90 protein-coding genes and 4 pseudogenes (2 of these 94 cut by a window edge) are annotated in these 115,343 nt (G+C 46.3%); 15 read left to right on the top strand and 79 right to left on the bottom strand.

Translation table 11 applies throughout. The features are described from left to right. Positions 1-300, bottom strand: the 5' portion of a protein-coding gene (locus WH37_RS12745) for an NADAR family protein (RefSeq protein ID WP_046230961.1). It extends 255 nt beyond the left edge of the window; the window shows 300 of its 555 coding nt (coding positions 1-300); its start codon is at positions 298-300; the stop codon falls past the left edge of the window. Between the two features lie 579 nt (positions 301-879). Here WH37_RS12745 and WH37_RS12740 point away from each other — a divergent pair. Genes WH37_RS12740 through WH37_RS12735 form a run of 3 tightly spaced genes read left to right on the top strand, consistent with a single transcriptional unit; the run spans position 880 to position 2,787 of the window. Then, the gene (locus WH37_RS12740) at positions 880-1,980 is read left to right on the top strand and encodes a PepSY-associated TM helix domain-containing protein (RefSeq protein ID WP_231594218.1); all 1,101 of its coding nucleotides are present in this window, start codon (positions 880-882) and stop codon (positions 1,978-1,980) included. A gap of 17 nt (positions 1,981-1,997) precedes the next feature. Next, the gene (locus tag WH37_RS36410) at positions 1,998-2,279 is read left to right on the top strand and encodes a hypothetical protein (protein ID WP_231594217.1); all 282 of its coding nucleotides are present in this window, start codon (positions 1,998-2,000) and stop codon (positions 2,277-2,279) included. Between the two features lie 16 nt (positions 2,280-2,295). Beyond that, positions 2,296-2,787, top strand: a complete 492-nt coding sequence (locus WH37_RS12735; protein ID WP_082110776.1) for a FixH family protein — start codon at positions 2,296-2,298, stop codon at positions 2,785-2,787. Between the two features lie 78 nt (positions 2,788-2,865). On the opposite strand, the gene WH37_RS12730 is transcribed toward WH37_RS12735, so the two are convergent. The 9 genes from WH37_RS12730 to WH37_RS12690 all read right to left on the bottom strand — a co-directional run bounded on the left by WH37_RS12730 (position 2,866) and on the right by WH37_RS12690 (position 12,805). After that, positions 2,866-3,603 (bottom strand): ABC transporter ATP-binding protein, encoded by a 738-nt coding sequence (locus tag WH37_RS12730; protein ID WP_046230959.1) that lies wholly within the window; start codon positions 3,601-3,603, stop codon positions 2,866-2,868. After that, positions 3,596-4,417, bottom strand: a complete 822-nt coding sequence (locus WH37_RS12725) for an ABC transporter permease (RefSeq protein ID WP_082110775.1) — start codon at positions 4,415-4,417, stop codon at positions 3,596-3,598. The genes WH37_RS12730 and WH37_RS12725 overlap by 8 nt, the downstream gene beginning before the upstream one ends. Next, the gene (locus WH37_RS12720) at positions 4,414-4,983 is read right to left on the bottom strand and encodes a nitrous oxide reductase accessory protein NosL (protein ID WP_063838015.1); all 570 of its coding nucleotides are present in this window, start codon (positions 4,981-4,983) and stop codon (positions 4,414-4,416) included. The genes WH37_RS12725 and WH37_RS12720 overlap by 4 nt, the downstream gene beginning before the upstream one ends. Beyond that, the gene (locus tag WH37_RS12715) at positions 4,980-6,317 is read right to left on the bottom strand and encodes a right-handed parallel beta-helix repeat-containing protein (protein ID WP_052736950.1); all 1,338 of its coding nucleotides are present in this window, start codon (positions 6,315-6,317) and stop codon (positions 4,980-4,982) included. Before WH37_RS12715 ends, WH37_RS12720 begins: the two co-directional genes overlap by 4 nt. Next, complete coding sequence (locus WH37_RS12710; protein ID WP_046230958.1) at positions 6,314-6,691, bottom strand: hypothetical protein; 378 nt, start codon at positions 6,689-6,691, stop codon at positions 6,314-6,316. The genes WH37_RS12715 and WH37_RS12710 overlap by 4 nt, the downstream gene beginning before the upstream one ends. Before the next feature lie 190 nt (positions 6,692-6,881). Continuing rightward, positions 6,882-8,654: a thiol reductant ABC exporter subunit CydC gene (cydC, locus tag WH37_RS12705; protein ID WP_046231123.1), complete on the bottom strand. Its 1,773-nt coding sequence runs from the start codon at positions 8,652-8,654 to the stop codon at positions 6,882-6,884. Then, positions 8,641-10,395: a thiol reductant ABC exporter subunit CydD gene (gene cydD / locus WH37_RS12700; protein WP_046230957.1), complete on the bottom strand. Its 1,755-nt coding sequence runs from the start codon at positions 10,393-10,395 to the stop codon at positions 8,641-8,643. Before cydD ends, cydC begins: the two co-directional genes overlap by 14 nt. Next, a complete protein-coding gene (gene cydB / locus WH37_RS12695) occupies positions 10,395-11,408 on the bottom strand; it encodes a cytochrome d ubiquinol oxidase subunit II (RefSeq protein ID WP_046230956.1) in 1,014 nt (337 codons plus the stop codon). Before cydB ends, cydD begins: the two co-directional genes overlap by 1 nt. Before the next feature lie 2 nt (positions 11,409-11,410). Further along, the gene (locus WH37_RS12690) at positions 11,411-12,805 is read right to left on the bottom strand and encodes a cytochrome ubiquinol oxidase subunit I (RefSeq protein ID WP_046230955.1); all 1,395 of its coding nucleotides are present in this window, start codon (positions 12,803-12,805) and stop codon (positions 11,411-11,413) included. 302 nt (positions 12,806-13,107) lie between these two features. Between WH37_RS12690 and WH37_RS35535 the strand changes: the two genes are divergently transcribed. From WH37_RS35535 to WH37_RS12680, 3 genes are all read left to right on the top strand, one after another. Beyond that, a complete protein-coding gene (locus WH37_RS35535; protein ID WP_156182307.1) occupies positions 13,108-13,257 on the top strand; it encodes a hypothetical protein in 150 nt (49 codons plus the stop codon). Next, positions 13,254-13,865, top strand: a complete 612-nt coding sequence (locus WH37_RS12685) for an SCO family protein (protein WP_046230954.1) — start codon at positions 13,254-13,256, stop codon at positions 13,863-13,865. The genes WH37_RS35535 and WH37_RS12685 overlap by 4 nt, the downstream gene beginning before the upstream one ends. Before the next feature lie 537 nt (positions 13,866-14,402). Then, the gene (locus WH37_RS12680; RefSeq protein WP_046230953.1) at positions 14,403-15,140 is read left to right on the top strand and encodes a response regulator transcription factor; all 738 of its coding nucleotides are present in this window, start codon (positions 14,403-14,405) and stop codon (positions 15,138-15,140) included. A 126-nt stretch (positions 15,141-15,266) separates the two neighbouring features. On the opposite strand, the gene WH37_RS12675 is transcribed toward WH37_RS12680, so the two are convergent. From WH37_RS12675 to WH37_RS12545, 26 genes and pseudogenes are all read right to left on the bottom strand, one after another. Next, entirely contained in the window at positions 15,267-15,620 is a 354-nt protein-coding gene (locus WH37_RS12675) for a c-type cytochrome (RefSeq protein ID WP_046230952.1), read from the bottom strand. A 665-nt stretch (positions 15,621-16,285) separates the two neighbouring features. Then, entirely contained in the window at positions 16,286-17,701 is a 1,416-nt protein-coding gene (gene lpdA / locus WH37_RS12670) for a dihydrolipoyl dehydrogenase (protein WP_046230951.1), read from the bottom strand. Between the two features lie 404 nt (positions 17,702-18,105). Further along, positions 18,106-18,678 (bottom strand): TetR/AcrR family transcriptional regulator, encoded by a 573-nt coding sequence (locus WH37_RS12665; protein WP_046230950.1) that lies wholly within the window; start codon positions 18,676-18,678, stop codon positions 18,106-18,108. Between the two features lie 92 nt (positions 18,679-18,770). Next, a complete protein-coding gene (locus WH37_RS12660) occupies positions 18,771-19,793 on the bottom strand; it encodes an NADP-dependent oxidoreductase (RefSeq protein WP_231594216.1) in 1,023 nt (340 codons plus the stop codon). Positions 19,794-19,800: 7 nt separating this feature from the next. After that, on the bottom strand, positions 19,801-20,814 hold the full coding sequence (locus tag WH37_RS12655) for an NADP-dependent oxidoreductase (RefSeq protein ID WP_046230948.1): 1,014 nt from the start codon (positions 20,812-20,814) through the stop codon (positions 19,801-19,803). Between the two features lie 616 nt (positions 20,815-21,430). Further along, complete coding sequence (locus WH37_RS12645) at positions 21,431-22,510, bottom strand: alkene reductase (RefSeq protein WP_082110772.1); 1,080 nt, start codon at positions 22,508-22,510, stop codon at positions 21,431-21,433. Positions 22,511-22,556: 46 nt separating this feature from the next. Beyond that, complete coding sequence (locus WH37_RS12640; RefSeq protein ID WP_046230946.1) at positions 22,557-23,309, bottom strand: SDR family NAD(P)-dependent oxidoreductase; 753 nt, start codon at positions 23,307-23,309, stop codon at positions 22,557-22,559. Positions 23,310-23,614: 305 nt separating this feature from the next. Continuing rightward, positions 23,615-24,400 (bottom strand): SDR family NAD(P)-dependent oxidoreductase, encoded by a 786-nt coding sequence (locus tag WH37_RS12635; RefSeq protein ID WP_046230945.1) that lies wholly within the window; start codon positions 24,398-24,400, stop codon positions 23,615-23,617. A 98-nt stretch (positions 24,401-24,498) separates the two neighbouring features. After that, a complete protein-coding gene (locus tag WH37_RS12630; protein WP_046230944.1) occupies positions 24,499-25,077 on the bottom strand; it encodes a TetR/AcrR family transcriptional regulator in 579 nt (192 codons plus the stop codon). Between the two features lie 330 nt (positions 25,078-25,407). Continuing rightward, the gene (locus WH37_RS12625) at positions 25,408-26,445 is read right to left on the bottom strand and encodes an aldo/keto reductase (protein WP_046230943.1); all 1,038 of its coding nucleotides are present in this window, start codon (positions 26,443-26,445) and stop codon (positions 25,408-25,410) included. A gap of 107 nt (positions 26,446-26,552) precedes the next feature. Then, positions 26,553-27,227, bottom strand: a complete 675-nt coding sequence (locus tag WH37_RS12620; protein ID WP_046230942.1) for an SDR family NAD(P)-dependent oxidoreductase — start codon at positions 27,225-27,227, stop codon at positions 26,553-26,555. A 936-nt stretch (positions 27,228-28,163) separates the two neighbouring features. Further along, positions 28,164-30,419: an ATP-binding cassette domain-containing protein gene (locus tag WH37_RS12615; RefSeq protein WP_046230941.1), complete on the bottom strand. Its 2,256-nt coding sequence runs from the start codon at positions 30,417-30,419 to the stop codon at positions 28,164-28,166. A gap of 443 nt (positions 30,420-30,862) precedes the next feature. Continuing rightward, a complete protein-coding gene (locus WH37_RS12610; RefSeq protein ID WP_046230940.1) occupies positions 30,863-31,261 on the bottom strand; it encodes an SRPBCC family protein in 399 nt (132 codons plus the stop codon). Beyond that, on the bottom strand, positions 31,258-31,587 hold the full coding sequence (locus WH37_RS12605) for an ArsR/SmtB family transcription factor (protein WP_046230939.1): 330 nt from the start codon (positions 31,585-31,587) through the stop codon (positions 31,258-31,260). The genes WH37_RS12610 and WH37_RS12605 overlap by 4 nt, the downstream gene beginning before the upstream one ends. Before the next feature lie 517 nt (positions 31,588-32,104). Continuing rightward, the gene (locus WH37_RS12600; RefSeq protein ID WP_231594215.1) at positions 32,105-32,539 is read right to left on the bottom strand and encodes an alkyl sulfatase dimerization domain-containing protein; all 435 of its coding nucleotides are present in this window, start codon (positions 32,537-32,539) and stop codon (positions 32,105-32,107) included. 411 nt (positions 32,540-32,950) lie between these two features. Then, positions 32,951-33,370, bottom strand: coding sequence for an ester cyclase (locus WH37_RS12595; protein ID WP_046230938.1), 420 nt, complete (start codon positions 33,368-33,370; stop codon positions 32,951-32,953). 25 nt (positions 33,371-33,395) lie between these two features. Then, positions 33,396-33,765 (bottom strand): annotated as a pseudogene (locus tag WH37_RS36405) (radical SAM family protein); the annotation flags it as partial. Between the two features lie 26 nt (positions 33,766-33,791). Then, entirely contained in the window at positions 33,792-34,691 is a 900-nt protein-coding gene (locus WH37_RS12585) for a protein-ADP-ribose hydrolase (RefSeq protein ID WP_231594214.1), read from the bottom strand. A 25-nt stretch (positions 34,692-34,716) separates the two neighbouring features. Beyond that, positions 34,717-35,562 carry a Sir2 family NAD-dependent protein deacetylase gene (locus WH37_RS12580; protein WP_046230937.1) on the bottom strand — a complete coding sequence of 282 codons (846 nt, stop codon included), beginning with the start codon at positions 35,560-35,562 and terminating at the stop codon, positions 34,717-34,719. Between the two features lie 48 nt (positions 35,563-35,610). Then, positions 35,611-36,576: a zinc-binding alcohol dehydrogenase family protein gene (locus WH37_RS12575; protein WP_046230936.1), complete on the bottom strand. Its 966-nt coding sequence runs from the start codon at positions 36,574-36,576 to the stop codon at positions 35,611-35,613. A 22-nt stretch (positions 36,577-36,598) separates the two neighbouring features. Then, positions 36,599-37,225: an ABC transporter permease gene (locus tag WH37_RS12570; protein ID WP_046230935.1), complete on the bottom strand. Its 627-nt coding sequence runs from the start codon at positions 37,223-37,225 to the stop codon at positions 36,599-36,601. Beyond that, entirely contained in the window at positions 37,222-37,992 is a 771-nt protein-coding gene (locus tag WH37_RS12565) for an ABC transporter ATP-binding protein (RefSeq protein ID WP_046230934.1), read from the bottom strand. The genes WH37_RS12570 and WH37_RS12565 overlap by 4 nt, the downstream gene beginning before the upstream one ends. A gap of 20 nt (positions 37,993-38,012) precedes the next feature. Beyond that, positions 38,013-38,918, bottom strand: a complete 906-nt coding sequence (locus tag WH37_RS12560) for a glycine betaine ABC transporter substrate-binding protein (RefSeq protein WP_046230933.1) — start codon at positions 38,916-38,918, stop codon at positions 38,013-38,015. 9 nt (positions 38,919-38,927) lie between these two features. Next, a complete protein-coding gene (locus WH37_RS12555) occupies positions 38,928-39,584 on the bottom strand; it encodes an ABC transporter permease (protein WP_046230932.1) in 657 nt (218 codons plus the stop codon). Positions 39,585-39,656: 72 nt separating this feature from the next. Then, the gene (locus tag WH37_RS12550) at positions 39,657-40,073 is read right to left on the bottom strand and encodes a MarR family winged helix-turn-helix transcriptional regulator (RefSeq protein ID WP_046231119.1); all 417 of its coding nucleotides are present in this window, start codon (positions 40,071-40,073) and stop codon (positions 39,657-39,659) included. Between the two features lie 187 nt (positions 40,074-40,260). After that, positions 40,261-41,646, bottom strand: coding sequence for an MFS transporter (locus WH37_RS12545; protein WP_046230931.1), 1,386 nt, complete (start codon positions 41,644-41,646; stop codon positions 40,261-40,263). A gap of 111 nt (positions 41,647-41,757) precedes the next feature. Here WH37_RS12545 and WH37_RS12540 point away from each other — a divergent pair, with 111 nt between their 5' ends. Then, positions 41,758-42,645 carry a LysR family transcriptional regulator gene (locus WH37_RS12540; RefSeq protein ID WP_046230930.1) on the top strand — a complete coding sequence of 296 codons (888 nt, stop codon included), beginning with the start codon at positions 41,758-41,760 and terminating at the stop codon, positions 42,643-42,645. A gap of 286 nt (positions 42,646-42,931) precedes the next feature. On the opposite strand, the gene WH37_RS12535 is transcribed toward WH37_RS12540, so the two are convergent. Continuing rightward, positions 42,932-44,098: a glycoside hydrolase family 5 protein gene (locus WH37_RS12535; protein ID WP_046230929.1), complete on the bottom strand. Its 1,167-nt coding sequence runs from the start codon at positions 44,096-44,098 to the stop codon at positions 42,932-42,934. A 453-nt stretch (positions 44,099-44,551) separates the two neighbouring features. Here WH37_RS12535 and WH37_RS12530 point away from each other — a divergent pair, with 453 nt between their 5' ends. Beyond that, the gene (locus tag WH37_RS12530; RefSeq protein WP_046230928.1) at positions 44,552-45,826 is read left to right on the top strand and encodes a stalk domain-containing protein; all 1,275 of its coding nucleotides are present in this window, start codon (positions 44,552-44,554) and stop codon (positions 45,824-45,826) included. A gap of 196 nt (positions 45,827-46,022) precedes the next feature. Here the strand turns inward: WH37_RS12530 and WH37_RS12525 are convergent, their stop codons facing one another. The 9 genes and pseudogenes from WH37_RS12525 to WH37_RS12490 form a co-directional block, all read right to left on the bottom strand. After that, the gene (locus tag WH37_RS12525; protein ID WP_046230927.1) at positions 46,023-46,493 is read right to left on the bottom strand and encodes a GNAT family N-acetyltransferase; all 471 of its coding nucleotides are present in this window, start codon (positions 46,491-46,493) and stop codon (positions 46,023-46,025) included. A gap of 371 nt (positions 46,494-46,864) precedes the next feature. After that, a complete protein-coding gene (locus WH37_RS12520; protein ID WP_046230926.1) occupies positions 46,865-48,004 on the bottom strand; it encodes an NADH-dependent flavin oxidoreductase in 1,140 nt (379 codons plus the stop codon). A gap of 212 nt (positions 48,005-48,216) precedes the next feature. Further along, on the bottom strand, positions 48,217-48,789 hold the full coding sequence (locus WH37_RS12515) for a TetR/AcrR family transcriptional regulator (protein ID WP_046230925.1): 573 nt from the start codon (positions 48,787-48,789) through the stop codon (positions 48,217-48,219). 273 nt (positions 48,790-49,062) lie between these two features. Next, the gene (locus WH37_RS12510; protein WP_046230924.1) at positions 49,063-49,476 is read right to left on the bottom strand and encodes a cupin domain-containing protein; all 414 of its coding nucleotides are present in this window, start codon (positions 49,474-49,476) and stop codon (positions 49,063-49,065) included. Between the two features lie 91 nt (positions 49,477-49,567). Continuing rightward, the gene (locus tag WH37_RS36400) at positions 49,568-49,930 is read right to left on the bottom strand and encodes an SDR family oxidoreductase (RefSeq protein ID WP_231594228.1); all 363 of its coding nucleotides are present in this window, start codon (positions 49,928-49,930) and stop codon (positions 49,568-49,570) included. Between the two features lie 66 nt (positions 49,931-49,996). Beyond that, positions 49,997-50,324, bottom strand: a pseudogene (locus WH37_RS36395) (beta-L-arabinofuranosidase domain-containing protein); the annotation flags it as partial. A 64-nt stretch (positions 50,325-50,388) separates the two neighbouring features. Continuing rightward, entirely contained in the window at positions 50,389-50,673 is a 285-nt protein-coding gene (locus WH37_RS12495; RefSeq protein ID WP_046230922.1) for a hypothetical protein, read from the bottom strand. A gap of 50 nt (positions 50,674-50,723) precedes the next feature. After that, positions 50,724-50,898 (bottom strand): annotated as a pseudogene (locus WH37_RS37370) (oxidoreductase); the annotation flags it as partial. Between the two features lie 117 nt (positions 50,899-51,015). Next, a complete protein-coding gene (locus WH37_RS12490) occupies positions 51,016-51,669 on the bottom strand; it encodes a thioredoxin domain-containing protein (RefSeq protein WP_052736945.1) in 654 nt (217 codons plus the stop codon). A 233-nt stretch (positions 51,670-51,902) separates the two neighbouring features. On the opposite strand from WH37_RS12490, the gene WH37_RS12485 reads away from it, so the two are divergent. Continuing rightward, the gene (locus WH37_RS12485) at positions 51,903-52,502 is read left to right on the top strand and encodes a TetR/AcrR family transcriptional regulator (protein ID WP_046230921.1); all 600 of its coding nucleotides are present in this window, start codon (positions 51,903-51,905) and stop codon (positions 52,500-52,502) included. A 220-nt stretch (positions 52,503-52,722) separates the two neighbouring features. Here the strand turns inward: WH37_RS12485 and WH37_RS12480 are convergent, their stop codons facing one another. The 6 genes from WH37_RS12480 to WH37_RS12455 form a co-directional block, all read right to left on the bottom strand. Next, the gene (locus WH37_RS12480) at positions 52,723-53,619 is read right to left on the bottom strand and encodes an alpha/beta hydrolase (RefSeq protein WP_046230920.1); all 897 of its coding nucleotides are present in this window, start codon (positions 53,617-53,619) and stop codon (positions 52,723-52,725) included. A gap of 63 nt (positions 53,620-53,682) precedes the next feature. Then, positions 53,683-54,945, bottom strand: coding sequence for a cytochrome P450 family protein (locus tag WH37_RS12475; RefSeq protein WP_046230919.1), 1,263 nt, complete (start codon positions 54,943-54,945; stop codon positions 53,683-53,685). A 307-nt stretch (positions 54,946-55,252) separates the two neighbouring features. Then, a complete protein-coding gene (locus WH37_RS12470) occupies positions 55,253-56,704 on the bottom strand; it encodes a methyl-accepting chemotaxis protein (RefSeq protein ID WP_046230918.1) in 1,452 nt (483 codons plus the stop codon). Positions 56,705-56,997: 293 nt separating this feature from the next. Then, on the bottom strand, positions 56,998-57,531 hold the full coding sequence (locus WH37_RS12465) for a hypothetical protein (protein ID WP_046230917.1): 534 nt from the start codon (positions 57,529-57,531) through the stop codon (positions 56,998-57,000). Positions 57,532-57,706: 175 nt separating this feature from the next. Then, on the bottom strand, positions 57,707-58,774 hold the full coding sequence (locus WH37_RS12460; RefSeq protein WP_046230916.1) for a HAMP domain-containing sensor histidine kinase: 1,068 nt from the start codon (positions 58,772-58,774) through the stop codon (positions 57,707-57,709). Beyond that, entirely contained in the window at positions 58,771-59,442 is a 672-nt protein-coding gene (locus WH37_RS12455) for a response regulator transcription factor (RefSeq protein ID WP_046230915.1), read from the bottom strand. The genes WH37_RS12460 and WH37_RS12455 overlap by 4 nt, the downstream gene beginning before the upstream one ends. Before the next feature lie 288 nt (positions 59,443-59,730). Between WH37_RS12455 and WH37_RS12450 the strand changes: the two genes are divergently transcribed. Next, positions 59,731-60,750: a zinc-dependent alcohol dehydrogenase gene (locus WH37_RS12450; RefSeq protein ID WP_231594213.1), complete on the top strand. Its 1,020-nt coding sequence runs from the start codon at positions 59,731-59,733 to the stop codon at positions 60,748-60,750. 324 nt (positions 60,751-61,074) lie between these two features. Here WH37_RS12450 and WH37_RS12445 read toward each other — a convergent pair whose 3' ends face one another. Continuing rightward, positions 61,075-62,271: an MFS transporter gene (locus WH37_RS12445; RefSeq protein WP_046230914.1), complete on the bottom strand. Its 1,197-nt coding sequence runs from the start codon at positions 62,269-62,271 to the stop codon at positions 61,075-61,077. Between the two features lie 409 nt (positions 62,272-62,680). On the opposite strand from WH37_RS12445, the pseudogene WH37_RS35985 reads away from it, so the two are divergent. Continuing rightward, positions 62,681-62,797, top strand: a pseudogene (locus WH37_RS35985) (TetR-like C-terminal domain-containing protein); the annotation flags it as partial. 187 nt (positions 62,798-62,984) lie between these two features. On the opposite strand, the gene WH37_RS12440 reads toward WH37_RS35985, so the two are convergent. From WH37_RS12440 to WH37_RS12425, 4 genes are all read right to left on the bottom strand, one after another. Then, entirely contained in the window at positions 62,985-63,770 is a 786-nt protein-coding gene (locus WH37_RS12440) for an SIR2 family NAD-dependent protein deacylase (protein ID WP_052736944.1), read from the bottom strand. Positions 63,771-63,786: 16 nt separating this feature from the next. Further along, on the bottom strand, positions 63,787-64,827 hold the full coding sequence (locus WH37_RS12435) for an NAD(P)-dependent alcohol dehydrogenase (protein ID WP_046230913.1): 1,041 nt from the start codon (positions 64,825-64,827) through the stop codon (positions 63,787-63,789). Positions 64,828-64,989: 162 nt separating this feature from the next. Further along, on the bottom strand, positions 64,990-65,856 hold the full coding sequence (locus WH37_RS12430; protein ID WP_046230912.1) for an amidohydrolase family protein: 867 nt from the start codon (positions 65,854-65,856) through the stop codon (positions 64,990-64,992). Between the two features lie 14 nt (positions 65,857-65,870). Further along, positions 65,871-68,981 (bottom strand): GNAT family N-acetyltransferase, encoded by a 3,111-nt coding sequence (locus WH37_RS12425; protein WP_046230911.1) that lies wholly within the window; start codon positions 68,979-68,981, stop codon positions 65,871-65,873. 395 nt (positions 68,982-69,376) lie between these two features. Between WH37_RS12425 and WH37_RS12420 the strand changes: the two genes are divergently transcribed. After that, positions 69,377-70,735: an amidohydrolase family protein gene (locus WH37_RS12420; RefSeq protein WP_414811834.1), complete on the top strand. Its 1,359-nt coding sequence runs from the start codon at positions 69,377-69,379 to the stop codon at positions 70,733-70,735. Positions 70,736-70,878: 143 nt separating this feature from the next. On the opposite strand, the gene WH37_RS12415 is transcribed toward WH37_RS12420, so the two are convergent. Beyond that, the gene (locus WH37_RS12415) at positions 70,879-71,916 is read right to left on the bottom strand and encodes a Gfo/Idh/MocA family protein (RefSeq protein WP_046230909.1); all 1,038 of its coding nucleotides are present in this window, start codon (positions 71,914-71,916) and stop codon (positions 70,879-70,881) included. Between the two features lie 34 nt (positions 71,917-71,950). Further along, a complete protein-coding gene (locus tag WH37_RS12410) occupies positions 71,951-72,829 on the bottom strand; it encodes a sugar phosphate isomerase/epimerase family protein (RefSeq protein ID WP_046230908.1) in 879 nt (292 codons plus the stop codon). Between the two features lie 138 nt (positions 72,830-72,967). On the opposite strand from WH37_RS12410, the gene WH37_RS12405 reads away from it, so the two are divergent. Both WH37_RS12405 and WH37_RS12400 read left to right on the top strand, forming a co-directional pair. Continuing rightward, entirely contained in the window at positions 72,968-73,867 is a 900-nt protein-coding gene (locus tag WH37_RS12405; protein WP_046230907.1) for a helix-turn-helix transcriptional regulator, read from the top strand. 381 nt (positions 73,868-74,248) lie between these two features. Further along, the gene (locus WH37_RS12400; RefSeq protein WP_046230906.1) at positions 74,249-74,905 is read left to right on the top strand and encodes a DJ-1/PfpI family protein; all 657 of its coding nucleotides are present in this window, start codon (positions 74,249-74,251) and stop codon (positions 74,903-74,905) included. A 311-nt stretch (positions 74,906-75,216) separates the two neighbouring features. Here WH37_RS12400 and WH37_RS12390 read toward each other — a convergent pair whose 3' ends face one another. From WH37_RS12390 to WH37_RS12365, 6 genes are all read right to left on the bottom strand, one after another. Further along, positions 75,217-75,435 (bottom strand): hypothetical protein, encoded by a 219-nt coding sequence (locus tag WH37_RS12390; protein ID WP_046230904.1) that lies wholly within the window; start codon positions 75,433-75,435, stop codon positions 75,217-75,219. Positions 75,436-75,534: 99 nt separating this feature from the next. After that, on the bottom strand, positions 75,535-75,885 hold the full coding sequence (locus WH37_RS12385; RefSeq protein WP_046230903.1) for an Asp23/Gls24 family envelope stress response protein: 351 nt from the start codon (positions 75,883-75,885) through the stop codon (positions 75,535-75,537). A 253-nt stretch (positions 75,886-76,138) separates the two neighbouring features. Beyond that, positions 76,139-77,374, bottom strand: a complete 1,236-nt coding sequence (locus WH37_RS12380) for a cytochrome P450 (protein ID WP_046230902.1) — start codon at positions 77,372-77,374, stop codon at positions 76,139-76,141. A gap of 188 nt (positions 77,375-77,562) precedes the next feature. Further along, entirely contained in the window at positions 77,563-78,450 is an 888-nt protein-coding gene (locus tag WH37_RS12375) for a TetR/AcrR family transcriptional regulator (protein WP_046230901.1), read from the bottom strand. A gap of 80 nt (positions 78,451-78,530) precedes the next feature. After that, positions 78,531-79,100, bottom strand: coding sequence for an iron chelate uptake ABC transporter family permease subunit (locus tag WH37_RS33540; RefSeq protein WP_052736943.1), 570 nt, complete (start codon positions 79,098-79,100; stop codon positions 78,531-78,533). Between the two features lie 93 nt (positions 79,101-79,193). After that, the gene (locus WH37_RS12365) at positions 79,194-80,117 is read right to left on the bottom strand and encodes a LysR family transcriptional regulator (RefSeq protein ID WP_046230900.1); all 924 of its coding nucleotides are present in this window, start codon (positions 80,115-80,117) and stop codon (positions 79,194-79,196) included. 119 nt (positions 80,118-80,236) lie between these two features. On the opposite strand from WH37_RS12365, the gene WH37_RS12360 reads away from it, so the two are divergent. Then, positions 80,237-81,664, top strand: coding sequence for an MFS transporter (locus WH37_RS12360; protein ID WP_052736942.1), 1,428 nt, complete (start codon positions 80,237-80,239; stop codon positions 81,662-81,664). A gap of 78 nt (positions 81,665-81,742) precedes the next feature. On the opposite strand, the gene WH37_RS12355 is transcribed toward WH37_RS12360, so the two are convergent. From WH37_RS12355 to WH37_RS12290, 14 genes are all read right to left on the bottom strand, one after another. Beyond that, positions 81,743-82,330 carry a DUF1349 domain-containing protein gene (locus WH37_RS12355; protein WP_046230899.1) on the bottom strand — a complete coding sequence of 196 codons (588 nt, stop codon included), beginning with the start codon at positions 82,328-82,330 and terminating at the stop codon, positions 81,743-81,745. Positions 82,331-82,595: 265 nt separating this feature from the next. Then, positions 82,596-83,576: a hypothetical protein gene (locus WH37_RS12350; RefSeq protein ID WP_046230898.1), complete on the bottom strand. Its 981-nt coding sequence runs from the start codon at positions 83,574-83,576 to the stop codon at positions 82,596-82,598. A 37-nt stretch (positions 83,577-83,613) separates the two neighbouring features. After that, the gene (locus tag WH37_RS12345; RefSeq protein WP_046230897.1) at positions 83,614-84,378 is read right to left on the bottom strand and encodes an enoyl-ACP reductase FabI; all 765 of its coding nucleotides are present in this window, start codon (positions 84,376-84,378) and stop codon (positions 83,614-83,616) included. A 50-nt stretch (positions 84,379-84,428) separates the two neighbouring features. Next, entirely contained in the window at positions 84,429-85,127 is a 699-nt protein-coding gene (locus WH37_RS12340) for a 4'-phosphopantetheinyl transferase family protein (protein ID WP_052736941.1), read from the bottom strand. A gap of 10 nt (positions 85,128-85,137) precedes the next feature. Next, positions 85,138-86,421, bottom strand: coding sequence for an ACP S-malonyltransferase (gene fabD / locus WH37_RS12335; protein ID WP_046230896.1), 1,284 nt, complete (start codon positions 86,419-86,421; stop codon positions 85,138-85,140). Positions 86,422-86,559: 138 nt separating this feature from the next. Then, complete coding sequence (locus WH37_RS12330; RefSeq protein ID WP_231594210.1) at positions 86,560-87,621, bottom strand: HAD-IIIC family phosphatase; 1,062 nt, start codon at positions 87,619-87,621, stop codon at positions 86,560-86,562. A 14-nt stretch (positions 87,622-87,635) separates the two neighbouring features. Continuing rightward, complete coding sequence (locus WH37_RS12325) at positions 87,636-88,808, bottom strand: acyl-CoA dehydrogenase family protein (RefSeq protein ID WP_046230894.1); 1,173 nt, start codon at positions 88,806-88,808, stop codon at positions 87,636-87,638. 2 nt (positions 88,809-88,810) lie between these two features. Continuing rightward, entirely contained in the window at positions 88,811-89,080 is a 270-nt protein-coding gene (locus tag WH37_RS12320; protein WP_046230893.1) for an acyl carrier protein, read from the bottom strand. 63 nt (positions 89,081-89,143) lie between these two features. Then, positions 89,144-89,992 (bottom strand): 3-hydroxyacyl-CoA dehydrogenase family protein, encoded by an 849-nt coding sequence (locus WH37_RS12315; protein WP_197091367.1) that lies wholly within the window; start codon positions 89,990-89,992, stop codon positions 89,144-89,146. A gap of 77 nt (positions 89,993-90,069) precedes the next feature. Further along, positions 90,070-93,687 (bottom strand): non-ribosomal peptide synthetase, encoded by a 3,618-nt coding sequence (locus tag WH37_RS33535; RefSeq protein ID WP_052736940.1) that lies wholly within the window; start codon positions 93,685-93,687, stop codon positions 90,070-90,072. Positions 93,688-93,732: 45 nt separating this feature from the next. After that, positions 93,733-98,961, bottom strand: a complete 5,229-nt coding sequence (locus WH37_RS33530; RefSeq protein WP_052736939.1) for an SDR family NAD(P)-dependent oxidoreductase — start codon at positions 98,959-98,961, stop codon at positions 93,733-93,735. Positions 98,962-99,000: 39 nt separating this feature from the next. After that, entirely contained in the window at positions 99,001-106,824 is a 7,824-nt protein-coding gene (locus tag WH37_RS12300; RefSeq protein WP_046230891.1) for an SDR family NAD(P)-dependent oxidoreductase, read from the bottom strand. A 15-nt stretch (positions 106,825-106,839) separates the two neighbouring features. Further along, on the bottom strand, positions 106,840-110,844 hold the full coding sequence (locus tag WH37_RS33525; protein WP_052736938.1) for a type I polyketide synthase: 4,005 nt from the start codon (positions 110,842-110,844) through the stop codon (positions 106,840-106,842). A 4-nt stretch (positions 110,845-110,848) separates the two neighbouring features. Next, positions 110,849-115,343, bottom strand: the 3' portion of a protein-coding gene (locus tag WH37_RS12290; protein ID WP_046230890.1) for an SDR family NAD(P)-dependent oxidoreductase. Its footprint extends 3,176 nt past the window's final position; the window shows 4,495 of its 7,671 coding nt (coding positions 3,177-7,671); the start codon falls outside the window, past its right edge; the stop codon is at positions 110,849-110,851.

Raw genomic sequence — 115,343 nt, 5'->3', positions numbered from 1 at the left:
CTCTGCATCAAAACCTTTAACCGCACGTCCGTAACTTTTCATTTCTTTCGGGTGCTTCGCCATCATTATTGCCTCAAGCATTTCTTCGTCATAAAAAAGCCTTGCCTTTTCAGCCATCATATACTGCTCGGCACAGCTGTATTGCTCCCCTTCCACTCTAAATGAGCTTTCCCACCATTGGCTTAAACAGCTAGCACTTATAGTGCCATCTTTCATAGGGGTATGGCCCCAGAAGAATAGAAACTTAATCTTTTCTCCGGACTTATACGCATGTTGTAGTTCTTTTAGTGAATAGTACATAAAAACTCCTCGCTTTCTACCTAAACAAGTAATTCGGGACGGTATTCTCTCCTATTTTCCATACCTTCAAAATGCGATAGACTTAAAGAAAAAGAATGAGGAATCAATATCGGCACATACTTCTTTGGAGGCTATGCCTGTAATTTTCATTATATCTGACATGGATGTGCTTTAGTATCCATTTTGATCCATGTATACAGCGACTTGCGAAATAATTCGCTTTTTGGTTTCTTCCCCTTTTTTCACATTCATCCCTCCGTTATTTATGGTAATTATCATATATCAAAAGTACAAATACATCCTATATGCACAAACCATTTATGAGGAATGACATTCCACAGTAAATGTTGCACGCCAAGTCGTCGCAACACTGGAATCAGAGCCAGCCACGTCCCATGTTATTAAAGCACCGTCCGACGCTTCATCACCTAAACATTATCCAAATTCATCCTATTTATTGAACAACTGATGAACGAGGATGGTTTCACATCCGATAGGATAGCTCTAATGAGTCATCGGCTAACTAGAAAGGCTCGCGTATAATGGAGGAGGATTTTATTCATTTAGGAATGGAGTTAAATGATGAGGACGATGCCAGCAGAACATTCAAGCCCTTCTAAACCCGAGGTAAAAAGCAAAACTTCAGCAGGAGTACGTCAGTCTATTTATCAGTCTGTATGGAGGTGGCATTTTTACGCTGGTATTATTTTCGCGCCCTTTTTAATTATTTTAGCTTTCAGCGGCGCCGTGTATTTATTTAAGCCTCAAATCGAAGGCTATTTGTACAAGGATATGCTGACGGTCCGTGAAGTCGGGACAACTCCGCTGGCACTAGAAAACATTGCCGACAAAATAGTAACAGCTTACCCGGGTACGGTTATTTCCTCGATCACGCTGGACAGCAATGCTAAGTCAATCTATAAGCTGTCCGTCACTCGCGATGGAGCTTCTACAATCATGTATGTAGATCCTTACACGGGTCATGCGCTTAGCATGATGGATAGCAGCAAGACGTTTTCTGCCTTTTTCAAAAAAATGCATAGTGAGCTTGTGATAGGTGGCACCTTCGCCAATCGGCTTGTAGAGCTCGCTGCATGCTGGGCCATCATATTAATCCTAACAGGGCTTTTCCTCTGGTGGCCTCGAAGCAAAGCAGCCATTTGGGGAACGATTTTGCCACGGCTTAGCAAACCAGGCAGCCGGCTCTTTTGGCGTGATTTGCATGCTGTTCCTGCCTTCTGGCTTTCTCTTGTACTGCTGGTTATTATCGCAAGTGGACTTCCTTGGTCCGGAATTATGGGCGGCCAGATTGACAAAGTAGCCAATTCGACCAATACGAATACCCCACCCTTTGCCTATAGCTTCGAGGCCAAACCGGATTCCGTCACCCTAGCGAAGGATATTGCCGAGGATCTGCCTTGGGCAGCCGAAAATGTTTTAGTCCCAGCTTCAATCGCTGGCGGTTATGTTCCTTTAAGCTTAAACGATATTGCCGGTATTGCCGATGAGCAGCAAGTGATTAAGCCTTATACCATTACAAAGCCTGCGGGAGAAACCGGTGTGTTTACGGTGTCTACTGCCCATTCCACGACGGGGCAAAGCGCTACGCTTCATATTGACCAATACAGTGGGGCTGTTCTGAGCGATGTCCGTTTTGCAGATTATGGGATTATGGCATAGCCTTTCATGAAGGGCGATTGTTTGGACTTGCCAATCAAATACTGGGTCTGATTGCCTGCATGGGCTTAATACTCATATCTATCAACTCTTATGTCATGTGGCGCAAACGAAAGCCAGCTGGCAAGCTTGGAGCACCAGCCAAGCCCAAAAGCACAAAAATAACCATTGCTGTACTGGTTATTATGCTGGCATGCGGTGCCGTCATGCCGCTTGTAGGCTTGTCTATTCTGATTGTTATCGCCCTTGATCTATTCATTCTCCGCAGAATAAAGTCGCTTCGGCACTGGTTCTCGGTCTAGTAGCTAGGGGAGTCTAATGATGAATATAAAAATCAAATGTATGTACAAATGGGCATGGCCCATGCTGCTTGTCTTGTTGCTGTGCGGGTGCACCACCAAAGCCACGCAAACGGATGAGAGCGGGCTGCCGCCTCATTTAAGCGTAAATCTTCAATTGCCTAAGCTATTCGAAACAGGCAGCTCCAACGTTTTTGCAGTAGAAGTGTCAAAAAGCAACAAGCCGCTTGAGCACGCAGATACAGCTGAATTTGTCATATGGAGGGAGGACGATAAGGATTCTGCCATAACGATTAAAGCCGATGAATCCTCCCCCGGTTTGTATTCCGCCTCTTATGTCATTGACGAGGAAGGGCTGTATTTTGTCCAATCACGTATCAAATTCGCCGATGCTCAGGTGATGCCAACTAAACGCTTCGCTATTGGAGCCCATGCCATAGAGCGCCTTGCCCAGCTTGAAAGTGCGCAGCATTCCGATGCGCCGGCTCCAGCTGCCGGCGGACACCATTAAACACACTTAAACGAACTTAAACGCAATAACCCCCCGGCAAAAGGTCCGGGGGTTATTAGCATGAAATAGCATATACAATTAGTAGCCGTTAAGCTTTCCGGTTAGCCCAAACCATTCAGCGAAGGCAGCCTGCAGACCGCTTGCGCCTAGCTGCTCTCGAATATCAGCTGCTGTACCTTCAAGCTCAATTTGCCCTCCTCTTAGCAAAGCAATACGATCTGCCAGAGCTTCGGCTACATGAAGCTGGTGCGTGGAGAAGATAACAGTCTGACCGCTCGCAGCCGTTTCTTTAACCATGCGCACAAATGATTCGATCCAGTAAGGATCAAGCCCATTCGTAGGCTCATCCATTAAAACAACGGGCGGCTTCGCCAGCAAAGCCTGCGCAAACAGTACGCGCTGTCGCATCCCTTTAGAAAAGCTGGAGACTGATTTTTTCCCCGTATCCTCAAGACCGACTTCTTGCAGCAGCTCCTTTACTCTGGTTTGTGGTATCCCTCGAAGCGCAGCCCAGAAGGAGAGCGTTTCGAAGGCTGTCAGCCCCTGACTAAAGCGAAAATCATCAGGCATATAGCCAATAAGGTCCGCATAACGCTTGCGGTTATTTTTCCACATCAACCCGTCAACCGTAATTCTGCCACTGTCAGGATGCGAAATGCCTGCAATCATTCTTAGAATCGTGCTCTTGCCCGCTCCGTTTCCGCCGCACAACGCTACTATTTGGCCTTCTTCTATTTGTAGATTAAGCCCTTCTATAATGACTTGCTTCTTGATCGTTTTTGTAATCCCTTCCAGCCTAACCATCGATTCAGCCACGCAAGCGCCTCCTCTCCCATACGAATTGTGCGGCTGCCATTACACTTCCTATCCATAACAGCGCAACTGCTGCAAAACTAAAGCTGCCGCCAGCCTGTCTGATCCATTTTATCCATTCGTAATATTCAGGACCGAGAATGGCTCCCCCTCCAAGCTTTACCACTGTAAATAGACGGGATAGCTCCGCTGGATTAAGAAAGGTAAGCAGCGTCACCATAGGCTTGATCATGGGATAAGGCATGAAGCCAAGCACTGCAATGAGCAGCGGAGGCCAGCCAATAATCGCAAAAAACCAAATCGCTACGGCGATGGTTAATGCCTGCCAGCGATTTTTTGCTAGCGTACCTATCAATAGAGCAATGGCCAGAAAAAATAAGGCCACACTGCTGGAAAAAGCCAGCAGCTGCAAGTAAGTAAGCAGTCCAAAACCGGAGCCAGCGGCAAACCCCAGAACGCCTGCCGTTCCGAAGCCTGTCGAAACGATAACAAGCAGCACAATCGCTAGCCCGACATATTTTCCAATGATAAAGGACCATGTGCTTACCGGGTAGACAGATAACAGCTCCCAGCTTCCGTCCTCCTTCTCGGCAGTCAAGGAGAAGGAGCCCAGCAGCAAAGACATTAATGGCAATAAGTATAAAATTAAATTAAGCGTAGTTCCTGTGATGCCTGAATAGCCTTGTACATAGCCCTGCGCATTGATTAGGAGCAGACACAGCATAAATAAAGCAAACAGTCCCATGAAGGAATAAGCCCACGGATTGCGAAACCCTAGCTTCACTTCCCTTATTGCAATGTGCGCAGTCTGGATCACGAGTCCTTCCCTTCTGTTCCATGTCCCATTTCCATCTCTTCTTTACTATCATCGGAGTGCATGCTTTCGTTGTGCATCTCCATATTTTCCATATCCATCATGTCGCGGTTAACTTCCCATTTATGATTCTTCAGATCAGCTGAGCTCAGCAATTCTCCCTTGCCTTGTTCCGTGATATACGCTTGTGCGGCAGCTTGACTCTCGAAGGCAATAACACCATAGGCCATAGGGGTCACATATTCAGCATCATAAGCATAATAGGCGGTCTCATATTTGAGCCAGTTTCCGCTATTATGGTCTCTGACAAACTCTGCCCCTACGGTCTCCGTTCCATTCTGAACCTTCCATTCATTCATACAGCCAATGTCATCAAATTTCAAGGATTGCCCATCTTTCGTAATGATTTGCGTCGCATAGGGGTCATCTTTTACCGCCATATTACAAATGACACATTTATCGGTTTCCTCATTAATCTCCTGCGGCTTATATTCCTTCGCCCCACAGGCACTCGTTAGCAGTACAATAACCATGACCAGCAGCATTGCGTTAAATGACTTCATTTTCATTTTCTTCTTACCCCCAGATAAATTAAATAAATAGATAGACAAAGCAGTAAGCCCCCTATAGTGGCTGAATGCTGCAAGGTGTGCTTGGAAATAACAAATCGAACATTTTCAGTCGGCTTCATTAAAGGAGAAGCATCTACTGCCCATTGCTCCCTTTGTGACTGGTAAAGCCCTTCAAGAAAGACCATTCCTGGAGATTGAAAGAAAAGCTGAAAGCCTGGCTTCGCTTTCACAAGGCTTTGGAAAAAAGGATTAATCGCGTAAGATATCTCGCTTTTCCCATCCCCGTCCAGATCAATGCCTTGAAAAGTATCCCAATAGTTTCCATCTAGTGTGTTATTGGCACTGTTTCTAGACGTGGCACTTGCCACATTGCCAATAAACTGATTTCCGCTCATGGTGTTGTTCTCGGCATCTAATAACTGAAGGCCAATAAAGTTTCCAACAATGCTATTGTTCGTAATACGGTTGTGTGTCGATTGCTCCACGTATAGTCCAACACGATTTCCTTCCACGTGATTGTCGAAAATCATTATCTCATGCGCGTCAAACAAAAGGATTCCCTGTGAGTTCACATTCTCGCTCTGCTTCGTGAATTGGTTGTTAGAAAGCTCAACCTTACGGGCTGCCATAACCATAGCTCCGGTAATATTCAACCTCCCTATGTTATTGCGTATAATCGTTCCCTTTGTATACATGCAGTGCACGCCATACCGCAGCCGTTCAAAATGATTTTCTTCAACCAAATTGTTGTCGCTGTTCTCCATATAGATGCCATCATGCATAGCTATGACGGTATTTCCATAAAACGTATTGCCGTTCGATTCATACAGATCCATTCCGTTGCCTTTGTCGGACAGCTTGAGCGGTCGATTGGAAACAACCCCTGCCCATACAATGCTCGAATTTCGCACCTCGCCATGATTAGCCTTCCTCATCTTAATGCCGAAGGAGCCCGTATGGATCTGCAGCTGATCCAATAACACTCCGTCTGCCTGAATTAGCACAGTAGGCTGCTTCTTAATCTGCTCATCGCGGATTGTGATTCTGGTTAACGCCACGTCATCAGCATTGATTTGGATGGCGGGTTTATCGGAATTATTGGTGATTGTAACCTCTTCCCCTGACCTCGCCTCCAATTGAAGGGGCTTATCAATGATTACGGGTCCCTCATATATGCCTTGCGCTAGAATAATCGTAGCGCCTGCCTGTGCTTCATTAATGAGGGACTGCAAATCTCTCGCTCGATCCTCCGCTTTTATGGAAGGTGTTAAGCAAATAAAGGACAAAACACCCAATAGAAACACCAATATCCATTTTTGAACGTTCTTCATTGAACCACAACCTGCTTCTTTTTCGTTAAATGAATATCCTCGGTATACAAATGCAAATAAACCTCGTAAGTTCCCGATTTTGAAAAGGTGTATACCCCGTCAAATGTGTTGCTCCCTCCTTTTTCAGCCTCTACTAACGCCTGGTTATCATCCACCCGAATTTCAAACGTCAATCCCGATGATTTGGAAAGCTCAGCTCCTGTAAACTCTGCTCTCAGCTTAATGGGAGTTCCTGCAGATGGGGCAGTTGGCTCCGTCGTCAAAGTTGCATCAAGGGCTGCCGGATCAATAGGAGTGGTAGCAGAGGCAGAACAACCTACCAGAAATGTACAAATTAAACCTACCACCGCTGTCACTTTCACTACTGTTCGCAATTTTTCACCTACCCGCCATAGTTTATTCATTTATTTTAACAAATGTAGGCATTTTTCCGTATGACTCAAAAGAGCCATATGGAAAATGTGAATTTCAAGTGGGAACGCAAGCAAAAAACAACTCAAACAGCCTTGAGTTGTTTTTTGCTATGACCGTAACCGTATTGAAAGTTGATTATCTATTCGATTTTTACCATACTCGCTTCTGTAACGGACAGTCTAATTCGTAAAGCTTGCGATATCGCAGATTTCCCCTCATAAGCTGCTCATGCGTGCCTCGCATGCTGATACTGCCTTGATCCATAAAAATCACTTCATCCATCTCTTCCATACCGCTCAGATGATGGGTGACCCAAACGACCGTTTTTCCATGCAGAACGCGGAATACGGTCCGCATAAGCTCGCGCTCATTCCTTGGATCAAGCCCAACAGTTGGTTCATCCAGAAGTACAATCGGATGGTTTTGCAGTAAGATACGTGCGAGCGCGATTCTTTGCTTTTCACCTCCTGAAAAACGAAGGCCTGTTTCTTCCATCCTTGTATTATACCCGTCTGGAAGAGACTCGATCAGCTTATTCAAACGCACCTGCTCGGTAACCATACGTACCTCCTCATCGCTAGCTTCCGGGCGTCCAAGTCTTATATTATTGGCAACCGAAGTATCAAACAGATACGGATTCTGATTTAATACGGAGAACGAATTCAAATTTCCGTCTTCGGCATTTACAGGAATACCGTTCACCTTAACGCTGCCCTCATCAGGCTGTAATTCTCCTTGAATCAGATTCAATAATGTCGATTTTCCGGAGCCACTGCGTCCTAGAATTGCGATTTTCCCTCCTTGAGGAAGCTGTAAAGAAATATCATGAACGGCCCATTCCCGTGAATGAGAATAACGAAAACTTACTCCCTGCAGGTCAAGTACTCCTTCTTCCGGCAATACACTTGAAAGCTGAGGAGCAGGGGAATATGTAAAAATGCGAGCATCCGTTGAATGTACATTTTCTATAGCCTGCAGACGCTTAAGTGAAGTCTGGTATTCCGGCAATTGAGCTACTGCCCCTGCTGCTCGTACCATGGCCTCTAGAAGCGGAAAGGCAATAAGTGCCAACGCGGCTATCCACGTCACATGAATCGTTCCTGCCTCTGCTAACCATCCTGCCCATAACGTCATAATAATGACCGCAACACCTATACCGCACTGGGAAATCCAATTTATCCGCCATTCGTTGCGCCGAAGCGAGTTCTCTATCTGCGAAGAGGATTCCTGCTTTTTGAAAAAGGCTTGCAGAAACGGCTGAATTCGGCCGCTAAGAATCCAGTCGGACATGCCAAACATTGCATCGGTCAGTTCCTGATAAGCTTCGCTACGGACTTGCTTTGCTCTGCGCCTTTGCCTCAGCGATGCCATCAAAGCCATGCAAGGTAATAGAAATAGCAAAAAGCCGCAATATAGTGCCATCATAAGTGCGAGCATACGATCCAGACGTCCCAATGCGGCTATTCCTGCAGCATAAATAAGGACGGAAGTTAAGGAAGGAAGCAGGAATTTTAGATAACCATTCTGAAGCTTTTCGATATCCTCCGCTAGCAGCCCTAGTAAATCTCCTGTGCGAAACCGGGTTTGGAGCTGCAGCGCCTGCGGCTCCAAGGCGCGATACAATCGAACACGCATGCGTGATAATACGCGAAGTGCCGCATCATGACCAGTCAGTCTCTCCACATATTGAATGATAGCTTTGCCAAAGCCAAAGGTGCGGACAAGAACAATCGGCACATACACCATCAAAATATTTTCAGGTCTTAATGCCGAGCGTGAGATCAGATAGCCCGAAGTGAACAGCAGTGCACCTGCACAGCAAAGTGCCAAAGCACCGAGTAAAAGTGCGGCTGTAAAGGTCCAAACATGCTGTCTCAGATAAGGCAGCAGCCATCCTTTTTGTTGATGGTCATCCCCCCTCATAGCCATTCGCCTCACCCTCTCCCAAGCCCTGTATCATCAAATTATAATAGACGCCTTGCTGCTCCATTAACTGCTCGTGTGTTCCGCTTTCTGCAAGGTTGCCTTGCTCCAGTACCAGAATAAATTCCATCTCTGGCATCCAGTGCAGACGGTGCGTTGCCATAAACACCTTTCTTTCTTTCAGAATAGTTAACATCATCTGCTTTAATTCGTATTCAGTCTCAATGTCAAGATGGGCTGTTGGCTCATCGAGCAAAATGACGGGACGGCTACTTAGAAGCGCACGAGCCAATGCAACACGTTGTGCCTGCCCCCCGCTTAGCACTCTTCCGCCCTCTCCAATTTTCGAATCGCTTCCCTGAAGCTGATCGACCAAGGAACGTAGTCCAACCGCGTCTATCACTCCCTCAACCTGTTCCCGTGTAGCATCAGGAGCATAGAAACGGACATTGTCAGTGAGCGATTGACTGAACAGGTGGGGATGCTGCGGAATGTAGGCCACTTGGCGTCGCCATTCTTCTCTGACACTTCCGCTCATCCGTACGTTGTTCACCCAAAAGTCACCGCCATCCGGTTCAATAAATCCGCTCAGCAAACCAAGAAGAGTCGTTTTTCCAGCCCCGCTGGCCCCAACAATGCCAATTCGGGTAACATTTTGCGGAAGCTGTATGGACACTTCCTTCAGCAGAAAAGTCCCCGCTTCGCCCGCAACCTGGATGCTGGAAAGCTCCATGGTCAGCTCTTCTTTTTGCTCTGCTAATATACAAGCAGGTTTGTCTTCCTGCTCTTGTTCGGGTTGTTTTTTGGAGCTAACAATAGAGCGGATCGTGCCCCAGGCTTCTTTTCCGTCGAGAGAAGCATGATAATCCGTACCTAGCAGCTTAATGGGTGTGAAATATTCGGGTGCGATCAAGAGCACGGCCAGCGCAACCTCGAGTCCGAGATTGCCATTTACCAAACGAATGCCCAAGCCTACTGCGACAAAAGCAACCGATAGCATACTGAAGAAATCAAGGGCAAAAGACGAAAGGAATGCCACACGAAGCGTCCGCATGGTCGACACCCTGTATTGATTGCTGACATTTCCAACCGTCTCGCTATGTGCTCTGCTCCGTTTCAGAAAGCGCAGCGTCAACAGGCCCCGCAAGGAATCTGTGAAATGATGCGACAGCATCCGGTGAGCACGCCATTGCTTGTCAGCCTGCTTCCTTGCCGCGAACCCGAGCAGAATGAAAAAACCGATAAGTATCGGAAGCGTACACATCAGAATAATTCCCGATATCATATCCAGCCTGTAAACCCACAGCAAAAGTAGAACCGTAACACAGAGCATATCAATCATACGGGAAATCGACAGTTCCAAATACGTACGAAAACGATCCACGCCATCCAACACCAGCGTTACCAGACGCCCACTCCCCTGCTTCGCTGCAAAGCTTGGACCATGCCCGAATATCGCCACAAGCAGTTGCTGCCGAATGACTTCAGCTGTTTTTTCCGCGAAGCCGCCGGAAAGCCTCCGCTGAAGCCAGACGAAAGTGTGGCGAGCCACGAAGCTTATTAAAAACAGGAGCAACGGCTGAGTTGCTTGATCTAGCGGCTTATTTTCAAATAACAAAGTAATAGCTTTCGCCAAAAAGGTGGCTTGACCTATAATGGCTGCTCCTTGAAGAAGGGAAAGCACAGTCAGCAGCAGCATATGCAGCTGGATTCCCTTTAACTGAAACCATGCCCTGTCCATTAGTATTCCAAATGCTCCTTCTCGCTGACACGTTTATGGAAGACAAAGTAGCTCCAGGCTTGGTAAGCCAGTACAAGGGGAAGGAGCGTAGCTGCCACAATCGTCATTGCTTTTAATGTATAAGCACTGGAAGCGGCGTTATAAAGCGTCAGATCAAACGCCGTATTAATCGAGCTGATCATGAACCGAGGGAAAAGTCCAACAAAAAACGATCCAAACGTCAGCAAAATCAACAGCCCCGTCATGCAGAAGGCCCAGCCTTCCCGTCTCCACTTCAGGAACAATCCGGCAAGCAGCACCGCAAGCACGCCTATCATGACAAATACCAGCAATAAGCCCCCACGGCGTTCAAATAAATCAGTGACGAAATAGGTCCATACCACAAGTACAGCTAACAAAACAGCTTGCACGGGTAAAAATTTAGCCGCCATATGGCGGGAACGCTCTCGCAGTTCTCCCATTGTCCGCAGGGAAATGAATGTAAGGCCATGCAGCAGACACAAACCGACAATCGTAATGCCTGCCCATAAGCTGTAGCCGTTCACAACGTCCGTGAATCCAGACCGCATCTCCATGTCCTCTCCAATTGGCATCCCCTTGATCAGCCCAGCAAACATAACACCGAACAACAGCGGAGGAACACTGCTTCCAAACAGAATGGCTACATCCCACGTCTTTCTCCACCACGAATGGTCCACCTTTCCACGAAACTCAAACGCGACTCCTCTAAAAATCAGTGCTATCAAAATAAGCGTAAACAGGACATAATAGCCACTGAACATCGTAGCATACCAATGCGGAAAAGCAGCAAACATAGCCCCGGCGGCCGTAATCAGCCATACCTCATTTGCATCCCAGAAGGGACCAATGGTGTTGATAAGCACTCTTTTTTGCATATCATTGCGACTCAACAGGCCTGTTGCCATACCAACGCCAAAGTCAAAGCCCTCTAGAAAGAAAAAACCTGTAAATAACACGGCAATCAACAAAAACCACAAATCACTGAGCGACATCGTCAGACCCCTTCCTTGAATTGATATGGATCCTGCAGGGCGATCTCAGGCTCATGGGTTGCATACGGCCCTTTGCGCGCTTCGCGAACAAACAGAAAAGCCAGGACGCCCAATAAAATCACATAAAGCACGGTAAATAAAATGAAGGAAAACAACACTTCCCCCGCACTCGTTGTCGTAGAGACGGAATCCTTCGTTTGGAGAAGTCCGAATACCGTCCATGGCTGACGCCCTACCTCGGTCATAATCCAGCCGGAGGTATTCGCGATAAACGGCAGAGCGATTGCAAACATCATCACGCGCATAAACAGCTTATTTGACTGTTCAAGCTTTTTGCGCACTGCAAGATAGGCTCCATAAAGTCCTAATAAAATCATGGCACTGCCGCAAGCGATCATAATGCGAAAGCTCCAGAAGGTTGTGCGTACAGGCGGAATATAATTTCCGGGTCCATACTCTGCCTCATAACGAGCTTGAAGCTCTTTAATCCCGATAACCGAGCCTGAAAATTGGTTGTAAGAGAGATAGCTGAGAAGGTAAGGCACTTTAAGCTCAAACGAATTCTCCTGCTTATCCGGATCAATGCCTGCAATAATGGTCCAAGGTGCGGGATCACTGCTCGTTTCCCATAAACCTTCGCTGGCAGCCATCTTCATAGGCTGTGTCTCCACCAAAAATTGAGCCTGACCATGGCCGAATAGTGCGATGGCTATGGACGATATAAAGGCGACGATGATACTTAAAGTAAAGGATGGCTTAAAGAACGCCATATCCTTTTTACGCAGCAGCTTCCATGCGCTGATCCCTGCAATCAGAAATGCGCCTGTTGCAAAGGCTGCAAACAGAGTATGCGGAAACTCCCAAAGCACTTGTTCGTTCGTTACAAGCGCCCAGAAATCGACCATTTCCGCTCGACCGTTATTCAAAGCAAATCCGACGGGACGCTGCATGAATGAGTTCGCCGTCAGAATCCAGAATGCAGATAACATCGTTCCAATCGATACCAGCCACATGCAGGCGAGATGGACTCCCTTCGATAAGCGATCCCAGCCGAATACCCATAGTCCGATAAAGGTAGATTCCAGAAAAAAAGCTAGAAGCGCTTCAATGGCTAGAGGAGTCCCAAACACATCCCCAACAAAGCGTGAAAAGTCAGACCAGTTCATCCCGAATTGAAATTCCTGCAAAATACCAGTAACGACGCCAACAGCAAAGTTGATCAACAGAAAATGCGCCCAAAATTTCGTCATCTTCTTGTACAATTCTTTTTTTGTAATGACGTACATCGTTTCCATGATAGCCACAAGCAAAGACAAACCTATGGATATGGGGACAAAGACAAAATGAAGGATCGTTGTTGTTGCAAACTGAAGGCGTGCTAATTCTACTACGTCCATCTAGGTGGTTACCTCTTTTCTGCATCTGCATGTTATGTACTGAAAAAAGTATGTGATTTTATTCACTCACTTTTCAGATAATCATCATTATAGATCATCATCGTTGTTTCTGTATGGCCCCATTGAGCGGGTACGTGTGACAATGCTGTCACGAAAAAGCGGCTACTTTGTGAAAAAAGGCACAATATTGACTATCGTGTGACATTTGGTCTTCACTGTTGTGAAAATAGCTCATACGAGTCATTAAGTTGCATCATGCTTTGCTTATATAATGAATGAGTACGAAGAAGGGAGAACGAGACATGCTGTATTGGTTTATTTTAGGAGGATTATTTTTAGGGGGCGGTGCTTACGTTATGCTCAACGGAGCGAAGCTTGTACAGGAGGACAATGAGCTGCAAGACAGCATCCATCCTCTTCCAGTCGTAAGCGATAAGGATAATCATGTATGACAACAAAAAAGCTTAGCCCCCTTCTTATCGCAGTCATTATTTTTGTGGCTGCCTTGATCGCTTATCTGTTTTATACGTTTCAAGACGGCACCAGCAAACTTCCTGTAATGAGAGAAGCTCCTGCTTTCACCCTTCAGGAGCTGGACGGCACAGCATTTAATCTAAGCGACAGTTTGGGAAAAGTGATGCTGATTGAATTCATGTTCACGAGCTGTCCCGATATTTGCCCAGCAACGACATATAATATGGTGCTGCTGCAGGATGAATTAAAAAAACAGGGAAGTTTTGGGGAGAATGTGCAATTCGCCGCCATTACCTTTGACCCTAATACGGATACACCTGAGGTTTTTGCAGCTTATGCCGAGCGGATGGGTATTGATCGGTCAGGCTGGAAGCTGCTGCGTGGGGAAGAGACCTATACGATTGAGAAAGCAAGAGAATATGGGATTGCGATTCAAAAGCTGAAAGATGATCAGTTCGTACATACGGTAACCTCCCTCATGCTGCTGGATGCCAATCATCAAATTCGCAAGGTCTATCGCATGGGTGAAGAAATGGACAACTCAGCTATTTTGAAAGACATTAACACTCTCCTGAAAGAAAAATAATCCGTTAGAATTACATTGGAAAACTTGATTAAGGCCCTATCCACCAGCCATTCCGACTTAGGATGGCTGGTTTTTATTCTCAAATAGTCTCATTCGATTTCATATTTTTCCAGACGGCACTCTCTCTCGTTCTTAAACTAGAAGAATAAGATTAATGTTATCCCTCTTCTTCTGCTTTTTGTATTGTTCAATAGTTCGTTACAATTTCATCGATTTTTAGCTATATCGAGTCATATTACTAAATGTTCGTATAGGGCATAATGATGCAAGATAGTCAGCTAGTCACGAAAGCATAAACACCAGTTTCAAGCAATTATTGAAGGAGTGAGCCATATGCTTATGAGTGCATCTCATCACTTACAGTTGTATTCTAATTTCTTTGTTACTGGGCTTTCATCATTCATCACTGCTGCCGTTCTACCTCTATACCTCGTATCGATTCAAAAATGGTTATAGGATGATTCATTCGATTAGCCCTCTTTTAATCTTTAATATAGTCGTGCTGATTCAACTAGTTGCTTAATGGAGGGTCGTTACATGAAACAAAAGAAAAGTGTCATTCTCATTATTAGTCAGGAAAAGCATACCCAAGCTCAATTGAAATCTTATTTTTTGAAAGAAGGTTATCATACAGACACATCGTATCATGTGAAAAATGCTTGGCTTAAATCCAATCGCAACCATTATGGTTTAATCATTATTGACCATGCGGAAACCGGTTTGAGTAATATTCAATTGTGCATCGCCGTCAGAAAAAGATTAAAAACCCCCATTATGTTAATTACAGAGAATGGCAAGGAAGATCAGCGTTTAGCTGGCTTTGAAGCAGGAGCCGATGATTGCATGGAAAAGCCATTTTCCTACAAAGAAATGGTATGGCGTACCAAAGCTATTCTTAGAAGAAGCACCATTCAAGCCCTAAATGCAACTAGCAGAGCGGATTATCCAACTATAAAGTTAAGTCGACTTACCATTAATCCATCTGCTCACCGTATTCTAGTAGATGGTACGGAAATCCACCTGTCTCTAAAAGAATTTGATCTACTCTATTATCTTGCTCTTCATGCGGATATCGTTCACACACGTTCTCATCTTCTTGGTATCGTGTGGAGACAGTCTGAAGTAAACGATTACCGAACGGTAGACACGCATATCAAACGTCTGCGCGAAAAGCTGACGCCCATTTCACCAGATGTAGGAGCCATGATCAAAACGGTACGAGGGGTGGGCTATATATTTAGCAAAGGCAAGCACAGTAATATGGAGGCGGAATAAGGAACAGAACAACAAACGGCCGCGCTGCATGATCACAGCGCGGCCGTTTGTATCTAAGCTTATGAATCCTTCTTTATGCTAAAATAACCGCCTTTACATTTTTTCTCTATGGATTCGGTATTCCCTTTATTTGAGCTCCGACAACCATTTGGAAACACTTTGAATGTCCTCTGCCGAAATGTTTTTTTCAAACTTTGGCATTTCATTTCTGCCGTTTGTAACAACGTCAACGATTTCCTCTTCCGTTAATCGACTTCCAATGTTCTGGAGACTCGGCCCTCTTCTACCTTGAAGATCAGTACCGTGGCAGGACATGCATTTCTTCTTGTATATCATTTCTGCATCGCCATTTTGGACACTCATTCCTTCAGTACTGTTATTATTCGTTGTATCGACAGCTCCTGAATTTCCACATGCCGATAATAACAACACACCTAGAAGGACGCCTATTACAGAACCGTACTTAAGCTTGCTAATCATATAACTCTCCCTCCTTCCTTCATTCCGTTCACATGCTATCATAACCAATCATCAGCTATTTAAAATGACTAATTATAGCTATTTGCACCATAGAATTATGAAAATTAAATAACAAATATGCTGATAAATAGCTCGATCAGGTCATAGAGAGTGATTTTCAAGCATGTTAAAATTAACGACGAAATGGTAGGAAACGGAGGGCTAACCAAATGAAAATAAACAAATACAAGCTTAGAATTGCTCTAAAATCCTCACACTTAGTCATGCTCTAAAGATCGGAGGGATTTTGATGACTTACTATTGATACATTTATGAAATATGTTGATTCATGTTTGGATTATCTCGACATCGTCAGGATGTACGATAAATTCATTAGATGTGCCAACCATGTCTTCCATCTTGTCTTTGATGAAGATCGATAGCACTGTAATGTATTAAAACTAAAGGTTTTCAAACCCCATTTCTCTTCACAAATTCACTCACCCATTGAACAAAAAGCTTGGCTCCAACAGTTAATCCTGGTCATTTCAATCACGAAACCAATGTCGTCCGTGTTGACTAATCAAACGGAAACTTAATGAAGCGTTCTCACTGCCTCGAACGTAAAAGGAACCAATTTGGCTTCGGCTGTACGGCCGTCACGGATTTTGCTTACTCAAAATCGTTTATTTAATAAATGTGTGGATCGGGTAACCGAGTGCAACTTCCGCTGCATCAAGCACGATCTCGCCAAGTGTAGGATGCGCATGGATCGTTAGCGCGATATCTTCAAGAGTTGCACCCATTTCGATTGCAAGCGCAAGCTCAGCAATCATATTGGAAGCTTCCAGACCGACGATGTGCGCACCCAATACAAGGCCGGAATCCGCATCTGATACGATTTTGACGAAGCCTTCATTAGCGTTAAGCGACATTGCGCGTGCGTTAATAGCGAACGGAAATTTGCCGACCTTCACGTTATGACCTTTGTCCTTCGCTTCCTTCTCACTCAAGCCTACGCTTGCGCATTCAGGATCGGAGAAGCAGACTGCTGGCACACATTTGTAATCAATAACGCTTGGTTGACCGGAAATTGCTTCAGCTACGACACGTCCTTCGTACATGGCTTTGTGCGCAAGCGCAGGTCCAGCAATGATATCGCCAATCGCATAAATATGTGGAATGTTTGTACGGCATTGCTCATCAACCTCAACGAGACCACGAGCGGTCATTTTAACGTTGATAAGGTCAAGACCAAGCTTGCCGTCGGTGTTTGGTCGACGTCCAACCGTTACGAGCAAGTAGTCTGCCGTTACTTTTTCTTCTTTGTCGTCAACTATATAGGTTACAGTTACGTCTTTATCCGTTTGTTCAGCACCTTTTGCTTGTGCGCCTGTAATGATATCAACGTTCGTGCTTTTCAGTTTCTTAGCGACGATGGATGACATATCTTTGTCAAAACCCGGTAAAATAGCGTCGGAGCCTTCGATTACCGTTATTTTTGTACCGAATTTCGAATACATCTGTCCTAGCTCGATACCGATATAACCGCCGCCTATAACGATGAGGCTCTTCGGAATTTCAGGCAAGGACAAAGCGCCTGTCGACGACACGATACGGCCACCGAAAGGGAAAGCCTTCAGCTCGATTGGGCGGGAACCTGTAGCAATGATGCAGTTACTGAAACGGTAACGCAGCGATTCCTGATCATTAAATACGCGCGCTTCATTTTCATTAATGAACATTACTTCGCCTTGTAAATATTGGACTTTGTTTGCTTTAAATAGGGAAGCAACGCCGCCTGTCAATTTCTTAACGATACCGTTCTTAAATTCTTGCACCTTGCTGAAATCAACCTTGGCTTCGCCTACTTCAATACCAAAAGCAGAAGCGTGGCTGAGCGATTCATATTGATGTGACGCGGAAATAAGCGCCTTCGATGGGATACAGCCTACGTTCAAGCAAACACCACCTACGTATTCTTTATCTACAACAAGTACGTTTTGTCCAAGCTGTGCAGCGCGAATAGCTGCTACATAACCGCCTGGGCCTGCACCAATGACTAGAGTGTCAATATCTAGGGAAACATCACCTACGACCATTTCTTATACCTCCATAATGAACAATTCCGGTTGACCCAGAAGTGTTTTGATGTATTCATAAAGTTTTGTGCCGTGGCGCCTAGAACGCTCATCCATAAACTATACGTATCCGTTAGGTGATATAGCCGTGGACCAGGGGAGACTCAAGCATACAAGAATGAACGTTCTAATAAAATAAAAAAATTACATTCCCCTCGTAATCAGAGGTGAATTCAAAGTTCTACTACCCCATAGGATAGAAAGAGCCTCATCGCTTTATCCAAAAATTCCTCGACATTCCATCTCCCTCCATCATCATTGTAGAACACTTTTTAGCTACTTCTTTTTGTGAACACAGAAGTGGTAAATTGCCACTGATCTTCGTTATTCAGACCAGTGACTTTTAAAATCATATTTTTACCCTTTCAACCTAAAATGCTCAGCGAAGTATGAATAATACCCGATAATTTCCCTTTATCGGTTGCTGTTTTTACCATCGTACGTAATCCTAACCAAACATTCATGAAGAAATGAGAAAGGGCTTCCGGGTCAAGATGAGCTTCAATTTCACCTGTTTGTTGACCAATAAGAATGAGATTATATAACAACTTCTCCATTTTTGAATAGCTATCTTCAACAAGGGAGGAAACTTCTGGATCTAACAAGCCCAGTTCCACACCCGAATTAACGATGAAACACCCTTGAGGTTCTCCTTCTTTCTCTAACGAGGACTCAAAAAATTGTCGAATTAATTCCTTAACCGGTTCTTGCTTCTCAACCAATAATCTCATTTTTTTGTTTTGAATAGCTTCGTATCGTTGGAGTGCCTTCATAAATAAAGCATGCTTATCCCCAAAAGTGTCATAAATGCTTCTTCTATGAATTCCCATAAAGTCGACTAATCCTTGCATCGAAGTTTTCTCGTACCCTTGCATCCAAAAGAGTTGTATCGCTTTATCTAATACTTCATTGACTTCAAATTCTTTATATCTTGCCATTTTCATCACCTCATGCATTCATTATACATTTAAGTGAATGATCAGCAAACTTAAGGGTAAAAGTGAATAAAATCAAGTTGGATTTGTCAATTTTACGTTATTGTTTCTCCCTCTTGTATAGTCATAAGAATCTTTCCTTGAGCTGTCCCTTTTGCGATTTTGGCAATAGCTTCGTTCACTTGCGTAAAAGCAAATGTCGAATCAATGGTTGGTTTGATGCCCGCTTCATCAATCCACTGGGTGATGTTTTTTAGTTGTTTGCCATTTGGCTGAACATATAAGAAATCATAAGATTTTCGTTGAAGATGTGCCGCTATATCAAACGGCATTCCGATCGCACCAAAAAGAAGTCTCTGCATCGTTGAAAATCCGCCATGCTGAATTGCAAAACGTGCATTTGGCACAGCATTCAATGACAATAATTTTCCGCCAGGTTTTAAAATACGTAATTCTTTCCTGAACTCACTTACACCACGGGTATCAATCACGTAATCGAAATCTTTCAGCACCTCAACATAATTTTGCTTCTGATAGTCGATGAATTGGTCAGCACCTATGGATAGCGCTAAATGCCGAGATGATTCACTACCACTGACAGCTACAAAAAGCTTTTTTGATCTCGCAAACGGAATGGCAATCTGTCCGAATCCGCCTGTTCCACCAGGAATAAACAGTTTTGCGCCAGGTTTTACGTTCAGTACATCGAATGCCTGAACAACGGTCAGAGCCGATAATGGAATAGCAGCCCCTTCTTCAAAAGTAAGATGTTTGGGCATTTTCACAACGATATTTGCATCAGCAACAACATATTCTGCAAAGGCACCCATTGTATCTAGTGGCATTAGCGCATATACTCTGTCGCCCTTTTTAAAGTCTGTCACCGCTTCGCCTACCGATTCAATCACACCTGAAAGTTCATTTCCGAGTGTCAATGGAAAATCATATTGATCAAAAATGCGCACCTTTCCAGTAATCGCTAATAAAAGATGTGGGTCAACGCCCGCCACATTTGTTTTAATTAACACTTGATGTTTGTTTATTCTTGGAATAGGCACATCGTTGATGTGAGCTTCTAGCTTTTTCGAGTAGCCGTATATTTGGACTGCTTTCATCATTTTCTCCTTAAAAATGAATAATCACCTTCCCTTTTGGTCGTCCATTTGCGACTAGTTTTAGCGCTTCATTTATGTTGCCTATGGTAAATAGTGTTGGATGAATCGGTGGAACAATGTTGTTTTTTTCAATGATTTTGGTAATCTCTTTGAGTTGTGCGCCGTCAGAACGAACGAAGATAAAGCGGTATTCCACGTTGTGTTTCTTGGCTTTATTGTCATACTTTGCACCAGCAACGGAAAATAGCTTTTGTTTCCACCATGGAAAGTTATTGTCTTCTGCGAAACGTTTATTGGGTCCTGTACGGAGAGAGAGCAATCTTCCGCCCGGTTTAATGATTTTTAATTCATTGTCAAATTCTTCGGCTCCCAAGGTATCCATCACATAATCGATATTCGACAACAAGTCAACATAGTTTTCTTTTGTGTAATCCAAATATTGGTCTGCACCAATTTCCAAAGTGCGTTCGCGCGCTTGTGCGTTGCCACTAACAATGACATTTAGACCCATTGCCTTTGCGATTGGGACAGCCATTTGACCAAAGCTACCCGATCCACCAGGAATGAACACAGATTTACCAGACTGTGCCTCAAGTTCTTCATGTAGACCTTGATATGCTGTGAGTCCAGTCAGTGCTGCAGCAGCGGCTTCCACGTAGGATAAGTTTTTTGGCATGGGGGAAATTGCGGCAGCATCAATTGCGGCATATTCCGCAAAAGCACCAATTTTTTTCAGAGGTAGACGTGTATAGATATCATCCCCTACATAAAAGCCTTTCACATTTTTCCCGACTTTTTCAATAACGCCTGCCAATTCATTACCAAGCGTTAATGGGAATTCATAATTTTGAACCAGCTTCACGCTACCTGTGATCACCAGCATTTCAAGTGGATTGACCGCTGCAGCTTTGACCTTTACCAAAACTTCGTTGTCAGAAATTTCTGGAATTGGAATTTCATTGACTTGGGCATGGATTTTTTTTGAGTACTTGGTGATCTGAGCTGCCTTCATGAGTGTGTTCATTTTAATCAGCATCCTTCCGTTCAGTTACCTTCATTGGGTTTCTTCACCTTATTATTTTCACTTTCTAAATACCTTAATCGAAATATCGTTTCATGAACGCTATCGCTAGCTTCGGGTGCAGATGGATCAAAACACAAAAACCAGTGCTTGACAAAAGATATGAATTTACACGAAAATCCACCTATTTCTATTGTTGTAAGACCTACCCACGACTCCAGAATCATCTGGACTTGACCGCTGTAGCTGGTGTTCCCGCACCCAATCAGTGGAACAGGCATTAAGTTTTACATCCGCCTATAACGTCCGAATGCAGTAAAAGCCTAGCAGTACAACGCAATCCATGCATCAAGCACTGATTTTTAGGTTGATCCAAGAAACTATACAAATATAATATTCATTGACCTAAAGCATTTTTCTCACAACATGGATGACTCTCGGATACATTTATGGCGTACAATTTTTTAGTTGTACGCCATGTTTAAACTACTGTCCATATTGTCGTTTACGTTTAAATCTATTTTGTTATTGCCTCTTTTTCGTTATAAAAATAGAGAGTCACTTCCAGCTTCAAACTGTTTGTGAAACCTTGATATTTAGCATATAAGCTATACTATATTTACCCCTTCTGAGATTCTAATTCTTTCATCGTAGGATAATCCGTATACCCCTTGCTTCCACCACCATAAAATGTTGCAGGATCTGCTTCATTTAATGGAGTGCCTGCTTTAAGCCGTTCCACAAAATCCGGATTAGCTAATGACCATACCCCAACAGGTGCCAGATCAGCAAGATCACTATCGATATCAACGCTGATATTTTCTAGTGTCCGTCCAGCGCGATTCACTAACAACGGATTTGTCCATAAGGAACGAATGTTTTGAAGCAATTCATCATTTCCGAGGTGCATAATATGAAGGTAGGCTAAATTTAATTTTGCTAATTCTTTCGTCAGGTAACGATAAAGATCTGGTCCCTGTTCACCATCTTGAATCCCGCCAAGAGGGGTCCCTGGCGAAATACGAAATCCTGTTCTCTCTGCCCCAATCTCGTCAACGATGGCTTTGGCCACTTCAATCGCAAAGCGAGCACGATTTTCTATGGAGCCACCATATTCATCCGTCCGTTTATTGGAATTTTCTCCGATAAATTGATTGATTAGATAACCATTTGCTCCATGAATTTCAACGCCGTCAGCTCCTGCTGCAATAGCTGCAGCCGCAGCTTTACGATAATCTGCAATGGTCGTTTGAATCTCTTCCTTACTCAACTCGCGTGGTACAGGGATATCCTGCATGCCTGTAGCCGTAAACGTTTCTACTCCTGGTGCAATTGCAGATGGTGCAACGGGCTGCCGATGATGTGGTGTATTGTCAGGATGCGACACACGACCGGCATGCATTAATTGGATATAAATATACCCTCCTGCTTCATGCACGGCATCCGTAACCTTTTTCCAGCCTTCAATATGCTTTTCCGTATAGATCCCAGGTGTCATTAAGTAACCTTGACCATCATCTGAAGGTTGTGCACCTTCCGTAATAAGAAGCCCCAGAGATGCGCGTTGAGCATAATAAAGTGCAGCCAACTCTCCAGGTGTACCGTCTTCTTGCGCTCGACTACGTGTCATTGGTGCCATCGCTAGCCGATGGGGCAATTCCATGTTACCGATTTTCGTTTTGCTCCATAATTTCTCCACTTTTATTCCTCCTATTCAAATGAGTTGCACGGATGTACAACTGGATTTAAAATTCTGAAATTACCGGATAGATTTGACCTCTCAGATTGAAATCATAGTTCTGATCTACAATTCCTACCACTTCGTTGCTATCAAAAAGATCCACCATGAAGCCCGCCATTTGCTTGGCAGTATGATACTTGGGCATGTTGGCTTTGTAATCATAATCTTCGACATCAATTGATTTTTTCACAAATTCAGTTTCCGTGATGGCTGGTGCTAAAACTTTCGCCTTTAACTTTGCACCTTTCAGTTCCAGTTCTTTGGCAAGTCCTTCAGTGAAGGCACTAACATAATATTTCGATGCAGAATAAGCAACACTGCCTACAGCGATAACATATCCAAGTGCTGAAGATACGTTAATTAACTGAGTGCCTTCTACATCAGCATAGTCTCTCACATATAGTGTAGAAAGAATGGTCAAGGATTCGATGTTAACACGCAGCATAGACTCCACTTTTTCAAGCTTCTGTTCAGCAACAAAGGAGCCTTCTCCAAGCCCTGCATTATTAATCCATGTCTCGATTTGATATTCCTTTAAATCGTTATACAGGGTATAGGCCTGATCAGTAACCGACAGGTCGCTTGTAAGAATAACAACGTCTAAATTAGAATTTATTTCCTTAATTTTTGATTTAAGTTCTTCTAATTTGTCAAATCTTCTAGCTACAATAATCAGGTTTTTGCCCTTAGCTGCAAACGCCAATGCTGTCTCATAACCTATTCCTGAACTTGCTCCTGTAATAACTGTGTACTTCATACGATTCTCTCCCTTTTAAGAAACATTATTTTGATAATTGAAGAATGATCATTCTATTTTAGTGATAAAAGAACAGTTAGATCTAACTTGGACTAAGCATATCATTTTTAGAACGATCAGTAAAGTATTTTTTATTAAAAGGCACTCGTCTCTATCTGTTAAACTTGTTCATGTTTTTTAGGACAAACTACATCTTTTCTCCGATAAAGCACAATTATTTTTCATATTCAATCTTAACTTTTTGGTGACCAATAAGCCGTCAGCAGAAGATTTAGCATTGCTTTGGTTGTTTATAGAAAATCAGGTCAGTGTCCCGTTCTGTTTTGTGTGGATCTAACCATACGAGTCACCCATTTGCGCGGCAGCAACCGCGGAATGAACGCCATTAATCGGTTTCGAGCCCCTGGCATGATGATGGTATCGCCGCGTATGAAGCCTCGATAACCTTCCTCAGCCACTTGACCGGCCTCCATGATAGCGCCGCTCTGGAACAATTTCGACTCACCCATACCCGAACGATCAACGAAGCCGGTTGACGTAAGTCCCGGACATAGCGCCGTCACAGTTACACCCGTGCCGCTCAGCTCGTTTTCAAGAGCCTCGGTGAACGACAGCACAAATGCCTTCGTCGCGTAGTAAATCGACATCATAGGTCCGGGAAAAAAAGCCACCAATGAAGCCACATTCATCACGCCCCCCTTGCCCCGTTTGACCATATCTGGCAAGAACAGCTTCGTCATAATCGTCAGAGCCTTTATATTAACATCAATCATATTCGTCTCTTGTTCCAAGTTCGTCTCCAAAAATGTCCCGTACAAACCGAAGCCGGCATTATTGACAAGATAGTCAACGACGATCCCCTTCTTCTTGAGTTCCGCGAAAATTTCCTCCGGTACGCCGGGTGACGCGACATCCTTGGCGATGACCGTCGCTTGGGTGCCATGTTTCTTCCGATATTCCTCCGCAAGCTCCAAAAGCTTCCTCTCACTACGCGCCACCAGTACTAAATTATATCCATCCTTGGCGAAACGATCCGCCAACTCTTTACCAATTCCGCCCGATACTCCCGTGATAAGGACAGTTTTTCTCATCTTGCAAGCTCACCTCTATTTTTAGTTTAAACGTTAAACCGTTTTACAGAAGATACAGGAATTTTCGTTCTAGTAATGTTAAAAAAATAATAATCTAATCATTTTTCTAAAAGCTTCATTGATATGTTGGCTATACGGTGAAGTTTCTCTTTGGGAATCGAGGTTCTTGCCATACTTCTTAACCCAACCCCTACATTATGCAGATATTCTGACAATTCCTCAGCATCGTAATCAGAGCTGAATTCACCGTCTCGCTGCCCCCAAAAAATGATTTCCTTGAGCAGTTGCTCTGCTGTTGAAAACACCTCAATAGACTTTTTATTAACATCGGCATCGCGCGCTGCCAATTCGACCGCCGAATTTACCATTAAGCAGCCGGAAGGCGAGTCCTCTTCCCCACAGATCAGGATGCTAACAACAAATTGGAGTGCTTCCGTTGCAGTCTTGGAGCTTTTAACTCCTCTTGCAAGAGTGGCATTTACTTTACTTTCATAACGCTCCACCGCCTTCAGAAAAAGCGTATGCTTGTCGCCAAATGTGTCGTACAAGCTTCTGCGGTGGATTCCCATACGCTCAACCAGATCGGACATGGATGTCTTCTCGTAGCCCTGTTCCCAAAAAAGTTGCATCGCCTTTTCCAATACCTCGATCTCATCAAACTCCTTATTTCTGGACATCTCAGTTCCCTCCTGTTAATAATTTAACAAATCGAGAACGATCAGTAAATAAAAAAACATATTACATACGTTTTACCCCTTGACATTATTACATCATCAGATCTGAAGTTGTAGGAACGAAACGTTGAGGAGTCAGCATCGCACTGATGCCAAATGGCCCAGTATTAGTTCTAAAGCTGTACTAGTATGCTCACGTTCCATCAATTCATGTATTAATTAATTCGCAACTTTGAGCTGGAACGGATGTTCCCCTTATCTAGTACCTCATTAACTCAAGTGAACCAATTTGGCAGCTTGAGAGTAAAACATAAAATTGATATCTTACTATGTTTACCTTTTGAATCTTCGCTTGTCTGCTTGTAACCAATCAGGAGTCCAGCCTTTTTCCATCGCATCCAGGGTCACTCCTGGTGGAACAATCGCATCTATCGCATCAAGTACATCATTGCTCAATCGAACGTCACTGCCCTTTAAAGTTTCCCGGAGCTGCTCGATCGTTCTAGCCCCAATGATGGAAGAAGTTATGGAAGGATGAGATTGTGTAAAGGCCATGGCAAGATGCGGTAAAGTTAACCCTGCTTCGTCTGCTAGTGTCTGAAGTTTTGCAATGGCTTCAAACTTGGACCGATTTTCTTCCCGATTAGGGTCAACAACTGATTTTAAGTTTCCCGCAAAAGTGGCTGCTCTTGAATCGGAGGAGTACGTCTCCCCAAATCGATATTTACCAGTTAATAGACCTCCAGAAAGTGGACTCCAAACCAAAACGCCTATCCCGTATTTTGCTGTTGCAGCAAGCAAATCGAATTCAATACTTCGGTTTAAAATGGAGTACGGGGATTGCTCAGAGACAAAACGTGCTACATTTTTACGTTCACTAGTCCACTGAGCTTCTGTTACTTGCCATGCTTGAAAGTTCGATGTGCCAATGTAGCGGATCTTTCCTTCTCTGACCAGATCCGTGAGCGCATCAAGAGTTTCTTCAATATCGGTATGAATATCCGGCAGATGTAGTTGATACAGATCGATATAATCGGTCTGAAGTCTTCGTAAACTATCCTCTACAGCTCGTTTAATCCAATATTTTGAACTTCCAGATTGATTGGGTCCACTGCCCATGGGAAAACCACCTTTAGTGGCCAGAAGGATATCCTCCCTGCGTCCCTTTAGTAGTTCACCTAAAATTTCTTCTGCTTGACCACTTGAATAGACATCCGCTGTATCGATCAGGTTGACTCCTGCAGCCAGAGCTTCATCCAGAATGGGTTCACACTCTTTCTTCGTGTTGTTTCCCCAAAAACCAAATGTACCTGTACCTAATACAAAACTGCTTACTTTAAGACCTGTACTGCCTAATACACGATATTCCATATTCACTCATTCCTTTCTGTACGTGCAATAATTTATTAAGCCTACTGCGCCACCAATAGCGTTGGAGTTTAACCTCTCCCACACGCGCTTTAATCACGCTTATCTTTTCAATTTAAAACTTGCATGATACCCTTAGGAAAAGTCTCTTCTGCCGCTTCTCTTTGCTCATACAGGTTATACCAGGCTTCCGCTACTTGATCTGGATCAAAGCCTGTACCTTTCTTAATCAAAGGACTAATGGATAAATGTCCAACAAATACTCCGAGAGGAAGCAAGCGTTCGTGTAAATTAAGGATATAGTTTCGCAACCCTGACATGGCGATACCTGAATTTCCGAACATGGGGCTTGGACTCATAGCGGAGAGATCGCTTGTAAATAGAAGTGTCCCTTCACCTCGCTCAATCATATCTGGAATGATTTGTCTTGCAGTATTAATGGCTCCGATGACCACATTGTTAAAAATGTGAAGAACGCTCTCATCAGTCGTATCAAGAACATTTGTCACAGGAACATTTCCACTATGCGGGCTAAACTCCACAACATCAATGGTACCGAATGTACTCTTGATTTGTTGAAAAGCCCTGGTAAGCTGCATTTTGTTTGTAATATCAGCAGCAAAACCCTGCGCTTCAATCCCCATTCTATTTAGCTCCGCAGCATATTGATCCAACTTCTCCTGTGTTCTTGAAACCATAGCAATACGGAAATCGCGTCTTCCAAAAGTCTTAGCCAGTGAGAAACCAAGACCAGGTCCAGCACCAATTATCGCAATTGTTTTCAACTACTAATCTCCTCTTTTCTAGACATTAAATTGAATATAAGTTCCTTTCATCTTCATCTAGTCAGCCTAGCATTCCATCAATTTATTTAGACTTTGGCACGCTCCTCCTTGTTTTGTTGTACTCCTTTAAAAATTAGAGAATGATCGTTCTAAAAAGTGTTCAGATAGCTATCAATGTAGGGAAGCAACTGTATGCTCTTTAAATTCTTTACTTATTGCCGTTGCATTTCCCTTGCTCGCGTCATCAGTATAACATATCTAGAACGTTCGGTAAAGAAAAGAATTTCATAGTGCTTTGTTCATCAATGATGATTACAAATCGCCCCCTACTTGTAGAAACCATGTTTTAGCTTAACTTTGTGATCTAAAGGAAGCTTATTATTAAACATGTCTTTTAAATAAAAATTTTCCTTTTATATCCTATGCTTCTTCGTCAGATATACCTACTAATATTCCTACAATGTCTTGTCGTAGGTTCTTCATAGCACTTCCGAAGTTGATCATTTCAATTCCGTTAATAATAACTTCTTGCTCTTCATTATCTTTTATAAACAATAATTCACCGATTCACGCGCAATCGTCGATGTTACAAAACGGGTATTTTAATTGAGTGCAACCTTCACCGGTTAGCTGATTAAAATATCAACCGCTAATTTTTAGATTGAGCCTTATTTTTAGAATTAAATTTTATCTTGGAGTAAACAAATTAATAACCGATTGAGGTACTTTATGACCAAATTATCAACCGTTCAAATTTAGAGACTGGCAGTAGATGCCGTTAGAAGTGAAGCCATCAACCATCAGTTACTTAAGCTAAAGGCTGCCGATTTTGCTGGCAGCCCCGGTTAAGCATACGAAAGTTTAACCTTTAATATGTTCTCCTTGTCATGCTAAGAAATTACGAATCCAATACATTGCAAAAGTGGACTTGAAGCATTACATCAAGTATTTTCCCGTGATCGACTGCTCCGCATGAATGATCTGTTGAGGTGCGCCCTCGAATACGACCTGGCCGCCTTTGCTGCCTCCGTCCGGTCCCATATCGATGATCCAATCCGCTTGGCTGATCACATCGAGGTTGTGCTCGATGACGATCACCGTATTGCCAGCATCCACGAGGCGGTTCATGATTTCCAGAAGGTGACCGATATCTGACATATGTAGGCCGGTTGTCGGCTCGTCCATCACGTAGATACTGCCCTTCTTATGTAGCTCGCTTGCCAGCTTGATGCGCTGGCATTCCCCGCCCGATAGTGTGCTGAGCGGCTGACCGAGTGTAATATAGTTCAGCCCCACATCACTCATCGCCTGAAGCTTGCGCACTACCTCTTTTAGCTGGAAAAATTCCAATGCCTGCTCTACAGTCATCTCCAGCACTTCTGCAATTGACTTGCCGTTCAGCTTGTACGCGAGCACCTCTTCCTTGAATCGTCTGCCTCCGCATACTTCGCATGGCAGCTTCACGCTGTCGAGGAATGCAAGGTCAGTATACACAACACCCAGCCCTTGGCAATTCTCGCAAGCCCCCTTGGAGTTGAAACTGAACAAGCCTGGGCCCACCTTGTTCGCGGAAGCAAACGCTTTGCGCACATCATCCATAATGCCTGTGTAGGTCGCGGGATTCGAGCGTGTTGACACTCCTACCGCCGATTGGTCGATGACGATCGCATCTGAATGCTGGCTGAGGAATATTTCGTTTATCAACGTACTCTTGCCCGATCCGGCGACACCCGTAACTACTGTCAGCACTCCGGTTGGAATATCTGCACTCACGTTACGCAGGTTGTGCAGTGTGGCATCCTTGATGGACAGCTTGCCGGATGGCTGCCTGCAATCATGCTTCAGTTGGAGCGGCCGCTTCATATGGGTGCCTGTCAGTGTGCCTGACTCCAGCAGGCCTTGGAAGCTTCCTTCATACACGATGGTACCGCCGCGGCTACCGGCGTGAGGCCCAACGTCGACGATATGATCCGCCAACTTGATCACATCGGGATCATGCTCCACGACAATCACAGTATTGCCCTTGTCGCGCAGCTTCTGAAGCAATTCATTTAACCGGTGAACATCACGGGGGTGCAAGCCCACACTGGGCTCATCGAAAATGTAAGTGACATCCACCAGACTGCCGCTCAGGTGCTTCACCATCTTGACGCGCTGCGACTCGCCGCCGGACAAAGTATCCGTCTCACGGTCCAGCGTCAAGTAGTCAAGTCCGATATCCACCAAATGCTGCAGCCGCTCCGTCAGCGACTTGACTACCGGCGCGGCAACAGCATCATCAATCTCCCGAATGACGCGGATGAGCTGCCCGACCTCCATGGAGGACATCTCCGCAATGTTGATTCCATTGATCCTACAGTTGAGCGAGGCCTGACTGAGTCTCGCGCCGTGGCAGCTGGAGCAGGGACCTTCGGTTATGTACGGCGCAACAGTTCGTTGTGTACGCTCGGACTTCGTCTTCACATCCTGCTTGATGTACTTGTTGGTGAACTTCTCAATGATGCCTTCCATTGTAATATTCATAGTCTTCCCGGCGAACTGCATCTCCACTTTCCCCGCCTTGCCGTACAGGAGTTGCTCCAGCTCCTCAGCCGAATAATCGTTCAGCTTCTTGTCGGGATCGAAGAATCCCGTCTGCACGATCAAGTTCCAATCCCAGGCGTTCACCGCATAGCCCGGCAGCATGATTGCCCCTTCATTCAACGACTTTGACTTGTCCACCGCTTTGCTCATGTCGACGCCCAGCCTGCGACCGATCCCGTTGCACTCGGGACACATCCCTTGCGGATCGTTAAACGAGAACATGTGCGCTTGTCCAACATAGGGCTGACCCACTCGGGAGAACAGAAGACGGAGAATGGGAGAGATATCGGTAATCGTGCCCATTGTGGAATGGGAACCGCCACCCAGCCGCTTCTGATCCACAATAACAGCCATGCTCAGATTCTCGATCGCGTCCGTATCCGGCTGCGGAACGCGGGGCAGGAAATTGCGCACGAACATGCTGAAGTTCTCATTTAGCAATCGTGTGGATTCTGCAGCGATCGTATCAAAGACGATCGATGACTTGCCGGATCCAGATACCCCGGTGAAGATCGTGATCTTCCGCTTGGGAATGCGCAAGGATACGTTCTTGAGATTGTTTTCCCTTGCACCTGAGATTACGATATAATCCTGATTAGATTCGCTCATGCTTAACATCCTTCCGATAGTATTAATTTCTAAACCAATTCACATTTTACCAATTATCGTGCATAGAAAGTCGGGCAGCCCAAACTTGCATCTTTTATTGTTCTAACCAGGAAGGTGATGCGATAGCTTTTCTCGAACATTTAGGGTGTATCCGTAAATTACAATTTGATGATTAGTGATGGCTACCCCCTCATGCTCTCCATTCTTCAATCGATTAAATGTAAGGCTTAGAAATTAGGGCAATCACATACTAACTTTAACCATATGCACTTAGTGCGAACTTGACCCGAAACGACAAGAACTTGTGAGAAGTAGACACAAACCGGCTGCAAACTACTTGCAGCCGGTTTATGTTGATTCAGGTCCAGCAGGGTTCAACTATCGTCCCCATTGTCCCCCTTAATTTAGCATGGGGGAAGAAGATGTTTTAGTACCGAATGCGGTTATTGTTCCAACACCTTTTCAAACTCGCCGAACCAATTACTCCAGCCATACCTAGCTCCTTCAAGTCCTTGAGCATTTGAGAATCCGGTTTGTTCGAGATGAAGATTAACCTTTCCATCCCCTAAATCCTGTAGAGTCCATGTGACCGTGTGCTGCTCTCCTCCGCTGGCCCAAGTATAGGACAAGCGGTTTGGTTCTTCCACGATAAGCACTTCTCCGAAAATAATTCCATCCCACCATTCGGACGGCTGTGTGCGAAACTGAAAACGGTGTCCTATGACGGGCTTAAAATCATTTTCCATGATCCACTTGGCAAGCTTCTTTGAATCGGTTAAGGCGGACCAAGCCTTCTCGATCGATGTCGTGTACTGAAAATCCAAGGATAATGTTAAACTCATTCTTCTTCCTCCTCTAATAGTTGGTTCAAGCGCAACATATTCGCACTCCAGAACTTGCTGTAGAAAGCCACCCAATCTTGAATTTCTCTGAGTGGCGAAGCGTTTAGCCTAAATCGCGTTTCTCTGCCAACTTTTCGGTCAAGTACCATTCCGGCCTCTTTAAGGATTGTCAAATGCTTGGATACCGCTGTACGGCCCATTTGAAATTGTGCCGTTAACTCATGTAGCGGTATTTCCTCTGCCTCTGCTAACAGACGAATCAGTTGGCGCCTAGTTGGATCTGCAATCGCGTCAAACGCATCCCGCAACTGGTTGTTCTCACTCACAACACCCTCTCCTAAATATTATTACCAAGGGACATCCGTTAATTTCACAGCCTTCTTAAAGTATGAGGCTCTTCGGAAGTAACGCCCACTAGGCGAGAATTCCTGATTCGACACCATTTAGTGTCTTTTTAATCATAGGTCACCATTTGGTGTCGTGTCAACAGCATTTTTAAACTCCACATGAATTTTGTTGAGTATCAGGACTGAAGCTTATTAAATTAAAAGGGGCATGTTAGGTAAAAAGATCCGCTATATAAGCGGATCTGATACGAACTATAATTACTTCTCCGATATCAATGGACTAAAACCTTCCCGCTGCTGCTCTGATGATTCCATCTATTCAGTCTTAAACTTCTCAAATTCATTCTTCAGCCAATGGTGATTCTGATATGCGATGTACTGCTCCATTTTAATTGATAAATCAATTCTGGTTAGTGCCATTCGACTTTATTTGTTGCCTGAGTCTTTATTAATAAAGGACTTCCAAGCAAATTGCAGTAATATGACTTGGTAATTTTTAATCTTCTAATAGTTCTTTAGCGTATGCAATATAATAGTGCCTCCCATTTGCACTGGTTTCAAGCTTTGACAATGCCATCAAGCCTTCTGCTTTTAATTGTTTCCCAATATTAAATTCTCTTTCCGCACTGATTAACAGATCACAAAGCTCAACTGCCCATTGTGCTTCTTGTTTTTCTAACGCTTTTTTGATTGCTGTTATTGTCTGTTCTTCACTACCGATTAAATCCAACATTTTTTCTGCATGTTTTTTCGGTGGTAATTTATTCAAATTCGTTGGATTGCCGTCGAACCATCCAAGATAACCGTTGTAAATGCTGCGCACTGTCCATGCTACAGTACCATAGAATTCACCTAAATAGGGTAGCTTCGCAAGTTCATCAGGCAACTTTACGATGCTTGCTAATTCATCTATTGTTAATCCTTTATTCATGCCCTTTAGGGTTTCTGTAAGGACATATTTGATTGCATCGCGAAAATTGGACAATACTTCCTGTACCTGATCTCTCCCTATTAACGGTTTCGTATGACCAGGTAAAACATATTCAGCAGAATAAGATAAGATTAAATCAAGTGAATCGATCCACGCACTGACATCTCTGTATTGGCTGCCACGGATGGCATATAAATTTGGAAAAAGGTAGATACCTATGTTTTTTTGAGTAATTGAAATTTTTATCTAGCTATTCTGCCAATTAGCTTAACGCCACCGTCTAGTCCAAAATAGTCACCCTTAACCTAGCCAATCTGGCCAGGTTAAGGGCTTTAGATACCTTTCAATAAAGGGGTCAAAATGATCCGTAAAGCTTCTTCTGCTGTATGCGCGAGGCCTGCAGCATCCCCTTTAAGCTGTCGGTACAGCTCCGATCTGTTGAAGCAACCCAAGCATATCGGGTTGGCCAAATTCTTCGATGATTTGTCCACCGGAAAATCGGTAGAAATTCATTGCCTGAACTTGGATGGTTTTCGTTGTTGGCGGGAAACCGTGGAAAGTGCCTAGATGTGTGCCTCGCATGATGAAGCGTGCAGCCACCTTATCCCCTTCGGCAACCATCTCCTCCAGCGTACATTGGATATCAGGGAAGCCACCCCGCATCATTCCGATGATTGCGAGATAGCCAGCCGGCCCCCGCATCGGCTCGACCTGTCCTGGGACATTGAAGATGGCAGCCGGTGCGATGAGCTCTTCAGCTAGCTTCTCGCTAGCGGTATTAATAAAATCCGTAAATCGGCGCATCTGGTTTTTGTTAGTTTCAAATAACATAGTGAAACTCCTTTCTGAACTTCTATGTAGCTATTCCAGACTCATGTATTTCTCTTAAAGCTTTTAGGCGCAATTTGATCCCAGGTGCATAAGGAGAAAAAATTTGCTTGATATCCTCTCGATCTGTCTCAATCGTCATGGATACAAGGACTTCACAAGTCTCCTTTAATTTTAGTATCAAATCAAGATCCCTTGTAATGAGTGGGCTTCTTGTCTGGATTTGAAGCAGATCAGGCGGCGTTTCGAGCATCGCTTCCAAAATCCGCCGTTTAATACCTGCATGAAAATGCGCAGCCACTATGCGGATTCAATGAATGGGTAAATCCTATATCTAGATAACCTTTGACTTCACTTCGAATTTTCTTGGAAAGTATATCTTTAATTACAATTGCCATTTGAATTTACATCCCTCTCTTTAAGCTCAGGATTGAAAAACATGGAGGTATTCCGTGTAATCGTCGTCGCTGAAGACATTAAAGATGATTTTTTCAAAATGATGGGTATGCGTATTCAACCACTCATTGACGGTCTGAACGGCTATCTTGGACGCTTCGGGCTTAGGAAACCCAAATACCCCCGTCGAGATCGAGCAAAAAGCGACCGTTCTTATTTCATCTATTTCATTCGCTAGCTCCAAACAACATCGATAACAAGCAGCTAAATCTGCCCTTTGCTGTTCTATCAATTCCGTTCCTTTGGATACAATCGGACCTACCGTGTGCAAAACAAACCTTGCGGGCAGATTGTAACCTCTTGTGATTTTTGCTCCTCCTGTAGCTTCTGGCTCGCCTTGAATGGACATGATTATGTTGCAGTCTTCCCTTAACTTCGGGCCTGCCGTGGTGTGAATAGCATTATCAATACAAGCATGGTAGGGTTGAAAACAGCCCAGCATATATTTATTGGCTGCATTCACGATTGCATCTGCACCTAGGCGTGTAATGTCACCTTGCCATAAGCTAAATTTATCAGATTGGCTAAAGCTGCAATGGGGAAGCAAAGTTGAAACGGAATCTAAATGTTCCACATCAATAATCCCTTTTTCTTTTAATTCGGTTTGTAGGAGAGTGTCTAGCTTATTTAAAAAGTCCACAGCTAATGGTGCCGGTTCTCTGACATTTAGAAGTCCTTTTAGTAAATTTCGTTTTCCCATATAGTCATGGGGAATCGCCGTTTTTCTTACCTGCTTTTGTTCTTCCAGCAGCGATTCTAATAAGTCGTTTACCATTTCCTCTTTACGACTGAAATCATTTTGCGCTGGCATATAGCGATCGGTCAGATGTACGAGAGAAGCATATTCCATTAACGTTATTTGCATCATTTTATATCTCCCCTCAACGTGCGCTTTACTTCATAACTGCTAATACAATCTCTTGCATATCTTCGGTAAATGAAATCGTTTTATCTTTAATTTCCTCCATACCCTCTGGATGGTCTTTGTTTAGCCGGATTAAAATGGCCTTCTCATTATGAAAAGTCATTCTTTCAAATGGATAACGAATGATGCCAGGTGTATTAAACCCGACACCCAGCTCCAAAAAGACGATCTTTTTTCCTTCAGCATTCAACAAAAAATCTTTGTATGACGTATCCCGTTCATGCCACTTTTCATCCTGCACAAAGTATGGGTTCATTCTTAAATTAGGATCCATCTTGCCGCCGCAGACAGGACATTGAGGCACGAGCTCAGTTGGTATTTGACAATCAACCGTCTTCTCAATCATATCCTTAACTAATTGTTCATTATAATAGAGTTTGTTATGGCAGCCTTTAGCGCACTGCAGGTAGCTGTAATTGCCCTGGATCTCAAATACGTTGTCAGGTGGAAACCCTGCCTTTTCAAACTGGCTCTCGACGTTGGTTGTGATGACAAAATACGACTTGTCTTGAACTAACCGAAATATATCCTGATAAAGCTTGGTAGGGCCCGCTTCATAGCGGCTTAGGCTGATGTGCTTGGACCAGTACGCCCATTTCTCCTCTTGTGTTGCAAACGGATAAAAGCTAGACGTGTAAAGGTCAGTGAAACCATACTTATCAATAAAGGGTCCAAAATGATCGGTAAATGGTTTCCCGCTATATGCGATGCCCGCAGCTGCCGATAAACCTGCCCCTCCGCCCAATAAAATTTTATCAGCTTCCTCCAGCGCCGCTTTTGCTTTGTCTATTCGTGTCCAGTAATTGTCCATCATTTCGCTCTCCCCTTGGTTCCTTCCAGATATAAATTGCTCTTTAGTAAATCACGGATTGATAATAACAATCTTTCCGCTTGCATGATTACTTTCCATCAAAAGATGTGCCTCATGGATTTGATCCAATGAAAATATTTTGGCAATCGGTGCTTTGATCTTGTGCTTCTCGATATAATTAAACAAATCTACAAGCAGGTTTTCTTTTATGAGTTCGCTTGTAAAAGCCGTAAAATAAACGCCTGTCGGAATATCAACCAATGGTTCAAAACGTTCCATTTTCCACTCATTCCCTAATATCCCCGACATACATAAGATGCCAGACTCTGAAACGAGCGACAGTGAATGTTTCAATGTAGTAGTTCCCACTAGCTCCAAAATTTTATTTACACCTTTTGGCGCAATGGCGAATAATTGTTCGGTTAAAGATTCATCATCCAGCAGTACATAATCCGCACCAGTCTGTTTAACAAAATCCACTTTATTTTTATCTCTGGTCGTCGATATAACAGTTGCACCGGCGCACTTGGCAAGCTGCAAGGCGGCCAGGCCTACAGAACTGGTTCCTCCACGGATCAGCAACGTTTCACCTTCGTTCACTCGGAGACAATCAAATAGCGAGGCATAAGCTGTATAATACATTTCTGGAATCGCGGCAAGCTGGGCCCAGTCCATCTCATTATGAACAGGGTATACTTGGGATGAGGGAATTATCGTATATTCCGCATAGCTGCCGTCAAATTCACGTCCCAGCCCTCCCATCAAAGACACAACACGCTGCCCTTTCTTATAAGCGCTATCGGAAGGATCTTCTATTTCACCCACACATTCAATCCCAATTACTCGTGGCAGTTTAACGGATGGAGAATGACCTTGCCTTGTATACATCTCCGAACGGTTAATACCAAACGCTTTTATTTTGACTTGTACCCAGCCTGGCATCACATCGGGCTTTGGCACTTCACGCACAACCAAATCCTGAGGTGCACACGGTTTTTCAAGAACAATTGCTTTCATCGTTAAAACCCTCCTTCCAGAATCAGTCTAACTTGAATTTATATATTTTCTTCTCGATTTGAAGCAATAAAGCATTGGCGCCGATCGCCAATCCAGCGGACAACAAGCTGCCCCACAAAATTTTGTGAACATTCATTGTACGAAGTCCATCGAACAAAATGCTGCCTAATCCGCCCGCGTTGATGAATGCCGCGATTGTTGCCATGCCGATCGTAGACACGACTGCAAGTCTGATTCCGGTAAATAGTGTTTTTATGGATAACGGCAGCCTGACCTGAAACAGAACTTGTATATTGCTCATTCCGATGCCAGTAGCTGCTTCAACAATAGATGGGTCAATTTCATTTAAACCCGTGATAAAATTACGCAATAATAAATATTGGTTGTATATAATTAAAACGATAATGGCTGTCCCTTTTCCCAATCCAGTTACCGGAATCATTATAGCGAAAAGCGCCAAGCTAGGGATGGAATAAATCACCGAGAATACATGAACCAGCATTTTTGAAATGATTTTCGAAGACATGGCTGCCATCGTTAAGATCGCAGCTAGTATAACTGAAATGATCATAGTAGCCACTAACATTTCCAAATGCTCCAGCAGTGCCTTAACCCATTTCTCAGAGTGGCGTATGGCATATTCAATCAATCTAAACCCTCCCAGAAACGCTCTTGCTCTCTTGAGGAATAAATGAGTGACGATACGAAATCATCTGCAGGGTTTTTCACAATATGGCTTGGTGTATCAAATTGACATATTCGACCTTTGTTCATTATCATGACTCTGGTCCCGAGTTTAAAGGCTTCGTTGATATCATGCGTTACAAAAAGAAAGGTTTTCTTTAACCCGCCATGTATCCTCAAAAGCTCATCCTGCAAATTCAACCGGTTGATGGCATCGATTGCGCCAAAGGGCTCGTCCAGCAACATAATTTTGGGATCCGTCGCCAAAGCTCGAGCCAATCCGATTCTTTGTTGTTGTCCACCTGATAATTGAGAGGGATAGCGATTTCTAAACTCCTGTGGCTCTAACCCAACAAGCGATAACAATTCATCTACTCTTGTACTAATTTTAGATTTATTCCATTTCAAAAGCTTTGGCACTATCGCGACATTCTGAGCTATGGTCATGTGTGGAAATAACCCCACTTGTTGAATGACATAACCAATACGACGTCTAACCTTTACAGGGTCAACCGTTGTAATGTCTTCACCAAAGAGCTTTATCGTCCCTTCATTTGGCTCATATAAACGATTTATCATTTTCAATAGTGTCGTTTTTCCGGACCCTGAAGAGCCCAAAATCGTGACGAACTCCCCTTCATAGATCGACAAGCTCACATGATCGACCACATAATCTCCGGATTGTGAGTATTTTTTACTTACATTGTTGAACTCGATCGCTGTAAGAGACATGTTTTCCTCCATGAAACCACTTATTTAATCGATTCGTAAAACGCTTTGGCAACGTCTTCGTATTCCTCTTTATCCACATCAACTTTAGCATTGAGTGCTGTAATGGTATCTGTATCTAATGCCGCACTTATCTTATTGATTATTTCTGCAAGGTTAGGATTAGCGTTTAATACAGTGTTCTGAATAACGGGAGCTAAATTATAAGGCGGCCATACACGTTTATCGTCTTCTAATAAGGTGAATACATCCTTATTCACTAATTGGCCTTCCGTTGTATAAGCTGGCGCAACATCCGCTTCATTATTGCTGAGCACCGTATATTTCAAGCTATTATCATACACTTTCGATGATTTCCAATTCATTTTTCCATATACTCTTTCTAATGCCGGAATTCCATCTTCTCGTTGGTCAACTTCACCTTGCGAGGCAAATCTAAGCTCGGTTGCATGCTTTTGCAAATCTGAAATGGTGGTAATACCAAGCTTTTTGGACACATCCGTACGAATAACAAGTCCCGCCCCATCGTTGGCTTGAGAGTAATTTAGCCAGGTGATTTGAAATTGTTTTTCATATTCATCTTTCACCGTCTTATAAACTTCATCAGGATCGGTGATGAGATCCATCTTTAATACAGCCAATAAACCCGTACCCGTATATTCAGGATACATATCGATTTCATTATTCACGAGTGAAGTATGAATAACGGATCCTGCAATGCTGGGGACTCTTTCCACATGATACCCGGCGTCTTCCAGAGCTAATGCGTACAGTTCTCCAACAATTAAGTTCTCCGTGAAATCCTTTGTTCCAATGCGAATCGTTGTGTTGTTGCTTTGGTTGGTGCTGTTGCTTCCGCACGCTGCTATCATGAGTGCCAATACCAAAATTATCACTAAAACAGAGAATGGTTTTATTTTCTTCCTCATTTTCAAGCCCTACTTTCTAACGAATTTATATTTGAACAAAAATCTGTCCGTCAGATCAAATGACAACCCAGCTGCGACCGAAAGCATGGCAACCGAAATGCCGCCAACCAACAGCAAATCCATTCGATTAAGGCCTAAGCCTGTGAAAATAATACCTCCAAGTCCACCCGCACCGATTTTGGCAGCCAATGTCGCACTTGCAATGATTTCGATCGCTGCCGTCTTAATTCCGGTAAGCATGATTGGCGCAGCTAGAGGGAATTTGACTTTCCATAATACTTGCCGATCTGACATCCCTGCTCCGTAAGCTGCTTCCAGCAAAAATGGAGGAACTGCTTCTAGTCCTGCAACAGTATTCATAAGAATTGGCGGAATTGCTAATAAAACTAATGCGACCATTGCTGGCCCAGTCCCTGTCCCCATAATCGGGATTAATAATAGGAGAACAGCCAAACTCGGAACAATTCGCAAAACTTGAAATAGTGATACAATCCATCTTTCGTATTGCTTATGCTTCACACAAAGGTGTCCACAAGTAATCCCAATTAATGCAGACAACAATAGTGCGTAAAAACTAATCTCCATATGTGCTTTTACAGAAACCCAATAGTCGTTTGAGTTATTGAAAAAATAATCCGATATTTGCATCCACAAATTGACGCTCAATGTGCCTCCCCCCTCTATACTCAAAAGATCATCGCATATTTAGTTTTATATAAAACTATTTTGTCAAAAAAATTAGAACTCGATCTTTCGAAGAAGTTCTATTATATGTTTTTTTTCCTCAATAGTGAACTTACTATATATTTTGTCTATTAGAGATTCTGATATTTCTTCAAAAACTTTTCTAAGATCATAACCTTTCTCTGTAAGAGTAAGCCGATATACACGAGTATCGTTTAGATCCTTTTCTTTTCGGATGTATCCCTTTTTCACCATTTTATCAACCAAAACCGTTACAGTTGATTTGTCTCGGTCGATCAGCTTGGATAACTCATGCATAGTGAGGCTTTCTTGCTGATAAAGTCTAAACAAGATATCACCATGTGATGGTGCAATATCCCTTATATTTCTTTCTCGCAACTCACTTTCTATGAACCGATTACCATGACGATGTATGCGACCAACTAAAGATAAAATGTATGTTTCATTCATGAATTTCATTTTAGTTTTATATAAAACATTTGTCAAGTACAGCTACTGTTTCTTAAATCAGTCAATCTGATCAGCATTTTAATATTGCTCATATCCAGTTCTTCTTCACTGGTAATTCCAGTTGCGGAGTTGACGGTTTTCTGAAAATGGGAGAAATTCATGCAATTTCATCATACGTCTCTGCTCTTCATACAGCTTGCGATTCCGATGATCGCTGGCCTCGCAAGTTCATGATGATCAAGGATGTGGCCAGTACCGTAAGGATGACTCCGAGCATTTGGAATCCTATAGCACTGAACGTATCTCCCATGACGATTCCAATCAACAATGACGATAAAATGGTACCCAGGTATCTCGATGTATTAAAAATCCCCGATGCGACACCGATCATTTCTTTAGGCGTGCTCTTGAACAAGGCCGCTTGCATGCCGACACCGTTCAACCCGTTGCTTATACCAAATACAGCTAAAGTCAGGATTACAATAACGACCGGTGAATTTTCATCCAATAGCACGATCAATATGGACCCGAAGGTCATTAACACTGCAGCTACGATCAAAGCTGGCCGCGACCCCGATTTGTCAATCCAACGTCCAGCAAGAGGAGAAATGACAAGTGAGCACAAGCCCAGAGCTAGCATGAGAATTCCTGTATTAAATTCGTTGACATGGCGTACCTGCTGCAAATAAGACGGTATGCCAAAAAACAGAGAGTAAAACAGAATGTTAATCAGCATGAATTGCACATTCACCCAAGTCATTGCGGGATATTTAGCGAAGGTCCGCAATGGAATAAAAGGTGATGACGTTTTTAATTCGTGTCGTATAAAAATCACTAGTGCAATAAAGCCTATCCCCCCTATCATAAGATTCCATGTTGAAAGATATCCGGTTGATTTGACCGAAAGTAAAGCAATCAGCAGAGCCACCAAAGCTACCGTAAACAACAGGATGCCTGGGGTATCAATCAACCCTAGCCATTTCCGAATGGACATTTCGCCAGAAGTGGATTCGATTGGCTCGTCCTTGGGGATTGTTCTCCAGGCAAATAAAAAGCTTGCGGTTACAAAAGGAATATTAACAATGAAGATGCTAGGCCAGTCCCACCAATGAATCAATATACCACCAATAAAGGGGCCGATCGCTGCTGCTCCGGACAGGAATATCGCCAGGACGGACAATGCAGCTGCTTGCTTCTCGGTAACGTAAATTCTTACAATCGCCATTCCGACCGCAACCATCATGCTTGTGCCAATCGATTGAACGATTCGAAATACGATGAGCCACGAAAAGCTGGGTGATAACGGAGCTAACATGGATGAGACGAAGACGATAACGAGACCGGTAAGGAATATCTTCCTGCGGCCGAACAAATCACTACACTTGCCCATAACGGGTTGAGCGACAGCACTCGCAATGTAGAACGAAAAAATAATCCATGAAACGTCTGTAAAATCAAGTTGATACACATTTTGCAATCTTGCTATGGCAACAGAAATCATGGAGGAATTTAGTGGGTTCAGCATGATTCCCATTCCAACAGCTATCATCAACCATTTATTTCGATCGTTCATTTTGATCACATCTCCTTGTCCTGCTGTCATCATACTTGAAACGCGTTATTCTTTCCAACGCATTTTATGTTATGATTTAATGAACTAGAAGGAATAAAGGAGTTATGTGAAATGGAGCTGCTTCAACTACAATATTTTCTGACAGTCGCCCGCTGCGAGCATGTTACGGAAGCTGCGGGAAAGCTGCATGTTACGCAATCCTCACTGAGCAAAACGATACAGCGGTTAGAGGACGATCTGGGAGCTCCTTTATTTGATCGAATGGGGAGAAAGCTTCGACTAAACGAATTCGGAAGAACATTTCTTCGCCGAACCGAAAAAGCCTTATTTGAATTGGAACAAGGAAAGCGGGAAATCGCTGACCTCTCCAGTCCGGAACAGGGTACCCTGGAACTCGCGGTGACCACGGCAAGCACATTGCCAGGCATCCTGCGGGAATTTCGGAAAAACAAGCCGCATATTAAATTTCATGTACAAATGGTAACCTTACGGGACATGTCCACGCTGCTTCATCGAGGAGAGGTCGATTTTTGTCTGTCCTCCCCTCCGATCCAAGCTGATGATATAGAATGTCAAATACTATTTGCAGACCCCATCGTTGTAGCCGTTCCCGTTAGTCATCGATATGCGGAGCGAAGCAGTATAACGTTAGCAGAGCTTAAGGACGAGTGGTTTGTGGGCGTAAAGAAAGGGTACGGTGTTCGTGATCTGGTGGACTCCAAATGCCAATCCGTCGGTTTTGTGCCCAAGTATGTATACGAAGGAGATGAACCTGCAAGATTAACCGCACTTGTGGAAGCGGAAATCGGTCTCGCATTTATACCAAGGACAGCAAGAAATCCACAAGAACGCATTAAATATCTCCAAGTAGAGGATCATATACTGGTGCGGGAGATTGCTTTATTGTCACACAAAAGCAGGTACATTTCGAAAGCGGCTCTTGAGTTTCGCAGAGTTGTTATAGACTATTTCGGTGCAATGTCCAAAGAAATATATTAATTCCCCTAACAAGAAAGCCGAGCCGGCTTTTAGACCGTTCGGCTTCTTTGCTGCACCTTCAACAAGGAAAAAACCTTGAAACAGCACAATATACTATGCTTGCAGATAATCCAGCAAGGAAAAATCCGCATGCAGCCGTTCGGCCGCCTCGCAGGTCCTCGACCGATTGCAGAAGCTACTTCTCGATTCCCCATTATTGGACAGCGAGTCCCTCGGTCAAGTCCGTTCCGCCGCTCGCAGGCACCATCGAACCTGCAGTCGGCATCGATGCCGTCGGGCCAGCTGTCTACTTCGGAGCGGCCGACTTGCCGCCGTTCACAGGCTTCATGACCCTGGCAAGCATTTTTTGCTTCGGCTTGTTCCATGTCTGCCAATCGTCTAACAGCAACCCGCCGGTATCTCCGCTGTTCGGATTGAGGCTCCAGTATGTCCAATACAGATCATTTTTTCCGATGTAGTCGACAAGCGCATTTTGCCACTTGCCCTCCTTCGATGCCAAATCGACGCTGCGGCCGCCAAACTCCCCGAGCAGTATCGGCGCGATTTTCTCCTTGTGGATGTAGCCCCAATTAGCATCCCACACGCCAGGCAGGTTGGCGGGAAATTTCTGATCGGTGAACCACGGCTGCGACGAAACACCCGGGCCGTAATCATGCGGTGAGTAAACGAGCTGGTTTGGCACTTTCAGCCGGACCGGATATTTTCGGACACCCTTCAGATTGCCACCCCACCAATAGGATCCGCTCTGTCCCTTTACATTTGTGTCCACCCCTTCCACAATGATCAGCCAGTCCGGATTAACAGCGAGAATCGCATTGCCCGCCCGTTCCGCAGCCAACCGCCAGTCGCTGGCTGAATCGCCGCAGCCCCAGCATACGGAACCGTGCGGCTCGTTATGCAAATCGGCGCCGATCACTGTGTCGTTGGCCAGGTAGCGCTTTGCCAGCATCGACCAATCTTTAATCCATGTCTTTTCCGGAACCGATTGTGTATACCATCGCTCCGCTTGCCCCGAGGCGGTTGGGCGGTGACGGTCAAGAATGATTTTCATACCACGCTTTTCCGCCTTCTGAACGAGCTTGTCTAACAGCTGAAGCGGCGTCAGCCCCTTCAGGTCGGGATTTTTCGCATAGTCGATCCCGCTTGGTTTTTTACCGGGAAGCAGCATTTCGTTCGTATACGGAATTCGCAGCAAGTTGTATCCTTCTTTTGCAAGCTGGTCCAGCATGCTGTCCATCGACCGCGTCCACAAGCCGTGGGGAGAAAAATTTTCCGTCTCAAATCCGAACCAGTTCACCCCGTTGAAACGAGCCGGTTTGCCCTGCGCATCGACGATGCGGTTGCCTGACGTGTGGTAATAGCCCAAAGACGAGGTGGGCTTGCCTGCAGCAGTCGCCCCAATGCTCGAGACGAACACGGCCGCGAGCAACAGGCAGGTTCCTATCCATTTCATCCGATCCTCCCTTTCTTATTATCCGTGATTAACGCGCAGTGTGTAGCTTCGCAGCTAAATCGCGCTTGCAATTACCCGCTCTTTGAATATATCGGATAATCAGCGTAATTTCTGAATTGACTCCAAAATCTGAGCATTTAAATACTGAGCTCAAGGTGGATGTAGTAAGAAAATGAATATCTTTACTTATTACTTAAGCCAATATTCTACTTGTTATGCTTACACACTTAATAGAAGTGTACTCAGAAGCATACACCTTGCAGTAAACCCTCTTTTTCTTATGATATCACGGATAGCTGCACTTCGATATTACTCTTCTCTACTTTATGTGTATGATATCATTTAATTGGAACTATATTAAAATTTTGCTATACTAATGTATGCTAGATTCCCGTTCAATGAGCTGAAATTCTACTATTCACTATTATTCAATGAGATGGAGGAAAACGTAGCATGTTCCATAAACGAGTAGGAAAAACAGTTGCTGCCACCCTTCTTGCCTTATCCTTGCTCGGAACCACCCCAAATACCGGTGATGTCTATGCTGCACCTGCGATATCGGTCACGCTGGATAATGTTCCGCTGCAATTTGATGCAGCCCCGCGGATAGACAAAGGGGTTACCTACGTCCCCTTCCGGACGGTTGGAGAAGCCCTTGGAATCCATATCACATGGAACAGCAGTTCGCAAACGGTCAAAGCGGCAGGCAGTCTTAAAGGACAATTAACTGAGGTGCTTCTTCAAGTGGGAAGCACTACGGCAACCGTAAATGGAAAAAAAGTGAAGCTGGCGGCTGCGCCGCTCCAGCTTGAAGGACGTGTGCTCATTCCTCTCAGTTCGTTCAGCAGCCAATTCGGAGTCGCTGTGGCCTGGAATCAGACAACACGTACAGTTTCTCTTCTATCACCACAGCGCGAAATGCATTTGAGAGCCTTCTATGCCCTACAATCCTTTCAGGAGCGGGATCTAGTTCCATCCATGAACTCCGTAGCTTTTGGCTGGAGTCGTATCGATCGCGAGGGTCAGTTTACACTTCAGGGTGACGAGTATCGGCTTCCTGCAGCGGCAGGCGACGTTACCCCTCAATCCATTGTGGCGAATGCAGCGAATCAGAACATTAAGCCGTACCTTATGGTTTATGCTTTAGATGGAAACGGTGAACTAACCAAGGTTTTGAGTGACAGCAGCATGCGCCAGAAGTCCATCCAGGGCATAACGGCTTCCGTTGTAGAGAACGGATTCGGCGGGATTGTTCTTGATTTTGAAGGATTGGGTTATAAACTGGATGCTGTGCAACAGCAGAAGCTGCTGAACGATTACGTTAAGCAGTTGAAGGCTTCCCTGCCAAATGACATCTCCCTATCGTTAGCAGTGCCACCATTAAATAGTGCCTATAAAGGCTACGATTACAAGACTCTTGCTTCCATGGCAGATGATATCATCCTTATGGCTTATCAGTATAATCCTGTCGGCACCAAATCACAGGTACCCGAACCTAATAGTCTTGTAGATCAGGCGATTCAACTTGCACTCGATGCCGGTGTTCCTAAGCAAAAGCTCCTGCTCGGCATCAGCCTAAGCAGTGAAACGCCCTCTTCCATCAATGACAAGCTGGGTCTTGCCAAGCGTTATGATCTAAAAGGAGCCGCTTTCTGGCGTCTAGGATTATTCCGTGCCTATAACGATCAGATGGAAAGCGCTGTGAATACCTCAGTTGTAAAAGAATAAGAATACACTAATTCCTAAATTCTATTTGATCATTTGCCATTCATTGAACCGAATCTCCTGATTCAGCATATTGTATCATTCGATTGAATAAAGGAGATTTCGGTTCAATTACTTTAGGTGGAGATGTACGATCACAATGACAAGCGGCTGCGTTCCATGCTCCAAAATAGCTTGGCCGAATGCAGGGCGTATGAGATCAAACGAGCTTGAGCACCAGATCTTTTTGAAACGCAAGTACCTCATCCCAATCCCCATGAAAAATCGGTATCCGATAGTATCCTACTCTTTCATAAAGCGCCGCCGCTTCAGGCTGCTTGGGACCTGTTTGCAGTTTCAGATTGCTGTAGGCGAATTCGAGTGCAAGACGCTCCGCTTCGGCCAGGATCGCCTGAGCAACGCCTTTGCGGCGGAAATCTGAGCGTGTGTACATTCTCTTGACCTCCACTGATGTATCATCAAGGGGCCTGATTGCCCCGCAGCCTACAGGGTACCCGTCCAGACGGGCGACAATAAAGGCTGATCGCGGTGCCTCCACGTCGGATGGCTGGAATCCTGCCGTCCCATCACCACCATACAACAATCCTAGTTCTTCGCTTAGCTCCTTGATTAATTGCTCGGAATCCTTGCTTCGTACATCTTCAGCAGCAGCAAGCACGATAGACGACATTTTTAAAAACCCCTTTATTTCATTGGATTTATTGGTTTTATAGTGATTTATATAAATTATCACGAACGATCCTGAGCGTCAATTGCTCCATCGATTGAATTTTTTGATAAGCAAATAGATTGAAAAGCTATTGTAAAATTTGCTTTGGCTGACAAGTAAGCGACAAAGGTTTAATGAGCGTATCCTCAGCAGCGATGTACGTTATCGATTCGTTATCGATTCGTCATTGATACATCTACCCTGTAAACCGTAAAGGTGTTTAATAAAAAATCCTCTAGAGCCGAATATCTCTAGAGGATTTTAAACGTATAAGGGCTTAACTACACTTTTAATTAACCGCTGACTTTGCTATCCTCTGGCTTTTCCTACATTCAATAATTAGAGTGCTTGTCTTCTTTGTTGATCGTAAACCAGCCCGGCATCGCCTGAATGACATTCCAAAGCTTTACCGGCAGTTCGAGCTGGCTGAGTTTAGAGACTTTCAATTCCATATCGATATCAGCTTCACGGTCATTTTCAGTCTTTTGGACCCACTCAGGGTCCATGACCAGCGCATGTCCAATCGCCATAAGCGGTAATCCTTTTTCTAGAGCTTTAAGGGCATCATCCGGTGTTTTGACAGAGCCTGCAGCCATTACCGGTACTCTTCCGTTTACTTTATCGAGAATCAATTCAAGTCTTGATTTGTCAACTTCGCTGTCAATCGGTTTCGAAGACAAGTCATCCAACGAAGCGTGAATATAATCGATATCCAGTTGAACAAGCCGCTCGATTAATTCGTACGTATCTTTCATTCGCAGGCCCCCTTCTCTTGATTCTTCTGGGGAAATACGGAAGCCTAAAATAAATGGTTTTTGTGCATGCTTCTTTATGACACTTTTAATCTCCTCAATAAGTACACTTGGAAACCGCAAACGATTTTCGAGGGTGCCGCCCCATTCGTCGGTACGTTGATTTGTCATTGGTGACCAGAAGTTTTGAACTAAAAATCCATGTGCTCCGTGAATTTCGATACCATCAAATCCAGCTTCGATCGCTCTTCTCGTAGTTTCGCCAAAGGCATGGATAATGGATAAAATTCCCTCGTGAGATAACTCTCTTGCTTCTACGCTAGGAGCAAAAGCCGTAGCTTCTGTTTTCATTGCACTAGCACTTACGATATCAAGGTCCGGCAAAGCTTTATTACCAGCATGGAAAATTTGAAGTAAAGCAGGAGCGCCGCCGCTTTTCGCAGCTTCAGCAAGTTTTCGCAGACTCGGAATAAAGGAATCGTCGTAAGCGGCAAATTCGTTCGTAAAGCCTTGCCCATTTGGAGTTACCTGCGTGCACCCTGTTATAACGAGTCCAACCCCGCTAACTCTTTTGCGGTAATAGCTGACTTCCTCGTCGGAGGTCGTTAGATCATCGTTGCTTGCCCATGTTGTCATTGGAGCCATAACGACGCGGTTCTTAATCGTGATACCGTTTTTAAACGTGAAGGGCTGGAAAAGTTGATTGTATTTCGAATTCATTTTTGGTCCTCTTTTCATTAGATTTATTGATAATTGTTTAGAATTAAAATCGAATGTTCGTTTATTATTCAAAAAGAAATTATCCTTTACTTCTTTATGACTCGCTTGTTTGTTTTTATAATAAACGATCGTTCGATTAAAATCAAGCTTTTAAAATCAGAGGGATTTGTTATCCGTCTTTCTAGAATGTTGCTCCCTCTGAAAGTCTCGAATTAAGCTTTTAAAGCATCCCAGGTCATTTGAATTAATTCGTTCAAGGTATCCTGTTTCAACTCTATTCGACCGCCAAAATATTCTTTCACATATTGCATGGATGGGTTAAACATGAACATATGGAGCAGGCCCGTATCCACTTGTTTGAAAATATTTTGACTCTTGCCTTTTTCAAGCAAGCTAAAAATCGGCTCAAACAATTCTATTCCTTCTTTTAGAGATAACTTGTGAAGAAGAGGTGAGTTTGAAAATTGCTCAATAAATAAAAATTCTTCTTTATTGGTCACAATAAAATTTATAAACTTTCTCAACGCATGTTCGAAAGCTGATTGTAATGAGATCGAGTCATCGTAATTATAAAACACTTCTAGACTCATCTTCTTTTTGACACTCAAATACAATTTATTCAGCATATCCTCCTTGTTTTCAAAGTAAACGTAAATCGTTGAAGCGGATACACCGGCTTTTTTCGCGATCTTGGACATCGAAGTTTCAGACAAACCATGTTCATTTATCAGGTGGATCGCTGCTTTAAAAATGCTCTCGCTTTTATTTTCATCTTTATGTCTCATGCGCCTATAATAAAAGAACGTTCGATCAAAGTCAACTCGAAAGCCTCATCAAATGAAAGGGCCCAATTTCTCGGACTCCCTTTTATTCATTTTGATTGACCAAACTTAGATCATATAAATACCGACAAGCTCGCAGTTGTCGTTGACCATCGGAACGGCTGCAGACGGATTCCTACCATTGCCTAAAGTAAAGTTTTCCTCCATCGTAATTCTGCCGCAAATCCATGCTTTACATCCGTAACGATCATGAATTTTTTCGTACTCGTCACCTTATTATAACTTGCTATACTCTTCATCCGTTACGGGTTCCAACCATTCGTTGTCTCCCATTTGGATGTTTGTGCTTATCGCAATATGGGTAAACCAACTGTCTGCTGTAGCTCCATGCCAATGTTTCACATCCGGATCGATTTTTACTACATCTCCTGAATGCAGAACCTGTGCCGGTTTGCCTTCTTCCTGATAATATCCTGTGCCGCCAGTAACAAGCAAAATCTGGCCACCGGCATGCTTATGCCAGTTATTCCTTGCGCCTGGTTCAAACGTCACATTGCCTATCGGCAAATTGAAAGTAGTATCATAAGGAACAATCATTTCAAGCCAGGCGCCCCCTATGAAATAGTTATTCGTTATTTTCTCACCTTTCGGGAAGATTACACTTTCAGATAACTGATTTGCTTTGTTCATTTCGTTATTCTCCTCGTCAAAATTAATGTAGTTAATCGTAAATAAAGAAAAGCTGCGTTCATCAATTGAGATGACAGCAGTACTTTCTTGCTTACGCCTGTTGTCGTGTAGGACGAATAATCATTTCATTGATTGCAACATCCTCAGGCTCTTCTATCGCAAAAGCAATTGCGCGAGCCATACTTTCCGCTTTAATTGCTCCTTTATACAGCTCATCGTATGCTTGTTTTAGCTCTACATCTGTGATTCCCTCTGTCAATTCTTTACTGACTGCACCGGGTGAGATATTCGTTGTACGGATGTTTGTACCACTCATCGCTTCCTCTTGACGTAAACCTTCCGTGATCGCTCTTACTGCATGCTTGGTCGCGCAATATACCGTGCCGCTTGCATATACATTATGCCCGTCAATAGAGGAAAGAATTTTCAACTTATGAAGAAACGATTGCGGCATGACTCCGGCATTATTGACGAGTACATCGATTTTGCCAAACTCTTTAAGCGCAAATGCTGCAAGCTCTTCCATTATCGTATAGTAAGTATTCAAATAGCCATTTTCATGTAAGCTTGTCCGATCAGAGCGATAGCGCCGTCGGCGAGTTCCTCCAGCTCGGGATCCGGATGATGACTGAGCGAAAAGGCAACCGCCTCCAACCATTTATAGAGATCACTGTCCTGAAATATCCAGCCGCCAAATTCACTTTCCTCCAAGCCTGCCGCAATCCTGAAGTTGCGAATCACATAACTTGGCACTGCTCCTTCTATCCTATCGTTTAGTGCTTCCATTGATAAGGAATGACGGTATTACGAACCAGCAACGAATAGTTTTTCCAGAAGTTATCATGAATGTCAACTTGCGCTTTCTCAGAAACTCAGCTATAAACATCTACAGTGTTATTAATGTATCTTCAATCATGAAAAGTAATTAAGCAAATACTTTGCATCTTCCCCTACCCCGCCGATCAATGCTGATCCTCGTCGGTTTTGCCAAGGAAGTCCAAGAAAATAAAGACCATTCACTGCACTAACCCCACGCTTATGTATAGGTTTGCCATCATCGTTAAATGCTTCAGGAATACTAACCCAGCTATAATTCGATTGAAATCCTGTTGCCCAAATGATGTTATCGAATGGAATGCGGCTTTTGTCTTCAAATACAAAGTGATTATCTATAACCTGTAACGCCCGTGGCTTCACTTTGTTTTCACCTTAAAGCTTTGGTGAATTTTTTCTATGTTGACCACCTTGGTACGCAGATCCACCGGAATCTTAAATGTCCTTACGTAGTCTTGTAAATAATCAGCAATCTCATCTTTTGTAATATCCTTCGGAATAACCTTCTAAGGGTAATCCCGGTAAGGAACTGTACCAGCGTGGTGTGAATAATTCCAAAGAATCATACCGGTTCCGCCAAACTTCCCCAATTTCTTCCCCTTGTTGAACCTCTCATGACTAAAGTCACGAGATTCTTGGGTCGTCCCTTCTAACGAAGAGAAATGTACCAAGCTAACCCTGTCGTTCCGACAGTTCGTGTAAGGATTACACAGCAAGAAGTCTTTTGCCTTCGGCAAGAATGTTCAGGCTTGCGTTAATGTCCCGATCGTGGTGCGCTCCACATGCTGGGCAGTCCCATTCTCGCAATTTTAAGTCTTTTACCTCTTTGTGCTTATAGCCGCAGCAGGAGCATAGCTGCGAATGCGAAAACTCTTCATCAAGAGCGGGAACTGAGGCTTTTGCAACCTCTAACAATTTTTCTTCTGTTATCCAAAGCCCGTCATGATTATCTTCCGGCTGCTCATCGAACAAAGCTTTATGGAAATTCCAGAAATCCTCTGGATCGCTATTCAATATGGCTTCGCTAGCTTGTGCACCTAATTTTGATTCCTCTCCATGAAATAATACATTAACATAAGAGAATGATGTTTTCCCTGAATCAACATACTCTTTCTTTAGTTGCGGCCAAACCTGCTCTCCCCATGCTTTACAAGATGGACATTTGTAATCCCCAAATTCAACAATAGAAACTGTAGCATTTAATACTCCCATTACAGGCTGTCCCATTGTAGATGGTACTTCAGTAACAGTTTCATTCGCTTCATCTTTGTTTTTTGTTACCTGATTGATAGCGAACAGGGCTACAAATATAACAATGAGTACAGATGTGTTAACAACTACGTTTTGCTGCTTCTTCATTTTCCACCTCTTAAACGTTTGATTAATACTCTTAAAAAGATCAACACATGAGCATTTAATCATACACAAATAAAAACCAAATCGGCTAATCTGGTGATCCGGCACGGTTGCACAGTCCTCTTTTATTTATTAATATTAAGTGGAGTTTTCTCCACTTATCTTCTTCTTGATATTAAGCGGAGAATTCTACCCTGTTAAGAAGAGGGCCGACAACGAATGGGAAGTGATGGACAGTGAATCAAGCGAAGACAACCTTCCGCTCCGAACGCCGGGACGCCGCCGAGAACAGACAGCGTATTTTGGCTGCGGCTTTCCAGTTATTTGAGCTGCACGGTGTCGAGCCGGTCAGCATGAATCAAATCGCCGCCGCAGCGCAGATAGGAACGGGAACGCTGTATCGTCGGTACAGCAATAAAAGTGAGTTGTGCATGGACTTAATTAAAGATAACGTGGTTCTGTTATTTGAGGATATTGAAGTATACCTGGAGGAAAACGCATCTCGGCCTCCGACTGAACGATTGCGGGGACTGCTTGCATTGTTCATCCAGTTCAGAGAGAAAAATGCGCAGCTGCTTGCAGGCGTCGAGAATTCTTCCTCCTACCAAGGCTCTCATTCCAAAACGAGAAGTCCTCTATATGATGAATTTCACGAGCTGCTAGTTGGACTTTTTGAAGAAATGAAGGCAGAAACCGGACAGTCCCAGTTGGACAGCGTATTCCAAGTGGATATGCTGCTGACCATCCTGAGCAGCGATTCGTATCTGTTTCAAAGAAATGTGCGAGGCAACTCGCAGGACCGAATTTTGGAGCAGTTGTGCCAGACGTTTACTTAATACGCATGGTTAGCATGGTTAAATGCGAATAGCCTGTTCATACAAGAACAATTGACTTTGACGGACAAGAACATGAATGAAATGTTACTGATGCCCAACGAAAAATCAACCCATTCGCTTCATCACTTAAAACGAAAGGGTTGATTTTTCACATCAGATTTGCCGTCTGATAATTATGCTCGGGCTCTAGCATATAAGCTTTATTTTGTGACCCTACTGCCTAACCTTTTTGCGCATTTGAGAAAGCCTCTCTCAGCTTGTCACTCATGAGGTGCCAGACCTCTTCTGCGACGGCTAAATCACCATAATGAGTGAATCCATGAGTTGCTCCCTCATACTGTTTATGAAGTACCTTCACACCGTTTTGTTTTAACTTTTCTGCATATTCTCTTCCTTCTGCAGCAAGTGAATCTTTTTCAGCAGTAATAACTAATGTTTCCGGGAGTGCATGAAGTGAATCTGCAAAAATAGGCGAAGCAAGCGGGCTACGAGCATCTTCAGAAGACTCAAGATACATGGAGTTAAACTTTTTTGCTATTTCCGCCGGGATCGCTTCCTCGAAGCTTGGTTTTAAAGCAGGATCAGTTACTAAATCCAACGGTGCATAATCTATAATTTGAAACACAATCGGAAGTTCGCTCCCACGCTGTTGATTTAACAAGCACACAGCGGCAGCAAGATTGCCTCCCGCACTATGTCCTCCAATCGCTATGATCGCTGAGTTAATTGAAAATTGTTCCGGATGCTCATGGACCCACTTTACAACGTCATAACACTCATGAACGGCGGTCGGGAACTTATGCTCAGGAGCAAGGCTATAATCAATATTTACTACGATACAACCGGCACGATGGGCGATCAGTCGACACCAGGGATCATCCATTTCTGCTTTTCCGAAGATAAAACCGCCCCCATGCATATTGATGTATACAGGTAGAGGGCCATACAAAATAGACTCCGGTGTATATATCAGGACACGAGTATCACCAGCAGTGGTAGGAACGATGACCTCTTGCCTTTGTATAGGGAAGCTTGAACTCGGCTGGAGTGCAGAACCCGTGCCAACGACATTTTCACGCAATTTTTGTGCCATTTCAAGCTGCTGTTTTCTATCCATTGTTTATCTCTCCATTTTTCTTTCTATAGTGATTCTCCTCTTGTTAATTATGCAGTCTTCCCTCTAAAAAGCGACTGGTAAGGCAGCTAAACTCTGTGAACTCAGCGCGAAATTCCAGATGATATTTTCCCGAGGAATGCTGAGTCGCAAGTTGGGCATACGTCTGAGCAGGGTCTTAAACGCAATGTCTCCCTCCACGCGAGCCAATGGTGCGCCCAAACATGAATGGATGCCATGACCGAAAGCAAGATGACGATTAATTGTACGAGTTATATCGAGTTCTTCTGATTGTTCAAAATGGCGTTCATCCCGATTTGCTGATTTTAATAGGGGAATGAGCATATCTCCCTTTTTAATCTGCTGACCAGCGAGTACAGTATCTTGAGTAGCATATCGAGGTCCCGAGATAGTAGCTGGTCCATTAAAGCGAAGCAGTTCTTCGAAAGCCGAAGGAGTCAGACTGAGATCAGATTTGAGCTTCTCCAGTTGCTCCGGATGATCAAACAACATCAATGTCCCAGTAGCAATCAGGTTAGAAGTAGTCTCATGGCCGGCAAAGATCAATAGTGTAATCATTGAAAGCAGCTCTGGTTGACTCAGCTTATCCCCCTCTTCTTCGATGGCGATTAACTGGCTGATCAAGTCATCCGCCGGATGCTTGCGTTTTTCAGCTACAAGTTGTGCGGTGTATTCACCGAAAGCTCGCAAGTGCTCCTCGACTCCCGGTGCTCGCACTCCAAGACCCAGACCGTGCGAGATAGCTTCAGACCAGTCATGGATCTGCGAGCGGTCTACTTGAGGTATCCCAAGCATATCGGATATTACATTAATTGGTAAAGGATAGGCGTAATCTTTGACAAGATCCATCTCACCTAGATCTTGCACCTTATCAAGCAGTTCATCAGCAATTTTCTGCACACGCGGACGAAGGCTTTCCATATATTTGGGCGTGAAGGCTTTGGAGACCAGCCTGCGCAACCGCCGATGATCAGGCTCATCGACAGAGAGCATCGATTTTCCGGTAAAGAAGGTAGTGGGAGCAGATGGATCCGTGTTGCCTACAAAAGCTTTTTCAAAATCGTTGCTGCTATCGATAGATGCTGAGTCTACAGTGAAGAGGACATGATCTTTGAGTACCTGAGACACTTCTTCCATTCGAGTGACCACCCATTGTTGGCGATCTGTTCCACCCATCGGTATAGTTATAGGAATAACAGCTCCCGTTTCACGCAGCTGCCCGAAAAGCGGAAATGGATTTTCACCACCGTCACTACTAAATAGGCTAACAGCTGCCTTTTCTGATACGTTTTTATCTGAATTATTCATAACAACCATCCTTTCGCTACTGATTACTCTTTCCAGAACATAGGCAGCATCTAAATCTCAGCTGCGCCTATCTCCAGCAATATGATACCGCTGATAATCAACATATCGATCCCATGGGCTTGGACAAAAATTACGGGTCGCTTCCGGCTCTCGCTACGCACATTCCTCTCCTTTTTATTGAGATTAAGTGGATAACTTTCCATTTAATCTCTTCTTGATATTAAACGGAGAACTCTCCTCTTGTCAACATAGGTCATGATGAAGGATGGGAAGTGAAGGCAGTGAATTAAACAAATAGAATCTTCCGTTAAGTATTTTTCTCAATCAGTTCTTGAAGCCGGATACTAGAGTTGTTAATTTTGCCGACAAATTCGTAAATCATATCGATATTGTTCTCCTGTTCTTGTGTTGTCGTCAGCACTCCTTCTGTTGCTGCTGCATGCTTTTGAGAGATATCGGAAATATGATCAACTTGTTTTCGAACTCGAGTAAAGATAAGACTCATCTGATCAGTCATATCCAATTCCTTAGCTATGTATTGATCAATATGTTGAAAAGTAGACTTGATGTTATCAAAGCTTTCAAGCACTTGACTAGTGATCGCTTCCCCTTCTTTAACCGCTGCGCTACCGTTGTTCGCCTTTTCAACCACAAGCTGTGTTTTACCTTTGATAGTATGAATAATTTCGTCAATTTGTTTGACCGTATTCGAGCATTCCTGTGCCAGCTTCTTGACTTCATTCGCCACGACAGCAAATCCCGCTCCCGCTTCCCCCGCTCTTGCTGCTTCAATATTAGCATTTAGGGCCAGAAGATTGGTCTGATCGGAAATTTGGTTTATGGCCGACAGAAAGGTATTGACATCATCCATGCTTTTGTTCAATTCCTGAACGGTGGCCAATGAATCTGTTACTGTTGAATGGATGATAGTCATTTGTTTGCCCATTTGGACAATTCGATCCGAGCTTTGGCGAACGACCTGACCGTTTTTTTCCGAGATGTCGGCGAGGTTGTGTGACATTTGATTGATCTCGAACATTTGCCCATCGGCATTGTTCATCATTTCACTGATATGAGTAATGCTTCCGGATTGATCGCGAATCCCTTCCGTCACTTCCTGTATGTTCGCCGTTATCGTATTGCTCATATTCTTTAAGGCACCGATATCGTTATTGCAGCTGGCAATATCAGTATTTAACATGGATGTGTTCTCGCGAATAACACCCACCATATTATCCAGCGCTCCCACGAGCTCTCGGGCTTCCGCTTCTTTCTGAAGGGCTACATGGATCAAATCGGTTCCTCGTTTGCACACAAAATATAAAGCCACAATCGTCAGTTCTATAAAACCTATCGTCATAAAAAAGGTCGTATCGAATTGTTGATGCGTCGAATAATAAATCACAATATACGATATATTATATAAACTTCCAAATCCGTATAACAGGACCCTATTCATATACAGCGAAACCACACAGAGAACGACCATAATGAGCATGCCCGCACCGGGTGATTCGACGTACGGGGTGGTACAGCTTAAAATGGCGATCATCAAAATGACCATTATCATAATCGGAGACTTCTTTTTGTAAATCAGCCAGGTAGCGGTGACAAGCTCCAGTAACAGCGAGAATACAACTTCGGTTTTCACCTGATCGCTGCCAATGAAGAAACAGAATGATAACAAAGTAAGCCATAAAATAGTGACGATTATTTTGTTTACTTTTTCTGTGTTCGTTTTAAAAAAGCTGTTATTCATTGTTTGTTCCCCCTCAACGACACGTAAATTGCTGTTTGATGATTTTTATAATGATTAAACAGATATTAAGCAGAAATAAATAACACATTGCTATCTTAATACCCCCCATTTTCGTTTCTTGCCCTATACAATGTAGCCTCCATAAATGAAGGCGTCTCCGACTACATACATACGCAGACAAACAAGCAGATAGGAACCACCCAGAAGACAAAGAAAAACACCGCCACGCTTATAAACACTGAGATCCCAAATATTTCCTTAATATATATCTTCCTTTCGACAAGTCATACGTTTTACTTAGCCAGCAGACCATTGGCCTTTTCGCACACCTCGTAGATTTCGTCATACTTCTTATCAATGAAAGGCGCTACCTTGTCCGTTTTTTTCTTGAGGATACCGCGGAAGCAAAAATACGGGATGATCCAGCCTGCGAAGCCGGGAATGGCCAAAATGACAGAAAGAGACAGCATGTTAGAAAGATAAGCAAACACGGAGCCAGCCATGAATGCGGTTCCGACAATACCGATCACATAGGCAGCGACAGAAGCAGCCATAATCTTGGAACGTTCCAACGTTTCGATTTCCGTCACACAGGCTTCAAACTGTCGCTGAAGACGGGTCAGTTCGGCTTTATTGCGGATCTTGCGATTACGCTTGAACTTCATGCTCACGGAGCCAACATTCTGAAAAGAATTTGAAGTGCCTTCCAGCGTCCAGCCAAAATGGGTATAGCCATCGGCATACACCGACTTTGAATCGTGTTTTACCGTAACGTCTTTGTACTCATAGCCTACAAAGTTTTTCTCATTTTTTGTAATTACACTCATGATCTCTCCATCACTCCTTCAAGTGTTTTTCCTTCATTCGATGTTCCTATCCTATCGGTCAATTGTTTATACTTTGCTTATGAATTGTTTGAGAAATATTAATATCCTCCCACTAAATAAAATAAGCAGCCTGAATTCGATGGTTTCGAATCCAGGCTGCCCTGCTGCGTATCGATCACTTTTCAACTTTTAATTTGACTGTAAATGTCGTGCCCTCCCGTGGCTTACTCTTAACGGAAATGACGCCGCCTACCAATTCAATTACGCGGAGCGAAAGCGCAAGACCAAGGCCGTTCCCCTCTGCATGATGGGAAGGATCGCCTTGATAAAATTTATCAAAAATATGTTTCATCGTTTCATCGTCCATCCCACAGCCCGTATCTGATACCATGACGGTAATCGTATCTTCATCCGATATCTGCTTTAGGGTGATTGTTCCTCCGGGAGATGTGAATTTTAGAGCATTGGAGAAGAGGTTATGCCATACGATCTCCAGCATGCTCTCTTCAGCGTGAATGATGGCACGATCCTCTATATCCACCCTAAGTTCAATATTTTTTTCTTCCCATGCGTTTTCAAAATAAAGTGCGCAATCGCACAGCTGCCTGCACAAATCGTAGGGCTCGGCAACAGGGAGAATCTCCTGATTCTCCAATTTATTCAGCTTAAGTATGTTGACTACCAGCGTTGCCAGCTTATTCGTGGAAGAAATGATTGTATCCGTATAATCCTTCCGAAGTTCCGGCGGCAAATCATCCTGTTGCAGTGCCATGGCGTAACCGTGAATGACAGACAGTGGTGTCTTGATTTCATGGGACACATTGGAAATGAAGTCATTTTTCAGCGTTTCAATGCTGTTCAATTCCTCTACCATTTTGTTGAAATCCTCGAACATCACATCTACATAGTTCTTCTTGTCCGATCTGTGGATGGGTTCGAGATAGACCGAAAAGTCGCCCTCTGCTACCTGCTTCGCCGCCTCGCTGAGTTTTCGCATGGGTCTATCAAAGGCTTTGTACTTTTGTCGTGCGGTAACCAGGCAAAAAATGAGGCTAACGATGATCCAATATCCCGATATCCCGAAAATGTATGGCCACGGAACGTATTCTATCGGCAGATAAGCATTATAGATTAGTGCTTGTCCCGCAGTCAGCGTAGACAACAAAAAATAAGTGCCTAAAAACTCTTTCCATGAAAAGAGCGGTGACTTAATTCTCACATCCTGTTTCTGATTCTTGTTCATTGCAGCACTGCCTTATAGCCTAGTCCATGCACCGTCATGATTTTGAAATCTTCACAGCAGGAAAACTTCTCCCGAAGCTTGACGATATATACGTCCACGGCACGCAGGCTGGTTTGGCTTTCAAGGCCCCAAAACTCATCCATAAGCTGGGCACGTGAAAAGGTATGTTTGGGATAGGAAAGCAATTTGTAGAGTATGTTGAATTCCCGGACCGTCACTGGAACCTCCTTGCCGTCTACCGTTGTGGTCATATCGTCTGCATCCATCAACAGGCTTCCTACCCTCAATTTTTTTTCATGGGCAATATTCGCCCTTCGAAGCAGAGCACCCACTCGCAGGACCAGTTCGTCCATATCAACCGGTTTAACCATGTAATCGTCAATGCCTGCAAGGAACCCTTTTTGTTTTGAGGATATATCGTCACGGGCAGTAATAAAAAGAATGGGGATTGTCTTATTTATCCCCCTTACGGTCTCTGCAAATTCAAAACCGTCGATCTCCGGCATCATGACATCGGAAATGAGAAGGTCATAGATATGGTTATACATCAAATCATATGCCTCACGCGGGTTCAGGCATCCTTTGGCGTTGTATCCATTTTTGGACAGAAAGGTGCAAATGATTTGATTAAGCTTTGTATCGTCCTCTACAACAAGTATATGGATCATAAAAACATCCTCTCTGAGTGAATAGTGTAATTCTAATAGGCAGATGTTAAAAAATTGTTTAAGCAAAGTCGAGAAACATGGTTACATGCTGCATGAATCGTCGTTGTTTTCTTGATTAATATCTCACAAACATTATTTTAACAACTTTGAAACATTCCTATTGCATGATTAGGTCATTCAATCGCTCCTTACAACTGTTAAGTGTAAATAGTGTAATCCTATTATTACCTAACAGATGAGAAAAACATATGCGGGGGAACGATAATCATTCATAAGGAGTGAAGTTAAATGATGAAGGCAGCCATTTATTATGGTAAGAATGACATTCGCGTTGAAGAAAAATCTATTCCTGTTGTGGGTCCAAAAGATGTACTCGTAAGAAATTTGCGCGGCGGGATATGTGGTACAGATATTAATATCGTCAAAGTCGGTGCAGGGAATATGGGAATCAGCCTTGGTTCAGAATTTGGACATGAAATGGTTGGCGATGTTGTAGAAATAGGTTCTGAAGTTTCTTCCCAGATCGAAATTGGGATGCGTGTAGGTATTAATCCCATTACAGCAAAAAAAGTCGGGAGACGCAAATCCCTGGAATGTTCCGGATTTTCCCAGTATGTCTTAGTCGAAGAGGCTGAACTTAACCATAACCTATATGTAATAGATAAAAGTGTTCCTGTAGAGGTAGCTTCACTGATCGAACCAATGAGCGTCGGACGACATGGGGCTTTCAGCGCAAACCCGCAGCCTGAAGATCGTATTGTCGTTATGGGCGGAGGTCCTATCGGTCTTCTCGCTGCTGCCAGTCTGATTGCTGAAGGCATGAAAAACGTCTGTGTGGTCGACATTGACGAATGGAGATTATCAAAAGCTGCCGGATTAGGGGCTTTAACCGTAAACACAGCTGAAACGACACTTGAGGAGGGATTGGCTGAACATTTTGGCACTGTGAACGTTTACGGTATTGAAGTCCCCGACGTAGATGTATTTATAGATGCGGCGGGTGCTCCGGTTTTGTTTGAAAATATAATGAAAATCGTTAAACCTAAAGCCAGAATTTCAATTATTGCGGTTTATAAAACCGAGGTGCCGATCAGCCTGCAGCAGGTCATGTCAAAAGAAGTACAAGTTAAAGGTTCCAGCGGATATACTCACGAAGATTTTTCCAAGGTTGTAGAGCATCTTACAAGTTTTAAAAGTGAGCTGTCCACCCTTATAACGCAGGTATATAAGCTTGATGATGTTCAGGAAGCCTTTAATAAAGCCATTGACGCAAAAGGAACCGTTAAAGTGGTTGTAGATTTAACATAACATTTCTTGATTATATGAGAAAAATCGAAACGGAGTGCTGAAAATGAGTTTACTTACGAATCGATTCGCCATCGGTTAATGGCCACAATGGAGAGATCGTTAAGGCTTATTGAAAATATTTAGGAAGACCGCCAATATCCAGCTTCATGGCCAGGATATTGGCGGACTCTTCGATAGGCGTATTGTAATCCCAGCGGTGAATTTGCCTTTCTAGAATTCCGGCACCGTTTGGACCTGTATACGCCCATTAACCTTCGTATCGAGCACCATTTCATCCCGATTTGCATATCCAATTAATTGTTCCTCACTTTCAACTGCCCGAGCTTATTGCGAAACCGCGTCAACTTGTTTCGAAGAAAGTGGATCCGTATTCAGAGGGTGCGGTTCTTTGTTTTTCAACAATCGTTTCACAAAAAATGTGAAAAGTATTAAGGAAAACGCTACTGACACGGCGCTGACCGTGAACAACGCCTGGTAGCTCATGGACTGGGAGACCCAGCCTAGCATGATCGCACCTAGCCCGATGCCAAGATCATTAGCCGTCGATATCGAGGCGTTGGCAACCCCTATTCGGTCTGGACGGGCCAAACGTATTGTTGCCGCTTGAAGAGCTGGCTGCGCGGAACCGAAGCCGATTCCATATAGAACCGCCGATGCAAGCACACCGATCAAACCGGTGGAGAGGCTCAACACAATCAAGGCACCAATTGTAATGACAAGGGCCGGTACAATGACAAAAATCTCTCCGTACCGATCCGAAAGTTTTCCTGAAATGGGACGGCTGAGCGCAAGTGATGCAGCAAAGGCCAGAAAGAACGCGCCGGAATTGACCTGGATCGACTTAGCGAACAGCGGAACAAAGGTGGTAATACCGCCATAAGCGATAAACAGAAAAAAGACTGATGCCGCAATGGGCAAGACCGATTTTTCGAACAATTCGATTTTTCGAACGCCCGTTTGCGGCCGGAAAGGCATTTTTGCACCCAGCATCAGGATCAGTGCTACCGCAGAGAGGAAGACGGCGATTAAAAACAAAGCGCTGTACGACTGGTTCTCTGTAACCCAGATGCCGAACAGCGGGCCGATGGCCATAGCCAAGGTCATGGACGTGCTAAACCACCCCATTCCCTCGCCGCGGCGAGCCGCTGGGATCATATCCGTAATCGCCGTCATTGTGGCGGTTGTGGAAACGGCCCAGCTCATCCCATGCAAAATTCTGAGCCCCATTAGAACGACAATTCCCCCAACCCAGTTATACATATACATCGCCACGATGAAGAGAATCAGCCCCCAGATCAGAAACGGGCGCCTGCCGAATCGGTCCAGCAGCCCACCGACGAGCGGCCGAAAAATAACGGCAGCCAGCATAAACGCCCCCATCGCCAGACCAACCTGCGATTCATTGCCGCCCATCTGTGTGATGAATAGCGGCATCGTCGGATACAGCATATAAAAGGCGTTAAATAAGAATAGATTTCCTATAGTCATTAGCGTAAACGATTTCGTCCATAGACGTTCCACTGTTCTTTCCTCCTCTAGAGCAGGTTGCTTTTATGCAAGCGTTTTCTCTTCTGCTCTTTGTAATACTTTTCTTTTACGCTCCACTTCTTCAACGCGAAAACCTTGATTTCAGATACACTGCATACACTCTACCTATCGGGAGCATTCTTCCATGTATCCAATTTTCATATCTTCCATTCGTCCATACTCTCCTTTTTTTGATTATATAAAGTAGTTTACCGTCTGGATCTAACTCCAAGTCAATGTAGAAAGTTATGGAGGAACATATTAACGAGCTACTGGAGCTGTGTGAACAAAGGAGCGCCCTTCTTTCGCAGCCGCTTCCTTGCGTTTGTCATAGAGGATATCAAGCATGAGGGGAAAAGACGGAGGGGAAAAATCGCGGAATAAATGAAGATATCCTGTTCAATTTTTTGTGCCAGCTTATGTAGGAATCGTAGAATGGTGGTTTATAAACGAAATGCCTTATCCTCCTCATGTCATGGAAGAACAAGTAGCCAACATGTTGGAAATGCATCTTTCATAGTTCTCTTTTTGATCTCTCCACAATCCGATCATCGATTTTTCAATCAAAGAATTAAGCAAAAAGGGAGCAGCCACAGCGGCTCCTCCCTATTAGCCATTATATCGACACAACTAATAGAAGAAGACCTTAGAATTGAACATTCAATCACCTCTATCTTTTAACTCATGAAAGATATCCTTCAATGGTTTTACTTTGATAATGCCGATACCGTTTCATGAATGCCTTCATGGAATGAAATAATGTTGCGGTTATTTTGCTCAAAACCTATAGGATCGTCTTGCTTCAATATAACCAAGGGTTCACTATCAACACCTAGTCCGATATAAAGCCGTTTCTTTGTCATAGATTCCAGCACGAATCCTTTATATAATGCTTCTAATTCAAAAAACTTCTCGTCCTGGAAAAAATTTTTGTTATTTCTTATGTTTGGAATCATTTTGCCGCCACAAACCGGACATTTAGGGACGAGTTCCAGTGGTATTTTATAATCAACAATACTCTCTGCCATTTCCATTACCGGTATTTCACTAGAATAGATCCTGTCATGGCAGCCAATTGCACACTGTAGTTTTCCGTAATTGCCTTGAACTTCAAATACTTTGTCAGAAGAAAAACCTGCCATCTCGAATTGACTGTCGACAGTAGTTGTCAGCACGAAATAATGCTTTTCGCTTATCAAGCTGTATAAATCCTTGTAAACTCTGGCAGGACCAGCTTCATACCGAGTATGACGGATTAGTTTTGCCCAAAAACCCCATTTATCCTCCTGTGCAGGGAACGTGGATAGACCGGTCATGTACATATCGTGTAATTCAAAATTACGAATACTTGGTGCGAAATTCTCCGTAAACCTTTTCCCGCTATACAGTATACTAGCAGCAGCTGAAATGCCCGCTCCTCCACCTAATAGAATATATTCAGCCTCTGCTATAGCCTTTTTTGCCTTTTGTATACGTGTTTGATAACTGTCCAACTCCCTGCTCCTCCAACTACAAAGTAGATATGTCGATTACGAATCGATAACGTACATCACTACGGATGATACGCTCAAAAGCTTCGTCAACTTGATCAGCATGGATAACCTCAATTTTAGGGGCAATGCCGTGTTGAGCAGAAAAGTCGAGCATCTCCTGTGTTTCCCTAATGCCACCAACGAGCGAACCAGCGATGCTGCGACGTTGCATAATCAAGGAAAACACATGGTATTGATCTGGCTCGCTAGGTGCACCGACGTTTACAAGTGTTCCATCTAAACGAAGCATCGATAAATACGCATCGACATTGAGATTGGCAGACACTGTATTTAAAATAAGGTCAAAACGATTAGCTAACGCCGTGAACGTAGCGGAATCGCTAGTTGCAAAGTAATGATCAGCTTCAAAACTAAGAGCTTCCTCTTTCTTATTCAACGATTGGCTCAGTACTGTAACTTCCGCCCCTAAAGCGTGCGCATATTGGACAGCTAGGTGACCAAGGCCCCCCATTCCTACAATCGCAACCTTCTTGCCTGGACCAATGTTCCAGTGCTTTAATGGGGAGTAAGTGGTGATTCCCGCACACAATAACGGACTTGCCACATCCAAATCCAAGGCATCTGGAATGCGGACAACAAAATCTTCTTTCACAACGATTTTCTGGCTATAACCACCGTATGTTTGATTGCCATCGTAATCTAAAGAATTATAAGAATTGATAACGCCTTTCGTACAATATTGTTCCTCTCCGCTGAGACAGTACTCGCATTGTCCACAGGAGTCAACGAAGCAGCCAACTCCAACGCGATCGCCAACGGCAAACTTCATAACTTCTGACCCCACTGCGCTTACCACTCCGGCCATTTCGTGACCGGGAACCATCGGAAACATTCCGTGACCCCATTCATCAAAGGCATTGTGAATGTCGGAATGGCAAATCCCACAATATTTAATTTCAATTAAAATATCATTCGGTCGTAATTCTCTCCGCTCCATAACCGTCTTTTCAAAAGGTGCTCTTGCACTTGGAACACTTAGAACATTGGTTTTACACATGTTTTTCTCAACTCCCTTGCTCTATTTTTAATGGTTAACGTTACATGGAGTAGCTTATACTCTGGAGTTAACTCCAAGTCAATAGGTAAAATTGCCGAAGCGTTAAAATAAAAAAAGCCGCCTTATTGGCGACTTCCTCTACACGGGTGATTCTACTGTACCCTACTCTTCTCTAAGCAGCTGTTTCAGCTTCGGAAATACCCGAAGCGCATTGTTATAAAAAACATCCTCCCAGTGGGCTTGCGGAATCAGATGCTTCACAAATTGGATATACGCATCCAGCGGAACAAGCGGCCAATCGGTACCGAATACAAGCCGGTCATATTTCTCGGCAAACACAATGGCACGTCGGAAATGATCCGTATACGTTTGCTCCATCAACAACCGTTCCACCTTCGCAGCATCGCCTACTATCCAGCCCGATAGATCTGCGTAGAGATTCGGATTTTTTTCCAGCAATGCGGCTGTTTCCATGACCCAGGGATCACCGAGATGACAAAGCATAAAAGTAAGATCACGGTGCTTCAAAAAGGTCTCTTCCATAGACAGCGGATGGGAATATTTCAACAGGCCTTTGTCCGAATAAGTCAGTCCTCCATGAATGACGATAGGAAGTTGGTAGGCGGAAGCGAGCCTGTACACCGGGTCATAAATTTCATCACCGACATTGTAGTGGTAATAGCCCGCATACAGCTTAATACCAACAACATGTTCCGAGCGCAACGATTGTTCCAGCGCTTCGAGCTGACCATCCAGATGCAAGGTTAATGGATTAATCCCCGCACAAGTAAACAGACTGTTTGGAAGCTGGTCGGTCAAATCAAGCAGCATTGGATTAAGGGCTGCGGAGTCCGGGAATGCCCCTTCAACCGTTTCCGTAACGCCCATCCCCACACCAGCGATGACACCAGCATTTCTGAACTCCTCCAGCAGGCCCTTGGCCGTGTAATCAATAGCTGCCAGCGTTTGTGCCGTCTCTTTAAAGGCTGCAATATTGGAATAATGGACATGTGCATCTATAATTTTCATCAAAGTATCCTTTCTTAAGTCAACTGGTCAAAACGAATGTTGAGCAAATCCTGATAAGCTTCCTCTGGGGCAAACAGATCAGAAATAATGTAGAACTGGGGCTTGCTGAACTGCTGCTTCCCGTCTTGCAAAAATAGTTTTTCTGTTGCTACGGATGCCGCTACATCGGTGTTCACATGCAGCTCGCTTGAATCAATCTCTGGGTGGGCAATGAAGGTCAGCCGCTGCTTCCGCTCGCGGGAACCATATTGGATGATTCCGTTTGTACTGCTCACACTATATTGAACCCTGCCAGCCTTATAGATAATATTTTCACCATTGTTATTTTTGACATACCCCCTGCTTTCCTTCATATCGCTGCTTGCTCGGTAGAAGGTCGAATTGGCAAGGGTCAGTGGATGTAGAGGTGCACCTGTATTTTGCTCTACCCGGATGACAGTTGCAAGTACAGGTACGCCTGGCAGCATTAAGAAATATTGATGGAGCACAAGCCCTCTGAATTTTGCATGGTTGCTGATCGTCACGCTCATTCGGATACCCGACCAGTCATTTCCCAGATTATCTGTGATCGCTGCAAAGGCTGCCTCACGCGGCTCTTCCATGAAGCTTGTGCCGGACATGCCGGATACTTCAGCTGCAATACCGCCGATCCAAGGATTCCACCAAGACTTAGGCCCTGGATGAGGAAAGGAAGAATCGAGCCATTCCACGCCGCGATGCTTTAGTGAAAATAAGGCTGGGGCAAAGCCACTGCTTGCCTGAATTTGCATAACCCCATTGTCTGCCATAAGTACCTCGCCATATTCCGTATGTTCCGTTTGTTGTGTTATTGTGTGATCCGAGACTGGAAAGACAAGGCGGCTTCGCCTCGCTCCATAGGATTCCATATCGAGACGCAGTGTTAAAATATCCGCCTCGAGGCTAGATTTCCAGGTTACCGGAGTTACGATTTCGGTGAGCTGCTGCTCGCCGGATACTAGGTGTTTTGCCGTATCTATGCTGTCCAATGCAGAAGAGATTTCAATTTCACCTTCCAAAAATGTGTTTTTCCGCTCAACAATCCGAACCTCCAACGCTCCTTGCAGAAAAGGATTACCCTGATTGACGATCGTCTCCAGCTGCTCGGTAGTCTCGAGCTCCTGTGAATATCCCCTGTTCAGGGCAAAAGAACGGAAATCACGCCAATTTCTCCACGTTCCTAGAGCAATACGGATAGGCTCAGTCTGTGTAATACCTCCGGCGGGAATAACACCCAAAGGATGCTCAAGGCCGTAATACCAGCCCTCTGAAATAATTTCCGCTTGTTCAGGCCAGGTAATTCCTCGTGACGACTCCCCGTTATTAGCAAAAATCCAATTCTCCGTGAACCTATTCTTCTCCCAATAATCGGAATTGGAGGCATCAGGCCCTTTGCTTAAATCCACATATTGGCCTTCATAAGGAATAACGCTGTCTTCAAGGTCAAAATTAAAGCTTTCTTTCAAAAATAATGGTTCATCACGGACTGCTGCCGCCTTGTTCTGTACAACATGATGACGGGTAATTATACCATTGCTGTACAATTTGACGACCAGGGTGAGCAGCAGGTCAGCGGAAGTCAGATCATACTGGGCTTCGAGCACCATAGCTTCGTCTTGACGGCATGTCACTCGTGACACACGATTTTTCTCGAATGCGCTGCTATAGGGCAAACCGAATTTGGGATAATGTAGACTTATCGTGCTGTGAGCTCCCTCGTAAATGGAAAGAATATTACTTGATTTGTTCAGACGAGCGGAGTATTGTCCGTTAGAGATCACCCAATCCTGATCGGTTTCGCCTCCGAAAGCCGCATGTATTCCCGGGAACACAAGACTGACTCCCTGCTGCAATACTAGTGAATCGTCGCTGCCGGCCACATTGTGAATAGCGAGACGATGATGCCAAATGCCATATGTCAGCAGTAGCGCTTCAATGGTTACAGTTCGCCGGCCTTTAGCAGGCACCTTGATTCGAACAGAAGGATGGCTGAAGGAAAGAACCTCATCATCAGGCAGCTCAAAAGCAAACACAGCCTCTGTTTCGTACTCATTTTCTATTGTCAAATCAAGCGCAACATGCTCACCGGCATAAACGGATTGAGCTGGTGCCTGAAGCTTTAGCTTCGCTGGAAATTTCGGCTCAATGCCGGTCTTGAAGGTAGCTGGCAAACCATTAATGAGCAGCTCGGCCTCAACAACCGGGTGTGTCTGAAAGGGGCTTTGATCCTCTTCAATGGCATGGACTAAAAAGCTGCCTTCAATCCGCTCCTGTGACTCAACTATTCTGGTTTCATGAAGCTCAAAGCTGATTGCAGCACTGCCAACGCTCTTGATTTCCAAAGCCAACGTTTTCCCGCTTTTATTGACGGCTTCATATATGATCGGATAGCTAACACCGAAAGGCAGTTGATGGTAATCAGGAATCGTTGCCTTAATGAGGTAATCATCCGTTTCAATTAGTCTTAACCCGCGTCCAGTTCGCTCATATTCCATTCTCAGATGTGAAGAGCCCTTTTTCCATTCATAAGTAAAATAATCAAAACCACGTTCCTGTCGTCCATCCGGGCTGACTGCAATCTCGCGTACGCTATCCGAGTACCAGTTGATTTCTTCAAAATAATGCTTCACGGCACCGGTCTGCAACACGGATGGAATCAAGTTCATTAGATGTGTTGTGTCATCCCGCTTCTCCCAGAAAAAACCGCTTTTCTTGTACGCAGGGACCGCTTTCGTATTGCCTGGCCAAGTATAGAGGTCGAGTCTGGGCCAGCCAAGCTTCAAGGTTTCCTCGATTGCACGCAAAATAAGTCTCTTGCCGATTTTGTGTCCGTGATAATCGGGCCGTACATTTAGTAAAGGAATGTACAAGGCGCCAGCATCTTCCTTGTAATGGGAGAAGCTGCAATATCCAACAACTTCCCCGCCAGCAATCGCCAAATACACATGAAGAAATGTACTGTTATGATGTTCTTTCAGTATGCTTTGCTCCGTCTGGAGCGAGTCGTCCCCACCCCAGCTTTCATGGCTGGTATTCCACATTGCAGCGATGGAGCCTGCATATCGGGGCTCATATTCTACAATCGTGATTTCTTGAGTTCTATTCATAAGCGTACTCACCTCCTGAATTCGTTGTACACGGCTGATACACATTCCAACACCAAACTGACCGAACGTTCAGTATTATTTTATCATGTGTATTTTTTCTGGTCAATTCTGGTGAATCTCTGACGAAAATCAACTTGTCACTGACCATTTTCTAAGCCTTGATCTCTGTTGTTTCATCTCCAAATCTCTTAATCAAGCCTAACAACATGATGTTTGCGATTCCAAATAACGACGTGTTTTCTACCTGTTTCATTATATTTCAGTTTACAAATTGTGTAAAAATATGTAATCTGTAATGGTAAACCTATGTTTAATCGTTTGATTGCCACCTTTGCGCCATTCTTTTTAATTCTTGCTTTGTAATAGCCAATTATTGATCAAAGGAGATGGATAGGTTGAGTAAACGTTACTTAATTAAAAACGGCTGCGTTTTAACGATGGACAAATCATTAGGGGATTTTAAGAAAGCTGATATTTTAGTCGAGGACTCTATCATTGTAGCGATTCAAGAAGAGCTGGATGCTTCGGACTGCGAAATCGTCGATGCAACAGATATGATTGTCATGCCAGGCTTTGTGGATACCCATCGGCATGTCTGGGAATCTTTAGTCCGAACGATAGGAGCGGACTGGTCACTGCCTACCTATTTGCAAAATATTTATTATGGCGGCTTTGGCAGCAAATTGCGGCCCGTAGACAGCTATGCTGCTAATTTGCTAGGAGCTTTGGAAGCGTTAAATGCCGGCGTAACCACCCTCTTGGATTGGACGATGATTTATTCCCCTGAGCACGCGGACGGATTAGTTCAAGGTTTGAAAAATGCCGGCATTCGCGCCGTATTCGCGTATGGAGCGTCCGGCGAAACGGAATATTGGGACCGAAATAGCAAAAAAATCGTTTCGGATGACGTGTACCGTGTAAAACAGCAGCATTTTTCCTCCGACGACCAATTATTAACGATGGGCTTAGCTATTAGAGGGCCGGAATTCAGCCATTGGGACGCTACGGTTCATGAAATCCGGCTGGCCAGAGAGCTGGATGCGATATGTTCCATGCATGTCGGTTTTGGCAGCTGGGGTCCGGATGACCGATCCATCGAAAAGCTATATAAAGCCGGCTTGCTTGGTCCCGATTTAAATATGGTACACGCTAATACAATGGGTTATGACGAGTACAAAATGCTTGCCGATTCAGGAGCGTCGATATCGATTACTCCTGAGGTTGAAATGATGATGGGGCATGGATATCCAGCCACCGGGCTGTTTCTTGAGAATGGCGGAACGCCTACCCTTGGTGTAGATGTGGTGACTTCAACCAGCGGGGATATGTTTACGCAAATGAAATTTATGCTGCAAGCGGAGCGGGCAAGAACGAATCAGAACATTTTAGCGTCCAAAAACATGCCCGGTGAATTGAGTTTAAAGGCACAACAGGTATTAAATTTTGCAACCATAGCCGGAGCCAAAGCCTTAGGTCTGGATCATAAAATCGGTACCCTATCTCCTGGAAAAGAAGCCGATTTCATCATGATTCGAATAACGGATTTGAATATGTTTCCCGCTTCCGATCCAGTTGGAGCCGTCGTACAATTCGCGAATCCCTCAAACGTTGATTCCGTATTTGTTTCCGGACGTCCGGTAAAACGTCACGGACAGCTGCTGCACGTTGATTTAAACCATGTGCGTAAAATTGCGGGCGAAAGTAAAGAATTCTTGTTCTCTACTTTTGCAGATGCTGCGAACGGAGTCGTTTGAACCATCCAGCTTGGGAACATTTTTAGGGCACATATTTTAGAGCACATAAATGCAACGGTCAAAAACCGATCTCCAAAGGATCGGTTTTTGACCTGAAAATAAAGCCACTGATCATGTTAACAATCGCTCATATTTGGCAAGCACTATTTCATCATATCAGCAATAAGCACCTTCTGCCCAAGCCGCGCGCTCTCCAGCGATGCAAGCACCATAGCCATGCTGTAAATATTATCGCTGCAATCGGTTTCCGGCTTGCGCCCTTCATCAAGCGCTGCGAACATTTCATCAAGGCAGCCCTCGTGGAACTCGTTATTCAACTGAACAAGTCCGCCATCTACGCGCACATAATCGCGAATAAATTTGCCCGTCTGATCGTTTGGAGCAACAATTTCTGCATAGGGCTCACCAATTCCGTCCCAAATGGCTGTACCATATTCTCCTGTAATACGCCACTGAGCTTCCCATGAGGTAATAGCGCCCTCCGCGCACCATGAGCCGCGATAATTAAATAGCGAGCCGTCGGACATTTCAAAAATACAGAGCGCTGCCGCATTCCCTTCATACCAGGAGCCCGGAGGGTTAAATTCATGGCAATAGACCGATACCGGGTTCGCTCCCGATAAATACCGCGCCTGGTCGAACGTATGAATCGCCATATCCAGCAGCAGCGGACTGCTCATCGCATCACGGAATCCGCCAAAATGTGCGCCGATAAAAAAATCCGCACCGATAAAGCCGGTTCGCCCGATGTGGCCATCCGACATCAGCCTGCGCAAAGCACGAATGCGCCCATCGTAACGGCGATTTTGCATAACGGCATGCGTACGGCCCGTACGCTCTGCCAGCTTCACAATAGACAGGCATTCTTCCATCGATTCCGCCAAGGGCTTCTCGCCAAATACGTGACAGCCCTGCTCCAGCGCTGTGCTGCCGATTGAATAGTGACTAGAAGGGATTGTAATATCGAAAACAAGATTCGCCCCCGTCTCCGCAAGTGCAACCTGCAAGCTGGTAAAGGTCGGACAGGTCAATCCTTTACGCTCAGCCATCGCCTGGGCAAATGCCTGTTTAATATCCACCAGGCCGACGATTTCCGTATCATTCCTGCCTTGCGCATAGTCCACCCATTTGTTAGCCATTCCCCCACAGCCTGCGACGACTACCCGATATTTTGCTGACATTATGTTACTCCTCCCGCTTCGCTTCAGCTAGTATTTATACGCTTGGATTTGGAACAAAATCGCCGCCACGGCAGCGCTTCAAATAATTTAATGCATGAACCTGACCCGTCATTTCCAGCTCGTCCTTGTACACAGGATCATGCCAGCCTTCGATATCGATCGTGCCTTTATATCCATTTTGACGCAAAATCGTTATAATATCGCTCCAGTTGCTGTCGCCAAAGCCCGGCGTCCGATGCCAGACAAATGGCTGCGGACCATGCACACCATGCTCCTTCACAATATCCCAAGCGATCGTCGCATCTTTGCCATGAACATGGAATACTTTGTTTGCCCATTTGCGAAGCTGCGGGATCGGATCAATCAGACTGACCATCTGGTGACAGGGCTCCCACTCCAGGCCGATATTATCTTCCGGCACCGCGTTGAACATAAGCTCCCACGCTGTCGGATTATGCGCGATATTCCAGTCTCCCTGCGTCCACGTGCCACCCATGTCACAGTTTTCAAACGCAATCCGCACGCCTTTGTCCGCCGCACGCCTCGTTAGTTCCCCGAACACTTCCTTAAACCGCGGGATTGATTCATCAATCGGCTGATCCGTCAATCGTCCAGTAAACCCAGATACAATATCAGCGCCAAAAAGTGACGCGTGGTCGATTAAGCGTTCCCAGCTAGCTAAAGTATCCGCATTGTCGCCTGCACCTGTAAGCGGATTGCCGAAGACGCTCAGCGCCGACACCACAAAGCCATGCTGATCGGATAGCGCTCTTACACGTTTAGCCAATTCCGTCAAATCTGTTTTGCCCGTAGTCTGCCAGAACGTCAAATTAAAAGATTCAAAACCATGTCCCACGATTTGCGGTATAATCATATCGGCATTCCCGCCGCCTACCAACGTACCTATTCTCATTTGTTCACTCACCCTTGAATATCACTCCAATATTGGCTTATAGTATGCTTAGCACCTTCATTATAACGAGAGAATTACGAGATGACTCTAAACAATCTTGAGCAAAAGTAGTCTAATCTTGTGGTGGTGAATTTTATTATGACGTATCCAAAAGAGCTTTGGGAAAATACGCGACTAGAGCATAAGGCGTATCCCATTCAATTATTTCATAACCAAGCGCTTGGAATTAAACCGGGTGACAACATGCTGTATTTGCACTGGCATGAGCATTTCGAGATTATTCTGATGAGAGAAGGCAGTGCGCTATTGCATATCGACAGCAGACCCTACGAGATATCCCAGGGAGAATTAATCGTTATTCCGGGAGGCGGCCTGCATGTTGGCTATGCGCTGTGCGAGGGCGATATTCGTTATGATTGTATCGTCTTTAATGCCTCATTGTTCAATGAGTGGGTTCATGATCCCGTGCATGCGCAGCTTGTTGCGCCTTACCTGGAGGGGACGCTGAGATTTCCCGTCAAACCGCTGGAGCATGAGCAGCATGGCGGCGCTATCGTGAAGCTGCTGGATGAGCTCGTGGAAGAGCTTGACGACAAGCAGCCAGGCTATCAACTGCTCGTCAAAGCTAAGCTGTATAGCGCGCTAACGCTGCTTGCCCGCCGCTTCGACAGCCAGCCGCCAAACAGTGGCAGAGGCGCGGCCGCCTCCCACCTGGCTAACCGCGACCGCTTCAAGCAGCTGATCAAACGGTTGGAGTCCGATTTTCAAACCAAAATAACGGTAGAAGCAGCGGCACGACAGGTTAATCTCAATCCGTTCCATTTCTGCAAGCAGTTCAAAAAGCTGACTGGGCGCACCTTCGTCGAATATATCAACGTTTGTCGCGTCAACGAGGCGCAGAGGCTGCTGCTGCAAACGACATCTACCATTAGCGAAATTGCAGCAGCGGTAGGATGCGACAACCCGAATTATTTTACGAAGCTGTACAAGCAATACAAAGGCGTAACCCCATCGGAAGCGCGCAAACGGCCATTGTAGCGCAGCATGGTGGGCTACCTGGATATTTTTGTTATGGACAATCAGTTGCGAGAGAACTTTCAACAAAAAACCTGACAAACCCCTTGGTTTCACAAGGCCTTTGTCAGGTTTTTTTGTTGCTTAAACGGATTAGGACCGAAAGCTTCGTACTATGGAAAGGCGGCCTTGCAGCTGTGACAAAAGTAACGCAATTTCCTTTTCAATAGATCATGGACAGGTCTACCTATTCTATCTATTGTAAAGGATTTTTTTATTCCCAATATTTATTTGTAGCTTATGAACTGTTTTCACAATATCTACACATCTATATACCTATACCCCGTATGGGTATGATAATATTATTTTGTAAGAATAAAATCCCAGATTAAAGGAGAAATCATCATGAAAATCGCAATTATGCTTTTCGATGGGATCACAGCATTAGATGCAATTGGTCCTTACGACGTGTTCGCCGCTACACTAAAATGTGAAGTGAAGTTTGTCGCTAAGAAAAAAGGTTTAATCAAACTGGACTCAAATATGGGTTATTTGCATGCCGATTATAGCTTTTCTGAAGTTACTTCAGCTGATATTCTTGTTGTTCCAGGCTGTAGTCCGCCAAATTATAAAACTCCAATGAATGATGAAGAAACGTTAAATTGGATTCGCCAAATACATGAAACGACGAAATGGACGACATCGGTTTGTAACGGCTCTTTGATTTTAAGCGCAGCAGGCTTGCTAAAAGGAATCACAGCCACAAGTCATTGGGGATCCTTCGATCTGCTCCAATCTCTTGGTACCATTCCTACAGATGAGAGAGTCGTTCGTCAGGGCAAAATGGTTACTGCAGCCGGTGTTTCCTCTGGTATCGATATGGCGCTCCAATTAATAGCATGGGAATTGGGAGAAGATATAGGTAAAGGAGTCCAGTTGATCTTAGAATACGATCCTCAGCCTCCGTTTGACACGGGTTCACCAAAGAAAGCGCCTGCTTTATTGGTAGAACAAATAAAAGGGATGTTACAAGAGTTTGCAGAACGGGAGCCTAATGTGTAAGTCACAAACAAATCAGCAGCCTTTAAAAATAAGACACGAGAGACTCAGCCATGTTCCTGGCTGAGTCTCTTGTGTCTCTATCCCCTTGGCTATCGTTCTATGCCCGTTTTTGCTGTTTTAAAGCCATTGTAAAACGTGTCTACCACCAATGATGCCACCGTTTTTCTGGCAATATGGCCGTCTATGATAGCCTTTTTTGCTACAATAACCCAATGACATGGCTTTCTCATCATCAGCTCAGGGGCCCGCTTGTCATCCGATTTCTCCACCATGCAAATACAAGCGTCTCAGCAATGGAAGACAGCAGCTGATCAGGGAAGCTTTTTCAAAAATTGCTCGATTTCCTCCATGTAGCCGTCAACTGTGATTTGTCTTGGCGCGAACAGGCTGATGAACAAGGCCCGTAATGGCGAATCAGCAGCTTGGACATCCAGCATGGAATGCTCTGTATTTGCAAAAACTTTGACCGTAAGCAAGGACGAAGGGCTTATCTCTTTCCGATAAACCTGCTCGGTCTCCTGCACATTCACATGAATATCCTCTTCCCCCAGCAGCAAAAGCACTGGCGAGATTAGGAGTCACTGATCACTTTATATCACAAGTACTATGGGGGAAGATCTACTATAAGCTCAATTTCCAGCAACGGAAATGCCATGTACTTTAATATGGATAGAGCCTATCGTAATTCCCGTAAACATCTCTACTGCCTCTCTTACGTTCCGCTGCAATTCCATGCATACTTCCTGCATCTTAATTCCATAATGAACGACAATGCTCAAATTAATATCCAGTCCTGTATCTGCTTTTTTCAACTCGATCCCGCCAATAAGGCTGTTTCCCGTCAACTTTTGAGCCAAGCCTTCAACAAGTCCAGTTGACATAGAGGCAACGCCAGCGGTAGCAATGGCTGTTTTACCGATGATTTTGGAAACTACCTCTTTAGAAATCGTAATCTTTCCTAGCACACCTTGAATCAACATGCTGCTTCCCTCCTCAATCTCTTCGTCCTCTTCAGTTATCTATTAATGGAGTGACTCAAAACTATTTGATAGTTAAATGTATCATTTGATTATATTATAAATCATTATTAAACGACAGTCAACATGATCAAAGGCTGCTTCAAGTACTCGGGCATCCCGATTCCTTTAGCCACATAGATTCATACACCATAGCGAAAGGCCGGAGCGTGTCAATCACGTTCCGGCCTTCCTTTGTACTACGGTATATGTTTTTCTATGACTGAAGAATCTTCACCGGCAAATGAGTTAACGACTGCCCTACGGCGGAAGTTGTAAGATGACGCTCCAGGTCAAAGGTTTCAACAGCTTCAATCCCCGGAACCTTCTCCACAAATGCCCTCAGGGCAATGCTCAGCTCCATCCTTGCCAAAGGCGCACCCAGACAAAAGTGAGGGCCATTGCCAAAGGTCAAGTGCTTTTTATTATTGGCACGATGAATATTGATCTCAAACGGATTTTCAAACATGCGCTCGTCCATATTCGCCGCGCTCATCCACGCGATGACAACATCGCCTTTTTTCATATCGACGCCTAACAGATTGTTATCCTGCTTAACCGTACGATGTCGTTTGGAGCAGTGAAACCGATAGCGAAGCATTTCTTCAACAGCTTGAGGAGCTAGACTCGGGTCTTTTCTTAATTGATCATACAACGGTTTGCCTTCATTCAAAAAAGAATAAAACATACTGGAAATCGTATGGCTCGTTGTTTCTATCCCCGCTCCTAACAAAAGCATCGATGTCCGGACCACTTCGTCTTCGGTAAACCTTTCGCCGTCTACCTCCACATTCAAAAGATCCGAAATAATATCGTCGCCGGGATGTGTCCGCTTATGAACGACCATCGGGTATAAAAATTGGTAATATTCCTGTGCAGCTGCCTGCTTTTTCATTTCAATCTCTTCCGCGTTCTCCTCGCTTGCTGGCTGGAACAAGATGTCTACCCAGCTTTTAAAAAGGCCGCTGTCCGTAAGAGGGATTCCAAGCAAATCAGCCATAACCATTGCGGGCAGCGGGGTTGCCAGTGCCTGAACGATGTCAATCGTCGTATTTGGTTCTATGTCCTCCACAAGCCGTTTCGCGATGTTGCTGATCCGAGGCTCCCAGTTTTTTAAGCTGCGGGGTGTAAAAGCAGCGGATAGCAAGGAGCGGCTCTTTAGATGGCGTGGAGGGTCTATGCTTGAAACATTCAGTTTATCCGGAGGGGTCCCCTCCCTGTTTTTCGCTCCAACTAAAACCGTAGTCCTGGACCCTTCGCTCGAAAAATATTCATGCTTGCTCAGTACCTGCTTGACATCGTCATACCTGAAAACATTCCAGGTGTCGGTACCTTCATGATAATACACAGGATGTTCGGACAGCATCTTCCGATACCATTCGAGCGGAAAAAATTCTTCCGATCTTGACTGAAACCGCGAAATTTCATGAACAGTAATCACTTCTTTATACATTAAGATGCCACCTCCAAAAATAACCTCATGATTTCTCAAAACAGAGCAAGCTTTCGCCGCCCTTTATCATAATAATTATACCACCCGTTCATTTTATTGGAATAATTCGTAAGAACTATTTGGAAGATCTCTATATTAAAGGTTTTTATTTATACGAATCGTTCATTTTATTTTTTCATCCGTTTAGCTTATTTCGGATGTGGTCTGCTTTGCTCCATATACCACCAGCATTCTTTGGCAATTTTTCTTGCTTCATTCTGATAGGAGCTGGATTCAAATTCGATTTGAAAGGCCTTTAATACCACTTCTAATATCGATATATTGAGCTCAGCATCCCTAACCAATGACAAAAGCCCTTTTGTAAGTTCTTTGGCTTTGGTGGATGCTTGCGATTGATTAATGGAACGACTGAAAGTTTGAAGTTCGGCCACTAAGCTGTCTTTATCAAGCACGATCTGTTTTGATAATGGGTTGATCAACGCAAGGATGTCAGGATCAATCATATGTTCATGCCTCTCTAACATGGCTCTCAACAAAATTTCGACGTAATTCAGCACCTTGGGCACGAGATTTTTCCAATTCGGCTGTTCGAGGCGAAAATTCCGCCATGTATTTGAAATTTGATGGATAGTGCCCAAACAAAATATAGCTCCTTCATAGGTATAGGCTTGTAATTCTTCACCATATAATTGGGTCAGTCGTCCCGATAACCAATTCAACTGGATTCGGGTCAGATTTTGCAAATCGAATTCCCCTGAATATAAGCCTGTCCAAAATAATTCTAGAACACGCTGCTTTTCCGGGACCGTCATCGGAATTACAATTTGATCCACTAGTAAGTCAAAGTCAGAGGCGTAGTTGCGGGCTTCCAGATCTTTTCGAATGATCATGTCCTCCTGCATACGTTGTTCCAAAATCGCAAGAATACAATCATCCTTGGAACCGAAAAATTTGTAAAATGTTCCTTTGGATACGCCTGATCGGTCCAAAATCATTTGAATCGAAGTATTCGCTACACCATATTCCTCAAATAGCACAAGTGCTGTGTCCAACAGTAGTTGTTTACGTTTATTCATAAGCTCCCCCTGGATTCTTTTGCTTTGAGATGTATAAAGTGATTGTATCACCCATACGGGGAAAGAAAATAGCGCTCTGGCTAGTTAGCGCCGTTGCTACACTCTGTTGCGCTTATTGTTTTAAAATCTAAAAATGGCTCATTCGAGCCATTAAAGTCCGTCGTGTTTTTCTGAACCTGCGACCCCTTCTTCCTTAATAAATAAACGAAAAACGGAGCCCCGATCGCACCCATCATAATGCCTACAGGCAGTTCAATCGGAGCAAATAAAATTCTGGAAAATGTATCAAAAATGGTCAATACAGCAACGCCAATAAATGCTGAGGCAGGCAGCAGCGCTGCTACCGCAATGACGAGCATTCGCGTTGCTTCCACGTTGAGACCCAAGCCCTTCGCGTTGTGCTCATCCAAAGCAAGAATATTCATTCGCCTTGCGAACAGCAGAGCGGATATGCTGCCAATGATCGTATACGTTTCATTTGGTACCTTGTCGACAATGGCCTGAATCTCTCCTACATTTTCAGCTGCTTCTGCTCCCTCCGTCAATGTCGTGCCAGACGCAGTTGCCAGTCCAACAGCCGTTCCCCCAAGCTGATAGAACAATTCCAGTGCCTCGGTGTTCAAAACAACGATTCGCTCTGGTTTATGCATTAAAATAACGTCTTGATCAGCAGCATCTTTAAAGGTTAGAAACGGCTGTCCTTCAGACGAGATCGGACTCCTTTTATTTCTAGATTAGAGTCACTACAATGCTTGATTATTTGTAGCTTTCTTTGTATCTTTCAATGAAGAAGTCAGACTATTAAAATGTTGAATGATATATTCACGGAAGGTTATCGCTGCAAGTGATAGGTAACGATCCTTCATCCATGCAAGATAAAAGGTCAATTGGCATGATGGTTTTTCAATTTCAATGTAGGAAAGGTCTGGGTACTCTCCACGAGAGCCTGCCGGCTGGAAGGCAATCCCCAATCCTGAACGCACGAGACTCGCAATCGCCGCTGGCTCATCACCCTCACAAATCGTGCGAGGTATGAAGCCGGCTTCCTTACAATACGCATCCATTATTTCTCTAAAGGAATATCCCTGCTTGAGGGAAATAAAGTCTTCCTGGGCCGCTTCATGGAGCGAAATCCGTGTAGTACCAGCCAATCTATGTGTAGGTGGCACCGCAATCATAATTTCCTCGGTCACGAGCGGCACATGCCTAATATCATCGCGGCTAATTAATTCAGTTGTCAGAAAAAAATCAATCTCGTTGCGTTCAAGCAACAGCAGTTTGTCCTGTTCTGTAGATGCCTGCGTAATTCTAAAATTAACGTCTGGATATTGAGCAAGATAAGGAGAAAGCACTTTCGATAACCGATTTAGCGTAGTGACAGCCAGGGCAATTCTATTTTGCTCCTGATCAGCTAATGCCGAAATTTCTCTTCTTCCTTCTTCCAAACTTGCCAGTGCGATATTAACTCTCTTTAGATAGGCTTTGCCCTGTTCATTGAGGCGAATCTGCCTGCCTACCCGATTAAATAAAGAGGCGCCTAAATCATCCTCCAATCGCGATATGATCATGCTGAGTGCCGGCTGGGCAATATTTAATTGATTTGCCGCTTTTGTCATATGCTCCGTACGAGCAACCGTTTGAAAATATTTGAGATGTATGATATCCAAATTCGTTCCTCCTTTCATTCATATGAATTTAATTATGATTATATAATAATTTATATATTTTTAATAATAAATATAATGATTTATACTGGGAATATTCTAATGCACTTTGGAGGTCGCCCATGGCACAGCAGTTAGCTTTTCCCACTTCACGATCAACTGAAAATCCGGATAAGATTATCCGTAAGGTTGCATGGGTTGTCGCGCTTGGCGTGCTCCTCAATCCGCTCAATTCATCCATGATTGCCGTTGCCCTCTTACAGATCGGCAATGCATTTCAGGTCAATTTGGCTACCGTCACTTGGCTGCTTTCGGGCTTTTACTTAGCTGGGGCCGTTGGTCCCTCTCTTGCAGGCAAGCTATCCGATCTGTTTGGAGCCAAAAAATTATTTATGAGCGGACTTGTACTCGTTCTGATCAGCAGCCTGCTGGCCATATGGACCCAAAACTTCGGCTTGCTTTTGACGTTGAGGATCATACAAGCGCTAGGCAGCGCCGTCGCTTTTCCAGCTGGCATGTCCATGCTGCGCTCCACCGCTGCAAGGCACAATGAGCAGGATCATCCGGACCGGATCTCTTCGGCCTTAGCCCTAGTCTCCATTATGGCTAACGTCATGGCTGCATTCGGGCCCACACTTGGAGGCATTCTTGTCGGTTCTGTCGGATGGCAATCTATTTTCTGGATCAATATTCCTATTGTGCTGGCCACATTGTTCATTGCCCGCCTATGGCTGCCCAAGGACCATGCCCGACAAGCAACAAGCAGCGAAAGTGGTGCCGTTGTCTCCAACATTTGGTCACGTATCGATATTCCGGGAATTACTCTCTTTATGGTCATGCTTACCACTCTAATGTTGTTCTTGTTGTCACTGACAAAAGGTATGTCCTGGTGGCTTCTTGGCTGCGCAGTCGTATCCATGCTTGCACTTATGATATGGGAAAAACGCGCATCAAATCCGTTTCTTAACTTGCAAATGCTCACTTCCAACCGACGCCTGCGGTCTGTGTACATTCAGTATGTTGGAGTAAATATAGTTTTCTATTCCCTTTTCTTCTGTATCCCGCTATGGCTCAGCCAAGTTAAAGGCTTTGATCCGAAAACAACAGGCTTACTTATGCTTCCATTAGCCGGACTCGGTGTAATCATGACTTCCGTTGCAGTCAGGTGCAACAAGCGCTTCGGCTACCGTACAACGATTATCGCCGGCAATGCTCTCCTTGTGCTCAGCACGCTGTTGCTGCTGCTGTTGGGTGATAACAGCTCAATCCTTATGATTGTTCTGATTAATGCAATGCTTGGCATTCCTAACGGATTCAACAATATGGGGCTGCAAACCGCTCTATATGTGGTAACCCCAGCAGAAGAGACCGGAGCAGCTTCCGGCTTGTATGTCACGTTTCGTTCAATCGGGAGCATTTTATCCACCAGTTTGCTGGGACTGACCTTTGGCGGTGCGATTACATCTAGCGGACTTCATACTATTGGACTTATAACAGCCGGACTTTCTGTTGTCTTGTTTGTAAGCAGCTTATCCCGCAGATTGATTTAAACGCAGATTAAAAAAGCTTGACCGTGTCATAAAAAATACCCCGGAATCCTTGTGGATTTCGGGGTATTTTTTTCCCTTTTATTGATGTGCCTTCCATTTGCATTCCGTTACTTCAAGCTCACTGAAAACAGCATCAAACGAAGATTGTTCCGGGCTGCAAGCGTATACGCCAAATTGAATTTCTTCTCCGCCTTCAAATAAATGAAATATTCGCATTTGTTTATAAATGATTCCGTCATATGAACTTTCGATACAATAATCACTTTCACGGCGGCTTAATCGGTAGTACATCGTCTTTACATTTGCCGGGATATCCGTCGTCGCCCAATCCGAAAACCCATGGTTGGTGACGACACTCCCTAACCGTTGATATTCATCATTTTCAAATTCAATAGAAGCTTTAAACCAGTTTTCACTGTTTTGATAAAGGATAACGCCGCACTGGTCGTATCGATGTTTACTGTTAAATTCCGTCTTCACAACAAATGAAAAGTAGGGATCGACCGTTTTTAGCAATAAAGCGGGGGCGGAATCATTTTGAAAACCGTAATAGGTGCGCTGCCAAAAATCGGTTCCCGGCTCCGTTGTAATCGTAATCTTATTTTCATCCACGGCATACTCTTTCGGTTCATGAAGCCAAAATGCTTTATGTAGTTCATACTTCATTTTATAGGTCTCCTTATTGATTAAATTTACTTTTGTCCATTCAAATTTTTGGGACGGCTCCCGTTTAAGATTTAAAGTCAATGAGCATGTCATATGATACAACAAAAACGGATGCTTACCAAGGTGAGACCAGTCTTTTGCCACTTCCTTATCTATATTTCTCTACTCTATCCATAACTCGAAACTATTTTTTAAAATTGTATGTACAAAATAGCACTTCAAAAAGCGCCAGGACAATGCCTTGCGCTTTTTGATAAGGGTACCGCTACGTTTTCATCTTCTCTAAACAGCTTAATATAAATAGCTGCTCCTGCTCCATATTTTCTCTCAGCTTATCAAAAATACTTAACAACAGCTTCTCGTCTTCTTTAAATCTGTATTTAATAACTAAATTTCGCAAGGACAAATAATGATGCTTCAAAACCGCGCTAGTGTCTAATAGATGCTGGTCATGCTGCATGTACCCATATTCCATCAAATAGGCAAGGCGCTTCTCCATTAAAATTTTGTGCTCATACAGCAGGTGAAACGCACGCAGATCAAATTGGGCAGATGATGAGGAATTAATCTCCTGCAAATCCGGCAGAAGCCGCTGCAGCGCTTGGAATCCGAAATCGAACTGCTGCTCCTCTACCATATCAAACGTTGGTTTGGAGTAAAGATAATTTTCCATCCCGGCCGCAATTTGTTCCATATTAATGCTGCATTCAACGGCTGTATGACGCTTCAAAAAACGAATTTCCGTCCAGAAATCGTATTTGTCCGGCAGACACCAATAACCCTCCTCCAATTCTGAAAAAGGGCATTCCGCCTTTATAAACCGCTCCTCAAAGTTGTCGGCGACAAGCGCCATTTCCTTGTCCGAATCATATCCGTAAATCAATAGATCATGAATATTATGCCCATTTTGGTATGAATCCGCCAACGATATATGGTGCCGGTCTACAAAAATATATAAATAATAGCCTAAATCTATCGACTCAATAATGACCTCCTTTAACGATTTCCCCCATTTGGCAACGACCATGTCCTGGGGAAGCTGATAAAAGGATAGGCCGGGACAGTTTTTAAGCAGCATATGGTGATTGTCAAAAGCGAACATTTTCCAACCCTTGGCATATCTGATTTGAATAAAATGATTGAAGACCCACGGCCATAACGGTTCGCTCATGATGGAAAACAAGCATCCGTATGAGGTGTACGTGCTAATTTCCGGCTCTTGAAGGTATAGCGCTTTTCTTGACATGACTTGCCTCCTCCCGCTGTGTAATGGCCATCACATGCTACAATCCTAGAATATGGTAGCCAGCATCGACATGGAGAACCTCACCTGTAATCCCTCTTGATAGATTGCTTAGCAAAAACATAGCCGTATCGCCTACCTCATCCTGATCAATATTTCGCCGAAGCGGCGCCTGCTGCTCAATGGCCGTCAGCTTATCTTGAAAATCAGCAATCGCTGAAGCTGCCGATGTGAGCACGGGTCCAGCTGAGACGGCATTTACACGAATGCCATGCTTGCCTAAATCCTCAGCCAAGTAGCGTACGCTTGCTTCGAGCGCGGCCTTCGCAACACCCATCACATTATAATTTTTCACAACACGACCAGATCCTATGTAGGTTTGCGTCACAATGGCGCCTCCCTCTTTCATTAAACCGCGGGCCTGCTTAGCCATAGCCACTAATGAAAAGCTGCTGGCGTTTTGCGCCAGCAGGTAGCCTTCTCTCGTCGTATCGATATACTCTCCTTGCAGCTGATCCGCATAGGCGATGGAATGGACGAGTCCATGAATGGTCCCGACCTGTTCTCCAATGGTGTTGAATGCTTCGGCAATGCTCGCATCATTCAATATATCGCATGGGACAACAGCTGCCGCGTCCATGTCATGCTCCTGAAGCAGCTTCGTCAGTTTTCGCAAGGACTTATCCTTTCGGTAGGTGAACACAAGCCTTGCTCCTTCCCGATGAAGCGATTTGGCAATCCCCCACGCTAAACTCTTCTCATTGGCAACGCCTGATACGACAATGATATGGTCTTTCATCAGCATCGGATTTACCTCCTCCGGAAAAGGTTGAAATTCCTTTCAGCAGCTAGCTGTTAATGGAGCGTAGAAAGCAGGCTTTCCAGCTCCTCGTAATCCAGCTCCTTAAAGATGGGCACCATTTGATGAAATGCACACAGTGCCATAGCATGATCATCATCTGCGAACGTCTGCATGAAATAAGCGGCAGACGCCCCTTCTTCAAGGCTTGCCGCCACTTCTCCGTCCTCCTTGATGAGGAAGGAGAATGAGTCAAGTGGAATGGACATTCCTTTGCCTACTGCCTTGATATAGCTTTCTTTCAACGTCCACAGCTGGTAAAAATACGTGAGCTGGCGGCTGCCAGCCAGACTCATCAGCATTTTATATTCATCCGACGTGAAAAACCGCTCTGCAATGGACAAGTCTTGTGGTTTCATGCGCTCAATGTCAATTCCAACCGGGCAGTCGCCGAAGGCGCAGACTACCCAGTCACCGGAATGTGACACATTGAAATGACAGCCGATGGAAGGGTTATGTAGCAGCGGCTTGCCAAACTCATTTTTGTAAAACGAAAGCTCATCATTCGATAGCTGCCATCGCTTGCTAATGGCAAGTCGTGCCAAAATTTCACCCGTCAGCGAACGATAAGCGTCAATCGGCCGGCGGTACCGGCGGACGGCTTCCCGCTTGCTTTCTGAAACGTAATTCAACATCACGGGATAAAGCGCCGCAGCTTTCCTCTCATCCAGCCGCAGCATATAAACCTCTATCATGTATAAACTCCTATCGGGAAATTTTTTCTGCTAGACGTGAAGGAGCCAGATAGTCGCTTAATTCATAATACATGCCGGTCTCATCAATAATTTGATGGAACCAGCGTGTCTGCTCTTCTACCGAAACCTTTTTCGTATCCAAAATGATTTTCAGCAAATCGAGCGCTGTTCTCATCTGTTCCAAAGTTGGCTTCTCCCCAGTCTCCTCAAGACGATCCTGGATCTCCTGAATTTTGCGATACGACTTCACAACCTTCTCCTGATACTCCTCATTATCCCAGTTTTGGTTAAGGGTAGCTACTGCGACTGCCAAGCTACGCGTAATAATAGTCGGGATATGCTTTCTGAGGCCCGGATAAGCCGCTAAAATTTGCTCGATTTTTTTGCGATCCTCCTTCGTGCCATAGCAAAGCGCTTCGATCCCATCCACGTTCGCCTTCACCATATTGGTCAATACATTTTTAGGTCCCATTTCGACCGTAAGCGTAACGCCTTTATGTTTAAAATATTGCATCGTACGCTCCCATTGTACCGGGCTAGTTAAATGCAGCGCAAGATTTTGCGCCACTTTCTCCGAATGTGCCATCGGCTCGGCATTGCGGTTCGTAATGACCGGATATTTGAAAAAGCCGTACTCCAGCCCGGATAATTTGTCTAACAATTGGTCGGCCATCGGCTGCATAAAGCTGCAGTGGAACGGAGCGCTGGCAAGCAGCGGCGTTGCCAGCCCGCCATGATTCGCGAGCCTGTCCTCCAGCTCCATAACCGCATCGCTTTCCCCCGAAATCGCGGTTTGATTCGGCGTGTTATAGCAGGACACCCAAACCTGACGGCCCTCCTGCTCCATTGCTTTGCATTCATCCATAACCAGCTTTCGCTCGACACCATCAATAATGGACATCGCTCCGACACCGCTTACTGCAACCTCGTCGGTCATTTTCCCCCGTTCGTGCAGCAGCTTCACCGCATCGGCAAAACGAATCGCTCCTGCGCAAGTAAACGCCGCATATTCACCAAGGCTGTGCCCGGCAAGAAATTGCGGTACGATGCCAAGCTCCTGCATATAAACGCGGAAGCTGGCTACGCTAGATACGAGAATGGCAGGCTGGGCATTTTTCGCTTTGGACAGCTCTGCAAGCGAGCCTTCAAAACAGAGCTTAGCCAAATCGTAGCCAAGCACGTCGTTTGCTTCCTCAAATGTTTGCTTTACAATCGTATATTGGTCATAAAGACCTTTCGACATGCCGACAAAGTGAGAGCCTTGACCCGGGAACAAAAACGCCATTTTTTCCATTATTACTTCCTCCAATATCATATTAGCCGTATTTTTTCCAAAAAGCAGGCAAACACGACCATTTAACCTGTTATCCTGCTTCAGCTAAACGCTCTAGTCGATGTTCATCGTGAACCTGTCTTATTATTCATCCATTCATTAAACACGGCTGATTAAGGTGAGATAGTCTGGAGCACTTTGAAGATGAACAGCATCATGCTCGAAAATGAGCAGTCCGTCCCGCTCCTCCACTTCCTTAAAGCCGGCGAATTTATACGTAAGCAGCATCATGCGATTACGGTCTGTAGGCACGAACTCGGCGCGTAATACCGCTCCCGCATCATGCGCCATCTTGGCGACGTATTGCAGCATGATACTGCCTACGCCTCTGGACATAACACGGCATGACATTAACAACAGCTTCAGCGTCCAAATGTTGTCCTTGCATTCAAGCAGCGTTAAACCGATTTTGCCGTACGTGCCGTATTTATCCTCCAATTCGGAAATAAGCAGCTTGTGGTTCGGTGAATGGCGGAATTCATCCAATTCCTCGTAGGAATAGGTATAGCCGGTTGCATTCAACTGATGCGTTCTTACCGTCAGCTCCTCCGCCCGCTTTAAATCGTCTCCCTCAACCGAAGAAACCGTAAACACCATGCCTAGTGAGGCGAGAAACTCCTCCTGAGAGCCATCGAAGCTGGATTCAACTTCATTGCGTACGATATCGCTCATGTAGAGGCTTCTGCGGTTCCGGGAGTCTTCGGTAATAAAGGTTGGATTAAATTCCGGCCTCTCGAGCAGCCCTTCCGTCTCGGCTGCATCTATGCACAGGACGTCAGGATGGTTGAAGCTGACCTCTTCCCGCTCAAACGGCTGATCATCGATAAAAGCAATCGTATCCATCCCGATATTGATCGATTCGACAATCGTCTTGATCGCGGAAGATTTGCGGTTCCAGCTAATTTGCGGGTAGATGAAATAATGTTCAATCCCAAACTCTCTCAATTTCTCCATCGCCACATCATGCTCATTGCGGCTGGCAATTGACTGCAGGATGCCCCGCTCATCCAGCGTTTTAATGACGTTCACAATATCGCTTCGCAGTTCAACAGTCGTATCCTCCATTAAAATGCCATTCCAAATCGTATGGTCCAAATCCCACACGACGCATTTGATTTTACGCTTTGCCGTATCCTTCTTCTCCTCAACATTGTACGCCACAGGCATTCATCTCCTTATGAATTGGCTGTTTGAGCCATTGTCCGCCCTGCTCGGCGGTTTGTCACGAACTGCTGCTCGGCAATTAGCATTTCATGCATCTGCGACGTTCCCTCGATGATTTCATTAATTTTGGCATCACGGAAATAGCGTTCCACCGGGTATCCGCTATGGCAGCCGTTAGCTCCATGTATTTGCACCGCATCGTTAGTAATTTTGGTCAGCATAGTCGAAGCAAAATATTTGGCCGTCCACGTTTCCATAATGCTGTCGGGATCGCCGCTATCGCGTAAATATCCAACTTTATAGCAAAGCATTCTAGCCGCCTTCACCTGTACGGCCATTTCAGCAATCATCTTCTGAATCAGTTGATTGTCCCGGAGCGGCCGTCCAAATTGGACTCTTGTGCTGCCGTATTCTACCGAAGCCTCCAGGCATGCCTGCGCCAAACCAACGCAGCCGCAGGCTATTGTATATCTGCCGTAATCAAGACAGGGCAGCGCGATATGCGTCAGTCCCATGCCGAGCTTGCCCAGCAAATTTTCTTGCGGAATTCGGCAGTCGGAAAGCACAACTTCGGCAATCATGGAGCCTCTTGCACCGAGCAGGCCGGACATGGGCAGTACCGTTACCCCGAGCCGCTCCCGCTCAACGAGAAATGCTGCTGGCTGGCCATCGCATTTGGCAAAAATGAGAAACAGATCGGCAATTTGTGCGATCGTAATCCATTTTTTACGGCCATTTAATACGTATTCGTCTCCGTCCAACTCAGCCGTTGTCTCGATGCTCTTGGCATCGCTGCCAGCGTTTGGCTCCGTTAGGCCAAATGCTGCCAAGGCGCTGCCGGTCGCAAGCTTGGGCAGCCAATCGCTGCGCTGCTGCTCCGTTCCCCAGCGCAAAATAGCAAGGGATACCATTCCGTGAACGGTCAACAGGCTTCTTGCTGAAGAGCAGCCGCGCCCCGCCTCTTCGTTGAGAATGCCAAGCGTCACGTTGTCCAGCTCCATACCGCCGTATTTTTTGGGCAGCATCGATCCCAGATAGCCGGCCTCTGCCATTTTCCGGAGCATATCCGGATGGATGCGCTCCTCGCTGTCATTCAAATCAGCTAGCGGCACCATTTCGTTATCAACAAACGCGCTGAACTCATTTTGCCAATTTTCCTGTGCCTCAGTCAGTTCAATTTTCATCCTTAACCTCCCGAGACTTGCGATGACTGCTGATCGACTGCTGCTTTCTCTTGAATCAGACTGACCATCCGGTTAATGGTGCGGAAGTTGTCCAAATCCATGTCACGGCTATCGATAGTAAGCGCAAATTCCTTCTCCAGAAACATAACCAGCTGCATCGCGAACAGTGAATTGACAAAGCCTAGGGCGAAAATATCCTCATCGTCACCAAGCTCATGCTTGCGAAAAAACCGCGATAAAAACTTTTTAATTTTAACTTTCATTTCTTCCATTATTGGCACTCTCCTCATCCCGATTCGGGTTAATATCTTGCGAAATCCATTCATCAGTAAACATTAATACGTATAAAACCCTTGACCGCTTTTTCTGCCATGCAGCCCCGCGTCGACCATTTTCCTAAGCAGCGGGCAGCAGCGGAACTTCGGGTCCTGATAGCTTTCATAAAGCACATTCAGGGAATGCACGACCGTGTCCAGACCGATCAAGTCGGCCGTTTCGAGCGGCCCCATCGCATGTCCATAGCATTTTTTAAAAATTTCATCGACTTCCTCCGCCGACGCCACCTGATCCTGCACGACATAAGCAGCTTCATTCATAAACAAATGGGAAATCCGGTTGGATACAAAGCCCGGATAGTCGTTAACGACGATCATTTCCTTGCCCATGCTGCCCATAAGCCCATCAACCGCACGGATACATTCCTCAGAGGTATGGTAGCCGCGAATGACCTCGACCGTCTTCTTGGTGGGCACCGGATTCATGAAATGTGTACCAATAACCTGAGGCGCACGTGTGGTCACAGCGGCCAGCTTTGTAATGGAGATGCAGGACGTGTTAATCATAAAAATGCAATCTTGCTGGCAGATGCCATCAATAAGCTCGTAAATGCCGCGCTTTACATCCCAATTTTCCGTAGCGTTCTCGATGACAAAGCTGACGTCGCTGAGACTATGATGCTCCGTCGTAAACTCGATGCGGTCCATAATTTGCTCCGAAGCCTCCAAGTTTCCTGATGAGCCGAACAGCCCACGGAATCTCAGCTGGGTGGCAATTTCCTCCCTCGCTTGTTCAAGCTTCGCTTTGTCAATGTCGACCAGCACAACCGATAAGCTTGATTGGGCGAGCGCTTGGGCAACCCCTCTTCCCATTACACCTGCTCCGATTACCCCGATTTTCACAGCGATCTCCACTTCTTTCTTCATTGGATTTTAATAGTGATGCTCCCTAGCCCCGGCCAGCCTGCTAGCTAGCGAAATGCTGTCTAGTAAGTCGATTGGCTGCCTTCCAGCTCAAAAGTCTGGGGATGCATGCCTACGAGCTTTGCCGCGTATTCGCGTTCCAGCGCGAGTGCCGAATCCAACTGCTTGTTCAGGATTACGGCAGATTGTGCGCTTAATTTGGCGGTAAAAACCGATTTTGCCACTTGGGCCCGGATTTGCTTCCAAACTTCCAGACTGTCTTCGACCGTGCTCTGCAGCTGCCTATACACACCGGCTAATTGCTCATAGCGATATTGATCCACGAGCTTGGCATTCACGATTTGATTCAGCGTATCAAGCAAACTTTCGCCATAATCTTTAATCAGATACCCATCCCGCAAGGCGTGTTTAACCTTTTCCAGAAAGCTGGACAACGCATGCAAGCTGCTGTCCAGAAGCTGCTGCCTATGTGCGGCGGCGGAAGCAGGCGTTTCTATTAAGCTATCAGATCCAGGTACTGCACCATCGGCAGTGATAGCTGAAAATTCATAATAAACAGGCACTTCGCTTCCGAAATGGTCCATATAGCCAAGATGCCCCTGCAGCGTATCCTCATAACTCACCCATCTTTTCTGATAGGTCAACCTTTCGATGTGGTCATGCTCAATGACGCCGAACATCTGCCTGCTGTCATCAAAGCCGAATACGAGCCAAGAATGCGGCCAATGCCTCTTTTTGAACGTTTCCGTCCGGTTCGAGGCGTAGTAGCAGTCGATTCGCACGATAACCGGCTTATTGCTGAGGACAGCTTGTTTGAGCTCTGCGATTACGGAATGGCCGACCTCTCTCGTTTCCATCCGAATGCCTATGCCATGCAAAAGCTGCTCTAAAGGCTTTGCCGCTGCGTAATCTACCTGAAAGTGGACCGTGTCCTCGTCATAGCGATAGATGACCGTATCATTAGCGAGAATTGGCAGCAAGCTCTGCTGGTAGTAGGATACAATTGGAAACAGCGAGTGATAGAAACACTCCTTGTAAAATAAATCGTTAAACGGTTTGATACGATCATCATGCTTGAGCGTCATCAGTGCAGGACTAGCGAATGCTTCAGATCCAGCTGCGGCTTGGCTTCTTTGCGAAAATGGCGCTGCTGCTTCACCGTTCGTCCGCCGCAGAAAGCCCCTAATCGTCGGGTAGCGGTAAATATCCTCGCTTTCAAAGGAAAATCCCGCTTTCTCCAGCTCGACCTCCAGCTTCAATGCTTTTAGCGAATGCCCGCCCGCATTAAAGAAATCGTCGGTTACGCCAATCTCCTCTACCTCCAGCAAATCCTTCCAAATGCGAAGCAGCTTCTCTTCTTGCTCATCCGCTGGCGGTTCGCCAATGAATAGTCCGCTGACCCTTTCATAAGGGCTTGGAAGCTGCTTCCGGTCTATTTTTCCGTTGGGTGTATACGGAAGCTCACTGAGCGGAATATAGAATGAGGGCAGCATATAATCGGGAAGCCGGGATGCAACGGCGCTTCTTATGACATCCGCCAACAGAGCGGCCGAGGATACGTAGTAGGCGCAAAGCATGTGATTCCCCTGGCCGTCCTCCTGTGCAATGCAAACGGCAGCTTTAATCTGCTCCATGCTTAATAGTGCAGATTCTACCTCGCCCAGCTCCACTCTAAAGCCCCTGATTTTCACTTGATGGTCGATGCGCCCCAGAAATTCGATATCCCCGCCAGGGAGCCGCCTTGCCAGATCGCCTGTCCGGTACATTTTCCCACCGCTTCCATAAGGGCACGGAACGAATCTGTCGGCAGTCAGGTCCTCCCGCTTCCAGTAGCCGATGGCTACGCCATCTCCGGCGATGCATAGCTCCCCAGCCACGCCTTCCGGCAGCAAGCGCAGAAACGGGTCGACAATATACATTTGCGTATTGGTGATAGGTGCCCCCAAAGTGATGCTGCTCGCACTCGTCACATCCTTGACGGAGGACCAGACCGTCGTCTCCGTCGGGCCGTACATATTGTAAATACTTGCCCCACCGCACCGTTCCCGAAGCTGGTAAAGCAGCTCATCGGGGAATGCTTCACCGCCTACCATAAGCGTCGTTATCTGCTCCATGCCTGCCTCCGCTTGGCTATCGTTCAGCAGCAGCTGAATCCGGGAAGGCGTCGCCTGCAGCAGCTCAATCCGATTGTGCGTCAGCCACCGCTTCAACAAGGCCGGATTATGCTGCTCCTCTTCGCCCGCAATGACGACAACCAGACCTTGCGTCAGCGGCAGGAGCGTCTCCAGCACGAATATATCGAAGCAAAGCGTCGTAACGGCAGCAATTGTTTTTCCTCCTGTGAAGGCAGGGATTCGGGACGTAATGCCCGTAATAAAATTAACCACCGCCCTGTGCGGAACTAGCACACCTTTCGGCAGGCCAGTAGAGCCGGATGTATAAATTAAGTAAGCGGCATCCTCTGGGTCGTTCACATTAGACAGCAAAGGATCGAATTCCCCGTATACCCGGTTGTCGTCGAGATTTACGGTTTCCCCTTGAAAATCAACATGGCTGATTAGTCCATCCTGTGTAAGCAGGACGCCCGCGCCGCTGTCGACCAGCATATGCTTGATCCGGTCCTGTGGATAGGCCGGGTCAATGGGCAGATAGGCGCCCCCCGCCTTCAAAACCGCCAAAATAGCGATCATCATTTCCAAAGACCGATTCGTCATGACAGCGGCAACCCGATGCCGTTCAATCCCCTTGCTGCGAAGCAGGCAAGCGAGTCGGTCTGAACGATCCTTAAGCTCCCCGTAAGTAAGCTCAATCCCGCCAAAACGCAGGGCGGTCCAATCTGCGGTATTCATGGCTTGACTATCAAACAGCTCATGCACCGTTTTATCCTTCGGATAAGGAACAGCCGCCAGATTGAACCGTTCAAGCTCGTCCATTTCCTCCTGTGAAAGCATGTGTATCCGGTTCAGTGGAATAGCTGTATTCTGAAGCACCTCGTCCAGAAAACCGACAAAGTGGTTAAAAAGCCGTTCCATGTATCGCTGCGAATACATGGAACGTTCATAGAGCAGCTCCAGCTGAAGGCGGTTGCCCTCCATGATGAAATAAAAGGTAACCGTTGCTTTCGAGTCCTGCATGTATACGGGTGCATGCAGCGTATTCAGTGCGACGACTGTTTTAAAAGCATGAACAACTGCTTCGGAATCCTGCTTAAGCAGCCTGATAATGGCTTGAAAGGGAATGTGCTTGTACTTCCTCGCCTCCTGCACCGTCTGGCTCACGCACTGTAAATATTCCTTGAAGGACAGTGCTTCATCGACAGGCACCTGCAGGCCAGTCAGCCGGTTGGGAGCAATGTTTGCTGCCGTTTGTTGTCCGGACGGCATTCCGGCGGTCACGATCCGCTCACCTGTATATCGATGAAGCATATAGAGCGCACCAGACAGCAAAAACGCATACAGGCCTTGCTGGGAGTTCCTGCAAACCGACAGCAGCCTTTCAGTCAATGCAGGCGGAATCGGGCCCTTGATCAAATCGACTGCTCCCTGACGCAAGCCAGCATCCTTGAGGTCGCCCTCAAAGGCAGTCGGCTCAGCTGAAGGATCGAGCTTGCCGAGCCAATACTCCCGTTCCTCCTGCCACTTGCCGCCCGTCAACAGCATATTTTCCGAATAGGAATCCATATCCATTCCCTCCCTTCTTTTCTACATGCTTAATGGCACAGGCGCCTATAAATTAAAGGAGATTTCCTCATCATCCTCATATAACGGAACATCGGTTTTGCTGCTGGCCAGTTCAATGTTCTGCAGAAGGATATCGGGCTGCTTGGCGATAGCATCAAGAATGCTCAAGTAGTCCTCCAACATCCGCTCCGCTGTCTGCGTATAGTACAGCCGTGAATTGTACTCCAGCCTCAACCGAAGCATTCCGCCCTGCTCCATAGCTTCCAGCGTCAGTTCATAATCGGTCAGATTATAAATCTCATCGATAGAATGGCCAATCGCTCTTTCATCCACGGGAACATTTTGATAAATAAACACCGTGTCAAACATTGGGTGGCGATTCGCGCTTCTCTTCACGTTCAAATGATGGATCAGCTCGTCCAGCGGGTAGTCTTGATTGTCGAACGCCTGCACAGCGCTTGCTTTAATATGTTCCAGGCAGCTTAAGAAAGTCAGCTCCTTGCGGGGACTAACCCGCATCGCCATCATATTGATAAACATGCCGAGAATTTTGTCCATCTCCCGCCTTGGCCGTCCCGTAACCGGTGAACCGATAACAAGATCGTCTTGCGCGGAATACTTGGACAGCAGCACGGCATAAGCGGCGAGCAGCAGCATATACATCGTCGTTCCAGAAAAGCTTGCTTGCTGTTTCAGCTTTTCCGTCATCTCCCTGTCAGCCAAGCGCATCACTAAACCACTCTCAAAAGCAAAATGCTCGGGTCTTGGCTGATCTGTAGGCAGCCGCAGCACGGGGATTTCGCCCGCAAACGTCTCTTCCCAGTAAAGCTGCTGACGCTTCATTTGCTCCGTCTGCATGAAGGCGAGCTGCCACTCCACATAATCCTTGTATTGATAAGGCAGGGCGGGCGGCGTTTCGCCCTTATACAGCTGCACAAGCTCCCTCATGAAAATTTCCATCGATACGCCGTCCGTAATAATGTGGTGGGCATCGTACAGCAGGTAATATTTTTCCTCCTCTACCTTCACAAGGCCAAGCCGGAAAAACGGCGGTTCACTTAAATTAAACGGCTGCTTGAACCGATTAATAAGGTCTTTCGCCTCAGCCTCTCCTGCTTCCCAATAACCCATCTGAAATGGGGCTTGATCCCTGATCACCTGAACAATTTCCCCATCCATGCTCGTAACGGCGGTTCGCAGCACCTCATGCCTGTCAATCATGCGGCGCACAGCCAGCTCCATCCGCTCGGGCTCCACCCGGATGTTCAGTACTGAAACTCTGAACTGATTGGCGCTTGTCAGATTCGGTTCCCGTTTAAAACCAAGGAACATGCGTTTCTGGGCGTGGGAAGCCGGATAGTACGGCTTTGCAGTCGCCTTCTGCATGGGCGGATACTGGCTGGAGCGGATAGGGCCCCGACTAGCGGATTGCTTTTGCAGGTGCTCCGTCAGCTGAACGATGGTCGTATATTCGAATAAATCGCTGATGGACACCGATTCGAACGTATGCGTCTCAATCTCGCCCTGAAGCTTCATTAATACGAGTGAATCCGCGCCCATTTCAAAGAAATTGTCATAGATGTCAATCTCCTCATAGCCGAGGACGAGCTTGCAGCATAAGGCAAGCTTCTGCTCCAGCTCAGAGTAGCTGCCAGCCTCCCGGCCAAGCAGAACGACGCCGTCCGCGCTGCGTTCCTTCTTCTGCATACTGCCGCCGCTTTGCTTCCGCTTGTTGTCTTTCTTCGCAGCAATCCGCTTCCGAATCGAATCGGAGCAAGCTACACCGGAGCGCTCAAGCAGCATCGCGCCTGCTCCGTCGTAGTGGATTTGCCCTATCAGCGCTCTGCTTGCACCGCTTTGCACCAGGGTGGCGAAGCCTTCAAGCCCTTGCTCGGTCGGCAGCGTCTTGAAAATCGTATCGAATACGTGCCCGCCGTCAAAGGCCATTCCGGTCTCCTTCCACGTCGTCCAGTTCACAGTCAGCGTGCGTCCGCCTCTTCTTTGCCGGTAAGGCGCATAAGCATCCAAATAGGCGTTAGCTGCCGCATAATCCCCCTGCCCGAAGGCACTGAACATGGTAGCAACCGACGAGAACATTATGAAAAAATCGAGGTGCAGGCTTTGCGTAAGCTCATCTAGCACCCATGTTCCGTATACCTTCGGTGCGTAGATGGCCTCAAACATATCGTCGCTTCTGTCGGCAAGCGGTCCGTCATTTGAGACACCAGCACCGTGCACGATGCCTCGTATTTGTCCATACTTGCTTTTCAAATCAACGATAACCTTCGCCATAGCGCTATAATCGGCTACATTCGCACCGATGCATTCTACCATCGCTCCAAGCTTCTCCAGCTCCATCACCGTGCGAAGCCGCTTTCTAAGCTTGTCTGATGCGCTGCTGCCCTCAAGAACAGCCTGCCATTCCGAGCGTGGCGGCAGCGAAGTACGGCTAATTAAGGCCAAATTCACCTTGCTCTGAGCTGCAAACCACTTCGCCATTTCCAGACCAATGCCGCCTAGTCCGCCTGTAATCAGGTACACCCCTTGCTCTTGCAAATTCAAGCGGCGGCTGGTTTCTGACTGTTCGTCTGGGAGTTCGGCAAATATTTCCGTATATCTGTCGCCATTTCGAAGCGCGACGCCGTACACGTCATTGGCCTGAAGCTCTCCCATAAGCTGCTCGAGCGGAACCGATTCCTCTATATCGATAAATTTGCATGCAACATCGGGCAGCTCCTTGGCTATAACCTTGCCCATCCCATAAACAGGAGCATGATCAGGTAGAAGCAGCTTCTCTGTGCCGGTAGCTTCTACAGTATTTCTAGTTAGGATGTGCAGCGCAATCGGCTGCTGGATTTCCGCCTGTACCAGCGCTTTTGTCAAATAAAACAGGCTGTAGGCACCACTTGTTTGCCGGCGCTTCAGCGTCTCCAGTGTATCGCTGACGTCATGTGCGTTCAGCGCTAACAGATGAATGATTTGGCCAAACGGCTTATCCTTCAATGCTTGCATAAGCTGGAGATAGCTTGCCTTCGAACCGTCAATTCGGTAACCCTCGCCACTCGAGCTGGCCGTGCAGCCAAAGGACACATCGTCCTCCGCAAGCTCCACCTCGATAACCAGCCTGCCGCTTTCCCGCATAGATGCAGCTATGGTCTGTCCGACTCCCGCCCGATCCATAAATATGACGGCTGCTCCTTCAATGCCGGATGGTTCGGGGCTTCTGCCGCACTTGCGCCACTGCATGGCGTAAAGCAGCGTATCTTCAGCACCGTCCTTCTCGCCCCGCTGCGGCATCTCGAGATCAAGCCAGCAGCGCTGCTTCTCAAAGGCGTAGGTTGGCGCATACGTTTTGCTGCGGACTTCGCCCTGATACAGCTCCTCCCAATTGACATCCGCTCCGCGGACATACAGGCTGCCAATGTCATGAAGCAGCTGCTTGTCCGTTTTTCCGGTACCGATGAACTGCCGGACCTTCTCGGAAGCGGTACGGGTCAGTTCCGCGTGCTGCGGCTTCTTAATTTCATTTTCACCCAATACCTGCTTATTGCCGGAGACGACCTTATGCCTGCCGTAGCGGATATCATTGTGAATGGTTTCTTCAAGGGAATTGCCTGCCAGCAGAGCGATTTTGCACCTTAAGTCGGCGGCATCCTCGAAAATGATGGCAATGCGGTGCGCGTAATGGCCTCTTCCGGTGTTAGCCGTATAGCACAAATCCCGAAGCGGGATTTGCGCTTCCCCGTTTAAGTACTGCTCATAGCGGGATACGATTCCAGTCAGCGGCGCCATGCTTTTGGCCGATATCGCAAGGACATGAGGCAGTCCGACGTAAACGTCCTCTGCGTGCTCTGGCCGCTGCGGTGGAGCATACTCCTCCAGAACGATATGGCAATTGGTTCCGCTCAGGCCGAAGGCGCTGATGCCGCATCTGCGCGGATGCTCGAGAGCTTCCCACTCCCGCAATTGGGTGTTGACGTAGACTGGCGAATCGCTAAAGCTAATCGCCCCATTCGGCCGGTTGAAATGGGCCGAAGCCGGTATTTTGCGATGCTTTAACGACAAAGCGCCCTTGATTACGCCGGCAATGCCGGCGCATTCGTACAAGTGGCCCACGTTGGTCTTAACCGTGCTGACTGCGCAAAATTGCTTTCGATTCGTATGCTTCCGGAACGCCCTATACAGTCCTTCAATCTCGAGCGGATCGCCAAGCCTCGTTGCTGTTCCATGCACTTCAATATAGGAAAGCGTCTCTGGATCAATGCCGGCGTCCTGCCACGCCTTAAGCAGAACCTCAGCCTGGGCAGCCGAATTGGGAGCGGTTATCCCGATTGAGGTGCCATCCTGGTTAATGGCACTCCCTTTAATAACCGCGTAAATCCGGTCCCCATCCTGCACGGCCTGGCTAAGCGGCTTCAGCAAAACGGCAGCACTGCCCTCTCCCCAGCCGGCGCCCTCGGCCTCTGCGTCAAACGTCCGCGTCCGTCCGTCCACCGCTTCAACCCCCAGCTTGAGGCCTGAGTTGTCGATGGGCAGAAGATTGAGCCTGATGCCGCCAGCAATTGCCATTTTGCAGTCGCCGTTATGAATCGCCTTGCTGGCCAAATGAATCGCAACCGACGAGGAGGAGCACGCCGTATCCAAAATGAGTGTTGGCCCCTTCAAATCAAGCATGTAGGAAATTCTCGTCGGAAGCATGGCGGCAATGTTGCCTGTTAATGCCGTTGCCGCTGATTCCGGCTCTGTTTCCAGTATCATGGAATGATAGCTCGAGCTGCTGGAGTAGCCGACGTATACGCCTGTTTGACTTCCAACAAGCTTATTCCCGCCATAGCCAGCATCCTCAATGGCTTCCCAGGCCGTTTGCAAAAATATGCGCTGGGACGGGTCCATCAAAGCGGCCTCATTCGGCGTTATGCGGAAAAATCCATAATCGAAGGAAGCAATATCGTGCATATAAGCGCCCGGCGAATATTTTAATTCCCAGCCCATTTCATCAAGCATGTTAGTCAGATAGCCGTCAATGTCTGCGCTTCTCTCTTGCGGAAAAGCTCCTACTAAATCAACGCCGGAGGCGATTTGCCGCCAGAATTCCTCTGAGGAGTCAGTGCCCGCAATATGGGAGGCCATCCCAATAATGGCGATGTCCTCCTTGCGGCTCTCCTCTTGCTCTGCCTGCGCCTGCCTAAGCAGCGTGACCATGCGGATGGCATCTTCTTTTTCGATTTTTCCTTCGGTAGCTCTCTTGAGAATATAGTGGTAAAGCTTATCCATAGCCTTTTACCCTCCGGGCGTCCAAAGTTGCTGCGCCAATTACTTTTTCCTTGTATCGCTGCTGTTCTGGCCGGTTTTCGTCAACTGGTCAATCGCTTGTTCAATGGATAGTGTGCCATTGCCTAGTTCCTCCAACAGCCGCTTCGTATCCTCCTCCAGGCTGGCGCCTGCACTTACCTGCTGCAATACTTGCGACATCTCGCGGTCGTACGTAAGATGTTCCAGAGCTTCTGTGCCTGTTGCATCCTGCTCCTCTTCATCCTCCCGCATATACAGCTGCAGCTTGCTGACGGAGGTATATTCAAACAAATCCAGCAATCTAACCTTGCCCGGATAATGCTTTTCCAAAGAAGCGTGAACTCTGCCAAGCAAAATCGAGTCGCCGCCAAGCTCGAAGAAATTATCATCCATGTCGATTTCATTAAAGCCGAGAACCTCGCAATATATTTCCGCCAGCTTCGTTTCAAGATCGGTGTATTCGCCGTCTTTTCCCGTAAGCTTGATTTCCCCTTCGAAACGTCTTTGCGAAGCCAGTTGCCTTGCCTCCCAGCGCTTCTGGGACCCCGTGATGGCAGCTTCTATCGGCGCATCCAGCAGCTGCGGAACGAGACCAAGCTCCCACAGAAGATCTGATCCGTAGTTGAGCTCCCCGATTAAAACGTTTGATACGTTCCGATTTAAAGCCTCGTCCAAACCGCGCATGGCCACCGCTGTCGGCAGCGCCTTGAAGGCCCCGTCTGCATTGACGCCAAACTCCACCGCCATACCGGTTTCCTTCCAGGCGACCCAGTTGATGGACAGCGCTTTTTGCTGGTTCAACGTTTTGAATTTGGCAAATGCATCCAAAAACGTATTAGCTGCGCAGTAGTCCCCCTGCCCCGGTACTGCAAAACGCGAGCTCATGGAGGAGAACATCAGGAAGAAATCAGGTCGATCCTGCTCGGTCAGCTTGTCGAGAATCCACGTTCCGAACACCTTAGGATGGACGACCTCGTTGAACACCTGCTCTTCCTTCAAGTAAAGGAAGCCATCACCGCCTACACCAGCACCATGAACAATACCATTAATGCGTCCATAACGTTCGCGCAGACCACCGACCAACTCTTCCATCTGCTGCAAATTGGCTATATCGAGACTGTAGCATTCGACATGAGCACCCATTGCTTCAATCTCGCGTACCGCTTTCATTCTCTGAATAGTTTTCCGGTCAGTTCTACTGTTGCGGTCGATAATATCATCCCATGTCCCTTTGTCCGGCAAAGGCGTACGGTTAATGAGAGCAACATTGACTTTCTTTCTCGATGCCAAATATTTGGCTGTCTCAATGCCCATGCCGCCTGTACCGCCGGTAATGAGATATATCCCTTCTTCCTTGACTTCGATCGGCTGCTCGTTTGCCTCTTGCACACGGTATTCTTTGAAAATTTCGGCATACCGCTCATTGTCGCGGAAAGCGACCATATAATACGACGGAGCTGCCAATATTTCGCGTATAATCGTATCCAAATGCGTTGCTTCATCGATATCAATAGCGCGGCACAGCATGCTCGGCAGCTCTTGCCTTGCGGATTTTCCAAGTGCCAGGAGCGGTGCATTCCATGGATTGACACGGGATTCGCGGCCGCTTACAACATCTACATTATCCGAAATAATAATCGTATCGGTTACAGCGCTTAACCCTACTTGAGCTACCGCTTTGGATAGGTAAAACAGGCTGTAGACGCCTCTATACTGCGTTTCATTAAAGCCGTTCCAGTCTAAAGCCATGCCTTCCGGCACGATGCTGAACAGGTGAATGATTTTGCTCCACGTTTTGCCCTTGTTATCTTTCAGCAGCAACACATAATCGTCCACCGTACCGCTTACGTGATAGCTGCCGTCATCCAGCTTGGCATACTGCTTGCGCAAATAAACTTTGACGGTATCGGTTCCCTTGCGGTTCCACTCATCAGCGAGCGATTGCCCCAAGCCCTTCTCGTCCATAAAGATGAGAACAGGTCCGGCCTGACTAATCTGCTCGGCCATTAGCTGCTCCTGCCTTACCCACTGCCCCCCGTAATACAAGCCGCCAGCGGTTACTTCTGTCACAGCTTGCTCGTATTCCGGAATCTCGACCCAGCAGCGCTCTCGTTCGAACGGATAGGTCGGGAGGCTGATCCGGTGCAGTTCTTCTCGGAAGTAGAACGGCTCCCAATCGGTCTCTACCCCCTGTACGTAAAGCTCGCAAATGTGCGGCAGGCTGCTGGCATCAGAACGTTCCCCGTCTACATAATCGTCGACCAATTGTCCGAACTGCTTCGTCATGCTTATCCGCTGGCTTTCCGAAATTTCGCCCTCGGATTTTTTCGCTTTCGTTTCCGAGACGATTTTATGGTAGCCATAGAACAACCAAGGCTGTTTTAGGTTGTCGAACCCGTATTCGTCCACCTCACTAAGCTTCCGGTTGAAATCCTCCGCATCGTTTACGATAAGCACCAGCCTGTGCGCATAGTGGCCACGCCCAGTGTTCGCGGTATAACAGGCGTTGCGGAAGGCAGCGGCTGAACCGTCGCCAAAACGCTGAGATTTATATTGGCTCACCAGGCGCCGAAGCGCGGTTTCCGTCAGAGCGGAGATCGTAAACAGCTGCGGACGGGGAAACTCCTCTTCGCCTTGCTGGTGCGAGGACTCAGCTCCCAAATACTCTTCCATGACGACATGGCAGTTCGTTCCGCTCATGCCGAAGCCGCTTACACCGCATCTTCGCGGATGGCCTTCCGGCTCCCACAATTTACGAGTTGCATTGACGTATACTGGTGAGTTCATAAAGTCGATTTTTCGGTTCGGGCGGTTAAAATAAAGGTTTGGCGGCAGCTCCTTGTTTTTGAGCGTCAAAACCGCTTTAATGACACCCGCGATGCCTGCAGCCTCTGATAAATGCGTCAAATTCGTTTTTGAAGATCCGACCGCGCAAAATTGTTTCTTCCGGGTATAGCGTTTAAATGCGCGATCAATACCCTGGATTTCAATCGGGTCTCCCAATTGGGTGCCCGTTCCATGCGTTTCAATGTACGTAACCGTCTCAGGATCAATAGCGGCATCTTCCCATGCCTGAATAATAACTTCCTCCTGGGCAGCCGGGTTCGGTGCAGTCAAGCCAGCGGAGCTTCCATCTTGGTTCGATGCGCTTCCCTTGATGACGGCGTAAATATTATCCCTGTCCTGAATCGCCTTCTTAAGCGGCTTGAGCAGAATCGCTCCAACCCCTTCGCCTGTTCCCGTTCCTTCGGAGAGCTCATCAAACGCCCTTGTTTTGCCATCTCCCGACTCCATGCCGATACCTCTTGGCGAGCCTTTGCGGAAAATAGGCATCATATTCAGCCGCACCCCGCCGGCAATCGCCATTTCGCAGTCGCCCATGCGTATCGATTTGCAGGCCAAATGCACGGAGGTTAGAGAGGAAGAACAGGCCGTATCGACAACGACGCTCGGGCCCTTCAGATCAAACAGGTATGAAACCCTGCCCGTTGCTACCGAAGCGGTATTGCCTACTAGCGAAGCGCCTTCCGACTGCGGCTCGACCTCGCTAATGATGCGGTGGAAATAAACCATATTGGAAGCAAACCCGAGGTAAACCCCCGTTTTCGTGCCATAAATCTTTTTGCCTCCGTAGCCCGCATCTTCAATGGCATGCCATGCCGTCTGCAAAAACAAGCGATGGTTCGGGTCGGTCGTACTCGCTTCCTTCGGAGACATTCGAAAAAATCGATAGTCGAACTTGTCTATTTCGTCCAAATAACTGCCCTGCTCGTAATCGACCGCATTGAGCGGCCAGCCCTTGAAGGCCACGTACTTTTCCATATCCCTTCTTCTTGCATCCGGATAGCCGCTGCCGTTATCAACGCCGGCTTGCAGCGCTCCCCAGAATTCCTCGCTCGTGCTCGCCTTCGGAAACTGGAATGACAAGCCGATTACGGCAATATCGCTGTCCGTTGACAAGGCTTCACGTGCAGCGATCGTCTGCTGAGGCAGGCTGCTCTCCGCATCCTGCTCTACGATATATTCCGCCAGCTTGGAAATCGTCGAATGCTCAAACATGTCCGCAACCGTTAACAAGCCTGTGTAGCGCTTATCCAGTTCCGCATGGATGCGCATCAGCAATATCGAGTCGGCGCCAAGCTCGAAAAAGTTGTCGTTAATGTCGATCTCTGCATAACCGAGTGCATTCTGGCACACCGTGGCAATCGTTTTCTCGGTTTCGTTGTATGCCGCTCCGTCACGGCCAGTCAGCTGCACTTCACCGCTCTTTGCTGCACCCTTAGGCTTCGCAGCCTTACTCACGGAGCCAGAGCTGGCAAGCTGCTGCTTATAATAATCCAGTCTGCGCTGCAGCGGCTCTGACAGCCTGACTGTCGCTTTTTCAAGCAATAAAATGCCCAGCCGGTCGTAGTTGAAGCTGCCGATTAGCGCTCTGCGGCTTTGCTTGTTCAGCAAAGCGGTAAACCCTTCAATACCGCTCGATGTTGGAAGCGTCTGGAAAATGGTACTTACCGCAACGCCGCTATTTTTCGCCATTCCGGTTTCCTTCCAGGTTGTCCAGTTAATCGTCAGCGTCTTTTTGCCCTGCTTGCTACGATAATGAGTAAATGAGTCCATATAGGCGTTAGCCGCCACATAATCGCATTGGGTAGAACCGTAATAAATCGTTGCGACGGATGAGAACATGACGAAGAAATCAAGTTGATCATCCTCCGTCCATTTATTCAGCAGCCACGTTCCGTTCACTTTAGGCAGGAGCACCTCGCGTATGACGTTCTCCTGCTTGTCCTTCAGCAACTGGTCGATAGCCACGCCCGCGCTGTGGACGATACCGTCAATTTTTCCATATTCGCTGCGAACCTCGGAAAGCATGGCTCTAAGCTCCTGCTCATCAGAAATGTTTGCCTGACACAGCTTTACCTGTGCTCCAGCTGCCTCCAACTCGCGAATCGCGTTAATCTTATGAATCGACGGCAAATCCGTCCCTGTCTGGGTAATCGCATCCCATTGTTCCCGGCCAGACATCGCCGAACGGTTCACGAGGATCAGGTTGATGGAAGATGTGCTTGCGGCTAGCGACTTGGCAACCTCAAGACCGATTCCTCCGGTTCCCCCCGTAATGATGTAAACGCCCTGCTCCTTAATTGTTACAGGCTCGTCCGCAATGCGATCGGGCTCCATTTGAGCAAATTGCTCGACGTAACGGCCACCTGCGCGGAAAGCGACCGCATAAGGCGACGAACCTGCACCATGCATAATCTCTTCCTTCAGCTGCGCCGCATTTGTTTCCTGATCCCTATCAATGCTTCGAACGTTGAACTGCGGATGCTCCTTCGTCACAACCTTGCCGAAGCCAATAGCGGTTGCGTGTTCCGGCCGAATGAGCTTCTCCACACCGCTCACTTCTTGGGCACTGTCTGTTAGGAGAACAACGTCAAGCTGCTGCTTTCCGTTTGTATGCAGCCAAGCCTTATATAGATAGAAGAGGCTGTATAGTCCGCGTTTTTGACTTTCATCCAACTGCTCTACGCTGTCGATTGGCCCGCTGCTATCCAAATTGAGCATATGGATGATTTGCACGAGCGTATCGGCCCCAATATCTTGGAAAAGCTTAATATAATCGTCCTGCGTATTGCGGATCGTATAAGCACCGGAATGATGCTGGATATATTCCTCACCTAGCGAGACATTAATAATGGCCCTTTGGTCCAGCGCACATGCTGCCTCTAAGTCTTCAGCCATTTGCTTGTTGCTATCGCTTCTTCCGCCAAGGAGCAGGACTGCCCCAGCCAAAGCTGTTCCGGTTTTGGATGAACGCTCCTCTGCCGTCCATATAGGAGCGAAGTAGAAGCCATCCTCCTTCGCTTCCTCTGACGCTTCCAGCTCGGGAAACTCCAGCCAGCATCTCGCATTTTGCAGCGCGTAGGTCGGCAGGCTGACGCGCTGCCTCCGTTCTCCTTCATAAAGCCCGCTCCAGTTAACATCGCCGCCGCTTGCATAAGCGGAGCAAAGCGAATGCAGCGACTGCTCATCCGATTTTCCAGATTCGATCCAGTTCTCTAAATGCTGCTCTGCCTCGCTGCCTAGACGGCGCTTCTCCTGCTCATCTATTTCGCCCGGCTTCGGCGCCGCATTGGCACGGGCTACAGGGTGGAATCCATAGAAGCCCCATGGGGCCTTGAAAGACTCCAGATCGGCTTCCAAGCAAGCACGGATTTTCACATGCAGATCGTCCAAATCAGCAGCCATTAGCGCCAGACGGTAAGCGTAGGCACTCCGACCAGTATTGGCCGTATAGCATATATTGGAAAGCGTTGAATTCCCGCTGCTTTGCTGCAAATATTCATCGTACAGCTGCAGCAGCTCCCGCAGCGCTTTGCTGCTTCTCGCCGAGAGCGTAAACACCTCTGGCCCCGCAGACGAAGGTTCTGCATCCGCTTGCTCCGGCGCTTCCTCCAACACAAGGTGGCAGTTGGTGCCGCTCATGCCAAAGCCGCTAACCCCGCCCCGTCTTGGGTGCCCGTCCGTTTCCCAATCACGAAGCTTCGTATTGACATACAAAGGCGAATCCGTGAAGGCGATAGAGGAATGCGGCTTTTGAAAATAGATCGTTGGCGGCAGCTTCTTGTATTTCAGCGATAGCGCCATTTTGACAAGACTCGCGATGCCCGCCGCCTCGCTTAAATGTCCGATATTCGTCTTGACTGAACTGATTGCGCAAAACTGCTTCTTATTCGTATATTTTTTAAAGGCGCCTTCAATGCCCCTAATTTCAATCGGGTCACCGAGAATTGTGCCTGTTCCGTGTGTTTCAATATAGTCAAGCGTCTCCGGGTCGATGCCCGATTCCTCCCACGCCTGCTGGATGACCGAGGTTTGTGACGCCGGGTTCGGCACGGTAATGCCTGCGGTCTGGCCGTCATGATTGGCTGCATTGCCTTTAATGACGGCATAAATATGATCCCCGTCCTTAAGCGCCTTCTTGAGCGGCTTAAGGAGCACCGCACCTGCTCCTTCGCCAACGCCCGAGCCGTCGGCCGTATCGTCAAACGCCCGTGTTCTCCAATCGCCCGACTCAATGCCGATGCGAATGTTTTCATCATCGACTGGAATAATATTGAGCTTAATCCCGCCGGCGATAGCTTGATCGCATTGCCCTGTCTTAATGGCTTGGCAGGCAAGCTCAATGGCCACTAATGCCGACGAGCAAGCCGTATCTACAACAAGTGCAGGCCCTTTCAAATTCAACAAATAAGAGATGCGGGTCGCCGCCATCGCCTGCATATTGCCTACCGTTGCAATCGGTATCAGCGTCGGATCGATATCCATAATCATTTTGCAATACAGATCCTTCGGACTTTGCGTATAGCCGAGATAAACACCGGTTTTGCTGCCTGTCAGCCTATCGCCACCGTAGCCGGCATCCTCAATCGCCTTCCACGCCTGCTCCAGAAAAATACGCTGATGCGGGTCAGTCAAGCTCGCTTCCCTTGGCGACATGCGGAAAAACTCATAGTCAAAACCGTCAATATCCTCCAAATAACCATATTCGGGATAAATGATTTTATCCTGATCCAGCTGCTTAAACTTGATATAGTCGTCAGTGTCATTCCTCCGGTTTTGCGGAATTTGCTTGACCGTGTCTATCCCATTTTCAATATTGCTCCAGTATTCATGGATATCCCGGGCTCCCGGCAGTCGCGCAGACATCCCGATTATGGCGATGTCATCCTGCACCTTCGCTCCGCCCTGCTTCAGCATGGCAATCATTTCGACAGCCGTTTCCTTGTCGATGTTGCCGCTTGTCGTCTGATTCACGATAAATGTAAAAATATTGTTTTGCACGATTCTCCCCTTTTCCTACAGATCTTCAATAACGTGAATGGCTTCTTCCAGACTCATATTGCCTTCCGCAAGCTTCCCGAATATGTCTCTTGCTTCTTGGCGAACGTCCTTGGCTACAGCAAGCAATGGCTGCTCCTGCTCCTCTTTGTTAATATGCTGCGCCAGCCGCTGGACGGAAGGAAACTCGAACATGTCGGTAATCGTCACCTTGCCGGGATACTCCGTCTCAATCAACTTATGAATTCTCATCAGCAGCAGCGAGTCCCCGCCGAGCTCGAACAAAGTATCATGAATGTCAATTTCCGGATAGCCCAGAATGGTGCTGAAAATATTAGCTACCTCCTGCTCGACCGCATTATAGCCTTCTCCCTGCTTGCCCCGAAGCGCAGCTTTCGAAGGTTTTGAGCTGTTGCTCACTGGGCTGTTTCCTTTCGGTAAAATAATCAGCCTGCCATGGTCGAGCATGGCGGCATCATAATTTCCGTTGGAGATGATTTTATGCCCTTCCTGTTCGGTATTTCCGTTCAATAACCGGCTGACCCGATCATTCAGGTCTTTGGTTAAATGAAATGGAAACGCCATCAGCAAGGACAAATATTCCGGACTTTCGTTCATTTCTCCGATGAGCACCCTCGTCATATTCCGCTGCAGCGCCGTATCCATGCTTTCAATGGCTTGCACGGTAGGCAGCGCCTTATAGAAGGAGTCGACGTTGATGCCGAAGCGGACGGACATGCCCGCCTCCTTCCAGGAAACCCAGTTTAACGCCAGAGCATGGCGCTCCTGCTTTCTCCTGTAGGCAGCAAAAGCGTCCAAATATGCGTTTCCTGAAACGTAGTCCCCCTGCCCAGCTTCTCCAACCATCGAAACGCCAGATGAGTGCATAATGAAGAAGTCGAGCTGGTCTTGCCGGGTAAGCCTGTCCAATATCCAGGTTCCTGCCACTTTCGGCTGCAGCACGTTTTTGAAGATGTTCAAATCCTTCTTGAACAAATAGCCCGCACCAGCTATACCAGCACCATGAATAATGCCGTTAATTCGTCCAAACTCATCCCTTAGTCCGCCGATAAGGGCCGCCATTGCTGCATAGTCCGCTATATCTACGCTATGGAGCGTAATACGACCGCCCAGCGCTTCAATTTCCTGGAGCTTCTGTATTTTACGAATCGTATCCTCGTCCTCGCCGCCTGCAATAACGGCTGCCCACTCCTCCTTCGGAGGAAGCTGGGAACGATTCACAAGTGCAATATTCACGTTTGCCTTGGAGGCCAAATACTTGGCGTTTTCAAGCCCAATGCCTCCGGTGCCGCCCGTTATGAGATAAACTCCGGTATCGCGAATTTCCGTCTCTACTTCCTCCAGCTTGAGCGGATCTATCGGGCCGTACTCCTCCGTATACCGACAGCCTTCCCGGTAAGACACGTGATATTGCTTCGTAAAATGCTCCAATTCCGGCCATATAGCGTCCACTGGCGTGAAATCATCCAGATCAATCGCTTTGCATACGATTTGCGCAAACTCCTGTGGAATAACCTTCCCTAAGCCAACGAGCGTCGCCCATTCAGGACTTAATTCAGCTTCCTGCCCCGTTGCCGCATGCAGCAGCTTCGTAAACAACAGCATATGCCGTTTTGACCTTGGGTCGTGCCTCATGAGCGATCTTGTTAAATAGAGCAGACTGTATATCCCGTACTGCTGGGTTTGCTCCAGCTCCTCCAGCGTTTCGGCAGCAAGACTTTCGGAAAGTCCGCACATATGCAAAATGTGTGTAACCGGACGCCCCATCAAGTCGGCCATTAACTTATCGTAATCGTCCTCACTGTTGGTCAGCGTATAGCGGCAATCGTCATGCCGCTCGAAACCATGCCCAAGGGTAGCTACAATGACGTTCCGGCCTTGCGCCCGCAGCTTGTCGATCATCGTCTGGACAAACGATGATCGGGATTTGTCCTCGATAATGAGCACATCGGCCATTTGTGCTCGTTCTGCATCCTCTGACAGCGGCTCGGCTCTCCAGTTAAACCCGTAGAAGAGACCACGCTCTTCTTCCGCTAAGGATTGTACCTGCTGCTGCAGCGGAGCATCGATCCAGCATCTGCTACGTTCGAAAGGATACGCAGGGAGTGAAGCCTTGGAGGGCTTCACCTCTCCAGCCAGCAAATCCCAATCCACATCTGCACCTTTGACGTACAACCGTGCTATTTGCTCGATTAGGCTGCCTGATGTATTCGGCTCAGCCCAATAGGCAGTTATCACAGCCGCCGCTTCTGCGCTTAACCGTTCCTGCTCCTTTGTCGGCAGGTCCTGCGCTTCAAGCGCCTCCTTGGAGGAATCGATGAGCCGGTGAACCCCGTAATATACCGCTCCTTCTGCTTCATCAAGACGAGCGCTGACGAGCTTGTCCCGTAAATCCGCTATGCTTGTCGGAAGCAGTGCCAACCGGTGTGAGTAATGTCCTCTGCCCGAATTCGCGGTATAGCAAACCTCATCTAAATTCAGTTGGCCATTATGCGCCAAATATCCCGAGTAGAGTCTGATTAATTCAAGCAGCGCCTGCTCTGACTTAGCCGATAGTGTAAATAGACGGGGTGCCGCCGACTCCCATTCCGGTGCTGCTTGAGCAGGCGCTTCCTCCAACACGACGTGGCAGTTCGTTCCACTGATGCCGAAGGCACTTACACCGCATCTGCGCGGCCCTCCGTCCGTTTCCCAAGCACGCAGCTTTGCGCTTACATACACAGGTGAGTCCTCAAACGGTATTGATCGGTTCGGATGGTTAAAATGGATCGATGGCGGCAGCTGCTTCGTCCGCAAAGCCATCACGGCTTTTATGACGCTTACGATGCCAGCGGCCTCGCTTAAATGACCAATATTCGTTTTCACGGAGCTGACCGCGCAAAATTGTTTTTTGCTCGTATGCTTCCGGAAAGCCGAATGAATGCCTTGAATTTCAATCGGATCACCCAAATTGGTGCCGGTGCCGTGAGTCTCAATATAAGCAATCGTTTCCGGGTCAATGCCGGCGTTTTCCCACGCCTGCAAGATAACATCCGTCTGCGCTTGCGGGTTTGGCGCGGTAAGCCCCGCGGACCTTCCGTCCTGATTGGTGGCGCTCCCTTTAATGACCGCATAGATGACATCCTTATCCCTTAAAGCGTCTTTTAGCGGCTTCAGAACGATGGCTCCAATGCCTTCCCCTACCCCAGAACCGTTCGAATGGTTGTCGAACGCCCGCGACACCCCGTCGGACGATTCTATGCCGGTCTGCATATAATCCTTGCTGAGCGGTACCGTATTAATGTTGATGCCGCCAGCAATGGCCATTTCGCAAGTGCGGCTGCGCAGCGCCTGGCAGGCCGAATCTATCGCTACAAGCGATGAGGAGCATGCCGTATCAATGACCATGCTTGTCCCCTTCAAATCGAGCAAATATGAAATTCTGCCGGAGATGACGGCGTTCAAATTTCCGACCAAACCAATCGAGAGAGCAGTGGGATCAATGTCCTCAATCATTTTGGCGTACATGTCTCTATAATTGCTGGCGTAGCCGACAAACACGCCTGTCTTCGAGCCCTCCAGCCTGCTTCCTCCGTAACCGGCATCCTCGACCGCCTGCCAGCTTGTCTCCAGGAACATTCTCTGGCAAGGATCCATTAAGCTCGCTTCACGTGGGGAAAGCTTAAAAAACTTATAATCAAATTTATCGATCTCCGGCAAATAAGCGCTTTTGTTATAACGGATTTCCTTCTCGGGCACCCCCTTGAACTGAAGGTAGCGGGTAATATCGCCGCTGCGCGTATCTGGAAAGCCGGTAATGCAATCAACTCCGCTTTCGACGACGTCCCAAAATTCCTCTATCGTGCTTGCAGACGGAAGCTTGGCAGCCATGCCGATAATCGCGATATCACCGGCATCTGTTACCGCTTCCGTTTCCAGCAGCTTAATTAAGTCAATGGCTACCTGCCTGTCTATCTTTTTGTCCTGAACACCCTGCACCAAATATTTGTACGCCTTGTCCATATTCTCACCTCTCTTTGGAGCCAAGCTTTGATAGCACCTGTTCAATATCCAAAGCCCCATTATCAAGCTCATCAAACATCCGGTTTAATTCGTCATCCTGCAGTGCCGTCCGATTGTTCATCGGAGCAGCCGCTGTGTCCATCCCTGCTTGTCGCCGTTCGATATGTCGAGCCAGCTTATGAACCGTCGGGTACTCGAACATATCGGTAATGATAACTTCTTCGGTGTAAAGCTGCGAAAGCTTCTGATAAATCTGTCGAATCATCAGCGAGTCAGCGCCCATTTCGAAAAAGCTTTCGTGGATGTCGATTTCGGAAAATCCGAGCACCCCTTTGCAAGTTTGAGCGACCTGCCGCTCGGTCTCGCTGAAAGCATCGTGCTCGCTTCCGATCAGCGTAACAGCTGCGTATCCAGCAGATTTAGATGATCTTTCCGGCACTTGCGCCAAACGTTTGTTTAACGCATCAAGGCTTGCAGTTATGTCATCTGACAATTGAATAGAATAGTTATGCAGCCATAACGCCATTCTGCTCTCCATATTTAGCTCCCCGATCAGCACTCTGCTTTGCGGCGTGCGCCAAACAAGGTCCAGCAGTTCCATCGCACGGGCAGCCTGTATCGTTTTAAAAATCGTATCCGCCTGAAAATTGTGGTCGGAAGCCATGCCCTTGCCTTTCCATGTCGTCCAATTAATGGTCAATCTTCTTCTTCCATCGCTTGATGGCGCTGTACTATAGGCATCGAGGTAGGCGTTTGCCGCCAGATAGTCGCTTTGATAGCCCGTCTCGAACATCGTCGCAACAGAGGAATACATAATGAAAAAATCAAGATGATCCTGCTGAGTCAGCCGATCCAACAGCCATGTGCCGTAAACTTTGGCACTGATGACTTGCTCAAACGTATCCAGCCTTTTTTCCGTTATAGACTCGGTACGTGCAATTCCTGCGCCGTGTACGATACCTTTGATTTCTCCGTGCTTTAAGCGGATGTCTTCCAGCATCGATGCGGTTTCATCGTAATTGGATACATCAGAGCGATACAAAACCACTTCTGAACCGCTAGCTTCGATTTCCCGAATACTCGCTATTTTCTCACACAGCTTACGATCCTCGTTCTGCAGCAAAATGCCATCCCACTTCCGCCGATCAGGCATTTCGGAACGATTGATTAAGACCAGCTTTATGCGGCCTTTGACGCTTAGCCATTTTGCAGTCTCAAGGCCAATTCCGCCCGTGCCGCCCGTTATCAGATAGACGCCTCCTGCTTGAACGGTCATTTCTTCGCTGCTGGGCGCATTCAGGCTGCTGCATGGCTCAAACAGCTCGACATAGCGAGTGCCGTTTCGAAAAGCAACGAGTCTGGCGTCTGAATTTATCGATAATTCAGATAAAACATCCTCCAGCTCCACCTCTTCGTCCATGTCGATGCTACGGCAGCTTATATTCGAATGCTCTTTAGAAAGAGCCTTGGCTAGCCCGAGCAGCGGAGCATTTTCCGGCCGAAGCTGTCGTTCTTCCCCTGTAATACGGCAGGCATTTTCAGTCAGCACGATGATTTCCGTATCGTGCTCGAAGCCGCATGCTGCCCATGCCTTCATCAGCAGGAACAAGCTCAGAGCGCCTCTATGCTGGCTTTCCTTCAGCTCGTCTATGCTGGAAACAAGGGTCCTCGTCAGGCTTCCGCAATGTATGATTCGAGCGATTCCTTGATCCTCCGACTCCTGCAAAAGCTGCCTATAGCTGTCCAGCAGTCTCGCTTCTACCGAAGCCATCTCCTCGGTCATCGACCAATCAGGAATCTCCGCTATAAGCACCTGCCTGCCCTGATCTCTGAACTCGCTTGCCAAACGGTCAGCAAAGCCTTCGTTGTCCTTGACGATGACCGTCACACCTGCGGCAGGCTCCGCCGCAGGAACAGCTAATCGAGCCTGCTGTTTCCAACTCATCGTAAAGACGGCTGGCGGCTTTTCCATAGCGGCAGCAGTGTCGGCGAAAGCAGCATGGGACAAAGTTCGCTTCGTATGCTTAGGAAATTCGGCCCAGCATTTCGTCCTCTCGAACGGATAGACCGGCAGTTGCACTTTAGCGTGAGGCTGCCTGGAGTAGAGCTGCTCCCACGGGATATCTGCACCCTGGACATAAAGCTGGCAAAGCTGCTTCAACGCTTCGGCACGGGCTGGCGCATTTTCCAACGCCAAGACAGCTTGCTCCCCATTCCGCCCAAGCTCGCTTTTTCTCGCCTCAGTAATGTCGCCTGGGTTTCGAATGCTGCGCTCGTCGCTTACCGCCCGGTATTCACCATAATAAATGCCCTCCGCTGGAAGCGAGCTAAATGTCTCCAGCTCGGCCAATAGCTTCAGTTTGCTGGACAGATCAGCCGCATCAGCGACGATAAGGGCAAGGCGGTGCGAATAATGTCCTCTCCCTGTATTCGCCGTATAACATATATCAGTAAGTGCCCCTGCAGCGCCATTCATAAAGCGGTCGGCATAATGTCGGGCCAACCTTATAAGCGATCCTTTGCTGGCCGCGGACAAGGTCAATATTTGTGGCGGCGATTGCGGTTCCTTGGCCTCTTTAGGTGCAGCGACTTCCGGTTTGTACTCCTCTATGATCATGTGGCAGTTTGTGCCGCTTAGGCCAAAAGAGCTGACGGCGCATCTCATCGGCTGCTCGTCATCTTCCCATTTTCTTGATTGAGCGTTGATGAACAGCGGAGAATCCTGCAGGTCGATTTTCGAATTCGGCGTCTGGAAGTAGAGCGTCGGCGGTATTTCCCGATGCTTGAGCGCCATTACAGCTTTAATGATGGATGCCATTCCAGCCCCTTCATTCAGATGGCCAATGTTCGACTTTACCGACCCGATTGCACAAAACTGCTTCTTGTCTGTGTAGGCCTCGATTGCCTGCTTCAACCCACTGAATTCGATCGGATCGCCAAGCGCAGTACCCGTGCCGTGAGCTTCGAAAAAGGCAATCGACTCCGGATGAATGCCAGCCTTCTCCCAAGCCCGCGTGATAACGTCGGTCTGTGCGGCCGGATTTGGCGCGGTAATGCCCATGGATGCGCCGTCCTGGTTAATGGCGCTCCCTTTAATAACGGCATGGATATGGTCGCCATCCGCCTTGGCTTTGCTAAGCGGCTTAAGTATAATGGCTGCTGTCCCTTCGCCGCTGCCCGAGCCATCGGCGTAGGCGTCGAATGCGCGCGTTTTTCCATCAGTGGATTCAATGCCGATTTTGTTGTGCTCATGGTCAAGCGGAATGAGAAACAGCTTTACGCCGCCAACTATCGCCATGTCGCAGTCGCCGCCCCGGATCGCATTGCTTGCCAAATGCACGGCAACTAAAGAAGAGGAGCAGGCCGTATCCACGACCATGGTCGGTCCCTTCAAATCGAGCAAATGGGAAATGCGGCTCGGTAGCATGGCCGATACGTTGCCGACAATCGCTTCCGACATCATGACAGGATCAACATCAGTCAGCATCTTCTGATACGAATCGCGAATAATGTTGGCAAACCCGACATAAATGCCTGTGCGGCTGCCGCGCAGCTTATCACCGCCATACCCCGCATCCTCAATGGCATGCCACGCTTTCTGCATAAACACCCGCTGGCACGGGTCGGTCAAATTAGCCTCCTTGGGCGATATTCGGAAAAATCGGTAATCAAACTCGTCAATACCTTCCACATAAGCGCAGTCCATATATCCGGGATGTTCATCAGGTAACTGGCCGATAGCTGCTAGATAATCCTCTGCGTATTCGCGTCGCTCTTGCGGGATAGGTCCCGTGCAATCTACAGCATTGCTGATGTTTGTCCAGTATTGGTCAACGGTATCCGCTCCCGGAAACAACGCGGACATTCCGATTATCGCTATGTCATCATCATGCGAGGCAGGAACATGCCTAGCAGCGGTATTGCGCTTGACCGCTTTGCTGTCTTCCTTAGTCAAAAATGACGCCAGCTTAGCTATTGAAGCGTACGCAAACAAATCGGCTATTGAGGTTTGTCCCGTATAACGCTGCTCTACAAGTTTATGCAGCCGGTGCAGCTGCACCGAATCTCCGCCTAGCTCAAAGAAAGTATCGTGGATGCTAAGCTCCTCATAGCCCAGTACCTCCCGGTACAAGCCCGCCAGCGTCTGCTCCACTTCGGAGTAGGAGCCATTATTGCTGCCAAGCAGCTTCACCTTCGCTTCTTGCATGGGCAGCGGCTTGCCTTGAACAGCCTGCTCACTGCTGCTGTCACTGAACATGATAGCTCGCAGCTTTTCCGGCAAATGGAAAACATCCTTGCTGAACAGCTCCAAACCGCTCGGGTTAGACGTGTTCACTTCACCGATTAATACACGGGTCAAATCCTTGCTGATGACTTTGTCGAAGCCATGCAGCGCTAATGTTGCGGGCAGCGTTTTAAAAATGCTGTCGATCGTTTCGCTCGTTCCCTCTCCCATTCGCGCCCCATCCCAAACGACCCAGTTGATGGCAAGGGCCGGC

It is taken from the genome of Paenibacillus algorifonticola, assembly GCF_000971975.1.
In the GTDB taxonomy this organism is placed as follows: domain Bacteria; phylum Bacillota; class Bacilli; order Paenibacillales; family Paenibacillaceae; genus Pristimantibacillus; species Pristimantibacillus algorifonticola.
This window is presented reverse-complemented; position numbering and strand designations above follow the sequence as displayed.

What these genes read in the sequence shown, in the direction of transcription:
- WH37_RS12540 (WP_046230930.1), top strand. Translation starts at nt 41,758, where the DNA reads ATGGAGCTGCTTCAACTACAATATTTTCTGACAGTCGCCCGCTGCGAG.
- WH37_RS12585 (WP_231594214.1), bottom strand. Translation starts at nt 34,691, where the DNA reads ATGATGCAAATAACGTTAATGGAATATGCTTCTCTCGTACATCTGACC.
- WH37_RS12430 (WP_046230912.1), bottom strand. Translation starts at nt 65,856, where the DNA reads ATGAAAATTATAGATGCACATGTCCATTATTCCAATATTGCAGCCTTT.
- WH37_RS12380 (WP_046230902.1), bottom strand. Translation starts at nt 77,374, where the DNA reads ATGTATAAAGAAGTGATTACTGTTCATGAAATTTCGCGGTTTCAGTCA.
- WH37_RS12600 (WP_231594215.1), bottom strand. Translation starts at nt 32,539, where the DNA reads ATGAATAAAGGATTAACAATAGATGAATTAGCAAGCATCGTAAAGTTG.
- WH37_RS12630 (WP_046230944.1), bottom strand. Translation starts at nt 25,077, where the DNA reads ATGTCCAGAAATAAGGAGTTTGATGAGATCGAGGTATTGGAAAAGGCG.
- WH37_RS33530 (WP_052736939.1), bottom strand. Translation starts at nt 98,961, where the DNA reads ATGGATAAGCTTTACCACTATATTCTCAAGAGAGCTACCGAAGGAAAA.
- WH37_RS12510 (WP_046230924.1), bottom strand. Translation starts at nt 49,476, where the DNA reads ATGAACAAAGCAAATCAGTTATCTGAAAGTGTAATCTTCCCGAAAGGT.
- WH37_RS12425 (WP_046230911.1), bottom strand. Translation starts at nt 68,981, where the DNA reads ATGAATAGAACTCAAGAAATCACGATTGTAGAATATGAGCCCCGATAT.
- WH37_RS12665 (WP_046230950.1), bottom strand. Translation starts at nt 18,678, where the DNA reads ATGGCAAGATATAAAGAATTTGAAGTCAATGAAGTATTAGATAAAGCG.
- cydB (WP_046230956.1), bottom strand. Translation starts at nt 11,408, where the DNA reads ATGTCGCTCAGTGATTTGTGGTTTTTGTTGATTGCCGTGTTATTTACA.
- WH37_RS33535 (WP_052736940.1), bottom strand. Translation starts at nt 93,687, where the DNA reads ATGGATTCCTATTCGGAAAATATGCTGTTGACGGGCGGCAAGTGGCAG.
- WH37_RS12685 (WP_046230954.1), top strand. Translation starts at nt 13,254, where the DNA reads ATGACAACAAAAAAGCTTAGCCCCCTTCTTATCGCAGTCATTATTTTT.
- WH37_RS12350 (WP_046230898.1), bottom strand. Translation starts at nt 83,576, where the DNA reads ATGTCAAGAAAAGCGCTATACCTTCAAGAGCCGGAAATTAGCACGTAC.
- WH37_RS33525 (WP_052736938.1), bottom strand. Translation starts at nt 110,844, where the DNA reads ATGGACAAGGCGTACAAATATTTGGTGCAGGGTGTTCAGGACAAAAAG.
- WH37_RS12455 (WP_046230915.1), bottom strand. Translation starts at nt 59,442, where the DNA reads ATGATCCATATACTTGTTGTAGAGGACGATACAAAGCTTAATCAAATC.
- WH37_RS12615 (WP_046230941.1), bottom strand. Translation starts at nt 30,419, where the DNA reads ATGAGCGAATCTAATCAGGATTATATCGTAATCTCAGGTGCAAGGGAA.
- WH37_RS12610 (WP_046230940.1), bottom strand. Translation starts at nt 31,261, where the DNA reads ATGAGTTTAACATTATCCTTGGATTTTCAGTACACGACATCGATCGAG.
- WH37_RS12375 (WP_046230901.1), bottom strand. Translation starts at nt 78,450, where the DNA reads ATGAATAAACGTAAACAACTACTGTTGGACACAGCACTTGTGCTATTT.
- WH37_RS12320 (WP_046230893.1), bottom strand. Translation starts at nt 89,080, where the DNA reads ATGGAAGAAATGAAAGTTAAAATTAAAAAGTTTTTATCGCGGTTTTTT.
- WH37_RS12530 (WP_046230928.1), top strand. Translation starts at nt 44,552, where the DNA reads ATGTTCCATAAACGAGTAGGAAAAACAGTTGCTGCCACCCTTCTTGCC.
- WH37_RS12325 (WP_046230894.1), bottom strand. Translation starts at nt 88,808, where the DNA reads ATGAAAATTGAACTGACTGAGGCACAGGAAAATTGGCAAAATGAGTTC.
- WH37_RS12715 (WP_052736950.1), bottom strand. Translation starts at nt 6,317, where the DNA reads ATGAAGAACGTTCAAAAATGGATATTGGTGTTTCTATTGGGTGTTTTG.
- WH37_RS12655 (WP_046230948.1), bottom strand. Translation starts at nt 20,814, where the DNA reads ATGAACACACTCATGAAGGCAGCTCAGATCACCAAGTACTCAAAAAAA.
- WH37_RS12410 (WP_046230908.1), bottom strand. Translation starts at nt 72,829, where the DNA reads ATGAGAATAGGTACGTTGGTAGGCGGCGGGAATGCCGATATGATTATA.
- WH37_RS12355 (WP_046230899.1), bottom strand. Translation starts at nt 82,330, where the DNA reads ATGAAGTATGAACTACATAAAGCATTTTGGCTTCATGAACCGAAAGAG.
- WH37_RS12405 (WP_046230907.1), top strand. Translation starts at nt 72,968, where the DNA reads ATGACGTATCCAAAAGAGCTTTGGGAAAATACGCGACTAGAGCATAAG.
- WH37_RS33540 (WP_052736943.1), bottom strand. Translation starts at nt 79,100, where the DNA reads ATGCATAAACCAGAGCGAATCGTTGTTTTGAACACCGAGGCACTGGAA.
- lpdA (WP_046230951.1), bottom strand. Translation starts at nt 17,701, where the DNA reads ATGGTCGTAGGTGATGTTTCCCTAGATATTGACACTCTAGTCATTGGT.
- WH37_RS12575 (WP_046230936.1), bottom strand. Translation starts at nt 36,576, where the DNA reads ATGAAAGCAATTGTTCTTGAAAAACCGTGTGCACCTCAGGATTTGGTT.
- WH37_RS12560 (WP_046230933.1), bottom strand. Translation starts at nt 38,918, where the DNA reads ATGAGGAAGAAAATAAAACCATTCTCTGTTTTAGTGATAATTTTGGTA.
- WH37_RS12625 (WP_046230943.1), bottom strand. Translation starts at nt 26,445, where the DNA reads ATGGAATATCGTGTATTAGGCAGTACAGGTCTTAAAGTAAGCAGTTTT.
- WH37_RS12635 (WP_046230945.1), bottom strand. Translation starts at nt 24,400, where the DNA reads ATGAGAAAAACTGTCCTTATCACGGGAGTATCGGGCGGAATTGGTAAA.
- WH37_RS12400 (WP_046230906.1), top strand. Translation starts at nt 74,249, where the DNA reads ATGAAAATCGCAATTATGCTTTTCGATGGGATCACAGCATTAGATGCA.
- WH37_RS12545 (WP_046230931.1), bottom strand. Translation starts at nt 41,646, where the DNA reads ATGAACGATCGAAATAAATGGTTGATGATAGCTGTTGGAATGGGAATC.
- cydD (WP_046230957.1), bottom strand. Translation starts at nt 10,395, where the DNA reads ATGGACAGGGCATGGTTTCAGTTAAAGGGAATCCAGCTGCATATGCTG.
- WH37_RS12690 (WP_046230955.1), bottom strand. Translation starts at nt 12,805, where the DNA reads ATGGACGTAGTAGAATTAGCACGCCTTCAGTTTGCAACAACAACGATC.
- WH37_RS12565 (WP_046230934.1), bottom strand. Translation starts at nt 37,992, where the DNA reads ATGTCTCTTACAGCGATCGAGTTCAACAATGTAAGTAAAAAATACTCA.
- WH37_RS12525 (WP_046230927.1), bottom strand. Translation starts at nt 46,493, where the DNA reads ATGTCGTCTATCGTGCTTGCTGCTGCTGAAGATGTACGAAGCAAGGAT.
- WH37_RS35535 (WP_156182307.1), top strand. Translation starts at nt 13,108, where the DNA reads ATGCTGTATTGGTTTATTTTAGGAGGATTATTTTTAGGGGGCGGTGCT.
- WH37_RS12470 (WP_046230918.1), bottom strand. Translation starts at nt 56,704, where the DNA reads ATGAATAACAGCTTTTTTAAAACGAACACAGAAAAAGTAAACAAAATA.
- WH37_RS12360 (WP_052736942.1), top strand. Translation starts at nt 80,237, where the DNA reads ATGGCACAGCAGTTAGCTTTTCCCACTTCACGATCAACTGAAAATCCG.
- WH37_RS12595 (WP_046230938.1), bottom strand. Translation starts at nt 33,370, where the DNA reads ATGTTATTTGAAACTAACAAAAACCAGATGCGCCGATTTACGGATTTT.
- WH37_RS12340 (WP_052736941.1), bottom strand. Translation starts at nt 85,127, where the DNA reads ATGATAGAGGTTTATATGCTGCGGCTGGATGAGAGGAAAGCTGCGGCG.
- WH37_RS12550 (WP_046231119.1), bottom strand. Translation starts at nt 40,073, where the DNA reads ATGAATGAAACATACATTTTATCTTTAGTTGGTCGCATACATCGTCAT.
- WH37_RS12480 (WP_046230920.1), bottom strand. Translation starts at nt 53,619, where the DNA reads ATGGATAGAAAACAGCAGCTTGAAATGGCACAAAAATTGCGTGAAAAT.
- WH37_RS12515 (WP_046230925.1), bottom strand. Translation starts at nt 48,789, where the DNA reads ATGAGACATAAAGATGAAAATAAAAGCGAGAGCATTTTTAAAGCAGCG.
- WH37_RS12580 (WP_046230937.1), bottom strand. Translation starts at nt 35,562, where the DNA reads ATGATGGACAATTACTGGACACGAATAGACAAAGCAAAAGCGGCGCTG.
- WH37_RS12415 (WP_046230909.1), bottom strand. Translation starts at nt 71,916, where the DNA reads ATGTCAGCAAAATATCGGGTAGTCGTCGCAGGCTGTGGGGGAATGGCT.
- WH37_RS12720 (WP_063838015.1), bottom strand. Translation starts at nt 4,983, where the DNA reads ATGAAAATGAAGTCATTTAACGCAATGCTGCTGGTCATGGTTATTGTA.
- WH37_RS12460 (WP_046230916.1), bottom strand. Translation starts at nt 58,774, where the DNA reads ATGAACAAGAATCAGAAACAGGATGTGAGAATTAAGTCACCGCTCTTT.
- WH37_RS12675 (WP_046230952.1), bottom strand. Translation starts at nt 15,620, where the DNA reads ATGATTAGCAAGCTTAAGTACGGTTCTGTAATAGGCGTCCTTCTAGGT.
- WH37_RS12680 (WP_046230953.1), top strand. Translation starts at nt 14,403, where the DNA reads ATGAAACAAAAGAAAAGTGTCATTCTCATTATTAGTCAGGAAAAGCAT.
- WH37_RS12640 (WP_046230946.1), bottom strand. Translation starts at nt 23,309, where the DNA reads ATGAAGTACACAGTTATTACAGGAGCAAGTTCAGGAATAGGTTATGAG.
- WH37_RS12740 (WP_231594218.1), top strand. Translation starts at nt 880, where the DNA reads ATGATGAGGACGATGCCAGCAGAACATTCAAGCCCTTCTAAACCCGAG.
- WH37_RS12435 (WP_046230913.1), bottom strand. Translation starts at nt 64,827, where the DNA reads ATGTGTAAAACCAATGTTCTAAGTGTTCCAAGTGCAAGAGCACCTTTT.
- WH37_RS36400 (WP_231594228.1), bottom strand. Translation starts at nt 49,930, where the DNA reads ATGCCGCAATCGTTTCTTCATAAGTTGAAAATTCTTTCCTCTATTGAC.
- cydC (WP_046231123.1), bottom strand. Translation starts at nt 8,654, where the DNA reads ATGAGGGGGGATGACCATCAACAAAAAGGATGGCTGCTGCCTTATCTG.
- WH37_RS12465 (WP_046230917.1), bottom strand. Translation starts at nt 57,531, where the DNA reads ATGAGTGTAATTACAAAAAATGAGAAAAACTTTGTAGGCTATGAGTAC.
- WH37_RS12735 (WP_082110776.1), top strand. Translation starts at nt 2,296, where the DNA reads ATGATGAATATAAAAATCAAATGTATGTACAAATGGGCATGGCCCATG.
- fabD (WP_046230896.1), bottom strand. Translation starts at nt 86,421, where the DNA reads ATGGAAAAAATGGCGTTTTTGTTCCCGGGTCAAGGCTCTCACTTTGTC.
- WH37_RS12660 (WP_231594216.1), bottom strand. Translation starts at nt 19,793, where the DNA reads ATGATGAAAGCAGTCCAAATATACGGCTACTCGAAAAAGCTAGAAGCT.
- WH37_RS12520 (WP_046230926.1), bottom strand. Translation starts at nt 48,004, where the DNA reads ATGAATTCGAAATACAATCAACTTTTCCAGCCCTTCACGTTTAAAAAC.
- WH37_RS12490 (WP_052736945.1), bottom strand. Translation starts at nt 51,669, where the DNA reads ATGAAGAAGCAGCAAAACGTAGTTGTTAACACATCTGTACTCATTGTT.
- WH37_RS12385 (WP_046230903.1), bottom strand. Translation starts at nt 75,885, where the DNA reads ATGTTGATTCAAGGTGTGCTAGGAAAGATTACGATTTCTAAAGAGGTA.
- WH37_RS12450 (WP_231594213.1), top strand. Translation starts at nt 59,731, where the DNA reads ATGATGAAGGCAGCCATTTATTATGGTAAGAATGACATTCGCGTTGAA.
- WH37_RS12535 (WP_046230929.1), bottom strand. Translation starts at nt 44,098, where the DNA reads ATGAAATGGATAGGAACCTGCCTGTTGCTCGCGGCCGTGTTCGTCTCG.
- WH37_RS12345 (WP_046230897.1), bottom strand. Translation starts at nt 84,378, where the DNA reads ATGCTGATGAAAGACCATATCATTGTCGTATCAGGCGTTGCCAATGAG.
- WH37_RS12475 (WP_046230919.1), bottom strand. Translation starts at nt 54,945, where the DNA reads ATGAATAATTCAGATAAAAACGTATCAGAAAAGGCAGCTGTTAGCCTA.